This is a genomic window from Phenylobacterium sp., from assembly GCF_036821595.1.
In the GTDB taxonomy this organism is placed as follows: domain Bacteria; phylum Pseudomonadota; class Alphaproteobacteria; order Caulobacterales; family Caulobacteraceae; genus Phenylobacterium.
Map to the genome: position 1 here is coordinate 56,632 of NZ_DAISJG010000002.1, position 109,678 is coordinate 166,309.

The following is a 109,678-nucleotide window of genomic DNA, read 5'->3' on the forward strand; positions in this document are numbered from 1 at the left end:
CGGTTCCGGGCCCACCGTCGGCGTCCTCGTAGGCCGAGAGCAGGGCCTTCACGCGCACCGGCCCCTTCTCCGTCGGCAGCAGGAACCAGGCGCCCGGGAAGGGCGAGAGCCCGCGGATCTTGCGGTCCACCTCGGCGGCCGGCTTCGTCCAGTCGATCCGGGCCTCCTTCGGCCGGATCTTCTTCGCATAGGTGACCCCCTCCTCGGCCTGCGGGACCGCCACCGCCGTCCCGGCCTCGATCGCCGGCAGGGTCGCGGCGATCAGTTCGGCGCCGGCCGCGGCCAGCCGGTCATGCAGGGTGGCGGCGGTGTCCTGGGCGTCGATCCGCACGGTCGCCGTGGCCAGCACCGGCCCCTCGTCCAGGCCCTCGGTCATCCGCATGACCTGCACCCCGGTCACCTTGTCGCCGGCCATGATCGCCCGCTGGATCGGCGCCGCGCCGCGCCACCGGGGCAGCAGCGAGGCGTGCACATTGTAGGACCCGAGCCTCGGCGCCTCCAGCACCGCGCCCGGCAGGATCTGGCCGAAGGCCACCACCACCGCGGCGTCCAGGCCGAGCGCCCGGAAGGCCTCGATCTCCGCGGGATCGCGCATGGACGCGGGCGTGCGCACGGGGATGCCCCGCGTCTCGGCGAAGGCGTGCACCGGCGAGGGCTGCAGCGTCTGCCCGCGTCCGCGCGGGGCCGGCGGCTGGGAGTAGACGCAGGCGATCTCGTGCCCGGCGTCGACCAGGGCGCTCAGGGCGGCTACGGAGAAGTCGGGCGTTCCCAGGAAGGCGAGGCGCATGGGCGGGGGTTTAGCCGCCGCGGCCGTCCATGGGAACTTAGGTCCAAGCGCGGCCGTTGCACGGCCGATCCAAGGGAGCCGTCAAATGCGAACCATCGTCTCCGCCGCCGCCATCGGCTTTGCCCTCGCGCTCGCCGCCTGCAGCCAGGGCGAGCAGGACAAGGCCCAGGCCGAGGCCAACCAGGCCGCCTCCGCCGTCAAGGAGAACGCGGTCGAGGTCGGCAACGAGATGGAGGTCAATCTCGACAAGGCCGGCAAGGAGCTGAAGGAGATCACCTCCGATCCCGAGGTGAAGGCGGCGGCCGGCAAGGCCCGCGAGGCGCTGGGCGAGATGGGGGCGGCCATCAAGGACGCCGCCGACAACGACACCGCCACCACGACCACCACCCGCGCCGACGGCACGACGGTCACCACCACGACCACCCGGGTCGAGCAGAAGTAGGCGGGCGGCGGAACTGGCCTCCGCTCACCCCGGCGAAAGCCGGGGCCCAGGCTGAGTCAAAGGACTTCGGCAGGACCGCTGGGGGCCCGGCGTCCGCCGGGATCAGCGGTGGTCAGGCGGCCTTGGCCTGCTTCTTGACCTTCTTCACCGCCTGCTCGCGCTTCAGGCGCGACAGGTGGTCGATGAACAGCACGCCTTCGAGATGGTCCATCTCGTGCTGGATGCAGACGGCGAAGAGGCCCTCGGCGTCCTCCTCCACCTGCTCGCCCTGGTAGTTCAGGTAGCGCAGCTTCACCCGCGCCGGGCGCTCCACCTCGTCGTAGTACTCCGGCACCGAGAGGCAGCCCTCCTCGTAGGGCTGGGTCTCGTCCGACGCCCAGAGGATTTCAGGATTCACGAAGTAGCGTGGCTGCTTGTCCTCGTCCGGCCGGGCCAGGTCCATGACGATCACCCGCTTGGGCACGCCGATCTGGATGGCCGCGAGCCCGATGCCGGGCGCGTCGTACATGGTCTCCAGCATGTCATCCATGAGCGCGCGCAGCTCGTCGTCCACCCGTTCGACGGGCTGCGACACCTGCTTCAGGATCGGGTGCGGAACGACGAGGATTTCACGGATGGCCATGGCGCGGAGGTAGGTTTCCTTCACCCGAGCGTCAAGGCGGCGACTATAGTCTCAGCCCTCGTCGCCCGCCACCAGCCGCACCGTAGGCGCCTCGGCCTTGCCGAGCTTGGCGAGCGGGCGCACGGCGGCCTCCAGGGGCTCGAGCTGCGGCACCTCGCGGCCCTCGTGGTCCACCTTCAGGTCCTCGAACCGGCGCGCCTGGGTCAGCACCTGGGTCTCCAGCGAGCCCACGAACTGGTTGTAGCGGGAGACCGCCGCCTCCAGCGCCTTGCCCACCGAACCGGCGTGCACGCCCATCACCGCGATCCGCTTGTAGAGCTCGCGGCCGAGGTCGGCGATCTTGCGGGCGTTGGCCGCCTGCTCCTCCACCCGCCAGCCGTAGCTCACCGCCTTGCACAGGGCGAAGAGGGTGGTCGGCGTGACGATCACCACCCGGCGGTCCATGGCCTCGGTCATCAGGTCCGGCGCCCGGTCGAGCGCCGCGGCCATGGCTGAGTCCAGCGGCACGAACATGGCCACGAAGTCCGGCGAGTTCTCGAACTGGTCCCAGTAGGCCTTGGCCGACAGCCCGGCGACGTGGCCGCGCACGCTCTGCACGTGGCGCAGGCCGCAGGCCTCGCGGGCGGCGTCGTCAGCCGCCTCCTGCAGCTCCAGGAAGGCGTTCAGCGAGCACTTGGCGTCGATCACGAACACGCCGCCGCCCGGCAGGCGGATGGTCACGTCCGGACGCCTCCGGCCCTCCTCCGTGTCGGTGGAGGCCTGCTCCTCGAAGTCGTAGCGGTTGGCGAGGCCCGCGGCCTCCAGCACATTGCGCAGGGTCTGCTCGCCCCAGCGGCCCTGCACGCCGGCCCCGCGGCGCAGGGCGGCCGACAGCTTGCGCGCCTCCTCCTGGGTGGCGGTCGAGGCCTGCATCAGGGCGGTGATCTGCGCCTTCAGCCCGCCGGTGTCCTCGGCGCGCTGCTTCTCGACCGCGGCGACCTGCTCCTGGAACTTCTGCAGGGTCTCGGCCACGGGCTTCAGCTGCGCCTCGATGCGCGCCTGGGCGAGCTGCTCGCGGTTGCGGAAGGTCTCTTCCGTCTGCTTCACCAGGGCCTCGGCCACCGCGCTCGCCGACTGCGCGGCCTGGGCCTTCAGGTACTCGGCCTGCTGGTCGGCCTGCGCCTCCAGCATCCGCAGCCGACCCTCGGCCAGCCCCGCCCGCAGCCGTTCCTTCAGCGCCCAGGCGACGGCCGCGGCGGCGAGGGCGGCGAAGACGAGGGCGGCGATCATGGCGGCGTTCATGCTGCGTTCTTACCGCGGACGGTGAGTCGGGGCCAGCCTTCCTCCCCTGACGCGAAGACGACCGGGAGGAACGGCCTACGCCGGCCGCCGGGCCCGCATGGCCTGGGCGATGGTGCCGTCGTCGAGCCAATCGAGGTCGCCGCCAACCGGCACGCCGCGGGCCAGCATGGTCACGCTGACGTCGGCCCCGGCCAGCCGGTCGGCCAGGTAGTGGGCGGTGGTCTGGCCGTCGACCGTGGCCGGCAGGGCCAGGATCACCTCGCGCACCCCGCCCTCGGCCGCCCGGGCGACCAGCGGCCCCACGCGCAGGGCGTCCGGCCCAACCCCGTCCAGCGCCGAAAGCAGGCCGCCCAGCACGTGGTAGCGGCCGCGGAAGGCCGCCGCCCGCTCCATGGCCCACAGCGCGCCCACCTCCTCCACCACGCAGATCAGCGAGGCGTCGCGCTGCGGGTCGGCGCAGATCGCGCAGGGGTCCTGGGTGTCGAGGCTGCCGCAGACCGAGCAGGTCCGCACCCGCTGGGATGCCTCGGCCAAGGCGTCGGCCAGCGGGTTCAGCAGCTGCTCGCGCCGCTTGAGCAGCGCCAGCGCCGCGCGCCGGGCCGATCGGGGCCCGAGCCCCGGCAGCTTGGCGAGCAGGCCGATCAGCCGCTCGATCTCGGGTCCCGCGGACGAGGCCAAGTCAGTTCCCCCTCACGGCGCGAAGTCGACGACCGCGTTGGCGCCCGGCAACTCGCCGGACGCCGGCCGGGGCCGGGCCGCCGCCGCGCCGGTCCAGCCCTCGGGCCGTTCCAGCACCGCCAGCGAGGGTACGTAGCCGCGCACCGACATGCCGTCGAACGCGTAGGCCAGGCCCTCGCCGCCGAGCGCCGTCGTTCCGTCCGAGACATGGATGTGCAGGTGCGGCGCGTCCGACTGCCCGGAGTTGCCGAGGCTTCCCAGGACCTCGCCCCGGCGCACCTTCTGCCCCGGCCGCACCTTCACGCCGCCGGGCCGCAGGTGGCCGTAGAACACCCGCGCCCCGCCGCCCACGTCCAGCACCACATGGTTGCCGCCGATGGTGGCGAGACTGACCGGCACGGCCGGCGCCGCGCCCGGGACGTTGTCCGGCAGGTCGTCGCGCACCGCCGCCACCGTCCCGTCCGCCACCGCCAGCACGTCCGCGCCATAGCCGGTCCAGGACTCGTTTCGCGCCGGATCGCCCCGGAATGGCCGCCCCCGGGCGTCCAGCTGCACGAAGTCGATGGCGTAGCGCTGGGAGATCCGCGCGTGGCCGTCCACCACCGCCAAGGTTCGCCGGTGGTCGGACTCATTGGAGAGGGCGTTGGCCGCCAGCCAGCCGGCGCCCTTCAGCGGCGGGCCCAGGCGCAGCGGCGCGCCCGCCACCGCCACCGCGCCCGCCTCCACCATCGTGCGGCTGGCGGGGGCGTCGGGCGAGGCGCCGCGCACCCGGATGCGGTGGACGAGCTTCGACGGCGCCCGGCCCGCCGAGGTCTGCACGTCCAGGAACACCACCACGAAGCCGCCGGGCGGCACGACAAGCTCGGCGCCTTCGGCGGGCGAGGGGCCGCGGTGGGCGACCATCCCCGTCAGGGCCGCGGCGTCGAAAGCGGCCAGGCTGCGGCCGGCCGGATCCAGGGCCTCCAGCCCCTCCAGCGTCACCGGCCGCGGCGCGAAATTGGTCAGCCGCAGCTCGTAGAGGATGTGCAGCCGCTCGCCCGAGCGGACGGCCGTCGCCCGCGCCGGCGCGCCCACGTCCAGCGGCACGACCGACGGCTCGCCCGCGGCCGAGGCGGCGAACCACGCCGCCGCCAGCGCCCCCAGGAGTCCGGTCATCAGAACTTCGGCATGCCCGGCAGGCCCATGCCGGCCAGCGGGCCCGCGGCCTCGCGCATCATATCGGCCTGCTGGGCGTCCAGCTTGCGCTTGGCGTCGGCGTGGGCGGCGACGATCAGGTCGGAGACCACCTCGCCCTCGCCCGGCTGCATCAGGCTCTCGTCCAGGTCCACGCGGGCCAGCTCGCCCGAGCCCTTCAGCGTCACCTTGACCATGCCGCCGCCGGAGGTGCCTTCCACCGACAGCTCCGCCAGCCTGGCCTGCGCGTCCGCCAGCTTCTGCTGCATCTGCTGCGCCTGCTTCATCAGGGCGTTCAGGTCTTTCATCGGCGGCTACTCCTCGTCACTTTCGTCTTCCGGCGGCGGCGCGGCGGCCGCCTCCGGCTGGGGCTGGTTGCGGATGGAGACGATCTCGGCGCCCGGGAAGGTCTCCAGCACGGACCGCACGAAGGGATCCTGTTCGATCTGGGCGCGGACCTCGCGCTCCTCGCGCTTCTGCTTCTCCCAGAGGCTCTCGGCCCCGCCGCCGCCCTGGGCGACGATCAGCCAGCGCTCGCCGGTCCATTCCTTCAGCCGTCCGACCAGCCGCTGGGCGAGGTTGGCCGGCGCCCCGGGCGCGGGTTCGTACTCGATGGCCCCGGGCCGGAAGCTGATCGGACGGACGTAGCGCTCCACGTCCAGCTTCAGGGCCACGTCGCGGCGCCTGTCGATCAGCGCCAGCACGTCCTCGAAGCTCTGCAGGGTCGCCGCCGGCTCCGCCGCCGCGGCCTGCGGCATGGGCCGGCGCGCCACCGCGCTCGCGCCACCGCCGCCGCCGTGGGACGCGCCGCCGCCGCCCCCGCCGCCGGAGGGGCCCGCGCCGCCGCCCACCGGCTCGCCGGCCTGCAGCTTCTTCAGCGCCTCCTCCGGCCCCGGCAGGTCGGCGGCGTAGGCCATGCGGATGATCGCCATGTCCACCGCCGCCGCCGCGTCCGGGGCGCGCCGCACCTCCTCGTAGGCCTTCAGGATCAGCTGCCACATCCGCGACAGCACCCCGGCCGAGATCGAGGCGCCCACCGCGGCCAGCCGCGCGGCCTGTTCCTTGGGCATCACCAGCGCCTGCGGCCCGATCGCCTTGGCGACGCTCGCCCCGTGGCAGTGGTCCAGCAGGTCCAGCATCACCTGGTCGGGATTGGCCCCGTAGCCGTAGAGCTGGCGGAAGGTCTCGATCGCCGGGCCCGCCTCGCCCCGCATCACCTGCTCGAACAGGGCGATGGTCTGCGCCCGGTCGGCCAGGCCCAGCATGTCGCGGATGCTCTCGGCGGTGACCGTCTGGCCGGGCTCGGCCTGGACGATGGCCTGGTCCAGCATCGACTGCCCGTCGCGCACGCTGCCCTCGGCGGCCCGGGCGATCAGCATCAGCCCCTCGTGCTCGACCCGCGCGCCCTCGTTCTCGCAGATCATCTCGAGGTTCTTCAGCAGCACCTCCGGCTCCACCCGCCTGAGGTCGAACCGCTGTGTCCGCGACAGGATGGTCACCGGCACCTTGCGGATCTCGGTGGTGGCGAAGATGAACTTGGCGTGCGGCGGCGGCTCCTCCAGCGTCTTCAGGAGGGCGTTGAACGCCCCCGTCGACAGCATGTGGACCTCGTCGATGATGTAGACCTTGTAGCGCGCCTCGACCGGGGCGTAGCGCACGCCCTCGAGCAGCTCGCGCATGTCGGCCACGCCGGTGCGGGACGCGGCGTCCAGCTCCAGCACGTCCATGTGCCGGCCCTCGATGATCGAGCGGCAATGGCGGCCCTCGCCCCTGAAGTCGAGGGTCGGCTCGTGGATCTCGTCGGTCTCGTAGTTCAGCGCCCGGGCGAGCAGCCGCGCGGTGGTGGTCTTCCCCACCCCGCGCACCCCGGTCAACATGAAGGCGTGCGCGATCCGGCCCGTGGCGAAGGCGTTGCGCAGCGTGCGGACCATGGCCTCCTGGCCGTACAGGTCCTCGAACGTCCTCGGCCGGTACTTGCGCGCGATGACGGTGTAGGCGGCCGACTCCTCCGCGGGCGGCGCGGGCGGCGGCTTGGGCGCCTCGCCGAACATGTCGCCCGTGTTCGGGTCCCGCTCCGGCGGCAGGTCAGAATCGAGCGTCAGGTCTTCGTCCGCCATGCGGCCATCTAACGGGACCGCCCCGTCCCGGCAAAGTGGAAAGCCCCGGCAAAGTGGAAAGCCCCGGCTGGGGCCCTGTGAAGCGGGGAAAGGTGGAGACCGGACAACGACCCGCAGGTGATCTCGTTGTGGCTGCTGCCTTCCGGCCCTGACCAGGTTGGCGAGGCCTCCGCCCGTCGCCGATCTCCGCTGGGGCATATGGAGGAGAAGGCCCGCGGGGGCAAGGGGATAGGCCGGCGGCTAGAGCGGCGGCAGGCCCAGGGCCGCCCGGCCGAGCCAGGTCTTCAGGATGTGGCTGGTGGGCGACATGACGTGGGAGGCCTGGGCGTCGCGCATCAGCCGTCCGGCCTTGCCGTGAGCCTCATACCCGCGGCCGCCGAGCAGCGTCATGGCGGCGGTCGTGGCCGAGACGCAGGCCTCCGACACCTCGATCTTGGCGGCGAAGAGCGCCGCGTTGGCCTCCGGCGAGCCGGCGTCCCACAGCGCGGCGGCATGCGCCACCACCTGCCGGGCGCGGACGACCGTGCGCCACAGGTCGGCGACCTGTTCGACGAGCAGCGGCTGTTCGCTCAGCGTCTGGCCGGTATGGACGTGGACGCGGGTCTGCAGGTGCTCCACCGCCGTCCGCAGCGCGGCCTCCGCGACGCCCAGGTAGACGCCCGACATCGCCACGAGGAAGTAGGGCGCCACGACCTCGAAGACGTACCAGCTCTGGTCACCCTCGGCGCCGAGCAGGTTGCCGGGCGGGAGGGTGGCGCCGTTCAGGAACATCCGCGTCGAGGAGTTCCCGCGCATGCCGAACCCGGCCCAGGGCGGCCCCCAGTCCAGGCCGGGGGCGGTGCTGTCCACCAGCAGGCAGGTGAAGGTGCCGGGATCGATCTCATCCCCGTGCAGGACCGCCGAGACGACATAGGAGTCGGCCTGGCCGCCGTTGGTGACGAAGCTCTTCTCGCCGTGCAGGGCGAAGCCGCGGCCGGTCACGCGGAACGTGGTGCGCGGCTGGTAGAAGTGGGCCCCGCTGCCCGGCTCGCTCAGCGCCAGGCTGGTCACGTGGCGGCCCTGCGCGATGGGGGCGAGGTAGCGCTGCTCCTGGAAGGGCGTCGCCTTGGCCGCGATCACGGCGGTGGCCACGCAGTGCATGGCGTAGCACATGGCCGACGAGGAGCAGCCGATGGCCAGCTCCTCGGAGATCCGGGCAAGCGCCCGCAGGCCAAGCTCGTGACCGCCCAGCCGCCTGGGGACGTGCAGGCCCATCAGGCCGGCGTCGGCGATCGCCCGGAGCTGGTCGGAAGGCCAGATCGCCTCGGCGTCCGTCTGCTCCGCCCGCGGCGCGAGCACCTCGGCCGCCAGCCGGCGGGCCCGCAGGGCGAGGTCCTCGATGGGATCTTTCGGCACGGGCCGACACTCCTCCTGATCTCGGAGCGGCTCTGTTAGACGGCGCACGCCCATATGTCATCCGCCCCCGGTCCCCGCCGCGCCGCCCACCTCCGGCGGGCGCCCGCGAACGTCCCGGAAGGACCGCGATCGGCCTAGCCGCGCCGGCGCCTGGCCCTTATGGTGCAGGGTTATCCAAGGGATGGTCGTGGAACAGAGAATCGCAGAGCGCCTGGAAGCCCGCCTCGTGCGACAGGCGCCCCTTCCGCCGGCCACGGGCCCGTCCGCCGGCGCGCTGCGCGAGCGTCTGGAACGGCTGCTGCTCGACGTGGAAGACGAGATCGGGGGCGACATCCTGACCTCGATCCTGCTCGTCGACCGGGACGGAAAGCGCCTCTTGCACGGGGCGGGCCCCAGCCTTCCGCCCAGCTACAACCAGGCGATCGACGGCGTCGAGATCGGGCCCAACGTCGGCTCGTGCGGCACGGCGGCCTACCTTGGCCACCCGGTCTATGTGGTCGATATCGCCCTGAGCCCGTTGTGGGCCGATTTCCGGGATCTTGCCGCCGAGCACGGCCTGCGCGCCTGCTGGTCGACGCCCATCGAGAACGACCACGGGCGCATCGTCGGGACGTTCGCGGTCTACCACCGGACACCGCGCGGCCCCACGCCGGATGAGGTGGAGGCGATCGGCCTGGTGTCGCGCGTGGCCGCCAAGGCGATCGAGCGCCATCTTCCCCACGGCGCCTCGCCGCCCTGAGCCCCTCCTGGGGCTGCCGCCTTCGGCGCCCCCCTCACCGCGCCGCCCGCCCCGGCTCCACCAGGGTCGTCACCCAGCGCATCCGGCGGCAGCGCGGGCAGGGCCAGGCGACGTGGCGGGCCACCGCCGCGATCGGGGTCATCGAGCTGCCCAGCTTCTTCACCACCAGCCGCTCGGCGATCCGCGCCGGGTCGTAGGTCTTCGCCCAGGAACAGGCCGCGCAGTGCAGCCGCAGCCGCGAGCCCGGATGCGCCCGCCAGGACGCCAGCGGCGCGTGTGTGTTGACCGCCAGCACCTCCATTTCGTGGGCCGCCATGGTCCGCGCCTCAGTGCGCCCGGGCGGCGTAGAAGTCGGGATCGCCGGTGAAGTGGCGGGCCGCCTCCACCAGGGCCTGCTGGGCGGCGTAGAGCACCAGATAGTCCGGCCCGAACGGGCGGTAGCACATCTGCATCCGGATGAGGGCGTCGTGCAGCGGCCGCAGCTCCTCGAACGCTGCCTTCGGCTGGACCAGCCCCGTGTAACGCACCACCACCATGTGAACCTCCTGCACTCGTATAGAACAAACGCAGAACATCCTCGCTTCAGCGACTCCGCCCAGGCTGTATTTTCGTCCGTCGCTCAACCCTCGCTTGGCGCCTTCGAGCCATCCCGCTTGCAGGGAGGGCTTCTGAGACGCGATCCCCCTGGCCGTGATCGCCGTCACAGGTGGCGCGCGCGCGGATCAGCCACCCTCGAGGTCGACGTCGTCAGGCGTCCACGCAGTTACGGAGACCGCCATGAAGCCCACACTCCCGATCCTGTTGCTTCTCGCTACCGCCCCTTCGCTGGCGGCAGCCCAGCCGCTCGCGTCCGACCGCGGCGGCGTGCCGAAGGGGATGGTCGCCTTCTTCCAGCTGAATCAGTGTCCGAGGGGCTGGGAGGACATCCCGCCCAACTGGCAGGGCCGCTACTTGGTCGCCACAGTGGGCGCTGAGGCGCCTGGACAGGTGGTCGGCGAGGCGCTCGCTCCGCGGGAAAACCGCGCGGCCGGGGCGCACACCCACGCCGCCGGGACGGCCTTCGTGGGTGGGAACTGCACCGATGGCAAGTGCGCCGGCTGGAGCGAGACCGGCATCGAACGCCGCCCCCTGACCACGAACGCCGGCGCGGGGCTCAAAGCCGGCACGAACGCGCCCTACGTGGCCTTGCGGGCCTGCGTGCGGAACTGACGCCCGTCAGATCTCCACCATGTCGAAATCGGCCTTGGCCGTGCCGCACATGGGACAGACCCAGTCGTCCGGGATGTCCGCCCAGCGGGTCCCGGGCGCCAGGCCCTCGGCCGGGTCGCCGGCCGCCTCGTCGAAGATGTAGCCGCAGGTGCGGCACTGCCAGGTCTTGTACGGCGGCTCGGTCATGGGCGGTCTCCCGCCCCGAAGGCGAGGCGCAGGGTGGAAAGGCTGGTCTCGCGGATCGGGTCGAGGTCGGTCGCCGGGTCCACCAGGATCTGCATGGACAGGCCGAACAGCAGGCCGCCGATCATCAGGGCCGCGGCGGCCGGATCGACCTCGCGGCGGATGTCGCCCTCGGCCTGGCCCCGGCGCACCAGGGCCTCGAGCCGGCGCTCCACCCGTCCGTGCTCGGCCGCGAACGCCGCGCGCAGCTCGGTGGCGTCGGCCACCGCCGCCGACAGCAGCATGAAATAGGCTCGCGCCTCGTGCTCGTCGGCCAGGGCCCGCAGGTACAGGTCCACGAAGGCCAGCACCGCCTCGAGCCCCGGCCGGGCGTCGATGTCATGTTCGACGAGCGCGGCCTCCTGCTGCTCGTGCAGCCGCTCGATCACAGCCTCGATCAGCTGCTGCTTGGAGCCGAACCGCTGGGTGGCCAGGCCCCGGCTGTAGCCCGCCTCCCGGCCGATGGCCTCGAAGGTCGCGGCGCTCACGCCGTCGCGCGCCACCACGGCGATCGCCGCCGCCACCAGGCTGCGGCCGGACTCGTCGCGGCGCTCGGCCTGGGTTCGGCGGGCGGGCCTGGAAGACGCGAGCTGGTCCATGACGCTCCAGTTACTTGTTGGTCGCATAGTAACTAAGTGGTATCCGGTTCGGCAAGCGCCCCATCAGCGGGCGCATCATCGAGGAAGCGCCGTCATGATGATCCCGAAGGACCTGGCCGAAACCATCGTCGACCCGCGGGCCTACCAGGACCGCCGCCGCAGCGACGAGGCCTTCACCCGCCTGCGCGCCGAGGCGCCGCTGGCCGTCGCCCAGCCGGACGGCTTCGACCCCTTCTGGGTGGTCACCCGCTTCGACGACATCCAGGCGGTGGAGAAGCAGAACGAGCTGTTCCACAACGGCGACCGCTCCACCGTGGTCACCACCATCGAGGCCGACCGCAAGGTGCGCGCCATGATGGGCGGCTCACCCCACCTGGTCCGCTCCCTGGTCCAGATGGACAACCCCGACCACTTCGCCTACCGGCGCCTGACCCAGGCCTGGTTCCTGCCGCAGAACCTGCGCGGGCTCGAAGCCCGCATCCGGGAGATCGCCCGCGGCTTCGTGGACCGCATGGCGGAGCACGGCGGGCGCTGCGACTTCGCCCGCGACGTGGCCTTCCTCTATCCGCTGCACGTGATCATGGAGGTGATGGGCGTGCCCGAGGCCGACGAGCCCCGGATGCTGAAGCTCACCCAGGAACTGTTCGGCAGCGCCGACCCCGACGTGAACCGCTCGGGCCAGGCGCTCACCGACACCGACCAGGCGCTGGCCTCGCTGCAGGCCACGGTCATGGACTTCATGACCTACTTCAACGCCATGACCGAGGACCGCCGGGCCAACCCGCGCAACGATCTGGCCAGCGTCATCGCCAACGGCGCCATCGAGGGCCAGCCGCTCGGCCATCTGGAGGCGATGAGCTACTACATCATCGCCGCCACCGCCGGGCACGACACCACCTCCAACACCACCGCCGGCGGCCTGTGGGCGCTCTGCGAGCACCCAGACCAGTTGGCCAGGCTGAAGGCGGACCTGTCCCTGATCCCCGGCCACGTGGAAGAGTCCATCCGCTGGGAGACCCCGGTGAAGCACTTCATGCGCACGGCCACCGACGACACTGAGCTCGCCGGCCAGAAGATCGCCAAGGGCGACTGGCTGATGCTTTGCTACCCGTCCGGCAACCGCGACGAGGCGCACTTCACCGACCCGTTCCGCTACGACATCGCCCGCAGCCCCAACAAGCACGTCGCCTTCGGCTACGGCGCCCACGTCTGCCTCGGCCAGCACCTCGCCCGCATGGAGATGCGCATCCTCTGGGAGGAGCTGCTGCCCCGGCTGGAAAGCGTCGAGCTGGACGGCACGCCCACCCGCACCGCCGCCAGCTTCGTCTGCGGCCCGAAGTCGGTCCCCATCCGCTACAGAATGCACTAAGCCGTCCAGCAATCCCCCGGCCTTGGCGTGATCCCGGGCCGGATAGCCCGACGCGCGGGAACCGCTTAGAAGAAGCGCCATGGCTCTCGACGTCTTCCTCAACACCTTCGCCGGCAACCCGCTGGACCGCGCCAGCGACCGGCGCGGCGACGCCGAGTGGCTCGCCGCCCAGCTGGCCAGCCCCGACGCGCTCGGCCTCGCACTCTGGAACGGCAAGCCCCTCGTCGAGAAGGCCGGCGATCCGCGCGAAGACGGCGGCGACCTGCAGATCGCCTACCTTCCCACGCGGGTGGTGACCGAGCTCGCCGGCGGCATGGAGCGGCTGCTGTTCATGGGGCTGTGGAAGGAGACGGCGATCTTCGCCGTCGATCTCGGCGGCTCGACGGATCCCGCCGAGTCCACGCTGCAGGGCCTGGGCCGCTTCGAGGATCTGCGCGCCGTGGCCCTGCGCGTGCCGGCGCCGGAGGCCGCCATCCTGGCCACCGCCAAGGCGATGTTCGAGTGGCGCCGCCGGCACGACCACTGCGCCGCCTGCGGGGAGTCCACCCGGGTCGTGGACGGCGGCTGGAAACGCCAGTGTCCGTCGTGCGAGGCCGAACACTTCCCGCGTACGGACCCCGTGGTGATCATGCTGCCGTTCCACGGCGACCGCTGCATGCTGGGCCGCCAGGAGGCCTGGCCCAAGGGCATGTTCTCCGCGCTCGCCGGCTTCCTCGAGCCGGGCGAGAGCATCGAGGAGGCCTGCGCCCGCGAGCTCGCCGAGGAGGCGGGCCTGCGCGCGGTGCGGGTGCGCTACCACTCCAGCCAGCCCTGGCCCTATCCCTCGTCCCTCATGATCGGCCTGATCGCCGAGGTGGAGGACGACGAGGGCGCCCCCGACCAGACCGAGCTCTCCGAGGTCCGCTGGTTCACGCGCGACCAGGCCCGTGACCTCCTGGCCGGCAGGCTCGACGGCGTCGCCGCCCCCAACCGCCTCGCCATCGCCCACCAGCTCATCCGGGCCTGGGTGGAGGAGTAGTCAGCCCCGGCTGCGGAACGGGTCGGCCGGATAGACGCCGAGGATCTCGAACCGCTCGGAGAAGAACTTCAGCTCGTCGAAGGCGAGCGCCACGCCGCGGTCCTCGGGCCGGCCGTCCACCTCGGCGTAGAAGAAGGTCGCCGTGAACGCGCCGTTCTCCATGTAGCTCTCCAGCTTGGTCATGTTGACGCCGCTGGTCGCGAAGCCGCCCAGCGCCTTGTAGAGCGCGGCGGGGATGTTGCGGACGCGGAACACGAAGCTGGTCACGCAGGGGCTGGTGAAGGGCGGCGCCGGCGGGTTCGGATCGGCGGTCATCACCAGGAAGCGGGTGGTGTTGTTGTGCTCGTCCTCGATGTCCCGGGCGAGGATCTCCAGGCCGTAGATCTCGGCCGCCAGGGCCGGCGAGACCGCGGCCTTGGTCGGGTCGGGCCGCTCGGCGAGCAGCTTGGCGGCGCCGGCCGTGTCGCCGGTGGCCTCGGTCTTCAGCTTCAGCCGCCGGATGGTCTTGCGGCACTGGCCCAGCGCGATGGGCATGCTCATCGCGACCTTCACGTCCTCCAGCTTCACGCCGGGGTTGGCCATCAGCTGGAAGTGGATCGGCTTGAACCGCTCGCCGATGATCTTCAGGCCGGAGTTGGGCAGCAGATGGTGCACGTCGGCCACCCGGCCCGCGATGGAGTTCTCCACCGGGATCATGCCGAGTTGGCAGTCGCCCGACTTCACCGCCTCGAAGGCGTCCTCGAAGCTGGCGTGCGGCACGGCCTCGTAGGCCGGGAAGTGCTGGGCGCAGGCCTCGTGGGAGTTGGCGCCCAGCTCGCCCTGGAAGGCGATGCGTCCCTTGCTCATGAGGCTTCCTTCGCGAAATCGCGGGCCCGCTCCAGGTCGGAGGGGCTGTCGACGGAGATCGGCGCGTCGCGGGCGACGGCCGCCCAGATGGAGAGGCCGAGCTCCATGGCGCGCAGCTGCTCCAGCTTCTCGCGCCGCTCCAGTGGTGAGGGCCGGGCGGCGTTGAACGCCTCCAGCGCGGCGCGCCGGTAGCCGTAGATTCCGATGTGCCGCCAGACCGGACCGTCGCCGTAAAGGGTCGAGCGGGTGAAGTAGAGCGCCCGGCCGGTGCGGCCGTCGGCCTGCATGGCCAGCACCGCCTTGACCACGTCCGGGTTCGTCCGGTCCGCGGGCGAGGCCTCGGGCGCGACCACGGTGGCGATGTCGCAGGCCGGCTGGTCGGCCAGCAGCCGCGCGCAGGCCGCCACCACCGAAGGCTCCACGAACGGCATGTCGCCCTGCAGGTTGATGACCACGTCGTGGGCGCCGGCCGGGTCCAGCTCGGCCAGCGCGGCGAGGATCCGGTCCGAGCCGGACGGCAGCCCGGGGTCGGTCAGCACGGCCCGGCCGCCGGCCTGTTCCACCGCCTCCACGATCTCGGGATCGCCCGCCGCCACGGCCACCGGACCAGCCCCTGCGGCCTGGGCCCGGCGCAGCACGCGGACGACCATCGGCATGCCGCCGATATCCGCCAGGGGCTTCCCCGGCAGGCGGGTCGCGGCCATGCGCGCGGGGATGAGGATGATGGGGTTCATGGCGGAGCAGTGGAGGTTGCGCGAGCGGCGGTAGCGTGTAAGAGAGCCACGCGCAATAAGGGGCGGGATTCCCGCGCGTTTCGCCGGTGCGCGCGCCGGCCGTGGAGAGGGCCAACTTAGGGACTATGAGCGACCTCACCTTCAACAAGGTCGCCGGCGCGCTGCTGGCGACGGGCCTGGCCATCGTCGGCCTCCGCGAACTCTCCAACGGCGTGTTCGCCCCGCACGAAGTCGAAAAGCCGGGCTACCTGGTCGAGGTCGCAGCGGAAGAAGGCGCCGGCGGCGCGGCCGCCGAGGCTCCGATCGACTGGGGCACGGTCCTGCCGACCGCCGACGTCGCCGCGGGCGAAGCGGCCTTCGCCAAGTGCAAGTCCTGCCACACCGTCGACGCCGGCGGCGCCAACGGCACCGGCCCGAACCTGTTCGGCGTCGTCGGCCGCGCTCCGGCCGGCCACGGCGGCTTCGCCTACTCCGATCCCATGAAGGGCCTCGTCGCCACGGTTCCGCGCTGGGACGACGAGCACCTCTCTGAGTTCCTCGCCGCGCCGCAGAAGTACCTCCCCGGCACGAAGATGACCTTCGTCGGCCTCAAGAAGGCCGAGGACCGCATCAACATGATCGCCTACCTGCGGACCAAGGGCGGGACCCTGCCGATTCCGGCGCCCAACCCGGCCGCCGCTGCGGCCCCGGCCGAGGTCGACCCGAACGCCGCGCCGGCCGAAGGGGCCGCGGCCGAGGGCGAACCCACGGCGACCGGCTCGACGGCGACGCCGGCCACCACCTCGGGCGGCCCCGCCGGCCAGGGCGCGGGGGCGATCTCCCCGGGGGCGCCGAGCGAGCAGCGCGGCTCGAGCGCGGCCGCCCCGACCTCTTCGGGCAGCAGCCGCCAGTAGTCAGACGAGACGTCGGAAGGCGGTGGGCTCCCCATAGCCCCCGCCCGAGATTCTCGTGATCGCCGCCTCCAGCGGCTCGATCACCGTCGCCATGTGATGGCCGTTGGCGTGGACGATACGCTCCGCATCCACGCCGATGGCCACGTGGCCCTTCCAGAACACAAGGTCGCCGCGCCCGAACTCGCCGCGGGCGATCCCGCGCCCGAGCTTCTCCTGCTGGTCGGCGTCGCGCGGGCAGGCCAGGCCGCAGGCGAACAGCGCCTGCTGGACCAGGCCCGAGCAGTCGAGCCCCAGGCTCTCGCGCCCGCCCCACAGGTACGGCGCCCCCACGAACCGCTCCGCCACGCCCGCCCAGTCGGCCTCGAAAGCCCCGATCGGCGCCAGGTGCTCGGCCGTCATCCAGCCCGCGCCCGCCACCTTCGCCAGCCGCCCCTCCCGGGCCTCGACCCGCACGAGGGCGTTGAGCGAATAGGGTCCCAACGCCCGCGACTTGATGCTGGGCTCGGCGAAGGCGTAAGTGCGGATGGCTGCGACCCGGTGGGTCAGCGCGGGTCCCCGGGGGGCGAGCTTCGCCGCCTCCACGAAGCCCACGTAGCCGTCGCGGCGCGCTTGCCCGAAGACGAAGGCGCCCTCCTCCTCCAGCACCTCGAAGGTCTCGCCGAACAGCAGCTGGTCCATCTGCTCGGAGGCGGCGTCCGGCGCCCGGTGGATGCCGGCGGCGGGGACCGCGCAGGTCAACGGCCGGGGGTCCAGGTAGACCTCCGCCGCGACCAGGCCCTCCAGGCCCCGCGCCGCGATGCCGTCGCGGAGCAGGGTGACGCGGGGATCGAAACTCACGCGAAGCGCTCGCGGATCATGGCGTAGAGGCCGCGGATAGCCTGGGCCTCGCCGCCGGTCGGCCAGCCCGGCCGGTTGCGCGGGTTCCAGGCGAAGATGTCGAGGTGGACCCACGGTCCCTTCGGCGCGAACTTCTGCAGGAACAGCGCCGCCGTAACCGAGCCCGCCTGGGCCCAGCCGTCGGGATCGTTCTTCAGGTCGGCGACGTCGGAGTCGAGCGCGTCGGCGTAGGGGCTCCAGAGCGGCAGGCGCCACAGCGGATCGCCCACGGCCCTGGCGTGCCGTTCGATCTGGGCGGCGAGCTCCTCGTCGTCGGTGAAGAACGGCGGCAGCTGCGGGCCCAGCGCAATCCGCGCCGCCCCGGTGAGGGTCGCCAGGTCGAGGGTCAGCGCCGGCTCCAGCTCGGCGGCGCGGGTGAGCGCGTCGGCCAGGATCAGCCGGCCCTCCGCGTCGGTGTTGCCGACCTCCACCGTCAGGCCCTTGCGGGTCGCCAGCACGTCGCCCGGCCGCATGGCGTCGCCGGAGATGGCGTTCTCCACCGCCGGCACGAGCACGGCCAGGCGCACCGGCAGGTTGGCGGCCATGATCATGCGTCCGAGCGCCAGCGCGTGCGCCGCCCCGCCCATGTCCTTCTTCATCAGCCGCATGCCGGCCGACGGCTTGATGTCGAGGCCGCCGGTGTCGAAGACCACGCCCTTGCCGACGATGGCCACGAGCGGCCGGCCCGCTTCGCCCCAGCTGATCTCGATCATCCGCGGCGCGCGCTCGGGCACGGCCGCGCGGCCCACCGCATGGACCGCGGGATAGTTGGCCTCCAGCAGGCCGTCGCCTTCGATCACCGTGCAGTTCGCCCCATGCTGCTCGGCGATCTCCCGGGCAATGGTCTCGATCTGCAGGGGGCCCATGTCGTTGGCGGGCGTGTTGACCATGTCCCGCGCCAGGGCGCAGGCATGCGCCACCTGGCGCACCTCGGCCACGTCGACGCCCTCGGCGACCAGCCGGGCCCGCTCGTCCTTCTTCGCCTTGTAGCGGTCGAACCGGTAACTCCCGAGCGCGAAGGCGAGCGCCGCCTGGCCGCGATCGATCCCGTCCGGCGCCTGATCGATGCGGTAGGTCCCGCCCGGCAGCTTCGCCGGCAGACCACGGAAGGCCATGGCGTCGGGCGCGGCGCCCAGGCCGAACAGCACGGTGTGCAGGCCGCCGTCCTCGCCGGGGACCAGCAGGACCTGGCCGGCCTTGGCCTTGAACTCTGAGAAGGCGGCGAAGCCGCGCACGAAGGCCGGCGCCGCGTCGAGGACCGCGCCGAGCTCGGCCTCGGTGAGGGCCTGGATGGGGATGGCGGTCGCGGCCGCCTCGAGGATCACGTCGGACATGGCCGCCTCACCTAGGCGGAAGTCGCCGGCCGCCGCAACCGGTCAGGCGAGCACCTCGAGGCCCTTCATCAGCGGCGACGCCGGAAGGGCGGCGAGCGCGCCCACGCAGATGGCCACGCCGTAGGGCACGTTCTCCCCCGGCTCGGCCAGCCGGTTCAACCATGACGGACCCGACGAGACCAGCGGCCGCAGCCACACGGAGCGGATCGCCAGCAGCGACAGGGCGAGCGCGCCGCCGGCGATGCAGGTGACCAGCAGGAAGCTCGCCGCCGCCGACCAGCCCAGCCACAGGGCCGCGGCCGCGAACAGCTTGGCGTCCCCGCCGCCCAGCCAGCGCAGGGCGAACATGGCCATGCCGGCGACTAGGGCCAGGACGCCGAGGCCGGCGTGCAGCCCGATCGTCGGCAGCGGCAGGCCGATCGCAAGCGCCGCCGGCGGGAAGGCCGCCAGCAGGCCGAGCGAGATCCAGTTCGGGATGGTGTAGCTCACCGCATCGCGCAGGGCCGCCACGATCAGCAGGGCCGGAAAGATCAGCACCAGGGCGGCGGCGAGGAACTGGATCATCGGGACCTCCGTCGTGGCCAGCATCGGGCCTGGGGGTGAACGGAGCGTTGCCCACCCCCAATAGAAAAGGCCCCCGGCGCGGGGCGCCGGGGGCCTCTTTGTCTGATCAGGCGGAGCTTAGGACGCCGGAGCGGCCGGAAGCTTCGCGGCGACCGTGTCGAAGGTGCCCGAGAGCTTGGTGCCCATGGCGGTCAGGGCGGTGACGAGCACCACGGCGACCAGGGCGGCGATCAGGCCGTATTCGATGGCGGTGGCGCCGGATTCGTCCTTGATGAAGCGGGTCATGAACTTGGACATGGTGTGATCTCCCAACAATCTTGCAAGCAGTCTTCGCAGGGCTTCCAGCGATTGCCTGCTCGCCCTAAGTGCACGATCACTTTCCACGGCCGCGCTTAATCCGCCATGAAGACATGACGTTAATTTCTGTTGTTGGTTTACTTTCGTTTACTAAAGACGGATTCCACCTCACGCGCCGGCGCTGCTGCAGCCCCCGACCGGACGGGTGAGCCTCTCGCGGAACATCCCCCGCGATCGGAGGAGCCGAGATCACCTGAGCTTGGCGGATCACCAGCACATGCGCAGTGGAGCGCCGATTTCCGGATATGGCGAATGGATATTCACTATTACTGGCGCTTTACCACGATCCATTCTGATCACGGGTCTCCGACTTAAATCTTGATTAGCCGCACCGGTGTAAATTCGCCTCTTCAACAGAGGTTCGAGGTCGTGCGCTCATTCCACCATACTTGCCTGCGAGCGGCCGCTGCGCGCTTCGCGCGCGCCGAGCGCGGCGCGACGGCGGTGGAGTTCTCGCTGATCAGCATCCCGTTCCTGATGCTGATCTTCGGCGTCATCGAACTGGCCATGGTGTTCATGGTCACGACGACGCTCGAGACCGCCACCGAGCATGCCGCGCGCCAGATCCGCACCGGGTCGTTCCAGACCAGCGCCGCCAACACCAAGGCCGACTTCAAGGCCCTGGTCTGCAGTGGAATGACCTGGCTTGCGGATTCCTGCGCGGCGAACCTGCACATCGACGTGCGCACCTTCGGCAGCTTCGGCAGCCTGGCGACGACCCCGCCGCAGGCGGGCTCGACGTTCGACCCGGCCACCACCTGCTGGTCGCCGGGCCAACCCTCCGACATCGTGCTCGTGCGGACCTACTACCAGTGGCGGCTGTTCACCCCGCTGCTCGACCGGGCCCTGGAGAACATGGGCGGCGGCTCGGGCATGCGCCTGCTGTCCACAGCCACCGCATTCCGCAACGAGCCCTACAGCGACGATCCTCCGGGAGGCGCGGCATGCTGAGGTCCTTCGGCGCCGACCGGCGCGGGGTGGCGGCCATCGAGTTCGCCCTCATCGCCCCGGTCATGATCCTGCTCTACCTCGGCCTGGCCGAACTGACCCTGGCCATGATGGCCGAGCGGCGCGCAAGCCACGCCGCCTCGGTCGTCGCGGACCTCGTGGCCCAGTCCAGCCAGATGAACGCCACACAGATGACGGACGTCTTCCAGGTGGGCGACGCCATCCTCGCCCCCTTCCCCGCCTCGACGCTCAAGATGCGGGTCAGCAGCGTGAAGGCCGACGCGAACGCCGTGCCGAAGGTGGTCTGGAGCCGGGGCGACGGCATGACGGCCCTGGGGGCCGGGGCGACCGCCACCGCCGTGCCCGCCAACCTCCTGGCCTCGGGCGACAGCGTGGTCATGGCCGAGGTGAGCTACACTTGGGACTCGCCGCTCAAGAAGACGCTCCCGAACGCCCTCACCTTCCGGCAGACCTTCTTCCTGAAGCCCCGGAAGTCGCCGGAGGTGGTCTGGCTCGGCTAGCCGACCTGGGCGGTCGCCGCCACCTCGCGTCCGCCGCCGCGCACGAAGAACAGGGCCACAAGCCCCACGGCCAGCAACAGGTTGATGGTCGCGAAGCCGCCCTGCTGGGTGCCGGTCAGCCGGGTGCCGAGGTTCACCAGCGTCGGCGCCAGCCAGGCCGTCGCCACGCCCGACAGCGCATAGACGCCAAAGAAGGCGCCCGTCTGCTCCGCCGGCGTGATCCGCGTCAGCATCGTGCGGCTGGAGGCGTACTGGGCGGTGATGAAGACCGCATTCACGAAGCTGACGCCCACGAACACCAGGTCCGGCAGATGGCGGAACACCGGCCCGTTCCACAGTGGCGCGTGGGCCGCGGCGTCATAGGTCCAGAAGAACAGGATGCGGTCGGGCGCCATGCCGAGCAGGGCCACCAGGCCCAGGATGGTCATGGATATCTCGATCCGCAGCGCCGCCTTCGGCCCGAGCCCCGCGTCCATCCAGCGGGCCAGGAACCCGCCGAAGACCGCGAAGATGGAGAGCAGGATGCCGAAGGCCAGCATCTCCAGCGCGCCCCACTTCATCACCCCCACCGCATAGACCCCGGCGTAGATCAGGACGCCGTTCATCCCGTCGACGAAGAACATCCGCGACACCAGGTAGACGACCGCGTCGCGGTAGCGGCGCACGGTCTTCAGCATCCGCCCGAGCTCGGCCGCCCCGTCGGCCCAGGCCTTCCAGGTAGGGACCCCGGTCTTCGGCGCGTCGGGGGTGAAGAGGAAGAGCGGGATCGAGCCCAGAGCCAGCAGGGCGGCCGCCATCAGCGCCACCACCCTCTCCGGCTCATGCGTCGCCGGATCGAGGCCGAACAGCGGCGAAGCGGGCACAAAGGCCCAGTCGACCTTGCCCGGCAGGGCGAAGGCCCAGGCGGTGAAGGCCAGCGCGACCACGGAGAACAGGTTGCCGAGAGACAGGGCCAGGCCCGAGGCCTTGTGGGCGGCGCCCAGCCCCGCGGCGCGGATCAGCAGCGAATTGTGCAGCACCTCGGCGTAGACGAAGAGCACCCGGGCGCCGATCACCAGGAAAGCCAGGCTCGTCAGGCTCAGGGGCCCGCCCGGCTTCGCCCACCAGAGCGCCGCGATCATCGGGACCATCAGCCCGACCACTAGGCCCAGCCAGCCCTTCCGCGGCCCCAGCTTGTCGATGGAGGCCCCGAGGAAGGGGGCGGTGACCACGACGATCCAGCCGATGATCTGGTCCCAGCGGGAGATCATCTCCTGGCCCCGGACCGGGTCGCCCACCAGCACGGAGGCGACGTAGGGCATGAAGATGTAGATGGTGACGAGGATGATGAACGGATCGCGCCCGCCCTGGTGGATCGACCAGGCCAGCCCCCCGCGGTTCAGCCGGCCGTCGCCGCCCAGGGCGGCGATCACCGGCGGCTCCACGACGGCCGCCGGCCCATCGGCGTCGAGCGATCTGGAGTCGGTCACCTGTTCCCCCTTCGCCGCGTCTGAAGCGCGGCTTTGAAGGGAACGTTAGACGCCGTGGGGTCAGCCCGCCAGCTTCGCGTCCGCGGCGGCGAGAGCGGCGGCGGTGTCGACCTTTCGGCCCTGCGCCGTCAGAGCTTCGCAGAGGGCGGTCAGGCAGATGCGGACGTGCCAGGGCGTGGCCGAGGCGCCCATGAGGCCGATCCGCCAGATCTGACCCTTCAGCGGGCCAAGCCCGGCCCCGAGCTCCAGATCCCACTTCGCTAGCGCATGCGCCCGCACCGCGGCCTCGTCGATCCCGTCGGGAACCCGCACCGCGTTGAGCTGCGGGAGGCGGTGCGGCTCGGCCACGAGCAGCTCCAGTCCCGCGGCCTCGAGGCCCGCCACCAGCGCCTCGTGCATCCGGGCGTGGCGCACGAGGGCCGCCTGCTGACCCTCCTCGAACAGCATCACGAGGCTCTCGTGCAGGCCGTAGAGGGCGTTGATCGGGGCGGTGTGGTGATAGGTCCGGCCGCCCTCCCCGCCCCAGTAGCTCATCAGCAGGTTGAAGTCGCAGAGCCAGTTGCGGACCTTCTCCTTGCGTCCGCTGATCGCCGCCTGCGCGCGTTTCGAGAGCGCGATGGGAGAGAGGCCCGGCGGGGCGGAAAGGCACTTCTGGGTTCCGGAGTAGATCACGTCCGCGTCCCAGGCGGCGGCGTCGACGGTGATCCCGCCCAACGAGGTCACACAGTCCACGATGGAGAGCGCTCCGTGGCGCCGGGCGATCCCGCACAGGGTGGCCGCATCACTTCGCGCGCCGGTCGAGGTCTCCGCATGCACGAAGGCCAGGACCTTGGCCGGCGCCTCCGCAAGGGCCGCCTCCACGCGGGCCGGGTCCACCGGCTCGCCCCAGGCATGGTCGATGGTGACGACCTCGGCGCCGGCGCGTCCGGCCATGTCCGCCATGCGTCCGCCGAAGGCGCCGTTCACGGCGATCACCGCCCGGTCGCCGGGCTCCAGGAGGTTCATGATCGCCGCCTCCATCCCGGCGGTGCCGGGCGCGGGCAGCGGCACGCAGGCGTGGTCGGGGGCGTTGAACAGCCGCTGGAGGGCGGCCTTGATCTCCTCCATCAGCGCCTGGAACTCGGGATCCAGGTGGCCGATGGTCGGTCGGGCCAGCGCCTGCAGGACGCGGGGCGGGACGTCGGACGGGCCCGGCCCCATGAGGATCCGGCGGGGCGGCTGGAAGCTCTGCATCATCACTCCGTGAAACACGCCGAGGTGATTAGGCTCGACAAGGCCGCTGGGCAATTCTTGCGGCAGGCTTCTCCCAAGAGGTCTGTCCCTGAAGCGCCCGTCGCGGTTTGCGGAGGCCGCGGCGGGCGCGATCGCGTCCCGACGCCCGATTAGCCGAGGATCCGGTCGTGGATCCGCTCGCGCAGCGGCGCATCGAGCCCCAGCACCTCGTCCAGATAGCCGTCGAGCGAACCATGCTGCTCGCGCATGACGGCGAAGGCTGTCTGCATGTATTCGGGCGCCACGCTCATGGCGACGCGCACCGCGCCCAGCGTCGGGAGGCGGCCGGTCTCCTCCCGGATCATCTCCTGCAGCACCGGGGCGCGGGCCTCGATGCGTTCCGGATCGTTGGTCAGGAGATAGTCCTCGACGATGTCGTCGTCGTGGACGCCCGCCAGGTGATGCGTGAGGGCGCAGATGATGCCCGTCCGGTCCTTGCCCGCGGCGCAGTGAACCAGGATCGGTCCCTCGGTCTGGGCCACGGCCTCGAAGTACCGCCGGTAGAGGTCGATATGGCGCGCTTCGTGCGGCAGAGCCCGGTAGTAGGCCATCATGTAGTCGTGGAAGGAGCCCTCACTCAGGTCGGATTCCTTGAGGAACTCGTGCCAGGGGTCGGCGCGATCCTGGCCGATGTCGTTCTGCACCACCTGGGCCGAGAAGCCCTCCCACCGCCGGCAGGGATCGCGCTCGCGTTCGTTGGATCGCCTCAGGTCGACGATCACCGCAAGGCCCAGGCTCGCCAGCTTCTCGAGGTCGCCGTCGGTCGCCCGCGCCTGGTGCGCAGAGCGGTAGAGCCGGCCCCGCCTGAGCCGCCGCGTTCCCGCGGCGTAGTCCCCGAAGTCGCGGAAGTTGTCGATGCCCTCGAAGGCGATGCGGCGGCTGGTCATGGGCTCGGTCTAGCGGGCTTGGACGGCGGAATGAAGACGCAGAAGCGCCTCGCCTCGCCGATCATCACCGGAACGGCGGTTCGTCGAAGCTGCGCAGCTTCCGGGAGTGCAGCCGCGCGCCCTCCTGGCGGAGCAGGTCCACCGTGGCGATGCCGATCTGCAGGTGCTGGCCGATGGCCCGTTCATAGAAGGCGTTGGCCTGTCCCGGCAGCTTAATCTCGCCGTGCAGCGGCTTGTCCGAGACGCACAGCAGCGTCCCGTAGGGAACACGGAAGCGGTAACCCTGGGCGGCGATGGTGGCGCTCTCCATGTCGATCGCGACCGCCCGGCTCTGGTTGAACCGCAGCGCGCTGGAGGAGTAGCGGAGTTCCCAGTTGCGGTCGTCGGTGGTGACCACCGTGCCGGTCCGCAGGCGGCGCTTGAGAATCTCGCCGGTCTCTCCGGTGACGGTCTCGGCGGCGCGGTTGAGGGCGACCTGCACCTCGGCGATCGGCGGGATCGGAATCTCCGGCGGCAGCACGCCGTCCAGCACGTGGTCATCACGCAGGTAGGCATGCGCCAGGACGTAGTCGCCGATGGTCTGGGAGCCCCTCAGGCCGCCACAGTGGCCGATCATCAGCCAGGCCTGGGGTCGGAGCACCGCCAGATGGTCGCAGACGGTCTTTGCGTTGGAGGGGCCCACACCGATGTTGATCAGGCTGATCCCCGCCCGTCCCTCGGCCATCAGGTGGTAGCCGGGCATCTGGTGCTTGCGCCAGGCGGCCGCCGAGATGACCCCTTGCGGGTCCTGCGTGTCGCGCGTGACTCGCACGTGGCCCGCCGCCGACAGCGCCGTGTAGGGCGTGTCGCCCTTCAGCTGCTCCAGCGCCCAGCGGACGAACTCGTCCACATAGCGATGGTAGTTGGTGAACAGGATGAACTGCTGCACGTGCTCGGCCGGCGTGCCGAGATAGTGGGCGAGTCTGGCGAGGGAGAAGTCGGTGCGGAGGCCGTCGAACAGCGCCAGCGGTCGCGGCGCGTCCGGATGGACCATCCAGGCGCCGTCGGCGATCTCGTCCCCGATGTGGGCGAGCTCCGTCGTGGGGAAGTAGCGGGCGATCTCGGCCGCGCCGACGTCGGCCAGCTCCAGGTCCTGGGCTCCGTCCAGCACATAGGGGAAGGGGATCTCCTGGTGCGAGCGCCCGACCTCCACCTCGATGTCGAAGTCCTGCATCAGAAGGCCGAGCTGCTCGACGAGATACTCCCGATAGAGCCGCGGCCGGGTGACGGTCACGGCATAGCGTCCCGGGTTGCCGATGCGCGCGAAGGCCCGGCTGATCCGTGGATAGGCCAGGCCGGGAGGCCAGGTCAGGCGCAGCTCCGGATAGGCGTAGGCGCCGGTGGTCCGCGCGTCCGGCGTGGGCGGCGGGCCGCCGCCGAGGAATCGCTTCAGGTCGCTCCGCAGGGCCTCGACGCTCCTGCGGTATTCGTCTTCCAGCCGATCAACGATGCCGGCTGCATCCATTCTCGTCGTCATCCGAGGCCTTATAGACGGCCCCGCTGACGGTTGCGAGACGGTCCGCTCGCCCCGGGATGGACGCCGCCGCGCTTCCCGGCCACAAAGGCGCCGACGCAAAACTTCCCCGGGACCTCAATGAACCGCGTTTTCACCTACTTCATCGTCGGCTCCATGGTGCTCGGCGTTCTGGTCGGCTGGCTGCTCAACCAGACGCTCCCGGCGGAACAGGCGGCCACCGTGGCCGACAACCTGTCGATCCTCACCGACGTCTTCCTGCGGCTGATCAAGATGATCATCGCCCCCCTGGTGTTCTCGACCCTGGTCGCCGGCATCGCGCACATGGGCGACGCCTCGGAGATCGGCCGGGTCGGGGTGAAGGCCATCGGCTGGTTCATCCTGGCCTCGATCGTCTCGCTGACCCTGGGCCTGGTCATGGTCCACCTGCTGCAGCCCGGCACGGGCATGTCGCTGGCCCTGCCGGCGGCGGACGCCGGCTCGACGGTGGACGTGGCCAAGTTCAGCCTCAAGGAGTTCGTCACCCACCTGGTGCCCGCCTCCATCGTCGATGCGATGGCCCGCAACGAGATCCTGCAGATCGTCGTGTTCTCGGTGTTCGTCGGCACGGCCGTGTCGGCGATCGACGACCGGGCGCCGGCGGTGCTGGCGCTCGTCGAGCAGGTCGCCGCGATCATGCTGAAAGTGACGGGGTACGTCATGCGCACGGCCCCTGTGGCGATCTTCGCGGCCTTGGCGGCGACGATTGCGGTGCAGGGGGTGGGGGTGCTGGCGACGTATGCGAAGTTCGTCGGCGGGTTCTACCTGTCGCTGGGGCTCTTGTGGGCGCTGCTGGTGGCGGCGCTGGTGGCGATCGTGGGGACGCGGGGGCTGAAGCTGATGACCGCGATCCGCCAGCCGACGCTGCTGGCGTTCAGCGTGGCCTCGTCGGAGGCCGCCTATCCGCGGACCCTGGAGGAGCTGCAGAAGTGGGGCGTCAGCCGCAAGGTGGCGAGCTTCGTCCTGCCGCTGGGCTATTCGTTCAACCTGGACGGCTCGATGATGTACTGCACCTTCGCGGTGCTGTTCATCGCCCAGATCTACGGCATCGAGCTCTCTATCGCCCAGCAGATCACCATGCTGGCGCTGCTGATGGTGACGTCCAAGGGCATGGCCGGCGTGCCGCGCGCCTCGCTGGTGGTGATCGCCGCCACCCTCACCTACTTCGGCCTGCCCGAAGAGGGCCTGCTGCTGATCCTGGCCGTCGACCACCTGCTCGACATGGGCCGCTCGGCCACCAACGTGGTCGGCAACTCGGTGGCCAGCGCCGTGGTCGCCAAGTGGGAGAAGCAGATCGAGCCGCCGCCCGAGGAGGCGCAGCCCGTGCGGGCCTGACCTAGACCGCCGGCCGGGCCCGGTAGGCCGCCTCGTCCAGCTCGCCCTCCCAGCGGGCGACGGTGACGGCCACGGCCAGGTCGGCGGTGTTGTTGGGCACGGTCCGGGTCATGTCGAGCAGCCGGTCGAACGGCAGCACGAAGCCCACCACCAGGGCCGTCTGCTCCGGCGAGACACCGAGGGTGGAGAGCACCGCGGCGAGCATGAACAGCGAGGCCGACGGCACCGGCGCCGAGCCCACCGCCACCAACACCGTGGTCATGCCGGCCAGCAGCACCTGCGGCAGGGTCAGCTCGATCCCGAAGGCCTGCACCGCGAACATCGACAGGATGCCCAGGTAGAGCGCCGTGCCGTCCATCGAGACGGTCGTGCCGATCGGCAGGGCGGTGGAGGCCACGGTGTGGCTGACGCCCAGGTTCTCCTTCGCCACCCGCATCGCCACCGGCAGGGTGGCGGCCGAGGAGGAGGTGGTGAAGGCCACGATCACGGCGTCGGGGATGTCGCGGAAGAACGGGAAGACCGGCAGCCGGGCCACCAGCCTGAGCAGCAGCCCGTGCACGACCAGGGTCTGGATCAGGCAGCCGGTGAGGACCGCGCCGGCCAGCAGGGCCACGTGCTGGAACACCGAGAGGCCGACCGTCCCGGTCACCCAGGCGATCAGGGCGAAGACGCCGAAGGGCGCCGCCTCCATGACGATCTTCGTGACGAAGAGCATGAGCTGGACGCCGGCGTCGAACACCCGCCGCACGGGCTGCGCCGCCTCGCCCACCGCGATGATGGCGACGCCCAGCAGGATGGAGAAGAAGATCACCGCCAGCATGTCGCCGGCGGCGAGCGCGCCCAGCGGGTTGAGCGGCACGATGTTCATGAGCTGCTGGCCGACCGGGGGGGCCTCCGCCACCGGGCGCGCGGTGACACCGCTGAAGTCGATCCCGGCGCCCGGCCGGAACAGCGCGCCAAGCCCCTGGCCCAGGCCCACGGCCACGGCGGTGGTGCCGAGGTAGAGCAGCAGCGTCCGGCCGCCGATGGAGCCCAGCCGACGGGGGTCGCCCATGGCGGCCACGCCGGAGACGATGGAGACGAAGACCAGGGGCACCACCACCATGCGGATCAGGCGGATGAACAGGTCGCCCACCCACTTGATGGACTCCGCCGCGTCCCCCAGCACGACGCCGGCGACGACGCCGAGGACCAGGGCGCCCAGGATGCGCCTCCAAAGGGCCACGCCGAACCACCAGCGGCTGAGCCGTCCGCGGCGGGCCGCCGCAACCGGCGGGTCATCTTGGGCTGGGGCCATGCAAAGCTCCGTTATCCATGTCGCTTAACGCGGGGTTCGCCCCGTTGGACCACTATGCCGCCTTCGATCCCGAGGCGTCCCGCCCCTTGTCCGAGCATCCTGACATCCTGGCCGAGCTGACGGCCCGTGTGGCCGAGCTGGAAGCCGAGCGCGCCCGGACGCTGCGGCTCGCGCAGACCGATTCCCTGACCGGCCTGGTCAACCGGGGCGCCTTCACCGCCGCTCTGGCCGAGCGGCTGGAGGCGGCCCGGGCCGACGGCGAGGCCCTGGCCCTGTTCGTCATCGACCTCGACCGCTTCAAGCACTTGAACGACACGCTCGGCCACCACGCCGGTGACCTGCTGCTGGCCGAGATGGGGGCGCGGCTGCGCGCCGCCGCCGGACCGGGCGAGTTGGCCGCGCGGCTGGGCGGCGACGAGTTCGCCCTGATCGCTCCAGCCGCCGACGTGCCGAAGCGCGCCCACGAGCTGGTGAGCGCGCTCTCCCAGCCGCATTCGATCTACGGCCGGGCGGTGGCGCCGGGCGCCTCGGTGGGCGTGGCGGTGTTCCCCACCGACGCCGCAGACCTGGCCGACCTGCAGCGCTTCGCCGACCAGGCCCTGTACCGGGTGAAGACCCGCGGCGGACGCCGCTGGAGCGCATTCGACGCCGAACTGCGGGCCGAGAACGAGCGGCGCCGCACCCTGGAGGCGGAGCTGCGCCGGGCCATTCCCGCAGGCGAGATCGAGCCCTGGTTCCAGCCGGTGGTGGACGCCGCCGGCGGCCGCATCGTCGGCGTCGAGGTGCTGGCCCGCTGGCGTCATCCCGAGCAGGGCCTGCTGGCGCCCGGCGCCTTCGTGCCGGTCGCCGAGGAGCTGGGCCTGATCGGCCGCATCGACGAGGCGGTGTTCGAGGCCGCCTGCCGGCACGCCGCCCCCTGGGTGGCCGACGGCCTGATCGAGCACGTCTCGTGCAATGTCTCGCCACGAGACCTGATGGACCCGGCCTTCTCCCGCAAGCTGATCCGACGACTGGGCGAGACCGACCTGCCGGCCACCGCGCTGTCGGTGGAGATCACCGAGACCTTCCTGCTGCAGGACCTGGCGCTGTCGCGGCGCCACATCGAGCGGCTGGCGGCCAAGGGGGTGACCATCGCCCTCGACGACTTCGGCACCGGCTATTCCAACCTGCGCGCGCTCATGCACCTGCCGATCCAGACGGTGAAGCTGGACCGCAGCCTGATCAACGACGTGGCCAGCGACGCCCGCGTCTCGCGGCTGGTGGGCTCGATGCTGCACGCCGCCCGGGCGCTGGGCGTCTCCATCGTCGCCGAAGGGGTCGAGGACCCGGCGCAGGCCATCTTCCTGCGCGCCGCCGGCTGCGACCGGATGCAGGGCTACCTGTTCGCGAGGCCGATGCCGGCGGACGAGATGGACGCCCAGCTGCGGGCGGAGAACGCGGGCGGGGCCGAGATCCGGCCGCCGGCCCTGCCGCGGCGGGCGCGGGGGTGACACCCCGGGGCGGCGCTTAAACGCGGCGCTTCGAATCCCCATATCCAGCCCAGGGGCATGAGGCCCCAAGAGACCAAAGGACCGATGCGCAACCATCTTCGCACCTTCATGCTGCTGGCCGCCCTCACCGCCCTGTTCGTGGGCGCGGGCTACATGGTCGGCGGGACCACCGGGATGGCGATCGCCTTCCTGCTGGCGGCCGGCATGAACCTGGTCAGCTACTGGAACGCCGACAAGATCGTGCTCTCCATGTACCGGGCGAAGGAGGTGGACGAGAGCCACCCCGAGCCGCTGGTGCGCAACTACGTCACCGACACCCTGGAGCTGGCGGCCCGCGCCGGGCTGCCGCGGCCGAAGATCTACGTCATCGACCAGGACCAGCCCAACGCCTTCGCCACCGGCCGCGACCCGGCCCACGCCGCCGTCGCCGCGACGCGGGGGCTGCTGGGCATGCTGGACCGGCGCGAGATCCGCGGCGTGATGGCCCACGAGCTGGCGCACGTGAAGAACCGCGACACGCTGACGATGACGATCACGGCGACCATCGCCGGCGCCATCGGCATGCTGGCCAACTTCGCCTTCCTGTTCGGCGGCCGCGACGAGAACGGCCGGCCCACCGGCATGGTCGGCGCCCTGGCGCTGATGATCCTCGGCCCGATCGCCGCGGCCCTGGTGCAGATGGCGATCAGCCGCCACCGCGAGTACGAGGCCGACGCCGAAGGGGCGGCGATCTCCGGCGACCCGCACGCTCTGGCCTCCGCCCTGCAGAAGATCGAGGCCTACGCCAAGGGCGGCTACTTCAACCCCGACGCCGAGCGCAATCCGGCCACCGCGCACATGTTCATCATCAACCCGCTGGCCGGCGGGCGCGGCGACAACCTGTTCTCCACCCACCCGGCGACCCACAACCGGGTCAGCGCGCTGATGGCGCTGGTGGGCCAGGGCGGGGCTCGTCCGATCGTCTCCGGCGGCCCGCGCCGCCGGGCGGCGACCGCGGTGCCGGTGACCGAGACACGCAAGGGCCCCTGGGGGTCCTAGGGCGCCGCCGCCTCACTCCAGGACGCCGCGATCGCGCCAGGTCTGGCCGGGCAGGCGGCTGAGCCGGCCCAGGCGCCGCTTCACCGCGGCGATGCGGCGGGCGGCCCGACCGGCGGTGTCGGGCGTGCAGTCCATGGCGATCTCGACCATCCGCTCGGCGAGCTCCAGCTCGCGGTCCCGGCAGGCCTGCTCGATGGCGTCGGCGAATTCCGGGCGGGTGCGCATCCAGGCATAGAGGGTGGCGCGGCAGGGCATGTCGCGACGCAGGCCGAGGCCCGCCAGGGAGGCGCCCTGGCGGATCCGGAGGGCCACCGCCTCGATCAGCTCGGGCGTACAGCGGGCGCGGCGGCGACCGACCGCGAGCGCGACCTTCATCTCCCGGTCGAAGTCGGCGTTCTCGGCCCGCCAGCGGGTGATCACCGCGCGGCACGGGAACTGCGGGTCGGCGACGAGCGCGGGCTCCAGCCCGCCGCCGCGGCCGACCCTCACCAGGATGCGGTCGGCGAGGGCGGGATCGAAGCGGCGGAAGCGCGCGTGGTTGCGGCGGCTGCGGTCGGCCCGCCGGTCGCCATGCAGCCGGTGCAGCTCCTCGGCTACGTGGGACTGGGTCGCGCGCCAGTAGGCGAACACCCGGCGGCTGGGCATGTCCGGCGCGGCGAGAACGTGGTGCAGCTTCTCACCCGCCCGGACGCGGACGAGCACCGCCTCGGCTCGCGCCTCGTCGAACATGTAGCGGCGGCGCCAGGCGCCCTGGAGGCGAGCGACCCGGAGCTGCTCGGCGACGGCGGGGTCGGCGCGCGCCCAGAGCCGGACCGTGAAATAGCTGGGCATGTGGGGCGCGGCGCAGACGGACATCATCGTCTCGCCCGCGGCGACCCGCTCGAGCAGCTCGGCCCGCAGGGCCTGGGGGTTCGGGTAGGCGAAGGGCATGGCGCGAGGATAGCGCCGAGGCGGCCTGGACAACGAACATTTCGCAAACAAATCCGCCGCCGGGACGGCGCGCCTACGCGTTTCCCCCAGGTTGCCGAAGCTTGGCCCTAACGCCATCCTCAAGGTGGGGTACGCGGCTGGGGAGCCCGCATCATGAACACGGCTCTGTCCGAGCCGAAGACGCTCGGGTCCGACGATCCCGTGGGGCGGCTGCGCCTGCTCAGCCGGCTGACGGCGGCTTTCCTGCTGGACACCGTGGCGATCGTCCGCGGCGACGACGGCCATCTGATCGACACCCTGCTGCTCAGCGCCGCCACCCAGGCGAACATCGCCGACATCATCCGCCAGCCCGAGCTGCAGGCGGCCTTCGCCGACGCGGTCCCGCCGGACGAGATGCGCCGTCCGGTGAGCATCAATGCGCTCGCCGCCTCCCTGAGCATGCCCTTCGAGACGGTGCGCCGGCGGATCGCGGGCCTGGTCCGCGACGGTCACTGCGTCCTGGTGGAGGGAGGCGTGGTCGTGCCCAGCAAGGTGCTGTCGGACCCGCGCTACTACGCCGACGCCTTCCGCGGCTACGAGCGGCTGCGGGCCTTCTACTACCAGCTCGGCGACCAGCACCTGCTGGGGCCCCTGCCGGCGGCGGAGGCGGACCTGTCGCACGGCGTGTTCCCGATACGGGCGGTGTCGCGCATCGCCGGGGCCTATGTGCTGCGGGTGGTGGAGCTTCTCGCAACCTTCGGCAGCGTCCCCGACAGCATCATCACCATGGAGGTGTTCCGCTCGAACACCGAGCACCTGGCGCATTCGGCGCGCGGCGGACCGGGCTTCGACGACATGGTCGGCGACGAGCACCGCGCGCCGATCTCGGTCGGGGCGCTGGCGCGGCGCGTGGGGATGCCGCCGGAGACCGTCCGGCGTCACGCGGCGCGGCTCGAGGAGGTGGGCGTCCTCGTGCGCGTGGACGGTGGACTGATCGTGCCGTCGCGATTCCTGGCCCGGCCGCTGCTGCGGCGCAAGCTGGTCGCCAACGCCGGCAACCTGCAGCGGATGTTCGCCTCCCTGGCGCGGCTGGGCGTGCTCGAGGTGTGGGACAACCTGCCGGTGATCGAGGCCGAGGCGGCAGGGCGGGCGGCTTAGGCGGCCGCGGCGGCCGGACGGCGGCGCCGGCGCGGCAGGCGGACCTTCACCATCCAGAAGACCAGGGCGCCCAGGGCCGCGAACGGCGGGACGGCGAGGTGCGGACCGCGCAGGGCGGCGGGGATCTCGTCGGCCTGGCCGAAGAAGAATGAGCCGGCGGCGACGAACAGGGCCAGGCACATCCGCCACAGGTGGCGCGAGGTGCGCGCCGGGCCGGCGATCCCGCCGCGGCGGATGACGCGCAGGTCGGCCAGGACGGCGAAGGCGGCGAGGACCCCGAAGGCGTAGTAGATGGCGGGATCGAGGCCGGACGTCGGGTCGCCGTCCGCCAGCCCACCGGGCGTCGAGGCGATCAGGCCGCCGACGCCGAAGCCCGCCGCGGCCACGACCGCGGCCCAGAGCGTGGCCCACGGCTCCAGGCGCGAGGACGTCCCGGCCGGGCGGCGCACGACCGCCCAGGCGGTGACGACCAGGTAGAGGGTGAAGGCCGCGGCGATGACATTGAGCTTTTGGGCCCGCAGCGCCGCCACCACCAGGGCGAAGCCGGCCATGGCCAGCATGGCGGCGAAGAACACCCGGCCGGCCAGCCGGTGTGCGTCCCCGCCCTTCCGCACGGCCAGCGCCCAGAAGCCGGCGACGATGCCGACCGCGCCCCCGGCGATGTGCAGGACGATGGCGGGCAGCACGGGGAGCTCCTTCGGGCGATACGGAGCTCCAGGGTAGCCGTGGGGCGGGCGGCGGCCATGACGCGCGGCGACAAATGCCTGGCCGGAGGTTGCAGGGGACATGCGGGAAAGCTCTCCCCTACTCTCTCCCTCACCGCCTCCCGGGAGGAGGAGGTAGGCGGCGTATCGGGAAGCATCGCGAGATGCTTTCCAGGCATACCTCCCGGTGAGGCGGGAGCCTGCGGGTCATGTCCGCCGCTCCTACCCGCCCGCCACGCGCTGGCCGCCGCCGCCCGGCTGCGGGGCGAAAGGCAGGAATGGCGAGGGGCCGTAGATCCAGGCGTCGCGGATGAAGAAGCCGGTGTCGACGTCCGGGGCGCCCTCGGGGCCGAAGATCCAGCCCTGGCTGATCCAGAAGCCGGTGCTGACCGGCTGGCCGGCCTCGGCCACGTCCCAGATCCAGCCGTCATGGATCCAGAACCGGCCGCTCTGGGCGGGCTCCCGGCTGTAGATCCAGTCGTCGTCGATCCAAGCCGCGGCGAGCGCCACCGCCGGCTATTCCGCCGGGAGGGCGTTCTCGCTGCGCTTGGCCATCAGCGCGTCGAAGCTCGCCCAGACGCCCTCGTTGCCGTGCCACTGCCCCTTGGTGGCGGCCTTGGAGTATTCGGTGGCGCGGGCCTCGAAGAAGTTGGCGTGCTCGACGCCGGAGAGCATCGACTGCAGCCAGGGCAGCGGGTTCTCCTTCACGCCGTAGACTTCCGGCAGGTGGAGCTGGCGCAGACGCCAGTCGGCGATGAAGCGGATGTAGCTCTTGATGTCCTCGGGCGTCATGCCCTGGACCTCCCCGGCCTCGAAGGCCAGGTCGATGAACTTGTCCTCCAGGCCGACCACCGTCTTGCAGCAGTCGACGATATCGTCGGCCACGGCCTTGGTGACCACGCCGGTCTCCTTGTTGAAGGCATGGAACAGCTTGATCATGCCCTCGCAGTGCAGGCTCTCGTCGCGCACCGACCACGAGATGATCTGGCCCATCCCCTTCATCTTGTTGTGGCGCGGGAAGTTCATCAGCATGGCGAAGCTGGCGAACAGCTGCAGGCCCTCGGTGAAACCGCCGAACATGGCCAGCGTGCGGGCGATGTCGGCGTCGGTGTCGACCCCGAACTGCTGCATGTAGTCGTGCTTGTCGCGCATCGCCTGGTAGTCGAGGAAGGCCGTGAACTCGGCGTCGGGCATGCCGATCGTCTCGAGCAGCAGGGCGTAGGCGGCGATGTGGATCGTCTCCATGTTGGAGAACGCCGCCAGCATCATCTTCACCTCGGTGGGTTTGAAGACGCGGCTGTAGCGCTCCATGTAGTTGTCGTTCACCTCGACGTCCGACTGGGTGAAGAAGCGGAAGATCTGGGTGAGCAGGTTGCGTTCGCGGTCGTTGAGCTTGGAGGCCCAGTCCTTGAGGTCCTCGCCGAGCGGGATCTCCTCGGGGATCCAATGGACCTGCTGCTGCTTCTTCCAGAACTCGTAGGCCCACGGGTAGCGGAAGGGCTTGTAGGCGTAGGACGGCGTGAGCAGGCCCGGCAGGGCGCGGTTCTTGGACGTGGTCACTGGCGGCTTCCCCAACGCACGGATCGTGAGCGTGATGGATCTAAGGTGGCGCCGATTTCAGACAACATCTAGCGCCAAGTTGGCGCATCTGCCCAACATGTTGTGAAGAACCTGGGGATGGAACGATGAGCGACGGCTATGTGCTGTACGGGGCGCCGGGCTTCGGCTCGGTGATCGTCGAGGCGGCCCTGGTGCTGATGGGCCAGGCCTACGAGCGGGTGGACCTGGCGCACGGCCGGTGGCCGGCCGACGACGAGCGCTTCGTGGCCGTCAATCCGCTTAAGCAGGTCCCCGCCCTGGTGCTGCCCTCGGGCGAGCTGATGACCGAGAGCGCGGCGATCCTGCTGTGGCTCGCCGAGCAGCATCCGCAGGCGGGGCTCGCGCCGCCGCCGGGCGATCCGGGGCGCGGCCAGTTCCTGCGCTGGATGGTCTATCTGCCGGCCCAGATCTATTCGATGTTCTGGGTGCGCGACGCGCCCTCGCGCCTGGCCGATGGCGAGGCGGCCGAGGCGGTGATCAAGGCCCGCACGGCCGAGCGCATCGCCGAATGCTGGGCGCTGATGGACCGGCAGGTCTCGCCCGGGCGCTACATCGTCGGCGACGAGCTGAGCGTGCTGGACCTCTACGTCACGGTGATGTCCCGCTGGACGCCCCGCCGGCGGCGGTTCTACGAGGTCGCGCCCAAGATGGCGGAGGTGGTCAGGCGGGTGGACGCCGACCCGAGGCTCGCCGCCTTCTGGGCCGAGCGGATGCCGTTCGAGGACGGCTGGGAGGGGTAGCGGGCCCTAACGGCCCGGGCGGATGGCGAAGGTGAAGGCCGCGACGGTGTCGTCGGTGGTCTTCTGGCCGAAGATCATGTTCTCGCCGCGCACCTCGCGGTGGACGACGCCGAATGAGGTCTGCACCGAGCCCTTGCGCCAGCCGACGCCGACCTGCGCGTCGCCCACCAGCGACGAGGTGGGATCGGTGGTCCAGCCGGCCCGGTCCCAGCCCTCCTGGTTCCGCAGCATGTTGAGGCCGACGGCGCGGCCGGAGGCGGCGGCGAACAGGTACCAGCGGCCGCGGTCGCCGAAGGCGGCGCCGTCGCCCACGCCCATGTCCTTGAGCTGCTCGACGGCCCGCTCCTCGCGGGTCTTGGGCGCGGAGAGGCGGACCTCGGCCCCGGCCTCGGCCGAGCCGCCGCGGTTGCCGACGCCGACGCCGGCGTGGGGCGAGACGTCGAGCTCGAACTTGCCGGCCTCGAAGCTCATGGCGCGCGGCCAGCTGCGGACAAGCGAGACGTCGTAGTCGCGGGCGTCGAACTGGGCGCGGTCGAGGTTGAGCGGCAGGCCGCCGGGCGTGTCGAGCACGCCGCCGACGCTGACCCGCAGCGAATCCACGGGGCCGCCCTCGCGGCCGGGCAGCTTGACGGCGCTGGAGTTGAAGCGGCCGGGAACGCCGTCGAGGAAGGCGTCGCGCTCGGCGAAGGCGGCCTGGTTGAGGGCCTCGGCGGCGGATCCGGGAGCGAAGGAGCCAGAGACAAGCCCCTGGGCGCCCGCCTCGCCGGCGGCGCCGCACGCAAGAACGATGGCTGTGAAGGCCAGCCGCCGCATCCTCGTCATCTCCCAGCCCACGTCGTAGAGCGCGTGGTTCGAGCTCTACTGTTCCACGTTCAGGCTAAGCCGCAAACCGAAAAGTAGTTCCCAATGGCTAACGGAGACACGGTGAAATCGGGCTGGCAAGGGAATAGTTGACGTTAAAGAGGCCGCGGTCGCCCGCGGCCTCTTCGGTACACTCAAGGTTAAGGCGAAAGCTCGCGGCTTAACCTTTAGAGCTCAACTATTGGCAGGCGAGGCATTCCTCGTAGTCGGTCTTGCCCGTGTCCATCATCTCGACCACGGCCAGGCCCTCGCCGCCGGCGTGGGCGGCGCGCTGCACGGACTTGGAGCGCAGGTAGTAGAGGCTCTTGCAGCCCCGCTCCCACGCCTGCCAGTGCAGCATGTGCAGGTCCCACTTATCCACGTCGCCGGGCAGGAAGATGTTGACCGACTGGGACTGGCAGATGTCCGGCGTGCGGTCGGCGGCGAGCTCGACGACCCAGCGCTGGTCGATCTCGAAGGCTGTCTTGAACACGTCCTTCTCGTCCTGGCTGAGGAAGTCGAGGTGCTGCACCGAGCCCTCGTTCTCGAGGATCGAGTCCCACACCTGGGCGGTGTTCTGGCCCTTCTCGTCGAGGACGCGCTCCAGGTAGGGGTTCTTCACCGCGAAGGAGCCGGAGAGCGTCTTGTGGGTGTAGATGTTCGCCGGGATCGGCTCGATGCCGGCGGACGTGCCCCCGCAGATGATCGAGATCGAGGCGGTCGGCGCGATGGCCAGCTTGTGGGAGAACCGCTCCATGACGCCGCGCTCGGCGGCGTCCGGGCAGGGCCCGCGCTCGGCGGCGAGCGTGCGCGAGGCCGCGTCGCACTGGCGGCGCAGGGTCTTGAAGAGGCGCATGTTCCAGGACTTGGCCAGCGCGCTCTCGAAGGGGACGTTCTGCGCCTGCAGGAAGGAGTGGAAGCCCATCAGGCCCAGGCCGACCGAGCGCTCGCGCTTCGCCGCATAGACCGCGTTGGCCATCTCCGGCGGGGCGCGCTGGATGAAGTCCTCCAGCACGTTGTCGAGGAAGCGCATGACGTCCTCGACGAAGGTCGGGTGGTCGCGCCACTCCAGGAACTTCTCGGCGTTGACCGAGGACAGGCAGCAGACCGCGGTGCGCTCGGCGCCCAGGTGGTCGCGGCCGGTGTGGAGCATGATCTCCGAGCACAGGTTGGACTGGCGCACGCTGAGGCCCAGCTCGCGCTGGTGCTGCGGCATGGCCCGGTTCACGGTGTCGGAGAAGATCAGGTAGGGCTCGCCGGTCTGCAGGCGGATCTCGAGGATCTTCTGCCAGAGCGACCGGGCGTCGACCTCGCGGATCACCTCGCCGGTCTTGGGCGAGCGCAGGCCGAACATGGCCCCGTCGCGGACGGCCTCCATGAACTCGTCGGTGATCGACAGGCCGTGGTGGAGGTTCAGACTCTTGCGGTTGAAGTCGCCCGAGGGCTTCCGGATCTCCAGGAACTCCTCGATCTCCGGGTGGTGGATGTCGAGGTAGACCGCGGCCGAACCGCGGCGCAGCGAGCCCTGGGAGATGGCCAGGGTGAGCGAGTCCATCACGCGGATGAAGGGGATGATGCCGCTGGTCTGGCCCGCGCCCTTCACCTTCTCGCCGATGGAGCGCACGCCGCCCCAGTAGGTGCCGATGCCGCCGCCGTTGGAAGCCAGCGCCACGTTCTCGTTCCAGACGCCGACAATGCCCTCGAGATTGTCCGGCACGGCGTTCAGGAAGCAGGAGATCGGCAGGCCGCGGTCGGCGCCGCCGTTGGACAGCACGGGCGTGGCCGGCATGAACCAGAGGTTGGAGATGTAGTCGTAGATCCGCTGGGCGTGGTCGGCGTCGTCGGCGAAGGCCGTGGCGACGCGCGCGAACATGTCCTGGTAGCTTTCGCCCGGCAGCAGGTAGCGGTCCTCCAGCGTCGTCTTGCCGAAGTCGGTCAGCAGGACGTCGCGCGAGCGATCGACCTCGACCTTGCGGACGAGCTGCAGTTGCGGACGTTCCGGACGCGCCCCCGCGCGCTCCGCGCCCTCGGCAATCCCAACCTTCGCCGCTTCACTCATTTTTCCCGTACCCGTCCTGTAGGAACCCCGGCTCTCCGTCCGTCGCTCCCGCTGCCCCGCGCTATATGTTGTGTGCCAGGCACCTCAACCAGCCCACATATGGGGACACAGTGGCTAAGGAGTCGTCAATGAGGCGGCCCGTCCGCCCCCAGGCTTTTTTCGTAAACCAGTGGTTAACAGGCTAAGCACGCCCTCGGCAGATCAAGGCCTTGGCCATGACGCCGCAGGTCCTGCTCACGAGAGTGTGACCGGTCCGCTCAACCCTGCAATGGCCACACCAGCGAGATCAGCAGGGTCCCTGCAACCAGCACGAGCAGGCTGAGGGGCGCCCCCAGCCGCGGATAGTCGGCGAACCTGTAGCCGCCCGGCGCCATGACGAGGGTGTTGCACTGGTGGCCGATCGGCGTGAGGAAGTCGCAGGCCGCGCCGAGCGCCACCGCCATCAGGAACGGGTCGGGATTGAGCCCCAGGAGCCGGGCGAGCGCCGCCCCGATCGGAGCCACGATCAGCACCGTCGCGGCGTTGTTGAGGAAGGGCGTGGCGGCCATGGCCACCAGCATCACCGCACCCAGGGCGAACAGCGGCGCCTGGCCCTGGAAGGCGGTGGCGAGCCCGCCGGCGATCAGGTCCGCCCCGCCGGTGGCGCGAATCGCGTCGGAAATGGGGATCAGCGCCGCGATCAGCACCAGGACCGGACCGTCGAGGGCAGAATAGGCCTCGCGCATGCGGATCGCGCCCACCAGCACCATGGCCACCGCCGCGGCGAAGAAGGCCATGGCCACGGGGACCCAGCCCACCGCCACGGCGACCATGGCGGCCAGCAGGATCAGCGCCGGCGCCACGCGGTGGCGGATGCCGCCCAGCCTGACCTCGCGCTCGGCGAGCGGCAGCAGGCCAAGGGTCTTGAGCGCGCCCGGCAGGGTCCGCTCGCCGCCCTGCAGGACGATGATGTCGCCGGAGCGCAGGCGGACCGTGCGCAGTTCGCGGGTGGTGCGGTAGCCGGCGCGGCTGACCGCCAGCAGGTTCACCCCGTGCTGGCCGTAGAGGTCCTCCTGCCTGGCCGAACGGCCGACCAGCAGGGAATCGGGGCTGATCACCGCCTCCACGACCCGCACCTCCTCGGTGGGCTCGGCCATGGCCACGGGGCGGTCGGAGCGGGTGAGCTTCAGCTTCGCCCGCTGGATCAGACCGTCGAGGGCCTGCTGCTCGCCCTCCAGCAGGAGGACGTCGCCGGGCTGGAGGCGGCTGTTGGGGTGGGGGGCCGAGCGCCGCTTGCCGCCGCGCAGCAGGGCCATGACGGTCACGTCCCCCTGGGCCAGGGCCTGCAGGTGGCGCACGGTGCGCTTCTCGAGGCTCCAGTCCTCGGGGACCTCCACCTCGGTGAAGTAGGGGGCGGACTCCAGGGCCGCGTCCAAGGTCTCGGCGGGGGGACGCGAGACCGGCAGCAGGCGGTAGGCGAAGGACAGGAAGACCAGGCCGAGCGCCGTCACGCCCAGGCCGACGGGCGCGTAGTCGTACATCTGGAAGGGCTCGCCCAGGATCTGCTGGCGCACCTCGGAGACCAGGATGTTGGGCGAGGTGCCCACCAGGGTGACGGTTCCGCCGAGCAGGGAGCCGAACGCCATGGGCATGAGCAGGCAGGAGGGGGACGTGCCGGTCCGCCGGGCCACCTGCAGGGCGATGGGCATCATGATCGCCAGCGCGCCGACGTTCTTGGTGACCATGGAGAGCAGGGTCACCGCGCCCACGAACAGCGGCACCTGGGTGCGGGCGCTGGTTAGGAAGGGCAGCACGGGCCGCAGGATCGATTCCACGATGCCGGAGCGGGCGAAGGCGGCGCTGACCACCAGCGCGCAGGCGATGATCACCGTCACGTCGTTGGCGAAGCCGGAGAAGGCGTCCTCGGCCGGCACCACGCCGATGGCGACGCCCAGCAGCAGCGCGGTCAGCGCGACCACGTCGTAGCGCCAGCGGCCCCAGATGAAGCACGCGATCGTCAGCCCGATCAGCCCGAAGGCGAGGCCTTGCTGCAAGGTCATTGGCATCCCTCACGCCGGCGTCGGACGGCGCTCCGGACGCTACAACGCTCAAGAAGCTGTGATGGGTGCGGGACGGTCCGCTCCCGCCAATGCTGCCGCATTGGGGGAGGCGAGGAAACGCGCCGCCTACTGCCCCTTGGCCGTGGCCTCGCGCTCGCGCTCCTGGACGCGGGCGCCGGCGAGGATGTTGGGGAGGGAATAGTTCCCCTCGTGGCAGGCGTATTCGTAGATGGGTCCGGGCGCGGTGCGCCACGGCATCTCGGCGCGCCAGACCTGGGTGAAGGTGTCGGGGTCGTCCACCGCGAACTCGTAGAGCATCCCGTCCGTCGCGGTGCGGGTGAAGCGCTCGGTGAGCTTCGCCCTGGGGCCGTAGGCGAAGCCGCCGCCCAGGCTGCCGATGAAGTGCTGGGGCCGCAGGTTGGCGGTTTCCACGACCAGGGTCTCGCCCTCCCACCAGCCGACGGAATCGCCCAACCAGGAGCTGACCGCGGCGGGCGGATGCCGGCGGTCGGCCAGCCGGACGATGCGCACGTCGTGGTTCATCTCGATGTGGATGGCGACGTGGTCGCGGGTCTGGACGATCCGGTAGTGGCCGTTGAAGCCGGAGTTCATCATCGGCGGCCCCTCGGTGGAGCCGATCGCGGTGATGCAGCGCTCGTCCGTGGGCCGGTATTCGTAGCTGTCGTAGCCGCGGTCGCGGCCGATCTCGCGACTGGCCTTCCGGCCCGCCTCCGTGAACGGCAGGCGACCGTCCGCGGGCTCGACGATCCAGGACGAGCGGGGCTTGCCGTCGATGCGGCCCGCCTTGAGCTGCATCTCGATGAAGTCGGAGTTGTCGACCTCCTTCACCTCCGGCGGCGCGGGCAGGGTCGGGTCGATCGGCTCGCCGCTGACCAGCGGGCCCACGTACTTCAGGAAGCCGGCCTCCAGCATGGCCGCCTCTTCCTCGGTGAGGACCAGGTTCTTGAAGCCCTGCGGCCGCTGCAGGAAGGTCACCGCGGTGTTGGTCCAGATCCCCTGCAGGTCCGGCTGGCCGTGGGGGGTGCGCGGCGCCCTGTAGGGCGCGGCCTGGGCGGCGGCGGCGAGCGAGAGGCCGAGGGCGAGGCCGGCGAGGAGAGCTCGGAACATGGGTCGAGCCTGCCGCCAGACCGGCCGCGCCGGCCATGGCGGCCGGCGCCAATCGCTTGACCCCGGGTTGCAGCGCCGGTCAGGCGTCCAGGTTCAGGAGGGCCGGGTCGCCGCCCTGGGCGGCGATGTTGACGCTGACGGCGCGCTCGACCGCGTAGCGCAGGAGGGCGTGGGGCCCCCCGGCCTTGGGGCCGGTGCCGGACAGGCCCTCGCCGCCGAACGGCTGGACGCCCACCACCGCGCCGATCATCGAGCGGTTGACGTAGACGTTGCCGGCCGGAACCGCTTGCTGCACGGCCTCGGCGAAGGACTCCAGCCGGCTGTGCACGCCGAGGGTGAGGCCGTAGCGGGCGGCGGCCACGGGGGCCGCGGCGCGGGCAAGGTCGGCGGGATCGTAGCGGACCACGTGCAGGATCGGGCCGAACACCTCCTTGCCGAGGAAACCGGGGTCCGGGATCTCCGCCAGGGTGGGCGCGAAGAAGTGGCCGCCCTCCGGCACGGCGATGCGGTGCAGGACCTTCGCCTCCCGCCGCAGGCGCTCCACATGGGCCTCCAGCATGGCGCGGGCCTCGGCGTCGATGACCGGGCCCACGTCGGTGCGCGGGTCGGCCGGATCGCCGACCACCAGGGTGTCCATGGCCCCGATCAGGCCCTCGATGAGCTGGTCGGCGGTGTCGTGCGGCAGGAACAGCAGGCGGAGCGCCGAGCAGCGCTGGCCGGCCGAGCCGTAGCCGGAGAGGAGGACGTCATCGAGCACCTGTTCGCGCAGCGCCGTGGTGTCGACGAACATGGCGTTCAGCCCGCCGGTCTCGGCGATGAACGGGACGATCGGCCCCTGGCGGGCGGCGAGCGTGCGGTTGATCGCCCAGGCGGTGTCGGTGCCGCCGGTGAAGGCGACGCCGTCGCAGCCCTCGTGGGCCACGAGGGCCTGGCCGATGGTCGCGCCGTCGCCCGGCAGGAGGTGCAGCAGGTCGGGGTCGAGGCCCGCGGCGTGGAACAGCTTCACCGCTTCCGAGGCGATGATCGGCGTCTGCTCGGCGGGCTTGGCGAGAACCGCATTGCCGGCGGCGAGCGCCGCGGCGATCTGGCCGGTGAAGATGGCCAGCGGGAAGTTCCAAGGGCTGATGCAGGCGAAGACGCCGCGGCCGCGCAGCTGCAGGCGGTTGGTCTCGCCCACCGGGCCCTTCAGCGTCTCGGCATGGGCGAACTGCTTCTCGGCGAGGCTCGCGTAGTAGCGGCAGAAGTCGGCGGCCTCGCGGACCTCGGCGATACCGTCCGCCAGCGTCTTGCCGGCCTCCCGGGCGCAGATGGCGATCAGGCGGTCGCGGTTGGCCTCCAGCGCGTCGCCCATGGCGCGGAGCACCCTGGCCCGGCGCTCCCCGCCCTGGGCGTCCCAGGCGGGCTGGGCCTTACGGGCGGCGGCGTAGGCGGCGTCCACGTCGGCCGGGATGGCGTCGCCCGCCCGCCCGATGGTCGTGGAGAGCTGGGCCGGCGAAACCCGCGCCGCGGCGCCCACGGTCGTCCGGCCGCCGACGATCGGCCCGCCTTCCAGCGGCGGCAGGGCGGCCACGGCGGCGATGAGCCGCTCGCGGTCGGCGGCGATGGAGAGATCGAGGCCGGTCGAGTTGCGGCGGGACGGACCGTAGAGGTCGACGGGCAGCGGGATGCGCGGGTGCGGCGCGCCGCCGGTCGCCTCCACGGCGGTGACCGGATCGGAGACCACCTTGGCGACGGGGGTCCGCTCGTCCAGCAGGGCGTGGACGAAGGAGGTGTTGGCGCCGTTCTCGAGCAGCCGGCGGACCAGGTAGGGCAGCAGGTCCTCGTGGCTGCCCACCGGAGCATAGACCCTGAGCGGGAAGTCGCCGTAGCGCTCGTGGGCGGCGGCGTAGAGCGCCTCGCCCATGCCGTGCAGGCGCTGGAACTCGCAGGTCAGCCCGGCCTGCCGCGCCATCTGGCGGACGGCCGCCAGCGAATGGGCGTTGTGGGTGGCGAACTGGCCGTAGAGGTGCGGCGCGGCGGCCAGCAGGGCCCGGGCGCACGCCAGGTAGGACAGGTCGGTGGCGGCCTTGGTGGTGTAGACCGGGTAGCCGGGCAGGCCGGCCACCTGGGCGCGCTTGATCTCGCTGTCCCAGTAGGCGCCCTTCACCAGCCGGACCATGAGGCGCCGCCCGCTGGACCGCGCGATGCCGGCCACGGCCTCGATCACCTTGGGACTGCGCTTCTGGTAGGCCTGGACGGCGAGGCCGAGGCCCTTCCATGAGCCGAGGGAGGGCTCGTTGGCGAGCCGCTCCAGGAGCTCCAGCGAGATCACCAGCCGGTCGGCCTCCTCGGCGTCGAGGGTGAAGTTGATGTCGGCCTCCGCCGCCTGGGCGGCCAGCCGGACCACGCGCGGATAGAGGTCGGCGAACACCCGGTCGCGCTGGCGGGCGTCGTAGCGGGGCGACAGCGCCGAGAGCTTCACCGATATGCCGTGGCCGGCCTCGGGTCCCTGCCCCTTGGCGGACTTCGCGACCACGGCGATGGCGGCGGCGTAGGCGGCCTCGTAGCGGTCGGCGTCGGCGTCGGTGCGGGCGCCCTCCCCCAGCATGTCGAAGGAGCAGACGAAGCCTTCCTGGGCGGAGCGCCGGATCGCCTTTTCGATGGTGGCGCCCAGGACGAACTGCTCGCCCATGATGCGCACCGCGGCGCCGACGGCGCGGCGGATCACCGGCTCGCCCAGGCGGCCGGCCAGGCGCTTGATGAAGCCGGGCAGGTCCTTGCGGGCCTCGTCGTCCGGGTCGATCAGCTTGCCGGTGAGCATCAGGCTCCAGGTGGAGGCGTTCACCAGGAGCGAATCCGAGCGGCCGGCGTGGCTGGCCCAGTCGGCGGAGGCGATCTTCTCGGCGATCAGCCGGTCGCGGGTCTCCTCGTCGGGCGTGCGCAGCAGGGCCTCGGCCAGGCACATCAGCGCCAGGCCCTCGCGGGTGGAGAGGCTGAACTCCTGCAGGAAGCTCTCGACCACGCCCTGGCGGTTGGCGGCGCGGCGGGCGGCGCGGACCAGGGCCTCGGCCTCGTCGCGGACGGCGCCGCGCTCCTCGAAGCTCAGCGGCCTGGACTCCAGGGCCGCGGCGACGGCCGCACGCTCGTCGGTGAACTTCAGATCGTCCAGGTGATCGAACGGCACGGGCAGGCTCCTGCGCTGGAACGTCCGGGATAACGCTGTATCAGCCGAATGTGCTACGTCACTTTCTCCGAACCGCCGGAGAAACGCGGGGAAACAGAGCGAATGGCGAACGATCTACGGCTGGACGACACCGACCGCCGGCTCCTGCGGACCCTGCAGTCGGACGGGCGCATCAGCAACGCCGAACTGGCCGAGCGGTGCAACCTGTCGCCGTCGTCGTGCTCGGACCGGGTGCGGCGGCTGCGCGAGGCGGGCTACATCAAGAGCTTCGCCGCCCTGCTGGACCCCGAGAAGGTCGGCCGCGGCGTGCTGATCTTCGTGGAGGTGGTGCTGGACCGCACCACGCCGGAGGTGTTCGACACCTTCGCCGCCGCCGCGCGCCGGTCGCCCGACGTGCTGGAGTGCCACATGGTGGCCGGCGGCTTCGACTATCTGATCAAGGCCCGCGTGGCCGACCTGCCGGCCTGGCGCACCTTCCTGGAGGAGGTGCTGGTGCGGATCCCCGGCGTCCGGGAGACGCGGACCTATGCGGTGCTCGAGGAGGTGAAGTCCACGACCCAGCTGCCGGTGTAGGGCCCAAACGCAAGGAGCCCGGCCTTTCGGCCGGGCTCCCGCTAGCGTTCCGACTTCACCGTCGGCGATCGAGATCAGGGATTGATGTCGATCGTGGAACGACGGTTCAGCGGTTCCTTGACGCCGTCGCCGGTGGCGACCGCAGGCATGGTCTCACCCTTCCAGTCGACGGAGAGCGAGGTCTGCGTCACGCCGGCCGAGACCAGCGCGTCGGCCACCGCCTTGGCGCGGCGTTCCGACAGGCGGACGTTGTAGGCCTGCGAACCGGAGGTGTCGGCGTGGCCGACGACCACGACGCGGGTGGCGTTGCCGCCGCGGGCGTAGTTCGCAGCTTCCGTGACCACCGTCTGGGCTTCCGGCGTCAGGATGTACTGATCGAACGGGAAGTAGACGATGAACTGCCGGGCTTCGAACGCCGGGGCCGGAGGCGGCGGCGGCGGAGCGGCGAAGGAGTACCGCAGGCCGAGCGTCACCGACTGGTCGCGGTATTCGCCGCTGAACACGCCGGGTTGCAGGGTGTTGGTGCCGGTGGAGGCGAAGTCGAGCTCCGAACCGCCGAGGTAGCGGTAGGTCAGGTCGACGTTCAGGCGGTCCGTGGCGCGCCAGGCGAGGCCGGCGAGCACCTGCCAGGCGAAGGCGGTGTCGTCGTCATCGATGGCGAGGTTCTGGAACGCCGGGCCGGTGGCGGCCGTGAACGGCGGCGTGCCGGGGATGTTCGAGAACTGGCCCAGGACTTCCATGGACGTGTGGTTCACGCCCAGGCCCGCGCCGACGAACGGGTTGATCGTCGCGCCCGGGGCGAAGTCGTAGATGATGTTGCCCATCACGGTCCAGGTCGACATGTCGCCGTCCGGGGAGCCGCAGACCGGCGACGCCGCGGTGCGGGTCACGCCGGGGGTGCAGAGGCCGACGACCGCGTTGGTCGTGCCGCCGCGGACCGACTCGATGTCGCCGCCGCGGTAGCCGAGCTCGAGCTCGACACGCCAGTTGTCGTTCAGTTGATAGCCGAGGCGGGCGAAGCCGGCCCAGTCATCTTCCTGATTGAAGTCCCAAACATAGGGAGAGCCGTTCGGGGCGTTGGCGGAGGAGGTGCCTTCGATGCCCTCGGGCCAGTGGTAGCCGAGGTCGACGGCGCCGTACCAGCCGACTTGCGCAGCAGCCCCGGTCGCGGTGAAGACCGCAGCCAGAGCGGCCCCTGCCAGGAGTTTCAACTTCATAATCAGAGCCCTCTCGTTGCCCTCAGTGCTGCGGCGAAACGCCTCAGCATCGTTATATCAAGGCCGGATGGTTGCGTAAGTGTCGCCGGAGCCACACTCAGACCGCAATTTCCCCTGCCAGACGAACCTAAGCCAGGACGTATACGACGTTCCCCTCAGTGATCAACTTCGGGTGGAGACCCGGGGCCTCCATCTGACGGCAGAGCGAGAGGCCTGGCGACCCCCGGACTGCCGAAACCTTCGCCCTAGACCTAGCAGATCCTTGCCGGCGCGGCGATTGCGCCAGGTCAAAGTTCCGCGAAGTCCTTGGAATAACTTGTAAAGTCGATACCTCGCCGCAGGAAGGCGCGATGCGGACGCCAGCGGCGGCGCAGGCCTGTTCCCCGGAGGTCTTCGGCGATCTCGGCGTCATCCCCAGCCCAACTGCGCGCTCGCACCCCTGCGGCGTCGCCCCCTCAACGTCCATGGCTGCGCTTGGTTCCTTCCGAGGCGCCCGCACGCGGACGATTTTATTCCGCCCTTTTTCCGGCGCCGATCAGGCGCCGTCCGCCTTGCGGCGCGCGCGGGTCCGGCCGCCCAGCGCCTCGGGCCGGTTGAGCTCGGCGCGGAAGGCGTCGCGGCGCTCGTGGATCGAGGCGATGACCAAGCCCATGGGGACGCCGATCTCGACCAGCAGGGCCTCGGAGAGCTGCAGGCTGGCCTCGACGGTCTCCGGCACCGCGTCGGTGGCGCCGAGATCGTAGAGCCGCTTGGCGTGGCGGGCGTCGCGGGCGCGGGCGACGATGGTCAGGCCCGGCCGCAGGCCGCGGGCGGTGGCGACGATGGCCTCCGCGCCGTCCGGATTGTCCATGGTGACAACCAGGGCGGGGGCGTCGGAGAGTCCGCAGCGCTGCAGGAACTCCGGCCGCGAGGCGTCGCCGAAGAAGATGGTCTCGCCGGCGCGGCGGGCCTGCTCGACGATTCGCGGATCGCTCTCGGCGGCCACCCAGGGGATGTCGTGGTTGCGCAGCATCTCGCCCACCAGCCGGCCGACCCGGCCGTAGCCGGCGATCAGCACGCGGGGCTCGGCGTCGGCGACCGGGTCCGGCTCGGGCGGGGGCTCGGCGGGGGTGAGCTGCCGGCCGCCGAGCTTCAGCCCCGCGGCGGCGAGCAGCGGTATGGCGAACATGGAGAGCGTCACGGTGACCAGCACGCTCTCGCCCAGGGTGCGGTCCACCAGGCCTTGCCCCATGGCCTCGGAGAGGATGACGAAGGCGAACTCGCCGCCCGCCGCCAGCAGCAGGGCCGCCTCGGCGGCGCGGCGGCTCTCCAGGCCGAACAGGCGGGCGAGGCCGAACACCACCGCGCCGTTGACCAGGATCAGCCCCGCCGCTGCGCCGATGATCGGCAAGGGCTGCTCGAGCAGCAGCGGCACGTTCAGGCGGATCCCGACGGAAACGAAGAACAGGCCGAGCAGCAGGCCCTTGAACGGCTCGATGGTGACCTCGACCTCGTGGCGGTACTCGGTCTCGGCGAGCAGCAGGCCGGCGATGAAGGCGCCCAGCGCCATGGAGAGGCCGGTGAGCTCGCTGACCAGGCCGGCCCCGATCACCACCAGCAGGCAGGCGGCCACGAACAGCTCCTCGCTCTTGGCCTTGGCCACCGAGCGCAGCATGGGCCGCAGCAGCAGGCGACCGAACACCAGCAGGATCAGGACGCCGAGCGCCCCGGTGGCGAAGGAGACGAAGAGGTCGGAAGGCGAGGCCTCGCCCGCGCGGCGGCCGAACAGGGCGAGCGCCACGAGGATGGGCGCCACCGCCAGGTCCTGGAACAGCAGCACGGAGAAGGTCGCCCGGCCGGCCAGCGCGTGCTGGCGCTTCTGCTCGGTGAGGATCGGCATGACGATGGCGGTGGAGGACAGCGCCAGCGCCGCCCCGATGGCGATGGCCGCCTCCGTGGGCGCTCCGGCCAGGCTGGCGACGAAGGCGAGCGCGGCGACGCAGACGGCCACCTGCAGGGCCCCCAGGCCGAAGACGTACTTCCGCATCCGGCGCAGGCGCTCCCAGGAGAGCTCCAGGCCGATCATGAACAGCAGGAAGACCACGCCGAACTCGGCGAGCTGGGCCACCTGGTCGGGGTTGTCGATTGTCAGGGCGGAGAGCCAGCCGAAGTCGTCGGCGAGCGCGCCCAGGCCGTAGGGACCGAGCAGCACGCCCGCGCCGAGGAAGCCCAGGATGGGGCTGATCCGCCAGCGGCGGAACAGCGGCACGACGATCCCGGCCGTGGCCAGGAACAGCACCACATCCTTGTAGGCGCCCGCCTCGACCTGGCCTTCCATCCGCCCTCCGATTCACCCGCGGCGCGACTATGGCGCACGCCCGGCCATTGAGGAATCTCCCAGGCGGCGTATGACGCCTGCCCGGAACGAAAGCCGCGGAAAGGCCATCGATGCGCGCCCTGCTGACCGTCCTGGCCCTCGCGGCCGCCGCCGTCCCCGCGCACGCCGCGGCCCCCACCGTGGAAGCCAGCCAGGCCTGGAGCCGGCCGGCCGTGGCCGGCGGGACCGGCGCGGGCTTCCTGACGCTGACCAACCGCGGCAAGGCGCCGGACGCCCTGACCGGCGCGGAGAGCCCGGTGGCGCGCAAGGTGGAGGTCCACCGCACGACCATGGCGGGCGGCGTGATGAAGATGGCCAGAGTCGAGCGCCTGGCCATCCCGGCGGGCGGCAAGGTGACCCTCGCGCCGGGCGGCCACCACCTGATGCTGTTCGGCCTGACCCGGGCGCTGAACGCCGGCGACCGGGTCCCGGCGACCCTGAGCTTCGCCAGCGGCGCGAAGGTGACGGTCGAGTTCGTCGTGGGTACGGGCGCAACCGCGCCGGCCATGGACCACAGTCACCACTGACTGTGACGCCGCCCGTCTCCAAGGGACGGGAAAACCTGACGAAAATGTAACGAGTGTGACGGGCCGGGACCGGGGCATGGTCCCGGCCACGATCCTCCAGCGAACGAGCTCATCCGCATGAAGACCCTCTGGCTCGGCGCCGCCGCGGCGGCCGCCCTCCTCGCCGCGCAGCCCGCGGCGGCGCAGCAGCCCGCGACCCAGACCGCCCAGGCCAACGCCGCGGCCCGCGACCTCTCCAAGGCCCCGCGCATGGGGACCTGGGGCTTCGACCTCTCCGGCCGCGACATGGCCGTGACGCCGGGCCACTCCTTCTTCCGCTGGGCGAACGGGACCTATCTCGACCGGCTGGAAATCCCGGCCGACCGCTCCACCTACGGCGCCTTCAACGCCCTTGACGAGCTCTCCCGCGACCGCATGCGGGCGGTGGCCGAGAAGGCCGCCGCCGACCGCGCCGCCAACGGCCCCTCGGCCCAGGTGGGCGCGCTCTACCGCAGCTTCATGGACGAGGCGCGGGTGGACGCGCAGGGCGCCAAGCCGCTGGCCGGCGACCTCGCCCAGATCCGCGCGGCGAAGACCCGCGCCGACATCGCCCGGCTGATGGGCGAGTCCATGCACGACTTCGGCGGCTCCTTCTTCTCCGGCGCCATCTACGACGACGCCAAGGACCCGATGAACTACACGGTCTACCTGGGCCAGGCGGGCCTGGGGCTGCCGGACCGCGACTACTACCTGGTCGATCGGTTCGCGCCGCAGAAGCAGGCCTACGAGGCCTATGTGACGAAGATGCTGACGCTTGCCGGCTGGCCGAACGCGGCGGCCAACGCCAAGGCGATCGTCGCGCTGGAGACCGAGATCGCCAAGGTCTCCTGGACCCGCGCCGAGCGGCGCGACGACGACAAGACCTACAACCCCTTCGAGGTCGACAAGCTGGCGGCCTATGCGCCGGGCTTCGACTGGGCGGCCTTCATGCAGGGCATGCACCTGCCGGCCCAGAAGCGGGTGGTGGTGAGCGAGAACACCGCCTTCCCGAAGATCGCGGCCATCTACGCCCAGGCGCCGGTGGACACGCTCAAGGCCTGGATGGCCTTCCACCTGGCCGACAACGCCGCCCCCTACCTCTCAACGGCCTTCGACGAGGCGCACTTCGACTTCCGCTCCAAGACGCTCTCCGGCCAGCCGCAGCAGCAGCCCCGCTGGAAGCGCGGCGTGAACCTGGTGGACAACCAGGTCGGCGAGGCGCTGGGCAAGCTCTACGTCGACGCCTACTTCCCGCCGGAGAGCAAGGCCAAGATGGACGCCCTGGTGGGCGACATCAAAACCGCCATGAAGGGCCGGATCGAGAAGCTGGCCTGGATGGGTCCGGAGACCAAGGCCAAGGCGCTCGACAAGCTCGCCAAGTTCACCGTGAAGATCGGCTATCCGGACCACTGGCGGGACTACTCCGCCCTGCAGATCCGCGACGACGACCTCTACGGCAACGTCAAGCGGGCCGTGGCCTTCGACTGGGACTTCCGCGCCCGTCGCATCGGCCAGCCGGTGGACCGCGCCGAGTGGGGCATGACGCCGCCGACCATCAACGCCTACTACTCCTCGACCAAGAACGAGATCGTCTTCCCGGCCGCAATCCTGCAGCCGCCGTTCTTCGACCCGGAAGGCGATCCGGCGATCAACTACGGCGGCATCGGCGGGGTGATCGGCCACGAGATCACCCACGGCTTCGACGACCAGGGCCGCAAGTCCGACGGCGACGGCCGGCTGACCGACTGGTGGACCGCCGAGGACGCGGCCAAGTTCAACGCCGAGGCGGTGAAGCTGGGCAAGCAGTACGCGGCGGTGGAGATCCTGCCGGGCGCCCACATCAACGGCGACCTGACCATGGGCGAGAACATCGCCGACCTGGGCGGGCTGCTGCTGGGGCTGGACGCCTACCGCATCTCCCTGGACGGCAAGCCGTCGCCGGTGCTGGACGGCCTGACGGGCGAGCAGCGGGTGTTCCTGGGCTGGGCGCAGGTGTGGCGCGGCAAGTACCGTGACGACCGGATGAAGCAGCTCCTGGTCTCCGACCCGCACGCCCCGCCGCAGGCCCGCGTGGACCTGCCGGTGCGCAACATCGACGCCTTCTACGAGGCGTTCGGCGTGAAGCCGGGCGACCCGATGTACGTGGCGCCGGAAGCCCGCGTGCGGATCTGGTGAGATAGGTCCCTTCTCCCCTCGGGGGAGACGGGGCCCCGGAGGGGTCGGATGAGGGGGCCCGGCGTCGCCGCGAGGCCCTTCTTCTTGCTGGTCAGAGGGCTTTGCGCCCCCCCTCTTCCGCGAGGGGAGATATATTTGACGGCGACGTCAAAAACAGGCCTTGGCGAAAAAATTTGGCCCGCTGCGGGGGATAATCGCAGCGGGCCATTTTTTGAGCAGTCGCTCGAAAGAGCGGGCGTTTCCTCCCCGAAACGCCGGAGACCTCAGGACTGAGCGCCTTCATGTCTCTCGCGTAATGAAAGAACGGCAAATTCCTGCCTGAGTCAACGGGCTGCTGACGGTTTGCCTGCAAAGGTTGATCAGAAATTCGCGACCAAACCAAAATTTACACCGTTTTTTGACGCGAACGTCAAAGAACCTGTTTGGCCAGCGCCTGATAGGGCGCGCAGTCCACATCGAACACGAAATCCGGCCGGGCGGCGGTGATCGGCCCGAGGCCCGCTTCGGTGAGCGCGGTGGCCGCGTCGGCGATTCCCGAGACCTCCACCAGCAGGCCGTTCGGCCGGCGGGAGGCGCCGGCGGCGACCAGCCGATCAACCACGGCGGCCTCGGCCCCATCCCCCATGGCCGGCCAGATCAGGGTGGCCGAGCGCAGGGCGGCGGCGCGGGCCTCGACGATCCTGAGCAGGCGTTCGGCGGCGGCGAGCTGGTCGCGGCTCCAGGTCGTCCGCAGGCTGGCGGCGAGCTGGGCCTGGCTCTTCAGGATCACGCCGTCGGCCAGGGTCTTCAGCCCATTGGCCTGCAGGGTCGCCCCGGTGGTCGTGATGTCCACCACCAGCTCGGCGGCGCCGGAGGCCGGCGCGCCCTCGGTCGCCCCGCCCGACTCGACGATCCGGTAGTCGGCCACCCCGTGGCGGGCGAAGAAGGCGCGGGTCTGGGCCAGGTACTTGGTGGCCACCCTCATCCGTCGGCCGGTGCGGGCGAGGTAGTCGTGGGCCACCTCCTCCAGGTCGGCCATGGTCTCCACGTCGAGCCAGCTCTTGGGCGCGGCGACCACGAGATCGGCGCGGCCGAAACCCAGGGCGCGGAGCAGCAGGACGCGCCCGTCCAGCTCCCCCTTCTCGCGCAGCAGGTCCTCGCCGGTGACGCCCAGGTGGACCTCACCGGAATCCAGCGCGTCGGCGATATCGCCGGCCGACAGCAGGCGCACCTGGGCGCCGGCCAGGCCCTTCAGTTCGCCGAGGTAGCCGCGCGCCCCGCCCACCGCCTGAAGCGGTACGCCGGAATCGGCCAGCCAAGCCTCGACCTGTTCCTTAAGCCGTCCCTTGGACGGAACGGCGACGATCAGCGGCCCGCTCATTGCTCGCCCCCGGAGAAGGCCCGCCAGGGCCGGACCATGCAGCCCACCGCGCGGGCCTCGGCCGGCCCGCCGAGGCGCGCCAGCAGCCCGTCGTAGCGGCCGCCCACGGCCACCGGCCGATCGGCGCCGAGCGCCTCGCTGCGCACCTCGAAGGTGAGGCCGTCGTAGTACTCGAAGGCGTGGCCGAGCGCGGGCGCGAAACGCAGGCGCCCTGCCGGGACGGCGGCCTCGAGGACCGCGAGCCGCTCGCGCCAGGTCTCCAGCGCCGCGTCGAGCGCGCCGGGCTTGCGGCCAGCCAGCTCGCGCACGCGCGCGAGGCCCGCCGCGGGCGCGTCGGAGATGGCCATGAAGCCGCGGATGGCGGCGGCCTGGGCTTCGGTGAGCGCCGGCGCCCGCGCGGCCTCGGCCTTGCGGACCAGGCGCGCGGCGATCTCGGCCGGCCCGCGGCCGCCCACCGGCTCGACGCCGGCCAAGGCCCAGACCTCTTCCAGCAGGGTCGCGGCCTGGGCTTCGGTAAGGCCGGCCAGCATGCCGGCAAGCTGCGAGCCCTCCCCGCCCGCGGGCGCGGCGCCGGTGCGGGCCAGCTCCGCCTGCAGCAGTCGCGGACGCCCGGCCACGCGCTTCAGCCGCGCGGCGACGCCGGCCGGCAGGGCCAGGGTTTCGATGAAGGGGCCGAGCAGGCCCACGTCGCCCAGCCAGAGCGAAAGGTCGCCGCGTCCGCCCGCCTCGGCCGCCCGCCAGGCCAGGGTCGCGGCCTCCACGTCGGCCGCGAGCGTCGCAGAGCCGGCCGGAGCGAACAGCTCCAGCCCCACCTGCAGGAACTCCTCCGGCCGGTCGGCGTCGGGCGAGGCGCGGAAGGCGGCGCCCTCGTAGAGGTAGCGGCCCTCGGGGGCGGCGCGCTCCAGGTGGCGGCGCGCGATGGCGACGGTGAAGTCGGGCCGCAGGCAGGACTCCGTCCCTCCCTCCGACTGCACGACGAACAGCCGGGCGCGCATGGCCTCACCGGCCAGGTCGAGGAGCAGGCCCAGGGGCTGCAGCAGGGGCGCGTCGACACGCTCCGCGCCCGCGCCGGCCAGGGGCGCGCGGATGGCGGCGAGCGCGTCCGCCGGAACGGGCGGCTCGGTCCTCACGACGCCTGGTCCAGGATCTTGCGCACCGTGGCGACCAGGTCAGCGCGGGGGACCGTCTGCTGGCCGGGGCGCTGCTCGCGCCACTCCGCGTTGTCGGTCACCTTGGCGGACAGTGCGCGGCCGAGGTCGAGGTCCTTGATGGTCACCGTGCCGGCGGCCAGTTCGTCCTCGCCGACGATGACCGCGGCGGGCGAAAGCCTGCGGTCGGCGTACTTCATCTGGGCCTTCATGCCGGACTGGCCGAGGTAGACCTCGGCGGCGACGCCCGCCGAGCGCAGCTCCTCGGCGACCTTGAAGTAGTCGGCCATGCGGGCCTGGTCGAAGGCGATGACCACCACCGGCCCGCGCACCTGGGCGGCGAGGTCGCGGCCGGCGGCGCGCAGGGCCGCCGTCAGGCGCGAGACGCCGAAGGAGAAGCCGGTGGCGGGCGTGCGCTCGCCGGTGAAGCGGGCCACCAGGTCGTCGTAGCGGCCGCCGCCGCCGACCGAGCCGAAGCGCACGGGCTGCCCCTTCTCGTCGGTGGTGGAGAGCAGGAGCTCGGCCTCGAAGACGGCGCCGGTGTAGTACTCCAGGCCGCGCACGACGGTGGGGTCGATGCGGGCGGCGTCCTGGGCGACGCCCATGGAGGTGAGCGCCGCGTCGATCTGCTCGAGCTCGCGCAGGGCCTCCTCCCCCTTCTCGCCCAGGCCGAGGTTGGCCAGGGCGGCGACCACGTCGGCGCGGGAGAGGTCCGACGAGCCGGCGGCGGCCAGGAAGCTCTCCACCGCGACGATGGCCGTGGACGCCAGCTCGGCGCCCTTGGTGTAGTCGCCGGACTCGTCGAGGCGGCCCTTGCCCAGCAGCTCGCGGACGCCCTCCAGCCCCAGGCGGTCGTACTTGTCCATGGCCCGCAGCGCCGTGAGCCGCTGCTTCGGGTCGGCCACCCCATGGGCGTCGAACAGGCCGTCGAGGAGCTTGCGGTTGTTGATCTTCAGCACCGCCGAGCCGGCCGGCAGGCCCGCGGCCTGCAGCCCCTCCACCGCCATGGCGATGATCTCGGCGTCGGCCTCCGGCCGGGCGGAGCCCACCGTGTCGGCGTCGCACTGGGTGAACTCGCGGAAGCGTCCCGGGCCCGGCTTCTCGTTGCGCCAGACGGGCCCGTAGGCATAGCGGCGGAACGGCTTTGGCAGGGTCTCCCAGCTCTGGGCGGCGAAGCGGGCGAGCGGGGCGGTGAGGTCGTAGCGCAGCGCCATCCACTGCTCGTCGTCGTCCTGCAGGGCGAAGACGCCTTCGTTGGGACGGTCGGCGTCGGGCAGGAACTTGCCCAGCGCGTCGGCGTACTCGAACGCCCCGGTCTCCAGCCGCTCGAAGCCGTAGCGCTCGTAGATCTCCGAGACGGCGTCGAGGATGGCGCGCTCGGCGGCGAGGTCGCGGGCGCGGCGGTCGACGAAGCCGCGCGGGACGCGGGCCTCGGGGCGGGTGCTCTCGGTCATGCCTGCGCGCTTAGCGGCTGCGGCGTCCGGGCTCAAGGAAGGGTTGGAAGGCAGGTCGTCCATCGGTCGGGTCCTCGTGAGGGGCGACGGACGGGCTGGTCTTTCGAAGAGCCAAGCCCCGTCCGCGTGTGGCGGGGCTCGGATCGGGCGCGTCTTAGGCCAAGCGCTCCCAAGCCGATCCCGCGGGGGTCGGATGGTGGTGGTGGCCGTGATGGTGCGCGACTTGGCTCATCGGGCGGGGGCTATAGCCGAGATGTGTGAACAAGGCGAGTCAGCCGCGCAGCCGCGCGATCAGGGCGGCGGTGGAGGGGTCGTGGGCCCCGGCCGCGCCGCCCTCCAGCTCGGCCAGGACGCGGCTGGCCAGGGTCTTTCCGAGCTCCACGCCCCACTGGTCGAAGCTGTTGATGCCCCACAGCACGCCCTCGACGAAGGTCTTGTGCTCGTAGAGGGCGATGACGGCGCCGAGCGCCTGGGGGGTCAGCCGGTCCAGCAGGATGAAGCTGGACGGCCGGTCGCCGGGGAAGGTGCGCTGGGGCGCCAGGACGGCGATCTCGTCCTCGGGGAGGCCGGCGGCGGCGAGCTCGGCGCGGACCTCGGCTTCCGTGCGGCCGACCATCAGGGCCTCGGCCTGGGCGACGGCGTTGGCGAGCAGCTTCCTCTGGGCGGCGGGGTCGCCTTCCGAGGCCTCGCGGACGGCGACGATGTCCACCGGGATGACGTCGGTCCCCTGGTGCAGGAGCTGGAAGAAGGCGTGCTGCACATTGGAGCCGGCGTCGCCGAAGACGGCGGCGGCCGTGCCGTGACCGACGCGGCGGCCGTCGGCCGTGACCCGCTTGCCGTTGGACTCCATCTCGAGCTGCTGGAGGAAGTTGGGCAGCAGCCGAAGCCGCTGGGCGTAGGGGACGACCGCGCGGACCGGGCGGCCGAGGCCGTTGCGGTTGAAGACGTGGGCGAGCGCCAGCAGCACCGGGGCGTTGGCCGCGAGCGGAGCGGACCGGAAGTGGTCGTCCATGGCCGCGCCGCCGGCCAGGAAGGCGTCGAAGACCTCGGGCCCGAGCGCGATCGCACAGGAGAGGCCCACCGCCGACCACACCGAATAGCGGCCGCCGACCCAGTCCCAGAAGCCGAACACCTGGTCGTCGGCGACGCCGAAGGCGCGGGTCTTCTCCAGCGCCGTGGAGACGGCCACGAGGTGGGCGTCGCCGGCCTCGCCCAGCGCGGCGCGCAGCCAGGCGCGGGCGGTCTGCGCGTTCGTCATGGTCTCCTGGGTGGTGAAGGTCTTGGAGACCACCACCACCAGGGTCTCGGCGGGATCGAGGCCGGCCAGGGCCTGGGCGATCTCGGCCGGGTCGACGTTGGCGGCGAAGCGCAGCTCGATGGCCGGCTCCACGGGCCGCAGCGCCTCCCAGACGAGCCGCGGGCCGAAGTCGGAGCCGCCGATGCCGATGTGCAGCAGGGCGCGGAACGGGCGGCCCGTGGCGCCCTTCAGCGCGCCGGACCGGACCCGCTCGGCGAAGGCGCGCATGCGGCCGCGGACCGCCTCCACCTCCGCGGAAACCGGCTCGCCCTGGGCCTTGAAGCCCGCGCCGCCGGGGGCGCGGAGCGCCATGTGCAGGGCCGCGCGGCCTTCGGAGCGGTTCACCGTCTCGCCCGCGAACAGGCGGTCGCGGGCGGGCTCGACGCCGCACACGCGGGCGAGGTCGAGGGCCCCTTCGAGATCGGCCAGCGACCAGGGCTGCTTGGAGAGATCGAGGGTCAGGCCGGCGGCGGCCAGCGTCAGGCGCCCGAGCCGCTGGGGCTCCTCCTGGAACAGGCCTGCGATGCGGCGCACGCGGGCGCGCTCGGCGGCGGCATGGAGGGCCGCCCACGCGGCGTCGGTCTCGGACAAGCTCACAGCCCCTGGATCATCCCCGGCCGGTCAGTCGGCCGACGCGTACTTAACGCCGCAGCCGTACGGACGGGTCACGGCCTGGGCCACGGGACGGCCGGCCCTGAGGTCGGCGAGGGCTGCGGCGACATGGTTCTTCGCGCCCTTCAGGCTCTCCGGCTCGGAGGAGGGCCGGTCGTCGATGCCGCCCATGTAGGCGAGGCGGCCCGTGCGATCGACGACGAACATGTGCGGCGTGGTCTTCGCATCGTAGGCCCGTCCCATGCGTCCCTCGGGGTCGAGCAGGACGGCGGCGGGCGAGGCTTTCACCTTCGCCTTCCAGAGTTTCGCCTGGGCGGCGGTGAGGTGGCCCTGCATCTCCGGCGCCGAGGAGACCACCGTCAGCCAGACGACGCCGTCCCTGGCGGCCTGGCGCTGCAGGCGTTGCATGGCGCCGGAGTTGTAGTGCTTGCCGACGTAGGGACAGCCGTTGTTGGTCCACTCCAGGACCACGGTCCGCCCCTTGAACTCCGCGAGCGTGCGGGTGCGGCCGTCGGCGTCCACGGCGGAGAAGGCGGGCGCGGGCTGGCCGAGCTGGGGCTGGGCGGCGGCGGGCGCGGCCAGGATCGCGGCGAGCGCGAAGCCTAGGACGGCGCGGCGGCGAAGCGGCATCGGCGGGGCTCCCTCGTGGCGGCGGTCAGCGACCGCGGGCGGCGGCCTCCAGCGCGCGGACCACCACCCCTTCGGTCAGGATGTTGGGCAGGATAACGCGGTCGCCGCCGCCCGCGCCATACACGAGGTAGAGCGGCACGCCGGCCCGGCCGTGGCGGGCGAGCTCGGCGGCGATGGCGGCGTCCTTCCGGGTCCAGTCGGCCTTGAGGTAGGCGACGCCGGTGTCGGCCATGGCCCTGGCGACCTTGGGGCTGGAGAGGGCGACGCGCTCGTTCACCTGGCAGCTCACGCACCAGGCGGCGGTGAAGTTGACGAATACCGGCCGGCCTTCGGCGCGCAGGGCGGCGAGCCGCTCCGAGCTGTAGGCCTCGTAGGGCACGGCGGCGGAGGCGCTCGCGGCGCCCGGCGCGGCGGCCGGCGCATAGTCGTCCCAGAGCGCGACCGCCACGGCGAGGATCAGAAGGGCCGCGGCGAGCCCGCCCTCGATCGCCACGCCGCGCCCGCCGAGACGGCCGCGCTGCGCCCGGCCCGCCAGCCAGAGCGCGGCGGCGAAGACCACGGCGGCGGCCAGGATGCGGGCGAGGCCGGCGGCGTCCACCTGCTGGGCCAGCACCCAGACGAGCCAGGCCGCCGCACCGTACATCGGGAACGCCAGGGCCTTCTTGAACACGTCCATCCAGGTCCCGGGCCTGGGCAGGCGGGCCAGCAGGGCGGGGGCGAAGGACACCGCCACGAACGGCAGGGCGAAGCCGATCCCCAGCGCCAGGAAGACCGCCAGCGCCGCGGCCGGCGGCTGGGTGAGGCCCCAGCCGAGCGCCGGGGCCATGAAGGGCGCCGTGCAGGGGGCGGCGACCACGACGGCGAGCACGCCGGTGAAGAAGGCGCCGGTGAGCCCGCGGCGCGACGCGAGGCCCGCGCCCGCACCCTGCAGGGAGCCGCCCACCTCGAACACGCCGGACAGGTTCAGGGCCACGGCGAGCATCAGCAGGGCCAGGCCCGCCACCACCGGCGGCGACTGCAGCTGGAACCCCCAGCCGACGGCGGAGCCCGCGGCCTGCAGGGCGATCAGCGCGCTGGCCAGCGCCAGGAAGGTCACCAGCACGCCGGCGCCGAAGGCCAGGCCCTGGCGGCGGGCGGCGGCCTGCTCGTGGGCGTGCCCGGCCAGGGAGGCGGCCTTCATGGCCAGCACCGGGAAGACGCAGGGCATCAGGTTGAGCACGAGGCCGCCCAGCAGGGCGAACAGCGCCGCCATGGGCAGGCCGAGCCCGCCGCCCGCCCCGCCGGCTGCCTTGACGGGCGGCGGACCGAGGCCCGAGGCGCCCGCCGGCAACGGGCCGGCCGTGGCGGAGACCTCGTAGGCGCGGTCGCCGAGCGACAGCACACCGGCCAGCGCCCCGGGCCCAGCGCCGGACTGGAAGTCGTAGCCGGGTGTGAGGGTCAGGGTCAGGCCATAGGGGCCCCGCTCGATCGGCTGGGGTTTGGCGTGGTCGATGACCGTGGAGGCGAAGGGGAAGAAATAGGCGTCGGCGACGTCGGCGCCCTTCAGGGCCGCGCCGGTCACCGCCAGCGCCACCAGGGCGCCGCGCTTCTCGAAGGCGGCGGCGAGGCCGGCGGGCTTCGGCGCGGACGCCAGCGCCTGGCCGATGGCCGGGCCCCACTTCGGATCGGCGGCGGCGGGGGCGGCGACCACCGGCACGGCGAGCTGGAGCTCCGCCTCCTCGGGGATGCAGATCTCCTCGCAGACCAGGAAATAGGCCTTGCCCCGGAGCGTGGCCGTCGACCCCGGCTGCGCGTTGGCCGGCGCGGTGAGCGCCATGGGCAGCAGGACCTCGCCCTCGTAGCCGTAGTTGACCAGCGGACCGACCGGCAGGCGGTGCGGGGTCGGCCAGACGAACTCGCCGGCGGTCCAGCCAGGCGGCAGGGTCCAGTCGATGCGGGTGGCCTCGCCGGAATCGCCGGCGTTGCGCCAATAGGTGTGCCAGCCGTCGTCGATCTTCTGGCGAAGCGCCACGTGGATGGTCTGGCCGGGCGCAACACCCTGAGCCTGGGCGACCAGCTCGGCCTCGACATGGCCGGTGTCGACGGGCTGGGCGGCGGCCGGCGCGACGAAGGCCAGCGCCATCAGGAGGCCCGCGAGGAAACGCATCATCCGTCTGTCCGCCCCATACGACTCGCCCGCTATATGGCGCGGCGGCGCGGCCAGCGCAAAGCGGGCTCGACTTCGCCGGCGCCGCAGCCCCATCATCATCGAATCCCGTTCCCCGTTCCGGAGCCCCGCCCAGTGCCCGCAGCCTTCGACGACATCCAGATCGGCCAGGTGGTCCCGCTCGGCGCAGCGGCCGTGGACCCCGAGGCGCTGGAGGCGTTCGTGGGCGCGTTCACGCCCGGCTGGACGCTGGACCGCGGCGCGCCGGACTCCATGGTCTACGCGATCTGGGCCCGCCTGGATGCGGTGGCCAGCACCGACTGGCCGCAGATCAAGCGGCTGGGGGTCGACGCGCTGCGCTGGATGCGCAACCCGCCGGCCGGCGAGCTGCTGCGCGGCCGCATGACCGTGATGGCCAAGGACCCGGTGGGCGAGGGCAAGGGCATCGTCATCTGCCAGCACGACCTGCTCGACGAGGCCGGGCGGCTGGTCTTCTCGTGCCTGACGCGGAGCGTCTTCGTACGGTAGGCGGAGACGAAGAAGGGGCCTCCGGCGGCGCCGGGAGCCCCCTCATCCGGTCTCAGGCGTTGGCGGCGACCGGCTCCTGCGGCGCGCGGGCCATGGCGAGCGCGATCAGGCGGTCCCAGCCGACCAGCGACAGCATGTGGGCGTAGATCTGCGACAGGGCGCCGTTGTCGCGGAGCTCGACCAGCTTCTCGGTGGGCAGCTTGTTGAGCTTGTCCTCGGAGACGCCGAAGTAGTCGGCGATCTTCTGAGGCTCGCCGGGCGTGCCGTCCGGGTTCATCGGCGTGAAGTTGGCGGTCTTCTGCTCGAACAGGTCGAGGTCCTTCAGGATCTGCACGAAGGACAGGGTGCGCTGCCGCTCGATCTCGAAGTTGTTGCAGAACTCGATGCAGTTCTTCGTGTACTCGCTCGGCTGGCCGTTCTCGAAGAACGGCATGTCGCCGCCTTCGACGATGAACTCGGCCTTGCGGTCGACGCAGAGCACCATCTGGTTGTTCGCCGAGTCGTTGGCGAAGACGAACGGATAGCGGCGCACATAGGCCGGGATGTAGACGCCCGGCTCGAACATGCCGTTGTCGCGGACGAACATGTTCTCGCCGGCGTTCAGGCCCATGACCGCGATCGGCAGCTTCTCGTCGCCGACGAAGATGATCGGGCCGGTGACGGCGGCCAGCGGGAACTCGCCCACGGTCAGCGGGATGGCGTGGCCGACCTTGGCGAAGGTGAACGGGCCGTCCATGCGCTTCACGCCCAGCTTGCCGTGCAGCTCGGGGGTGAGCGGCTCGGGCTGGGAGTAGAAGAGGACGTTGCCGGTGATCTGGCCGAGGCCGGGCTGGGTCGTGGTGGTCATGGAAGCCTTCGAAATCTTGGGACGCAGCGGAGCCCCGCGCGCACGAGGTCGCCGCTTCTAGCCCATCGACAACCGAGCGGCAAATGCCCCGGCCGCGCGGCGCTTGCGGAGCCGCGCCCGTGGGTCTTCAATCCGCCCATTGATAAAGGGAGGGATATTTCATGCCGATCTATTACCCGGACATCCTGGAGCAGAAGACCGAGCCCAGGACCTTCAGCTACGGCGACAAGGACGTGATGCTGTATGCGCTCGGCATCGGCATGGGCCGCGATCCCCTGGACGCCCACGAGCTCGATTTCACCTACGAGAAGAACCTGAAGGTGGTCCCCACCGCCGCCACCGTGCTGGCCGCGGCCGGCGGCCGCCAGGGCCGCTCGCCGCCGCAGGTGCCGGAGGGCCGCCGGGTCAGCGAGATCAACTTCCTGATGGTGGTTCACGGCGAGCAGAAGGTGGAGTTGCACCAGCCCCTGCCGGTCTCCGGGACCTTCACCGCCGAAAGCCGCACGGTCGGCGCCTACGACAAGGGCAAGGACAAGGGCGCGGTGATCGTCAACGAGACCGTCTGGAAGGACGAGAACGGCGAGAAGGTCGCCACCCTCACCGGCTCCACCTTCGCCCGCGGCGACGGCGGATTCGGCGGCCCGACGGAGGGCGCGCCCGAGCCGCACCAGGTCCCCTCGCGCAAGCCCGACCTGTCGGTGGACATCGACACGCGGCCCGACCAGGCCCTGCTCTACCGGCTGAACGGCGACCGCAACCCGCTTCACTCCGATCCGGACGTGGCCAGGCGCGCGGGCTTCCCCGTGCCGATCCTGCACGGGCTGTGCACCTACGGCATCACCTGCCGCGCGGTCCTGCAGGCCATCACCGGCTACGACCCGAACCAGATCCTCAGTCACCAGGCGAGGTTCTCCGCGCCCGTCTTCCCCGGCGACACCATCACCGTGGACCTGTGGCGCGACGGGACGGTGATTTCCTTCGAGGCGCGGGTTAAGGACCGGAACGCCACCGTCATCAAGAACGGCAAGACCGTCCTTCGCGCCTAGGAAGCTTCGTTGATCCGCAACCTGACCCTCTGCGCGGCGCTCGTCGCGCTCGCCGCCTGCGCCACCGACGCGCCCTCCCCGCCCGCCGCCGTGGATGCGGCGCGGGCGGGACCTGTGCCCACCAGGCTCACCGGCTACCTGCCGGCAGGCGCCCTGGACGGCAAGGCGATCCTGCCTGCGCCGGCCGCGCCGGATTCCGCCCAGGGCCGGGCCGAGCGGGCGATGTACGACGAGACCCGCGCGCTGGAGGGCACGCCGCGCTGGAAGGCGGCGATCGAGGACAACGAGATCTGGCAGGGCGGGGCGCTGAAGCGGTTCTCCTGCGCGCTCGGCAAGGAGCTCAGCGAGGCCCGCACGCCGACCGCCTGGCGCATCCTGCACCGCATCGAGCTGGACGTCCGCGACGTCGGCACGCCGGCCAAGGACCACTACGGGCGGCTGCGGCCGGCGGTCGGCAACGACAAGCCCATCTGCATCGCCCGCGCCGAGTGGATGAAGACCAACGCCTCCTACCCGTCCGGCCACGCCATGGTCGGCTGGACCTGGGGGCTGCTGCTCACCGAACTGGCGCCCGAGCGGGCCGACCGGCTGCTGGTGGCCGGCCGCGAGATGGGCGAGAGCCGGGCGATCTGCGGCGTCCACTACATGAGCGACATCGAGGCGGGCCGCACCCTGGCGTCCGGCATGGTCGCGCGCCTGCACGCCGAGCCTGCGTTCAACGCCGACATGGCCATGGCGCGGACGGAGATCGCCCGCGCCCCGGCGGCGTCGGGCTGCGACGGCTAGCCAGGCCGCGCGATGGCGTAGACCACGTGGCGGCGCAGGGGGTGGTCCGCGGCGAGCCTGGGGTGGTCGAAGTCGCGGGACGGATCGGGGGTCATGCCGATGCGGCGCATCACGGCCTGCGAGCGCAGGTTCGTGACGCCGGTGAAGGCCACCACCTCCGGTATGGGCAGCCGGGCGAAGGCCCAGGCGAGCGCGGCCGACGCGCCCTCGGTGACCAGCCCCTGCCCCCAGAAGTCGTAGGCCAGCCGCCAGCCCGTCTCGATGGCGGGGCCGAGCGGCAGGGCGTCCGCCCGCACCACCTGCAGGCCGATGGCGCCCACCAGCCGACGCTCGGCCTTCAGCTCGGCGGCCCAGAAGCCGAAGCCGTGCTCGACGATGTGGCCATTGATGCGGTCGATCAGGCCGTCGCTCTGCTGGCGGGTCAGCGGTCCACCCAGCCAGTCGGCGACACGGCGGTCGGCGTTGAGCGCCCCGAACGGCTCGCGGTCCTCCTCGATGCGGAAGGGCCGCAGGATGAGCCGCTCGGTCTCGATCACCCCATCGTCCCTCAGGCCGGCCGCGCGTTGGCCAGCGCGCCGTAGAGGTCGGTGCGCCGGTCGCGGAAGAAGCCCCAGGCGGCGCGGTGCGTGGCCAGGAAGTCGAGGTCGAACTCGGCGACCAGCGCCCCCTCGTCCTCGCGGCCGAAGGCGGCCACCAGGTCGCCCCGGTGATCGGCGATGAAGGACGAGCCGTAGAACTGCTGGCCGCCGTTCGGATAGTTCTCCCAGGGCTCGAAACCGGTGCGGTTGGCGCCGACCACGGGGATGACGTTCGAGACGGCGTGGCCCTGCATGGCGCGCCGCCAGGGGGCGGCGGTGTCCAGCGTCGGGTCGTGAGGCTCCGAGCCGATGGCGGTGGGATAGAGCAGGACCTCGGCGCCCATCAGGGTCATGGCCCGGGCGCATTCGGGGTACCACTGGTCCCAGCAGATGCCGACGCCGACGCGGCCGAACTTCGTGTCCCAGACCTTGAAGCCGGTGTCGCCGGGCCGGAAGTAGTACTTCTCCATGTAGCCCGGCCCGTCGGGGATGTGGCTCTTGCGGTAGACGCCCATGGGCGAGCCGTCCGCGTCCACCATGACGAGGCTGTTGAAGTAGTGCGGCCCCTCGCGCTCGTAGATCGAGATCGGCAGGACGACGCCCAGTTCCTTGGCGAGCGGCGCGAGCTCGGTGACGCAGGGGTGTTCGCGCCAGGGCTTCGCGGTGGCGAACCAGCGCTCCTCCTGGGCGACGCAGAAGTAGGGACCCTGGAACAGCTCGGACGGCAGGATCACCTGCGCGCCCCTGTCCGCCGCCTCACGAATGAAGTCGGCGGTCTTGGCGATATTGGCCCGCAGGTCGTCGCCGTAGGAGGTCTGGATGGCGGCGACCGTCATCTTGCGCGTCATCAGGCGGGCTCCTGCTGGGTGATGCAGTGGAACGAGCCGCCGCCGGTGAGGATGGCCATGGACGGCAGGCCGATCACCTGGCGGTCGGGGAACAGGGTCTCCAGCGCCTGGACGGCGAGCTCGCCGGGGCGCGGCTCGTAGATGGGCACGAGCACCGCCTTGTTGGCGATCAGGAAGTTCATGTGGCTGGCCGGGATCGCGCGGCCCTCGTCGCCCTCGACCCAGCCGGGCGAGGGGATGCGCATCACCTTGATGGCGCGGCCGGCGGCGTCGGTCGCCTGCGACAGGCGCCGGGCGGCGTCGTCATAGGCCTCGGCGTTCGGGTCCCCCCGACCCCAGGCGACCGGCACGGCGACGACGCCCGGCGCCACGAAGCGGGCGAGGTTGTCCACGTGGCCGTCGGTGTGGTCGTTCTGCAGGCCCTCGCCCAGCCAGATGACCTTCTTCGCGCCCAGCGCCTCGGCGAAGGCGGCCTCGGCGACCTCTTCCGTCCAGCCTGAGTTGCGGTTGGGGTTGAGCACGCACTGGCCGGTGGTCAGCACCGTGCCCTCGCCGTCGTGGTCGACGGCGCCCCCCTCCAGGATGAAGGGGAAGGCCCGGAGCGGGGTCTTCGAGGCCGTGGCGATCTGCCGGGCCACGGTGTCGTCGTGCTCCAGCTCGTACTTGCCGCCCCAGCCGTTGAAGCGGAAGCCGCGCGCCTCGAGACCCTCTGCGCCGAAGCCGAAGATCGGGCCGGTGTCGCGCAGCCAGATGTCGCCGAAGGCCCCCGGCACAATCTCGACATTCGCCACGTCCCCCAGCATCCGGCGCGCGGCGGCCTCGCCGTCGGGATGGCCGGTCATCAGGCGCACGGTCTCGCTCCCGGGACCCGCGAGCGCGCGGGCAAGGTCGGCCACCTCAGCCTGCGCGGCGTCGAGGTCGGTCTCCCAGAGGTCCGCGTGGCTCGGGAAGCCCAGCCACATGGCCCGGTGGGGCGCCCACTCGGCAGGTACGGTGAAGCTCATCCAGCCCTCTCGAAACGAAGCCGGGCGCAGATGGCCCCGGTCGCCCCCCGCGTCAAGCATCCGCGACATTCCGCGTGCGGCGGGGCGCAAAGAAGAAGGGCGGCTGCATCGCTGCAGCCGCCCCCAACTCAGTCCAGTCCGGGCCGTAAGGCTCAGAACTTGTACTTGGCGCCGAACTTGACCTGCCACAGCGACTGGTCGCGGCGGAAGGCGCGCTGCGGCTCCTGGAAGGCGCCGCCGGCGCCGGTGCCGGTGTAGAGGTAGCGGGCGCCCGGCGCGCCGCAGCCGACCGCGGCGGTGGACGTGGCCGCGATGCAGCTCACGTTCGCCACCGGGACCATGCGCGAGAAGTCGTACTGCTCGAGCACGCCCCAGTCGTCGTTCAGCAGGTTGCCGAGGTTCTCGACGTCCATGAACACCTCCAGCTTCGCCCCGTTCGGGAAGAAGGCCGGCAGCTCCTGGCTGATCCGGAAGTCGATGGTGGTCACGTCCGCCTGACGGAAGGCGTTCCGCGGCGCGATCTCGCCGGCATACTTCGAGAGGCCCGAGTTCTCCAGGAAGGTCTGGAAGCGCGCCACGTCGAAGCCGGCGCCGTAGACGACCCGCGGGTCGTTGGCGGTCGGCACGTAGAGCAGGGCGTTCGAGGTCGCCTGGCGGCCCGAGTAGCTCGAGGTGTAGTAGCCGAAGTCGTTGTCGAAGTTGCCGGTCCGGCTGTTGGCGAAGGTGTAGCTGAACGGCAGGCCCGAGCGGTGCTGGGCGAACATCGTGAACGAGGTCTCGTTGTCGCCGAAGAACTTCTTCGCATAGGCCAGGTTCAGCGCGTGACGGTGACGGACCTCGTAGTCGGAGGTCGCCGCCGGCGGACGCTGCGGGTCGGAGCTGGCGAACCGGGTGAAGCTCGACGAAGCGATCGAGCTGGTCATCGGGTTGGCGTCTTCGGCTTCCGTATAGGTGTAGGTGTAACGGAAGCTCAGGCCGTCGAACCAGCCGTCACGCCAGTCCTTGGCCGCGGTGAAGGCCACCGAGTCCGACCCGCCCTTGTCGATGTTGCGCAGGATGAAGTCGCCCTGGTTGCCCGTCAGGTCGCCGACCGTGGTGCGGCCGTAGACCGGACGGCCGTCCGGCGCCACGCCCGTCTGGATGGCGCGGGCGTCGTACCAGTAGAGGGCGTTCTCGTTGAACGACTTCAGGAAATCGACCTGCGCCAGCCAGCCGTCGCCCAGGCCGAAGCCGGTGAAGTCGAACTCGTAGCCGACCTGCAGGTTGGCCTTCCAGGTGGTGGGGATCTGGAACGCCGGAGACAGCGCGTTCACGTCGCCGCCGCGCGGGGTGAAGGTGCAGCCCGCCGGCGCCGAGGTCAGGCTGACGTTGGTGAACGGCGCCGCCGGGCAGACCGCGTTGGTCTGGCTGACGCCCGTGTTCGAGAAGGAGTTCGAGATCCAGACGTTCAGGCCGGTGGCCGAGAACCGGCCGAAGCCGCCGGAGATGTTCAGGCGGTCCATCGGCTCGTAGTTGAACGAGACGCGGGGCAGGAACACCGACTCGCCGTCGAGGCTCTTGGTGTTGGCGAACGCCTGACGCGACAGGAAGGCGGTGTTCAGGATCGGCGCGTCGTCGGTCGAGTACCAGTCGTAGCGGAAGCCCACCGACACATCGAGGTTGTCCAGGATCTGCAGGCGGTCCTCGGCGTACAGCGAGGACAGGCGGAAGCCGAAGTCGGCGGCGCCGGCGCGGGCCGTGCCGAGGGTGGCCGGAACCGTGCCCGACGACGGATCGATGCCGCCGGTGAGCGAGAAGGCCGAGGCGCGGCGGGCCAGGTAGTCGGCGTAGCTGTTGAAGGTGTAGCTGCCGAGCGAGCGGGCGACGAACACGTTGAAGATGTCGTTCTTCTCGGTGCGGGCGCCGAACAGGAAGTCGTGCGCCCCCAGGCGGTAGCGGGCGATCGCCTCGAGGGTGTCGACCTTCACGTTCAGATAGTTGTCGTGACGGTTGATGTCGGCGCCGAAGCGGATCTCCGGCGTGCCGCCGCCCGGCTGGACGCCCGGCAGGTCCGCGGCGCGCACGATGACCTCACCGACGGAGAGGCCGCCCAGCGGGATCTGGGTGGTGTCGGTCTCCTTGGACGACCAGCGCAGCTCGGTGGAGAAGTCGTCGGTCCAGTCCGAGTTCACCTGCACCTGATAGGCGATCAGCTCCTCGGTCTTGTTGTACTGGCGCGACTCCAGGCCGATGGCCGGCTGGGTCGTGCTGTTGCCCTGGGCGAAGGTGTCGGACACCGAGCCGTTGAACGAGTTGCCCTTGGTGTTCTGGTAGGTGAACGAGGCGCGGTGGTTGTCGGTGATGTTCCAGTCGATCTTGCCGAGCCACTTCTCGTCCTCGACCGGGAAGGCGCCGGTCACGGCGCTGCCGGGGTCGTAGCCGTAGATCCGCTGGGTGTCGGCCCGGAAGGTGTCGATCGCCTGCTGGGTGATGCGCGGGATCTCGATGGCGGCGCCGGAGCCGGCCGGACCCTCGTCGAAGCCGAGGACGCCCTCGAACTTCTCGTAGGAGCCGAAGAAGAACAGGCGGTCGCGGAGGATCGGGCCGCCGAGAGTGAAGCCGTAGACCTTCTCCTCGAAGGGCGCGCCGAAGTTCACGCCCTCGATGGAGTCACCGCGCAGGTCCTGGTCGGTGTACTCGTAAAAGGCCGTGCCGGAGAAGGTGTTGCCGCCCGACTTGGTGACGGCGTTGATCTGGCCGCCCGTGAAGCCGTTGTTGATCACGCTGTAGGGTGCGACCGAGACGTTCACCGCCGCGATGGCGTCCAGCGAGATCGGCGAGCGCTGGGTCGGGTAGCCGTTGTTGTTCAGGCCGAAGTCGTCGTTCTGGCGCACGCCGTCGACGGTCAGCTGGTTGAAGCGGGTGTTCGTGCCCGCGAAGGACAGGGCGTCCTGGTTCGTCGGGTCGATCGAGGCGAACGGGTCGATCCGCGCCACGTCCTTCAGGTCGCGGCTGATCGACGGCAGGTTCTCGATGTCGCTCGAGGTGAAGTTGGAGCTGGGGCCGCCCTGGTTGGACGCCGCGGCGGCGGCGGTGACCACCACCTCGGCCACTTCGGCGCCGGTGGAATAGAGCAGGACGTCGACGTTGGCGGGCTCGCCCACGCCGATGGCGGCGACGTTGGTCGTGCCGGCGTCATAGTTGGCCGCCGTGGCGCGCACGCGGTAGGGACCGCCCGGACGCAGGCCGCGGACCGAATAGAAGCCGCTGGCGTCGGTCACCGACGTCGAGCTGGAGCCGGTCGGCACGTGGGTGACGGTGACGGTCGCGTTGGCGACGGCGACGCCGTTCTCGTCGGTGATCTGACCGCGGACGGCGCCGGTGGTGGCCTGGGCGTAGACGGCGGTGGAGGCGGCCGAGGCAAGCGCCACTACAGCCGCGCCGCACGCGAGGCGTTGAGTGATGTTCATGAGGTATCCCCTTTTCCCAACCATCGGGCCCGTCGCCCCACGACGACCCCTTTGAGTCTTAATTCGGCCCTATAGCGCGGAATCGGCCGCTGTGGGTGACGCTTTTGTTACGGTGACAACGCGTCGCGCAAGTCGCTCGAAACCGTGGCGCCGAAGCTATACACACGCCGCCTGCGCGGGGCGCATGCGAGCGAGGAGCCGATGGCCGAAGGAGCACGGACGGGCGGGGACTGGCGGGCGGCGGTCATGCTGGTGGCCGGGCTCACCGCCGCGCGCCTGGTCGCCCTCTTCGCCACGCCGCTGGAGCTCTATCCCGACGAGGCCCAGTACTGGCTTTGGTCGCGCACGCTGGACTTCGGCTACTACTCCAAGCCGCCGATGATCGCCTGGACGATCTGGGCCACCACCGCCCTGGGCGGGGACACGGAGGCCTGGGTGCGGCTGGGCGCGCCGCTGTTCCAGGCGGGCGCGGCGCTGCTGGTCTTCGCCATCGCCCGGCGGCTTTATGACAGCCGGATCGCGCTGGCGGCGACGGCGCTTTATGCGCTGGCGCCGGCCATCCAGCTCTCGGCCGGGGTGATCGCCACCGATGCCCCCCTGCTGTTCTTCCTTGGACTGACGATCCTCGCCTATGTGGCGCTGCAGGGCGCGCAGGGCCGGCCGCGCCTGATGCTGGCGGCCGGCGTCGGCGCGGCGCTCGGGCTGGCCTTCCTGTCCAAGTATGCGGCCGTGTACGGAGCGATCGGGATCGCCCTGCACCTGGCGCTCTCGCGGGAGGCGCGCCGCGCCTGGTCGCCGGCGACGGCCGGGCTGGCGGTGCTGGCCTTCCTGGCGGTGATGGCTCCGAACCTGGTCTGGAACGCCCAGCACGGCTTCGCCACCGTCCAGCACACCGCCGCCAACGCCGCCTGGGGCGGGCGCAAGCTGTTCAACTTCGCTGAGCTCGGGGAATTCATCCTCACTCAGTTCGGGGTGTTCGGGCCGATCCCGTTCGTCGCCCTGATCGTGGGCGTGGTCCTGGCCGTGCGGCGCCGGCGGCTGCAGCCGGCCGACCTGCTGCTGCTGTGCTTCACCCTGCCGCCGCTCCTGATCGTCACCGGCCAGGCCTTCGTGAGCCGGGCCAACGCCAACTGGTCGGGGGCGGCCTACCTGCCCGGCGCGATCCTGGTGGCCGCCTGGCTGATGCGTTGGCGGGCGAAGGGCTGGCTGACGGCGGCGGTTGTGCTGCAGGCGGGCCTGGCGGCCCTGTTCCTGGCCTTCACCGTCTCGCCGGCGCTGGCCGAGCGGATGGGCGCGGCCAACAGCTTCAAGCGGGCCAAGGGCTGGGACGAGACCACCCGGCTGGTGCTGGAGCGGGCGGCGGTGGAGGAGCCGGCGGGCCTCACCGCCATCGCCGTCAACAGCCGCTTCCTCTACTACGCCATGCGTTACTACGGCCGCGAGTGGTTCGCCGACCCGGCCGCGCCGCCGCTGCGCGCCTGGCTGCTGGCCGACACGCCGCAGAACCAGGCCGAGACCAGCGCGCCGCTGACCCCCGCCGAGGGCCGCCGCGTGCTGGCCGTGGCGCTGGAGGGGAACTGGCGGGCCGAGATGGAAGGCGACTTCGCCAGTGTCTCCGGCGGCGAGATCGCAAACGTCCGGCTGGACGCCAGGCGCAAGCGGCGCGTCGAGATGTTCGTCGGCGAGGGCTTCGCCCCGAAGCCGCGGGATCAGGCTACCGGCCGCCCCAGATCACCTTGAGGTGGCGGTCGCGGCCGCAGCCGATGCGGTAGGCCTCGTACCGGCGCGGGTTCTTCTTCGCGAAGTCCTGGTGATAGGCCTCCGCCGGCCAGAAGGTCGCCGCCGGCCGCACCTGGGTGGCGATGGCGGCGCCGAGCTGCTTCTGCACCTGGACCTTGATGGCCTCGGCGGTCTGCCGCTCCTGCGGGCTCGAGACGAAGACGGCCGTGCGGTAGGAGGGGCCCTTGTCGCAGATCTGGCCGTTGGGATCGGTCGGGTCGATGTTGTGGAAGAAGTGGTCGACCAGCTTCGCATAGCTGGTCTTCGAAGGGTCGTAGGTGACCCTCACCGCCTCCATGTGGCCCTGGTGGGCCTCGTAGGTCGGATTCTTCGAGGCGCCGCCGGAATAGCCGGAGACGGCGGCGACCACGCCGGGCGCGGCCTCGAAGAACTTCTCCACCGACCAGAAGCAGCCGCCGGCGAACACCGCGGTCCTCAGGTTGGACTGGGCCGGGGCGGCGGACGCCAGGGCCAGGGTCGAGGCGGCGATGGCCGCGAATAGGGGCGCCTTCATGGACGGAAAGTCTGTCACTCGCGAGGGGTCAGGTCACGAGGATACGTAGGCGTCCGGCCGGCGGATGCGAGCTAGGCCGCCGCCTTCGCCGCCACCTCGAACGGGGCTTCGGTCTTGGCCTTCACCTCCTCCACCGTCACGCCGGGGGCGAGCTCGAGGAGGGTCAGCGGGGCCTTGCCGCGGGCGACGTCGAAGACGCCGAGGTCGGTGACCACCAGGTCCACCACCCCCTTGCCGGTGAGCGGCAGGGAGCAGGCGTTGACCAGCTTGGGCGCGCCGGACTTCTCCACGTGCTCCATGACCACGACCACGCGCTTGACGCCGGCCACCAGGTCCATGGCCCCGCCCATGCCCTTCACCATCTTGCCCGGCACCATCCAGTTGGCGAGGTCGCCGTTGGCGGCCACCTGCATGGCGCCCAGGATCGAGAGGTCGATGTGGCCGCCGCGGATCATGGCGAAGCTGTCGGCCGAGCTGAAGTAGGACGAGGACGGCAGGGCGGTGATCGTCTGCTTGCCGGCGTTGATCAGGTCCGGGTCGGCCTCGCCCTCGTAGGGGAACGGCCCCATGCCCAGCATGCCGTTCTCCGACTGCAGGGTCACGCTCATGCCGGCCGGGATGTAGTTGGCCACCAGGGTCGGGATGCCGATGCCGAGGTTCACGTAGAAGCCGTCGCGCAGCTCGCTCGCCGCGCGAGCCGCCATCTGGTCGCGGTTCCAGGCCATTCTAGACTTCCTCTCCGGCGGCGGCGCCCTCGGTCTCGCGGGTGCGCACGGTGAGCTGCTCGATCCGCTTCTCGAAACGGGGACCCTTCAGGATCCGGTCGACGTAGATCCCCGGGGTGTGGATGTGGTCGGGATCGATGGACCCCACCTCGACCAGCTCCTCGACCTCGGCGACGGTCACCTTGCCGGCGGTGGCCATCATCGGATTGAAGTTCCGCGCGGTCTTCCGGTAGACGAGGTTGCCCTCGGCGTCGCCCTTCCAGGCCTTGACGATGGAGAGGTCGGCGACGAGGCCGCGCTCCATCACATACTCCTCGCCGTCGAAAACCCGGACCTCCTTGCCGTCGGCCACCAGGGTGCCGACGCCGGTCCTGGTGAAGAAGGCCGGGATGCCCGCGCCGCCGGCCCGGATGCGCTCGGCGAGCGTGCCCTGCGGGTTGAACTCCAGCTCCAGCTTTCCGGAGAGGTAGAGCTCGGCGAACAGCTTGTTCTCGCCCACGTAGGACGAGATCATCTTGCGGATCTGCCCGCCGGCCAGCAGCACGCCGAGCCCGAAGTCGTCGACGCCGCAGTTGTTGGAGACGACGGTCAGGTCCTTCACGCCCGTGTCGCGGATCGCCGCGATCAGGTTCTCCGGGATCCCGCAGAGGCCGAAGCCGCCCGCCATGATGGTCATGCCGTCGAAGAGAAGGCCCGACAGGGCGTCCTTCGCGGTTGTCTGCACCTTGTTCGCCATGCCTGCCCTTTACGCTGCGGACGGCGGATTGAGAACCGCTCGCGCACAGAAATTCACCGACTGATGAAACGTGGCCACACGCACCCGCGCGCCGGCCGAAAAAACCGCGTGCACGCGGCGGCGTTGCGGGGTCCATTGCCGGCCATGCGCGCGCCTGCCCCGGACGACCTGCGATGAACGGCCAGCCCCTGCTGATCCAGGCGCTCGTCTACCTGACGGCTGGCGTGATCTCGGTGCCGATCGCCAAGCGGCTGGGGCTGGGCTCGGTGCTGGGGTACCTGCTGGCGGGCGTCGTGGTGGGGCCGTTCGCCCTCGACCTCGTCGGCGAGTCCGAGGACGTGATGCGCTTCGCCGAGTTCGGCGTGGTCATCCTCCTGTTCCTGATCGGGCTGGAGGTCCGCCCGGCGCTGCTGTGGCGTATGCGGACCAACATCTTCGGCCTGGGCCTTGGCCAGATGGTGGCGACCGCCCTGCTCCTCAGCGCCGGGGCCTGGGCCCTGGGCCTCGACTGGCGGGTGGCGCTCGCCGCCGGCGCGATCCTGGCCATGTCCTCCACCGCCATCGTCCTGCAGAGCCTGGAGGAACGCGGCCTGAGGCAGGGCCCGGTGGGCGAGGCGAGCTTCGGCGTCCTGCTGTTCCAGGATCTCGCGGTGATCCCGATGTTCGCCCTGCTGCCGCTGCTGGCCACGGGCGCCGCCCACGGCGGCGGCGAGGCGGGCGGCCACGGCGGCATGCTGCTGGAGGGCCTGCCGGCCTGGGTGCGACCGCTGGCGGTGATCGCCGCCGTCGCCGTGGTGGTGATCGTCGGCCGCTACCTGACCCTGCCGCTGTTCAGGTTCATCGCCGCGGCGAGGCTGCGGGAGATCTTCACCGCGTCGGCCCTGCTGCTGGTGGTGGCGGTGGCGGCGCTGATGGAGCTGGTGGGCCTGTCGCCGGCGCTGGGCGCCTTCCTGGCCGGCGTCGTGCTGGCCGAGAGCGAGTTCCGGCGCGAGCTGGAGACCGACATCGAGCCGTTCCGCGGTCTGCTGCTCGGCCTGTTCTTCATCACCGTCGGCGCGGGCCTGGACCTGGCGCTGGTGGCGTCCCAGCCGCTGCTGATCCTGGCGCTGGTGATCGGGCTGATGACGATCAACACGCTGGCCATGTACGGCGTCGCCCGGGTGTTCCGCGTGCCGCACCGCACGGCGCTCACCACCGGGGTGATCCTGGCGCAGAGCGGGGAGTTCGCCTTCGTCCTGCTGGGCTTCGCGGTGGGGGCCGGCGTCCTGGGCCTGGAGCTGTCGCGCCTGCTGACGGCGGTGGTGGCGGTCTCCATGGCGGCCACGCCACTGGTCTTCGCCGCCTACGAACGGCTGCTGCTGAACCGCCAGGCTCCCCGTCCCGAGCCCGAGCGCCTGCCCTTCGACGAGGGGGACCCGGACGTGATCGTCGCGGGCTTCGGGCGGTTCGGCCAGATCGCCACGCGCCTGCTGATGGCCAACGGCTTCAACGTGGTGCTGCTGGACAACTCCATCGAGTCCATCGACCTGGTTCGCCGCTTCGGCTGGCGGGTGCACTATGGCGACGCGAGCCGCCTGGACCTGCTGCGCACCGCCGGCGCCGACAAGGCCCGGCTGCTGATCATCGCCATCGACGACCGCGACAAGGCCAAGGAGCTGGTGGAGCTGGCCAAGGAGAGCTTCCCGCACCTGTCGGTGCTGGCCCGCGCCTACGACCGGCCGCACGCCTACGAGCTGCTGGCCGCCGGCGCCGACGGCGTGGAGCGGGAGATGTACGAAAGCGCCCTCAACTTCGGCCGCCGCGCGCTCGTGCACCTGGGCATGGGCGAGCGCCGCGCGCTGAAGGCGGCGGTGGTGTTCCGCGAACACGACGCCGCCCTCTTCAAGAAGCTGCAGCCGGCCTATGGCGAGGAGGAGCGCTACATCATGGCCACGCGCGCCTCGCGGGAGACCTTCGAGAAGCTGATCCGCGCCGAGATGGCGCGCATCACCGACGAGGACGAGGACGAGACGGAGGGCGCCGGCGAATCGCCGCGCCGGGTGGAGGCCGGCGGCGGGCGGGTGTAGAAGGCGGCGCATGAGCCAAGCCCCTGCCCTCCAGGATCGCATCGAGCCCGTTTCCTACGCGCTCTTCTCCCAGGACTTCGAAGCCTTCACCCAGACGCTGGGCGACAGCTACGCCCGCTGGGGCTTCGCGGTGATCTCCGACCACGGCCTGGAGCAGGCCCGGATCGACGCGGCGCTCGAGCAGATGAAGGCCTTCTTCGCCCTGCCGGAAGAGGTGAAGCTGAAGTACAAGCTGCCGGTCGCCGGCCAGCGCGGCTACACGCCCTTCGGCATCGAGACCGCCAAGGGCCACACCCACTACGACCTCAAGGAATTCTGGCACGTGGGCCGCGACCTGCCGCCGGGCCACCCGTTCCGCGACCACATGCCGGACAACGTCTGGCCCGACGCCGAGCTGCCGCAGTTCCGCGAGAAGGTGAGCTGGCTCTATCAGGCGCTGGACGCCATGGGCCTGAAGGTGCTGGAGGCGATCAGCGTCTACCTCGGCCTCGACCGCCAGTTCTTCGACGACAAGGTCGACCTCGGCAATTCGATCCTGCGCCTGCTGCACTATCCGCCGGTGCCGCAGGACGGGCCGCACATCCGCGCGGGGGCGCACGAGGACATCAACGTCATCACCCTGCTGCTCGGCGCCGAGGAGGCGGGGCTGGAGGTGAAGGACCACGATGGCCGCTGGATCGCGATCAACCCGCCGCCGGGGGCGCTGGTCTGCAACATCGGCGATATGCTGCAGCGGCTGACCAACCACCGCCTGCCGTCGACCACTCACCGGGTGGTGAACCCGGCGCCGGAGCGCCGCGGCTTCCCGCGCTACTCCACGCCGTTCTTCCTGCACTTCAATTCGGACTACCTGATCCGCACCCTGCCCAACTGCGTGGACGCCGCCCATCCGGACCGCTACCCGGCGCCGATCACCGCCGACGACTACCTCCAGGAGCGGCTGCGCGAGATCAAGCTGGCCTAGACCCGGGGCGAGTGGGGGTCGCGACGTCTGGGGAAGACGCCGCAACCCCCGGCCCGCGCAGGCCACCTCCCCGCGAACGGGGAGATCCTCCTATTTCGTGATCCGCAGGTTGGTGATGGCCGCGGCGATGGCGTCGAAGGCTGCGCCGAGCTGGTTGACGTTGGCCACGTCGAAGAACTTGTCCGGCGCCGAGGCGCAGTTCTGCAGCAGGCTCGACGAGCCGCTCGAGACCTCGACCCGCACCGTGTAGACCTCGATCTTGCGGGCCTTCATGGCCGTGCACAGCGCCGAGAGCCGGTTGTTCATGGCGGTCGTGCGCGTGGACGTGCCGGACGAGCCGGTGACGCCGTTCAGCATGCCCTGCCAGATGAAGCCCAGACCGCCGTAGTAGGAGTCGTTGTTCGTCCCGGAGTCGTAGAGGGTGTTCTCGCCGTCGGTCATCAGGATGACGATCTTGCGCAGGTGCGGCGTACCGTAGGGGGCTCCGTCCGCCAGCGGGGCGTTCGGCGTCAGCGCGTGCCAGCCCCACACCATGCCCAGCGGGATATTGGTCTCGCCGATGGCCGTCATGTTGTCGATGGCGGTCTTGATCGTGGATGTGTTGGTGGTCAGCCGGATCATCGGCTGCAGGGTGCAGCCGGCATTCGGGCCATGGGTGTAGGTCATCCCGAGGTCGGTGGTGAAATTGCCGCTCCGCCGCCAGTTGGCGCCGACGGCGTACTTGGCCGAGCGCCGCTCCTTCACCAGCCAGTTGGTGCTCGAGCCGCCGTCGGTCAGGTAATCGTTGATCCTGGCCGTGCCCGAAACGTCCGGCTCGTCCGGCCAGAAGTAGGGCACGAACAGGGAGGCGGGCGTGGAGGTGTCCGGCGCGGCCTCGCTGATGTCGAACGGCTGGCGGCGCGACTCCACGCACCCGGCCCAGGGCTGGCCGATGTTCTGCATCATGGTCAGCCGGTCGGTCTGGACGTCGAAGATGTCCATGTTGCTGCCGTTCGGCCAGTGCTGGCGGCCGCGCGGGTCGATCCAGTCGGGCACGCCCGGACCCGTGTGGCTGGCCGGGTTCCAGTTGGTCAGGCTCGTGGTCCCCTGCACGCGGACGGTGTTGGAGAACGGCACGAGCGCGAGCTTGATCGGCTCCGGCTCGGCGCTCATGGCCGCGGCCTGGGCAAGCTTGTCGACCAGCTTCTTGGCCTCGGTCTTCAGGGTCGCGAGCTTGGGGCTGTTGTTGAGGACCATGGAGCCGGTGTTGTCGAGCACCAGGGCGATCTCCAGGCGGTCGATGGCGCGCTGCACCTCGGTGTCGACGCTGACCGGATCGTGCTCCCAGAGCGCCGGGGCGAGCGCCTGCAGGCGCACGGACGCCTGGGCCACCACCTTGGTCCCGGACAGGGTGAAGCTGGAGGACTCCAGAACCGCGCCGTCCATGAGCTGCAGGTTGGCGGCGAGCGCCTTGTCGCCGATGGCGTCGATGTCGGCGCTGGTCTGGGCGTTGGAGCGGGCCGCGTAGAGGGCCGCGGCGTCCAGCGCATCCTGCAGCTTTCCGCGCTGCTCGGTGGCCATGTAGACGTCGAACACGCCCAGCCCCATGGGGATGAGCACCGCAATCGCGAGCGCGAAGATCACCGCCGCCACGCCGCGTTCGTCATGCGCCCCGGCCTTCAGCCGGGCGAGCACGCCGGTCAGGCGGTCACGAGCCTTGATGTCCATCGGGAGCCCCGATCCTTTGGCCACAAACGCCGGGAGGATCGCCGAAACAGCGTAAAGGAATGGGGCTAGAGGGACGGTAAATCCCTGTTCAGCATGAAGAAACGGGAAGGACGACGCACCCGCCGCCCTTCCCGGATGTCAGCTTACCAGCCGCACTTCTCGCCGCGGTTCTGCTTCGTCAGCCACGCGTTGAGCGGCTGGAAGTAGTCCGCCACGGCGCTGGCGTCAGTGCGGGTCTCGCCGGTGAAGGTCTTGAGCGTCTCGGGCCAGGGCTGCGACTGGCCGAGCTCCATCATGGCGTTGAACCGCTGGCCCATCTCCTTCTGGCCATAGACCGAGCAGCGGTGCAGCGGACCCTTCCAGCCGGACTGCTTGCAGGCGGCGCGGTGGAACTGGAACTGGTAGATGTGGGCCAGGAAGTAGCGCGTGTACGGCGTGTTGCCCGGCACATGGTACTTGGCGCCCGGATCGAAGGCGTCGGCCGGGCGCTGGCCCGGCGGGACGAGGCCCTGGTACTGCAGGCGCAGCTTCCACCACGCGTCGTTGTACTCGTCCGGGCTCACCTCGCCGGAGAACACCTGCCAGCGCCAGCGGTCGACCAGCAGGCCGAACGGCAGGAAGGCGATCTTGTCGAGCGCCATCTTCAGGAGGAACGGGATGTCCTCCTCCGTGCCCGGCACCTTCTCCAGGAGGCCGATCTGGTTGAGGTAGGTGGGCGTCGAGGCCGACAGCGACGCGAAGTCGCCGATCGCCTCGTGGAAGCCGTCGTTGGCCGAGCCACGGAACAGCACCGGCTGATCCTTGTAGGCGCGCTGGTAGTAGTTGTGCCCGAGCTCGTGGTGGATGGTGGAGAAGTCCTCCGCATTCACCTTGGTGCACATCTTGATGCGGATGTCGTCCTTGTCGTCGAGATCCCAGGCCGAGGCGTGGCAGACGACCTCCCGGTCCTGCGGCCGGACGATCAGCGAACGTTCCCAGAAGGTCTCCGGCAGGGGCTCGAAGCCGAGGGACGAGTAGAAGGCCTCGCCGGTCTTGACCATCTTCACCGGGGTGTAGCCCTTCTCCACCAGCAGCTTGTCGAGGCTGTAGCTGGAGGTGATGCCCTTCGGCTGGACCACGTCGTAGATCTTGCCCCACTGCTGGGCCCACATATTGCCCAGGAGGTCGGCGCGGATCGGGCCCGAGCGCGCCTGCACGGCGTCGCCGTACTGCTCGTTGAGCCGGGCGCGGACGTAGCAGTGCAGGTTCTTGTAGAAGGGCTCGACCTGCTTCCACAGCCGGTCGGTCTCGGCGGCGAATTCGTCGGGCTCCATGTCGTAGTTGGAGCGCCAGAGCGCGCCGGTGTCCTTGTAGCCCAGGCCCACCGCGCCCTCGTTCGAGAGGGCCACGAAGCGGGCGTAGTCCGGCTTCATCGCCGGCGAGACGGAGCGCCAGCCTTCCCAGACCTGGCGCAGCTCGGCCGGGTTGCGGGACGTGGCGAGCACATCCTCGGCGTCGTTCAGGGTGATCTGCTTGCCCTGGAACTCGAACTTGCCGGTGGAATAGGTGGAATCCAGCTTGGTCAGCAGGTTCGACAGCTCCTCGGCCGCGCCGGGGCGGTTGGGGGCCGGCGAGACGAGGTAGAGCTTGAGCAGCTTCAGCTTGCGGGCGGTGACGGGGTCGGCCTGCACGCCGTTGAAGCGGGCGGCCTCCATGGCCAGCCGGGTGGCGAGCTCGTTCTGCTCGGCGCCGGCCTTGGCCTCCAGCCACTGGGTGTCGGCGGTGATGAAGTTGGCCCGCACCCAGGCGGCGCGCGCGGCGAAGGCGTTGGCCTTCTCGAGCTGGGCCTCGGCGTCCTCGACGAAGGCCTTGGCCTCGGCGGCGGTGGGGGCGGCCGCCGGCCGCTGGGCCACGGCGGGCCCGGAGCCGAGAAGGAGGGCGACCGCGGAGGCCGCCAACAGCTTGGATCTCATCGCTTATCCTTGAGCGTTTCACCGGCGCCGTCTGGCGGGCGCCGCAGGTGGCGCGGATGGGAAGCCTCCCCCCGCGCCCGCGTCAAGGGTCAGCCGAGCCGTTGCAGGTCGTCGACGCTGGCGGTGGTGACGTTCAGGTCGGTCACAAGTCCGTTGGCGATCGAATAGACCCATCCATGCACCGACAGCGCCTGGCCGCGGCCCCAGGCGTCCTGGATGAAGACGTCGGAGGCGACGTTCCTCACCTGGCGGATGACGTTGAGCTCCACCAGCCGGTCCCAGCGGGCGCGGTCGTCGGTGATCGCCTCCAGCTCGTGGCGGTGGTCGTGATGCACGTCGCGGATCGGGTGCAGCCAGTGGTCGACGAGGCCCCGGCGCTGGCCGTCGACCGCGGCGGCGACGCCCCCGCAGCCGTAGTGGCCGACCACCAGGATGTGCTTCACCTTCAGCACCTCGACGGCGAATTGCAGCACCGAGAGATAGTTGGCGTCCTGCGGCGGAGCGAGGTTGGCGACGTTGCGGTGGACGAACAGCTCGCCCGGGTCGAGGTCGACGATCTCGTTGGCCGGCACCCGGCTGTCGGAGCAGCCGATCCAGAGGTACTCCGGCGCCTGCTGGCCCTCGAGACGTTTGAAGAAGCCGGGGTCGGCGGAGATCTTGCGTTCCGCCCAGCGGCGGTTGTTGGCCTTGAGGTCCTCGAGCATGGCCGCGCCCTTAAGCCGAGCGGCGTTCGGCGGCAAGCCCGTCGGCGATCACGCCGGCGTGGCGTCGGGCTGGCGGTCGGGATGGGCGGCGGCGAAGGCCGGGTGCTCCGCGGCGCGGGCGGCGACGGCGGCGATGGCCGGATAGGGGTCCATGGCCACGCCGTAGCGATGGGCCGAATAGACCTGGGGGATCAGGCAGCAGTCGGCGAGCGTGGGCGTCGCGCCGAAGGCGAAGCCGGCCCCGTGCCGGGCCACCATCGGCTCCAGGGCGCGGAAGCCGTCGTTGATCCAGCGCTGTGACCAGGCCTCGCGGCCGGCGTCGTCGACGCCCAGCGAGGTGAGCTGCTGCTGGATGCGCAGGTTGTTGAGCGGGTGGATGTCGCAGGCGACGATCCCGGCCATGGCCCGGACCACGGCCCGGTCGTAGGCGTCGGCGGGCAGGAGCGGCGGGACCGGATGGACCTCCTCCAGCCATTCCAGAATGGCGAGGCTCTGGGTGAGCGTGTGGCCGTCCTCGGTGACGAGGCTGGGGACCAGCTCCTGGGCGTTGAGCGCCCGGTACTCGTCGGAGTGCTGCCCCCCCTTCACGAGATGCACGGGGGCGTAGTCGTAGGCCAGGCCCTTGAGGTTCAGGCCGATGCGGACCCGGTAGGGCGCGGTCGCGCGCCAGTAGCTGTGCAGGACAAGCGGCATCAGACCACCTGGAAGGCGAGCTTGCCGACGCCCTCCACCTCGCCCTCGACCCGGTCGCCGCGGACCAGCGGGCCGACGCCTTCCGGCGTGCCGGTGTAGATCAGGTCGCCCGGCGCGAGCTTCCACAGCTTCGAGGCTTCCGAGACGATCTCGGGCACGTTCCAGATCATGTCGGCGACGGTGGCGTCCTGGCGCACCTGGCCGTTGACGGAGAGCGCGATGCGGCCCTGCGGCGGCGGGCCCTGCCACCGGCGGATCGCCGAGATCGGAGCCGAGGCGTCGAAGCCCTTGGCGCTGTCCCAGGGCTGGCCCTTGTCCCGGGCCGCGGCCTGCAGGTCGCGGCGGGTGAGGTCGACGCCGACGGCATAGCCATAGATCAGGTCCAGCGCCTGGTCGGGGGCGACGTCGGCCCCGCCCCTGCCGATCGCCACCACCAGCTCGATCTCGTGATGCAGGTTGCCGGTGCGCTGCGGATAGGCCGGATCGGTCCCGGGCGGGACGACGGCGTCGGCGGGCTTGGCGAAGAAGAACGGCGGGTCGCGATCGTCGCCGCCCATCTCGCGCCGGTGGGCGGCGTAGTTGCGCCCGACGCAGAGGATGCGGCGGACCGGAAAGGCCGCGGTCTCGCCCTCCACGGGCACGGTCGGTACGGCGGGCGGATCGAGGACGTAGGCGCTCATGACCCTAGCGCTTAGCTCCCGGGGCCGCGGTTGGGAAGCCGCGCGCCGACGCCGCGCCTTTCCGCAGAATACTTAGGTATCGTAGGGTCAAGATTGACAAGGCCGGGCCCGCACGGCTCCACCTTGGCCGATCCCCCCTGTCGCAGCCGTTCCGAGAGCCCATGTCCGCATCCTCCGCCGCCCCAGGCCCGCTGGCCGACCTCGTCGTCATCGAGATGGGCACCCTGATCGCCGGCCCCTTCTGCGGCCAGATCCTCGGCGACTTCGGCGCGGACGTGATCAAGATCGAGGACCCCAGGACGGGCGACCCGATGCGCCAGTGGGGCCGCAGCCTGCCGAAGGGCCTGTCGCCCTGGTGGCCGGTGATCGGGCGCAACAAGAAGTCGGTGGGCCTAGACCTGCGCACGCCGGACGGGCAGGCGCTGGCGCGCGAGCTGATCCGCGGCGCCGACGTCGTTATCGAGAACTTCCGCCCGGGCGCCATGGAGAAGTGGGGCCTGTCCTACGAGAGCCTGGCGGCCGAGAACCCGAAGCTGGTGATGGCCCGGGTCTCGGGCTTCGGCCAGACGGGGCCCTATTCGCAGCGGGCCGGCTACGGCCTGATCGGCGAGGCCATGGGCGGCCTGCGCTACGTCACCGGAGAGCCGGACCGGCCGCCGGCGCGGGCGGGCATCTCCATCGGCGACAGCTTGGCGGCCATGCACGCGGTGATGGGGATCATGATGGCCCTGCACCACCGCGAGCGCACGGGCCGGGGCCAGGTGATCGACGCGGCGCTCTACGAGAGCGTGCTGGCGGTGATGGAGAACCTGGTCACCGAGTACGACCTCACCGGCTACGTCCGCGAGCGCTCCGGTTCGGTGCTGCCCGGCATCGCGCCCTCCAACGCCTATCCTTGCGCGGGCGGCGACATGATCCTGATCGGCGGCAACGGCGACAACGTCTACGCCCGGCTGACGGAGGCCATGGGCCGGCCGGACCTGAAGACCGACCCCAAGTTCGTGGACCACGCCAGCCGGGGGAAGAACCAAGCGGAGCTGGACGCGATCATCGCCCAATGGACCAGCGGCTGGGCGCTTCCCGACCTCCTGAAGCTCATGGAGGAGAAGGGCATCCCGGCGAGCCGCGTGTTCCGCGCCCCCGACATGCTGGAGGACCCGCAGTTCGCCGCCCGCGAGGCGATCATCGAGACCGAGCATCCGGTGTTCGGCAGGATCAAGATGCAGAACGCCTTCCCGAAACTGTCGGCCACCCCGGGGCGGGTGCGCTGGCCGGGCCCTGCGCTGGGCGAGCATACCGACGCGGTGCTGCGCGAGCGGGCCGGCTGTTCGGACGAACGCTTGGCGTCGCTCCGGGCGAAGGGCGTCATCTGACGCGCTCCGCTCGGGCGTTGGAGGTTGGGTCGCTTGTTTCCGGGCGATGTCCCTAGGCCGCCGGTCCGGCCCCTGCGGGTTCCGCAGGTCCCCCAAGCCGTTGATTTAAAGCCCAGCTTGCCGCTTGACGAGGCGGCGCCTTGTCTCAGGGGTGCGTCAGCTTGACCGCAGGAGCTCGGCGACGGCCGCGGCCACCTGGGTGACGTCGTACGGCTTGCGGATCACCGGCGCGTCGAAGCCCCCCGGGGCCCCGCCGTTCTCGCCATAGCCGGTGGCGAAGACGAAGGGCACCTTGCGCCGGGCGAGGGCCTCGGCCACCGGCATCACCGAGCGGCCGTTCAGGTTGGCGTCGAGCACGGCCGCGTCGATCGGCCGGTCGAGGAGCGCCATGGCCTCCTCCAGCTCGTAGGCCGGGCCGATCACCTCGGCTCCGGCTTCCGAGAGGCCGGTCTCCAGCTCCAGCGCCAGCAGCACCGCGTCCTCGACGATCAGCACCCGCGAGCCCCTCAGGTCCGCAGGCCCGCTGGAGGCCATGACGGTCTCCACCGTGCGGGCGACCGGCGCCTCCGGCACGGTTTCCGGCCGCGGGGCCACGGCCTGCAGACCGGCCCGCAGCCGCGCGTGGAGGCCGGCCGGGCGGTACTCCACGGCGGTTTCGCCGTTCAGTTCGCGGCCGGTGACCTGTTCCAGCAGCGTCGTGCCGAAGCCCTGGCGGGCGGGGGCGAACACCCGCGGGCCCCCGCTCTCGGTCCAGTGCAGCTCGAAGCCGCCGTCGGCCAGGCGCGACCAGCGGACGTCCACATGGCCGGTGTCCGCCGACAGCGCGCCGAACTTCACCGCATTGGTGGCCAGTTCGTGCAGGGCCAGGGACAGGGCGTTGGCGGCGCGGGGTGTCAGGAACAGTTCCGGCCCGTCCCAGCTCGTCTGGCCGGGCGCCAGCGCGCCCAGTTCGGCGGCCACCAGGTGGTCGACGGCGGCGCCGCGCCAGCGGGCGGCCGTGAGCAGTTCGTTGGCCGAACCCATCGCCTTGAGCCGGCCGCCGAAGTTGGAGAGGAAGCTCTCCAGGGAGGTGGTGCGCTTGGCGGTCTGCTGGGCCAGGGCCTGGACGGCAGCCAGGACGTTCTTCACCCGGTGGTCGAGCTCGGCCATCAGCGTCTGGCGCTGCTCCTCCTCCAGCTTGCGCTCTGAGACGTCCTGCACGATGCCGGTGACCCGCGCCGGCTCGCCCTCTGCGGTCTTCGTGACCACGCCGGCCAGGCGGATCCAGACGACCCTGCCGTCGTCGGCGCGGATCTGCCGGAACTCCGCTTCGTACGGGCCGCCGGTGTCGACGTTCCGGGCCCGCTGGGCGCGGAAGGCCTCCAGGTCGTCGGGATGGACGTAGCGGTCCAGCGCCTCGCCCCGCTCGGCGGCCATCTCGCCGGCCGGAAGGCCCACGATGGCGGCCATCCGCTCGGAGACCACGAAGACGTCGCGGTCCAGGTCCCACTCGAATTCGCCCAGGCCGGCCGCTTCCAGTGCGAGTTCCAGACGGTCGCGGTTCACTCTGGCGTCGTTCCCTTGGCCCATGCCCGTCTGACGAGCATAGGACCGCCCGCGGCGGCGCGCGACAGGAACCGTGCGTTTCCCACAGCGTTTGCTGACCGGGGGAAGCGAAGAAGCTCCGCCTTTGCCCCGCAAGGCGGAACCGTTTAGCATGTCCGGCGTTCACGTCAGCGCTTCCCCGCGCTTGCCCGGGGCCCTTCTTCGGAGACATCGACATGCCCGCGAACGCCGTTGACTATGCCGACGAGACCACCACGAACGGGGCTGGCGGCGACAGCAGCAAGCGCCTGGCCGCCGAAGCGCAACGCACCTTCGCCGAGGCCCGCGCCAAGATCGAACAGGTCGTGCAGGAAGGCCTGGAGCAGCTGCGCGCCCAGAGCCGCACCTACGCCGACACCGCCGGGCAGCAGATCGACGTCGCCCAGCAGTACGTGACCGAGCGCGTGAAGGAACGCCCGCTGGCCGCCACGGGCGCCGCCCTCGGCGTCGGCGTCCTGATCGGCCTGCTGCTCTCCTCGGGCCGCCGTTGAACTTCAAGCGCGCGCTGACACTGCTGGCCGCCGTCGCCGCCATCGCGGCGGCGGCGGTCGTGTGCGTGGTCGCGGCCTCGTTCGCGCTCTACGCCTTCGCCAAGCTCTACGTGGGCGCGGCCGGCGCGGCGGCCATCGTGGCCGGCGTGTTCGCGCTCTTCGCCCTGATCGTCGCCTCCATCATCACCCGCAAGGCCAAGCCGAAGCCGCAGGCGCCCGAGCAGGCGGGCATGGCCGGCCGGCTGATCGAGCTCGCCCGCGAGCGGCCGATCGTGGCCGCGGGCGCCACCGTCGGCGCGGCCATCCTGCTGGCCCGCAACCCAAAGATCGTCACCACCATCCTGAGCGCCGCCATCGCCGGACGCGCCGCCTCCTCCAAGCCGACCGACCGCCGTCGCTAGCCGACGCGGGAACAGCAGCGCTTCGCGGCCGTTGAACTGAGCGAGCTGTTTCGCTCAGGCCCCTAGGTCGCGCGGCAAGGCGCGGAAGGAGAACGGCAATGCTCGGATGGGCTCTGACTTTCCTGGCGGTCGCACTGATCGCTGCGGTGCTTGGCTTCACCTCGATCGCGGGCGCCGCGATGGGGATCGCAAAGATCCTGTTCTACGTGTTCCTGGTGCTCTTCCTGGTGTCGGTCGTCATGCACTTCGTACGCGGACGAGGCGTACCCTAGACACCTTCAGACCGGTCGCCGATCCAGCGACCAGGTCCGATAGGGCTCGTAGTGCGAGCCCCCCCAAGCCAGGGCGGCGACACGGATCGCCGCCCCTTCTATTTCCACCACATTGAAGCCCGGCGGCACGCCGCGCTCGCGCACCGACAGGGTGCCGGCGCCCACCGCATAGGTCTTCCCGTCGCCGAACGGATACGGCCAGGTGAAGGGCGCGTGGATGTGGCCCGAGAGCACCAGGTCGACGCGGGCCTCGGCGAAGGCGCGCGCCGCCGCCGCCCCGCCCCAGACCCTGGCGGTCATCGGCCCGCCGATCATCTCCATCAGCGGGTGGTGGCAGACGAGGATGCGGAAGCACTCCGGCGGCGCCTCGCTGAACCAGTCGGCGGCCTCGCGCACCTGGCGGGGGCCGATCTGTCCCTTGGACCAGTTGAGGCGGGGCTGGGCGCCGCGGGCGGTGTTGACGCCGCGCACCGCGAAGCCGCCGCCCAGATGGCTCTGCGCCCGGGCCGGGCCGATCGCCCGCTCGAAACGGTTGAACGGCGTGAAGATCCGCTCGGCCACGGCGATGTACGGCGCGTCGTGATTGCCGGGAGTAACCAGCTTGGGGCCCTTCACCGAGGCCAGCCACTCCGCGGCGGCCTCGAACTCGACCTTCTCACCGTAGCGGGTGAGGTCCCCGGAGACGATCACCAGGTCGAACTGGCCGCTGTTCACATGGTCGGCCGCGGCCGCCACGGCGGCCTGGTTCTCGCCGCCGAAGTGGATGTCAGAAAGGTGGGCGAAGCGGATCGTCACGGCTCAGACGTCCTTGGGGATCGCCAGCACGCGGACGAGCTCCGGCTGGTAGCGGACCTCGGCCAGGGACTTCAGCCGCACGGACTCGCCATCGAGGATCGCGGGGATGCCATGGGCGGCCCAGACGCGGGCGACGCTGCAGCGCTCCGAGACCACATTGGGGTCGTCGCGCCAGTCGCCGGTCAGGGCGTGGAAGCCCAGGCGGAAGGCGTCCAGGGCGCCGTTAAGGTCCAGGGCCGCGGCTTCGAGGACCTGTTCGTCAGAGCCCAGCGCGCGGGAGGCGAGCGGACACATGAAGGTCAGGGCCTCGGCCTTCTCCCGCGAGCCGCCGTCGATGATGTAGCGGAGCCGGCCAGAGAAGGCGCGGCGCATGGCGCGGCGGGCGCGCAACAGGGCGAGCCTCTTCTGGCCGAAGCGGGCCGCCTCGCGGGCCGGGGCCCACAGGGCCGGCGAGCCGAGGATGGCGGCCACCAGGAAGAAGCGGCCCTCGACCTCGCCGCCGCCGAGCATCCGCTCCTCGCCCTGGGCCAGGGCGATGGAGAGCGCGTCCTGCCAGGGCCGGACGCCGTAGATGGCATGGGGCAGCATGTTCATGGTGCCGCCCGGCAGCGGGGCGATCATCGGTCCCTTGGGGCCGCACATCTCCGCCGCTGCGCGCGCGGTGCCGTCGCCGGCCAGGACCACCAGCAGGTCGGGGGCGGCGTCCACCGCTGCGCGCAGGCAGTCCGTGAGTTCGTCGGGCGGCGGGGCGCACACGTGGGCGTCCACGCCGAAGTCGGCGAAGATCTTCTCGATCTCCTGCGGAGCATCCTCGCTGACGCTGCCGGAGGCGACGTTGGCGATGGCCTCGACGCGGCGGATGCGCGTCACGCCCCCCTCCTCCTCAAGTTCTTGTCCGTCAGCTGGCCGTGTCGACCGCTTCGGCGGTCTCGGTCCGGGTCTCGGTCTTGGCCGACTGTCCGGCGTCGCGCAAGGCCTGGCCGGCGTCCGCGGCGGCGTCGCGCACGGCGGGCTCGGCCCGGTTGGCGGCCACCGACAGGTTCTGGTCGACCACGCCGCCAGCCCGGGTGAACGAGCCGTTGAAGGCCGCGAGCGCCATGAGCGCCAGGCCAACCGCCGCGGCGATGAAGGTGAAGGTCATCAGCACGGGGTGGCGCTTGCGCGCCGACCGCTCATCACGGCGGCCCCGTTCGTAGGCTTCTCGCAGGTCGGCCTTGAGATCGTCCGCCTGCGCGTCTCGGCGTTCGCCAACCATGGGAAGGCTCCTGATGGGGTTTCCTGCCGCGCCTAACGACCTCCGCAGGGGACGGGTTCCGGCGGAACTGCTACGCTTGAAGGTGCGTTAGGGGCGGTAGGGGACAAGCAAGGAGAGCCCAAGACATGCTCAAGCCATTGATCGCCCTCGCCGGGGCCGGCGTGCTGGCAGCCGCCTGCACCAGCACCGGCAATGTGGAAGGTAATGCGGCCGGCGGCGCCGCCCTGGGCGCGCTCGCGGGCGCGGCCATCGGTGCGGTCTCCGGCGACGTGGGCGTCGGCACGGGCGCCGCCGTGGGCGCCGGCGTCGGCGCGGTCGCGGGCGCGGTGAAGGGTTGCCGCGAGGACGGCGGCTGCGGCGCGGCTCCGGCCAACCGCCAGCAATATTACGACGAGCGCGCCGGGCGCTATTACTACTACGACCCCGCGACCGGCCGTTACTACTGGTCCGACGGCACGCCCCGCTACTAGGGCGCCGCGGACATTCGGAACGGCAAGGGCGGTCGGTGATCCGGCCGCCCTTTGTCGTGCGGGAACGGAACGGGCAGACGGGAGGGCCGAGGACATGACGATGGCGAGGGTGGCCGCGGTGGCGGCGATGGCGGCAGGGCTTGCGGGCTGCGCCACGATCGACCGGGCGCGCGAGCGCTTCGTGCGGATCCCCGACCGCTGCGCGGACCAGACGGTGCAGATCTATTTCGAGCCCGGCGCCGTCGAGGTCACCGACGAGGGCCGTGCGGTGATCCGCCAGGCCGCCGACGAGGCCCGGGGCTGCACGGTGGGCCGGGTCGAGGTCACCGGCCTGTCCGACGCGGCCGGCGCGAGCGACGCCAACCTCGAGCTCTCCAAGCGCCGGGCCCAATCGGTGACGGCGGCTCTGGCCTCCGCCGGGCTGCCCGCGGCGGAGTTCCGCGTGGCCGCGGCCGGCGAGACCGGGGCGGCCACCGCCGACGGCAGCACCACGCCGCTCCGCCGCCGCGCCGACGTCGTCCTGCGCATGAGCCGAGACTAGGCCGGGACCGCCCGCGGCTCCCGGAGCGCGGGCGCGTGGCGCACAAAGAAGAGGCGGGTCCCTTGGGACCCGCCTGGAGTGTGCATCATCGAGAAAAGGGGTGCGGAGACGGCAGACTGGCATGATCGCCAGTCTCAAGTCGGGGGGGGCGTCGCCGCCTCCGCACACCTAGAAACACACTTCCCGGAAAGCCGTTCCGGCAGTTGCGAAAAAAATTTGGAAAAATCTGCGCGCGCGGCCAGGCCGCGTCGGACGCGGCGGCTCTCCCTCGCAAACCTTATCCACAGGCGTTGAAATCGCAAGGATTTTTTCGAAGCTTGGCCGTTGCTGGGCGCGGGCGGGAACGGCGGCTTGGCCGGTGCGTTAGGCCCTTGGTGGGCGGAAACGGGCCCGCCGGGGTCCGCGAGGGAACGCCCGACCATGCGCAATTCGTTCGCGACGCGGGGCGGCTTCACCCTGATGAAGACGCCCAGCCACCGCCAGCAGGTGACCCGTCGCCGGCTGATGGTCGTCTGCGCGGTGCTGGGGTTGGCCCTGGCCAGCGGGATGATCGGATCCCTGACCGCCCGGACCGAGTTGGAGCCCGCCAGGGCGTACATCGGTCCGTCCAGCTATTTCCCGTCTGAGTAAGGAGCTCCGCCATGGCGCTTTCCACGCGCTATTCAAACCGAACCACGCTCGGCGCGACCCGGGCCCGCCAAGGGCGTTTCGGCCGCCACGTGGTCTGGGTGCTGCTGTTCGGCACCATTCTCGCGGCGCTCGGCCTCTTCGCCGCCTGGACCTGGAAGTCCGGTGACCTGGCGTCCACGGAACCGAACAACGCCCGCGAGGCGGCCGACGCGCGCGCCTTCAACGCACCCGAGCCCGCCGCCATCAACACCCCGCCGCCGCAGGCCACCCAGCCGGGCAGCGCCCAGGGCGAGCCGCCGCCGGCCCCCGTCGGCCAGTAGGCGCCCAGACCCTGGTATCCAGCGGCCGCCCTTCCCGGGCGGCCGTATTTTTTTTGGCCGGAGGGCGACGGCGCGCAAAAGGAAAGGGGCGCCGCAAGCGACGCCCCTGAACCCCACCGTCTATTATGCTTTGTCCGCTCAGGCGGCCTGCTTGGAGGCCTTGCGCGGATGGAAGAACAGGGCCTGCCCGATCGCCGCCTTCACCGTCTCCGGCTGGAAGGGCTTGGTGATCAGGAAGGTGGGCTCCGGGCGCTCGCCGGTCAGCAGGCGTTCCGGGAAGGCGGTGATGAAGATCACCGGCACGTCGTAGCGGGCCAGGATGTCCTTCACCGCGTCGATGCCCGACGAGCCGTCGGCCAGCTGGATGTCGGCGAGCACCAGGCCCGGGGTCTTGCGGGTGACGGCGTCGACGGCCTCGGTACGGGTGGCGGCGATGTCCACCACCGTGTGGCCGAGCTCCTTCACAAGCGCCTCGATATCGGCGGCGATGACCGGCTCGTCCTCGATGATCAGCACGTCGGTGGCGAGCTCGGCGTCGATCTCGGCCTGGGCCTCGGCGATCAGCTTCTCCACCTCGGCGAAGTCGGTGCCCAGAATCTGGGCGGCTTCCGAAGGCGTGAAGCCTTCCAGGGCGGTGAGCAGGAAGGCCTGGCGCGAGCGCGGCGCGATGCGCATCAGGCGGCGCGTCGTGTCGTCGGCGCCGACGTCATCCTCGGCCGGCCCCTCGAGCTGGGCGCCGGAGGTGCACCAGATGGCGTGGAACACATGATAGAGCGCGACGCGCGGCGTCAGATTGGCCTCGAGCACGCGCTCGCCGGCGGCCAGAGCCTCCAGCGCCACGCGCACGTAGTGGTCGCCCGTCGTCTGATCTCCGGTCAGGGCGCGGGCGTATCGGCGCACGTACGGCAGGTGCGGCGCCAGGCGGGCAAGAAGACTCAAGGGTGACCCCTCCCGTGGTAGACATCGGAGCGTGGCAGCCGAGATCGGGAGGCATTCCCCCAACCGCAGCCCCATCATGGTGCAAAAACGCCACCGATGGGAACCGGTTCCCAAGCGGCGCGGTTTTCCGCATCTTGTTCCGACGGATCGTGGAACCTGCGGCGGAGTCGGACGTTGAGCGGCGACGAGGATGCAAAGAGGGGGCGGCCGTCGCGCGAGCGGGGCGCCGATGCCATGATCGAACAACGGCCTTCAGAAGAACGACGCAAGTCGTCCGCAGCCCTGGACGAAGCCCGCCTGCGCCAGCAGGCGATCGGCGTCCGCCTGCGTCAGATGTTTGACGAGATCGTCAACGAGGACGTCCCCGACGAATTCCTCGAGATCCTCCGGCGCGCGGACAGTCGTTCGGAGAACGGCTGATGGACGGCGACATCCAGAAGCCGGCGCCGAAGCCGGCGCGCACCGGCGCCGAGGACGAGGCGTTCAAGCGCGAGCTCGTGCAGCTCATCCCGCACCTGCGCGCCTTCGCCCGCACCCTGTGCGGTGATCCCGCCGCGGCCGACGACCTGGCGCAGGACGCCATGATGAAGGCGTGGGACGCCCGGGCGAGTTTCCAGATGGGCACGAACATGAAGGCCTGGACCTTCATGATCCTGCGCAACCAGTTCTATTCCGAGAAGCGCCGGTCCTGGCGCCAGAGCCAGCTCGACCAGGAGGCCGCCGAGCGGACCCTGGTGGCGGTGGACGACCCGGAAGCCCCGGTGGCGCTCGACGAGCTGCGGCAGGGCCTGGCCATGCTCCCCCCCGAGCAGCGCGAGGCGCTGATCCTGGTGGGGGCCGGCGGCTTTGCGTACGAGGAGGCCGCCGACATCTGCAACTGCGCGGTCGGCACGGTGAAGAGCCGCGTGAGCCGCGCCCGGCGCGCGCTCCACGCCATCCTCGACGCAGGCGCCTACGACCGTGACGGGGCCTCCGCTGGCGACGCCATGCGGTCTATCCTGGCCGATGCGGAGCGGCTAAGCACCGTCCGGTGAGGACGGTTATTCGGGCCATGACGGGCCTGCCCTGGGGATCGCTGAGCACCATCCGGGTCCGCCTGACCGCGGCCCTGGCGGCTGCGCTGCTGCCGGTCCTGCTGCTGGGCGTCGTCCAGGCGGCCATCGCCTACAACCGCGAGGGCGTGGAGCTGAGGGAGAACCTCGGCTTCGCCGCCCAGCGCAGCGCCGCCTCGGCCCGCGCGCGGATGGAGGCGGGCGAGATCCTGCTGCAGACCCTCGCGCCGGGCTCCGTCGGCTTCCAGTGCGCCCAGCGCCTAGAGCAGGCCACGCGGCGCATTCCCGGCTATCTGAACCTCGTCCGCTTCGCGCCCAACGGACAGGTGGCCTGCGCCGCCCGCGGCGTGGCCAGCGACCCGCAGCGCGCCGGCCGGGACTGGTTCCAGCGGCTGGCGGCCGGGGACGCCCTGGTGATCACGCCCGCGCCCGGCGCGGCCGCCGAGCCCGCGGTCATCGCGGCGATCCGCGCCAGCCGGCCGGACGGCGGCTTCGACGGCGCCTTCGCCGCCTTCATCGCGCTGTCCAGCCTGCGGCCCTCCGTGGAGGATCCCGCCCTGCCGCGGGAGGCGGAGGTGGCGCTGATCGACCAGACCGGGCGCACCATCAGCGCCACCAATCCCCAGGCCCTGTCGGGCCTGCCGCGCGACTGGCGCGGCCGGGCCAAGGCCCAGGGCTCGGTGGTCTGGTACGGCGACGACACCGAGGGCAGGCGGCGGATCTATTCGGCCGCGCCGGTGGTGGGCGAGCAGGTGTTCGTCGTCCTCTCGGCCCGCTCCCCCGGCCTGCTGTCCTGGGCCCGGCTCAACCCCCTCACGGGGATCCTCTTCCCGCTCCTGACCTTCGTCCTGGCGCTGACCGCGGTGACGGCGGTGACAGAGCGGGTGGTGGTGCGCTGGATCGCCTATCTGCAGCGCATCGCGGCCCTCTATGCGCGCGGCAGGCTGAGCGTGCGGCCCGTGCAGGCCGAGCAGATGCCGCCGGAGATCCGCGACCTGGCCGAGACGCTGGAGGACATGGCCGACGCCATTGTCGGCCGCGACGCCTCGCTCCGCGACTCGCTCGCCCAGAAGGACGCGCTGATGCGCGAGATCCACCACCGGGTGAAGAACAACCTGCAGGTCATCTCGTCCCTGCTGAACATGCAGCAGCGGGCGCTGACCGACCCGGCCGCGCGGGCGGCGATGAGCGATACCCGGCAGCGGATCACCGCGCTCGCCCTGATCTACCGCGCGCTCTACCAAGGGCCGGACCTGAAGCGGGTGGACCTGCGGCCGTTCCTCGAGGAGCTGACCGCGCAGCTGGTGGCCGGCGAGATGCTGCACGGCCCGCCGGTGCGCACCGAGCTGAAGGTGGACGCCCTGGTCATCGACCCGGACCGGCTGGCGCCGCTGGCGCTGTTCGCGGTTGAGGCGATCACCAACGCCCAGAAACACGCCTTCGCCGCGCGCGGCGGCACGCTGAGCCTGCACTTCACGGTGCGCGGGGCGGAGGCTGAGCTGGAGATCTCCGACGACGGCGAAGCGCCGGACGACGCCCTCACCGCCTCGGGCGTCGGGCGCACCCTGATGACCGCCTTCGCCCGCCAGCTGCGCGGCCGCGCCGAACTGGTGCGCAATCCGCAAGGGGGCATCACCGCTCGCCTGATCTTCCCGACCCTGGGCGCAGAGACGCCTTCTCCCGTCACCGCGGGGAACCAGGCTGCGGCCTAGGTCGTTTGGCCGGAGCAGAGTTAGAGACTCCCCGGGAGATAATCCAAAATGCGCAAGATCGTTGTGATGGCGGCCGTGGCCGCCAGCATGTTCGTCGCGGCCTGCAACACCGTCTCCGGCGCCGGCCGGGACGTGGAGGCGGCCGGTGAGGCCGTCAGCAGCGCGGCGGAAGACGCCAAGAACTAGAGGTCGATCCGACCTGAAGACGGAGAGCCCCGTCGCCCTCGGGCGGCGGGGCTTTCTGTTGTCTAGGCCGCGGCGCGGGCGTCGGGGGATGCGGCGTAGACGCCCGGCAGGCCGGCCATGGGGCTGAAGCCGCCCAGGTCCGCGGCCTCGCCCGCCCCAAGGACCAGGCAGCCGCCTTCGCGCACGGCCGCGGCGAGGCCCGCGAGCACGCGGGCCTGGGCGGCGCCGGTGAGCGAGCCCAGGAGGTGGCGGCAGAGGACCACGTCGAACTGGCCCAGGCGGGTGAGATCCTCCAGCAGGTTCACACGCCGCCAGCGCACCATCTGGCGGATCCGCGGAGAGAGCACGAAGGCTTCCTCGTGCTTCTCGAAGTGCCGCACCAGGAGGCGGGCGGGCAGGCCGCGCTGGACCTCGAACTGGGTGTAGAGGCCGCTCTGGGCCTTCTCCAGCATCCGCTCGGAGACGTCGGAGGCGAAGAGATCCACCCGGGCGCCGGCGATCGGCGCGTCGGCCAGCATCATGGCCAGGGAATAGATCTCCTGGCCGGAGCCGCAGGCGGCGCTCCAGACCCGGATCGGCTCGCCGTCGTGGCGGCGCGCGAGCTTCGGCAGCACCTGGTCGCGCAGCAGGGCGAAGACGGCGGGATCCCGGAAGAAGGCGGTCTCCGGCAGGGCCATGGCTTCGACCACGGCCCAGACCAGGCGCTCCTCCTCGCGGTCACGCACGGCCTGCAGCAGGTCGGCCACCGAGCCGAAGCCCTCGCGCCGGGCCACGGGGCCGAGACGGCTTTCGATCAGGTAGTCCTTGCCGGGATCCACGGCGAGGCCGGCGCGGTCGGCGCACAGCCGGGCCACCAGGGCGCGCTCGCCGGGGGTCACGCGACCACTCCCGCGGCGGCCAGCTTGTAGGCCATGATCTCCCCGTCGAAGGGCTTCATGATGTATTCGTCGGCGCCGCTGTCGATCGCTTCGCGGATGCGGTCGATCTCGTTCTCGACCGAGCAGAAGACGACGCGCGGGGCCTGGCCGCCGGGCTCCAGGCGCAGCCGGCGAAGGAAGTCCATGCCGCCCATCACCGGCATCTGCCAGTCCACGAGGACGGCGTCGGGCATGACCACGCGGCACCACGCGAGCGCCTCGGCGCCGTCGGCCGCCTCGGCGACCTCGAACCCGAGCTCCTCAAGGATGCGGCGCGCGACCTTGCGGATCACGCGGCTGTCGTCGACGACGAGGCAGGTCTTCAAGGTTCGTCGGCCCTTCCCTTCGGCTCTACTTGTCGCGCGACAGGGTTAAGGGAGCGTGAGGCTCAGCTCGGAACGGTGGCGGCGAAGGTCACCTGCTCCTCATTGACGTCGACGAACACGCGGCCGCCGGCGTCGGCCAGGAAGAGGTGGACGTAGTAGGCCTGCGCCCAGTGGCCGTGCAGGCCCTCCCCCAGCGGCGCGCCCTGCAGGCCCGCCAGCACCTCCGGCCGCAGCCGGGCGCGCGGGCCGACCGCCTCGATGGCGATGGCGATGGATGCGCCTTCCTGGACCGCGCGGACCCGGGCCACGCCGCCGGTGGGCAGGGCGGCGCCGGCCATCTGGGCGAGGTTGAGCAGGGCGCGCGCTGCGGGCTTGTTCACCGCCGGGGCCTCCACCGCCCAGTCCAGCTCGGCGCGCATGTGACCGAAGACGCCCCGGGCCAGCTTCTCCAGCTCGCGCACGTCGAAGGTCTCGGCCGAGGCCGAGGCGCCGAAGGCGACCCGGGTGAAGGAGAGCAGGTCGGCGAGCTTGCGGGCCGAGCTGGCGATCAGGTTCATCGCCTCCTCGCGCATGTCCTGGGCGGAGGGGTCCTCCAGGAGGTCCAGCCCCGAGACGATGGCCGACGCCGGGCTGATAAAGTCGTGGCACATGCGCGCGGCGATGTAGGCGGTCAGCTCCGCCGTGCGCACAGGCGCCGGGGCGGCGGCGGGGAAATCCGGAGTCTCGCTCATGGCGGGCGACCTTGAGGTGATTTGAGCCTTTGGAAAACGGCCCGGCCCCCATAAGAGAGCCCGCCATGGAGCCGTTTTCCGATCCTTTTCTGGAGCCGGGGGTCCTGGTGCGGCATCCGGTCCACGACGACTGGGGCCTGGGCCAGGTGCAGTCGGTGGCGGGACGCAAGGTGACGGTGAACTTCGAGCACGCCGGCAAGCAGGTGATCGACGCCGCGGTGGTGAGGCTGGAATTCGTGGGCGACGATCCGAGGGGTTAGCGGGTGAGCGAGACGTCAAACGAGGTGGGCGAGGCGCTCGCCGAGATCTGCGAGGCCGCCGCCGCCCTGATCCTGCCCCTGTGGCGGTCGGGCCTGACGGTGGTGCACAAGGCCGACGAGAGCCCGGTGACCGAGGCCGACCGGCGCGGCGAGGCGCTGATCCTGGAGCAGCTGGCCCGGCGCTTCCCCGGCGTGCCGGTGGTCTCCGAGGAGGACGCCAGCGAGTTCGGCGCGCCCGAGGCCATCGGCCCGCGCTTCTTCCTGGTGGATCCCCTGGACGGCACCAAGGCGTTCGTGCGCGGCGACCCCCACTTCACCGTCAACATCGGCCTGATCGAGGACGGCCGGCCGGTGGCGGGCGCGGTGGTCGCGCCGCCCACGGGCGAGGCCTGGTACACGGCCGGCGGGCGGGCGATGAAGCGGATCCAGGGCGGCGCGGCCCAGCCGGTGCGGGTGCGCCCCTGGCCGCAGGGCGAGGCGGTCTGCCTGATCAGCCACACCATGAAGGAAGAGACCATCCAGGCGCTGGCCGACCGCTACGGCTTCGACCGGCGCGAGGCGATGGACTCCTCGATCAAGCTATGCCGCATCGCCGAGGGCGCGGCGGACATCTACCCCCGGCACGGACCGACCATGGAATGGGACATCGCCGCGGGCCATGCCGTGCTGGCGGCGGCCGGCGGGCGGCTGACCACGCCCGAGGGCGAGCCGTTCCTCTATGGCAAGGCGAGCGAAGGCTTCCGCAACGGCTGGTTCGTCGCCCGCGGAGCCTAGGGCCGGCTCAGATGTGCTTGATGATGTTCCACTCGTCCGAGGACGGGCCGGAGACCGTGGCCGACCAGGCCTCCGGTTGCTGCGCCACCGCCTGCGACGGCGGGCCCACCACGAAATAGCTGGCGAAGCCCACGAGGAAGGCGATCGCCGCCAGCCAGGCGAAGGGCTTCAGGACGTCGAAGGCGCCGCGCGTCGGCATCGTGGATTCCCCAGGCTCGAACCGGCCTCGTTCTGGGGAACACCGAAGGCACGCCTTGGTTGCCGCTTGTTTTTGAGAATAGCTCGCATTAGCACTCCAGGAACGGCTTGGGCCGAGCTTGGGGACCTCCGATGACGCGCACGCTGAACGCACGCCTCCGCCGCCTGTGGCTGGACGTGCACCTGTGGATCGGCGTGGGCCTGCTGGTGGCGCTGATCCCGCTCAGCGTGACCGGCTCGGCGCTGGTCTGGCACGACGCGCTCGACCGGATGCTCTACGCCGACCGCTATGCGGTGAGCGGCCCGGAGGCGCGGCTGGCGCCCGCCGACTACGCCCGCGCCGCGGAGGCCGCCTTCGCGGGCAAGGCCCGGCTGACCCAGGTGCGTCTGCCACAGGAGCCGGGCGACCCGGTGGTGGCGGTGGGCCGGCTCGAGGGCCCGGCGGGTCCCGGCGGCCGGCCGCGCACCCTGAACGCCTGGATCGACCCGCCGACCGGCAAGGTGCTGGCCACGGGCGAGACGGCCAAGAGCGTCACCCAGGTGCTGCACCGCCTTCACGGCAGCCTGATGATCCCGCAGGTCGGCCGCAAGGTGGTGGGCTGGCTGGGTTGGGCGATGTTCGTGAGCTGCGCCACCGGTCTGTGGCTGTGGTGGCCGCGGCACGGCGGCTTCACCAAGGGCCTGCGGTGGCGTCGCGGGCCGTCCACCCTCTTCAACCTGCACCACATGGTGGGGTTCTGGGTCTGCATCCCGCTGGCGGTGCTGTCGCTGACCGGCGTCTACATCTCCTTCCCGCAGACCAGCCGCGCGCTGTTCGGCGTGGCCCAGCCACAGCGTCCCGGCGGCCCCGGCGGCGGCGCGCCCGGCCGTTTCGCCCCGCCCGTTCCGCAGACGCAGACCAGCCTCGAGCAGGCGGTGGCGGTCGCGGCGGCCAGCAGCCCGGGGGCGCAGGTGGTCAGCGTCAGCGTCCCCACCCGCGGCCAGGAGCCGGTCTGGCGCGTGCAGATGAAGGCGCCGGGCGCGGACCGGCCGGCGACCGTGCAGGTGGTGGACGCCACCGGCCAGGTAAAGGCCGCGCGGGGTCCCGGCGGCGGCGAGGGGGGGCCTGACCCGCTGTCGCGTTGGATGCGCAGGATTCACGACGGCGCCGACACCGGCATCGTCTGGCAGACCATCATCTTCCTGGGCGGCATCGCGCCGGCGGTGCTGGGCGTCACGGGCGTGGTCATGTGGCTGCGCCGCCGCGGCCGCGGCCTCGCCCAGACCCGCCGCCTGGCCGAGGCCTGACCGCCAACTTGCGAATGATTCTCATTGCCATTGTGGCGGCAGCTAAATAGGAGTGCGTCGCAATAGCAAATAAACGGGGGCTAGCAGGTGGAACAGTCGAAAAAGCCGGGTGTCAGATCCTATGCGCGGCGCGCCTGGGCGCCCGCCGCGGTGGCGGGCCTTGCGGGCCTCGGCCTCGTCCAGCCGGCGCTGGCGGCTGATGCGGCCGCGACCGAAGCCCCGGAGATCGCCGGCGTCGAGGTGCGCGGCACGAAGGCCGGGGCGGAGCCGGAGTCGCCGAAGTACACCGCGCCGCTGATCGACACCCCGCGCAGCGTCACGGTCATCCCGCGCACCATCATCGAGCAGACCGCCGCCACCTCGCTGCAGGACATCCTTCGCACCTCGCCGGGGATCACCTTCGGCGCCGGCGAGGGCGGCCAGCCGCTGGCGGACCGGCCGTTCATCCGCGGCCAGGCCTCGGGCAACAACATCTTCGTCGACGGCGTGCGCGACACCGGCGGCCAGATGCGCGAGGTGTTCAACATCGAGCAGGTCGAGGTCATCAAGGGCGCCGACTCCGCCTACAGCGGCCGCGGCTCCGGTGGCGGCAGCATCAACCTGACCAGCAAGCGCCCGCACCTCGACACCTTCGTCAACGGCTCGGCCGGGATGGGCACGGACGGCTACCTGCGCGGAACCGTGGACGGCAACTACAGGCTGGGCGAGACCTCGGCGCTGCGGGTCAACCTGATGGCCACGGAGGGCGAGGCCCCCGGCCGCGACTCCGTCGACTTCAACCGCTGGGGCGTGGCGCTCGCGGCCGCCCACGGCCTTGGCGCCCAGACCCGGGCGACGGCGCTCTACTACCACGTCGAGACGGACGACATGCCCGACTACGGCGTACCGCTGTTCACCAAGCTGCCGGGCGTGCCGCGCACGGAAAGCGGCGTGCTCGACGTGCCGCGCAGCTCGTTCTACGGCCTGGCGGCGCGCGACTACCAGAAGACCAAGGCCGACATCGGCACCCTGATCGCCGAGCACGACGTCAATGACGCGCTGACGGTGCGCAACGTCTTCCGCTACGCCAGGACGCTCAACGACTACATCGTCACCAACCCTGGCGACGGCGGCGTCGCCCAGTTCGTGGCCGGCGAGTGGTGGATGAAGCGCGGGACCAAGTCGCGCTGGAATCCGACGACCACGGTCGCCAATGTCACCGACGTCTACGGGACCTTCACCACCGGCCCGATCCGCCACAGCTACGACGTCGGCCTCGAGCTCAGCCGCGAGACCAACAAGAACGCCGCCTATGTGATCTACACCCAGGCGGGAAGCCCCTGCCCCGCCGGTTTCACCGCCAACGCCACAGCGGCGGGGATCGGCGACTGCGCCAGGGTGTTCGCGCCGAACCCGGCCGATCCCTGGCAGGGGAGCGCCGTGCGCCCGACGCCGTCCCGGAACGTCACCGAGACGCTGGGGATCTATGTCTTCGACACCCTGGCGTTCGGCGACAGCTGGCTGCTGAACCTGGGCCTTCGGTACGACGACTATTCGGTCCACGGCACGGACGCGTCCATCACCAGCGCCGGCGGCGTCGTCACCAACACCGTGCTCACCCCCCGCTCCGGCGACTGGGAGTTCACCAACTACCAGGTGGGCCTGATCTACAAGCCGGCGGAGAACGGCAGCCTCTACGTCTCCTACGGCACCTCCTCGACGCCCCCGACCATCAGCGGCGGAGACCAGAACACCACGGGCGCGGGCTCCGGCAACCTGGCCAACGTCCTGCTGGACCCCGAGGAGGTCACGAGCATCGAGGCCGGTGTGAAGTGGGCCTTCCTCAACGACCGGCTCTCCGCCTCGGCCGCCTATTTCGACCTGAAGCGCGAGAACGCCCAGATCCAGATCGCCAGCGGTATCTATGCCCAGGCCGGCGAGGCCCGCGCCAAGGGCGTGGAGCTGGCGGTGACCGGCGCGGTGAACCGCGACTGGCAGGTGTTCGGCGGCTACACCTACATGGACACCGAACTGGTCCGGGGCGCCTTCAACGTCGTCAATGTGGGCGATCCGCTGGCCAACAGCCCGAAGCACAGCTTCAGCCTGTTCAGCACCTACGACCTGACGGACGCGTTCACCTTCGGCGGCGGCGCCTATTACGTGTCCAAGAGCTTCGGCGGCAACCAGGGCGGCGCGGGCGGCGGGACGAACCGGATCTACGCCCCGGCCTACTGGCGGTTCGACCTGTTCGCCGCCTACCGGCTGCGGGACAACGTCGACCTGCAGCTCAACGTCCAGAACGTCGCGGACGAGGAATACATCGCCCGCACCAACGGCGTGCACCACGCCGACTACGGGCCCGCCCGGCAGGCGATCCTGACGCTGAACGTCCGCTATTGATCCTCCCCGGCGGACCGACGGCGGCCCCGCCCCCACGGGCGGGGCCTTTCCGCCGCGGGCGCACGCCACGTAAGCTCGGCCGGCCCGAGCAGGACCCCAGGCCATGATGCTGCATATCCCCGAGGTGCTGACCAAGGCGCAGGTCGCCGAGCTTCGCCGCGGCCTGGACGCGGCCCAGTGGGTGGACGGCAATGTCACCTCCGGCTCCCAGTCCGCTCTGGCCAAGCGCAACGAGCAGCTTCCCGAGAGCTCGCCGGCGGCGCGCGAGGCCGGGGAACGGATCCTCGACGCGCTGGAGCGGAGCCCGCTGTTCGTTTCGGCGGCCCTGCCGCAGATCGTCTTCCCGCCGCTGTTCAACCGCTACGCCGGCGGCCAGGCTTTCGGCCTGCACATCGACAACGCCATCCGCCAGACCCGCGGCGGCGAGACCCGTATCCGCAGCGACCTGTCGGCGACCCTGTTCCTGACCGAACCCGAGGACTACGACGGCGGCGAGCTGCTGGTGGAGGACACCTACGGCGCCCACGAGGTGAAGCTGCCGGCCGGCGACCTGATCCTCTACCCCGCATCAAGCGTGCACCAGGTGACGCCCGTCACCCGCGGCGCTCGCGTGTCGAGCTTCTTCTGGATCCAGAGCATGGTGCGCGACGAGGGTCAGCGGACACTGCTGTTCCAGATGGACGTGGCGATCCAGCAGCTGGCTGGCCGGGTCGGGCTGGACGCGCCCGAGCTGATCTCCCTCACCGGGGCCTACCACAACCTGCTTCGGATGTGGGCCGAACTCTAGGTATGGCGGCCCCTACCCCCGCGATCGAAATGGGGTCATAAGGCCCGCCGACAGCCAGGAGGAGCCCCCCATGCCGCTCGACGCCGCGCCGCAGAAGACCTACCGCTGGGACGATCCCCTGGACATGGCCTCCCGCCTCTCCGAGGAGGAGCGGATGATCTGGGAGGCGGCCCGCGACTACGCCCGCGAGAAGCTGCTGCCCCGCGTCGTCTCGGCCTTCGCCGACGAGCGGTTCGACCGCGAGATCATGACCGAGATGGGCGAGCTGGGCTTCCTCGGCCCGACGCTGCCGGAGGAGTACGGCTGCGCCGGCGTGAACCATGTGGCCTACGGCCTGATCGCCCGCGAGATCGAGGCCATCGATAGCGGCTACCGCTCGGCGATGAGCGTGCAGTCTTCGCTGGTCATGTACCCGATCTACGCCTTCGGCTCGGAAGAGCAGAAGCGGAAGCTCCTGCCGGGCATGGCGAAGGGCGAGATCATCGGCTGCTTCGGCCTCACCGAGCCGGACGGGGGCTCCGATCCCGCCTCCATGCGCACGGTCGCGAAGAAGGTGGATGGCGGCTACGTCCTCAACGGCGCGAAGATGTGGATCACCAACTCGCCGATCAGCGACGTGGCCCTGGTGTGGGCCAAGCTCGACGGCGTGATCCGCGGCTTCCTGGTGGAGCGCGGGGCGGACGGTTTCGAGACGCCGAAGATCCTCAACAAGCTGTCGCTGCGGGCCTCGGTCACCGGCGAGATCGCGCTGAACGACGTCTTCGTGCCGGAAGACATGATGCTGCCGGGCGTGTCGGGCCTGCGCGGGCCGTTCTCCTGCCTGAACAAGGCCCGCTACGGCATCGCCTGGGGCGCCATGGGGGCGGCGGAGTTCTGCTTCCACGCCGCGCGCGACTACGTTTCCAGCCGCAGCCTGTTCGGCCGCACGCTGGCCTCGCGCCAGCTGGTGCAGAAGAAGCTGGCCGACATGTCCACCGAGATCGCGCTCGGTTTCGAAGGCGCGCTGGCGCTCGGCCGGCTGATCGACGAGGGGGCCTGGGTCCCGGAGGCGATCTCCATGCTGAAGCGCAACAACTGCGGCAAGGCGCTGGATATCGCGCGCGTCGCCCGCGACATGCACGGCGGCAACGGCATCTCCGGCGAGTACCACGTGATGCGGCACGCGGCGAACCTGGAGACGGTGAACACCTACGAGGGCGCCCACGACGTGCACGCCCTGATCCTGGGCCGGGCGATCACCGGCGAGAACGCGTTCTAAAACGCCGCACCGGGGCCAAACGATACGTTTACCAGGCTAAGCGTAGACTTCCCCGATTGAGGGGAACGCATGGCCGGAGAGAGCGCGACAGGCGCCGCCGACAAGGATGAGATGGTCCGCTGGCTGTTCGAGAACAGCGGCGATCTCATGCACGCGGCCGCGCCGGGCGGCATCCTGAAGCTGGTGAACCCGGCGTGGGAGCGCGTGCTCGGCTGGCGTGAGGACGAGGTCCTCGGCCGCTTCGTCGGCGAGTTCATTCATCCCGACGACCTGCCCGACGTACGCGCCCGCGTGCGCGCCATGGCCCCGGGGGATGTGCGCGAGAGCCAGGTCCGGCTGCGCCGTAAGGACGGCGGCTGGATCTGGATGAGCTCGCGCAGTCAGAAGATGCCGGACGGCTCACTGATCGTGACCATGCGCGACGCCACGGCCGACCGGGCGCGGCAGGCCGAACTCGAAGAGGCCCGCCGGACTCGCAAGCTGCTGGGCGCCTCGGCGGGCATCGGCGTGTGGACCTACGAGCCGCACGAGGGTCGCAGCCACTGGTCGGACGAACTCGTCGCCCTGACCGGCTTCACACCCGAGGAATACGAGACCCCCGAGGCCTTCGCCGCCCGACTGCATCCGGATGAGCGCGAGGAGATCCAGGCGATCATGGACCGCGGCGTCCGCGAGGGGACCCCGGCCCAGTTCGAACACCGCCTGAAGCTCAAGGACCGCTGGGTCACCGTCCGCGTGACCTTCCACACCGACCCCCGGCCCGGCGGCGTGCACGCGCTGAAGGGCCTGTCGCAGGACATCACCGAACTGGCCGAGGCCCGCGACGCCGCCCGCCTGGGCGAGCAGCGCATGCGCCACGCCCGCCGCGACGCCCTGGAGAATGCCAAGCGGCTGAAGCTCGCCCTCGAAGCGGCCGAGGCCGGCGTCTACGAGATCGACCACGTCAACAAGACCTTCTGGTGCTCGCCGGAGTTCAAGAAGCTCACCGGCAAGGGCCGCCGCTCGACCTATGAGGAGGCGACCCAGCTCCGCTATCCGGGCTTCCATCCCGACGACCTCGACCATGTGAGGGAATCCTTCCGCGCCCTGCATTCCGGCAAGAAGGGCTCCGGCGAGGCCTTCGAGGCCCGCATCGTCCGCGAGGACGGCGAGGAGCGCTGGGTGCGGGTTGTGCACCACCTGAAGGTCGGCCGCGGCGGCCGCTGGCTGAAGGCGGTGGGCCTGGTCCACGACTTCGACGCCCGCAAGCGCCAGGAGCTGGCCCTGATCGAGGCGCAGCGCGCGGCGGAAGCCGCGGGCGAGGCCAAGGCCGCCTTCCTGGCCAACATGAGCCACGAGATCCGCACCCCGATGAACGGGGTGATGGGCGTCCTGCAACTGCTGCGGCACGAGAACCTCAGTGAGGACGGGCGCACCATGCTCGAGGAGGCGCTGAACTGCGGCCACATGCTGGCCGAGCTCCTCAACGACGTGCTGGACTTCTCCAAGATCGAGGCCGGCCGGCTGGAGCTGGCCTGCGAGCCCATCGACCCGGCGGCCCTGGTGGATGGCGTGGCCCGGCTCTTGAAGCCGCAGGCCCAGGCCAAGGGCCTGACCCTCACCGTCGAGACCGACCCGTCCATGGGTTGGGTCTGCTCCGACCCGGTGCGCCTGCGCCAGGCGCTGTTCAACCTGGTGGGCAACGCCGTGAAGTTCACCGAGCGCGGCGGGGTGACCGTGCGCTGCGCCGCGCCCGCGCCCGGCCGGCTGCGGCTGGAGGTGCGCGACACCGGCGTGGGCATCCCCGCCGACGCCCAGCCGCGCATCTTCCAGCGCTTCGACCAGGGCGACGCCTCGACCACGCGGAAGTTCGGCGGCACGGGGCTGGGCCTGGCGATCACCAAGCGGCTGGCCGAGATGATGGGCGGCGACGTGGGCTTCACCTCGGTCGAGGGCGAGGGCTCCACCTTCTGGCTGGAGGTGGCCGCCGAGGCCGCCGAGGTCCGGGCGCCCGAGGCCGAGGCCGTGCAGCCGGTCCTCGAGGGCCTGCGCATCCTGGTGGTCGAGGACAACGCCACCAACCGGATGATCGCAACCAAGATGTTGGAGCACCTGGGCGCCTCGGTGGAGACCGCGCCGGACGGATACCTGGGCGTCGAGGCGGCCGAGCGCGGCGGCTTCGACCTGATCCTCATGGACGTGCAGATGCCGGGCATCGACGGCCTGGAGGCGGTGCGCCGCATCCGCGCCCTCGGCGGGCCCGCGGCCCGGACGCCGGTGGTGGCCCTGACCGCCAACGTGCTGTCGCACCAGCGGCAGACCTACCTCGACGCGGGCATGGACGGGGTGGTGGGCAAGCCCATCTCGCCGGCCGCCCTGATCGCCGAGATCGCCCGCCTCAGCGCCGCGCCCGAAGCCTGCGCGGATCCCGCCTCCGCGGTGGCCTGAGCGGCCGGCGCCCTCTAGGGCGTCTCGGGCGGAAGCTCCTCCTCGGGCTCCGGGGCGTCGGGGGGCGGGACGTCCAGCTCTTCGGGCGGCGCGAGGACCGGCGGCGCGAGATCCGCGGGTCCGGACGGGAGTCCGCCTTCGGGTCCCGGCGGCTCGCCCTCGAGGGGCGGCAGCTCCAGGGGCTCCGGATCGATCGCCTCCAGATCCACCGTTTGCTGGCTGGGCTCCGCGTGCAGGGGCTCCCGGAAGTCCTGCCGCGAGGCAGCGAAGCCCGTGAACTCGCGGAAGATCCGCGCCGGGATCGTGCCGCCGGTGACGCGGCGCATCGGCGTGTTGTCGTCATTGCCGACCCACACCCCCACCACGAGGTCGCCGGTGAAGCCCACGAACCAGGCGTCGCGGTAGTCCTGGCTGGTCCCGGTCTTGCCGTAGACCGGCACGGGCAGGCTGGCTGCCGCGCCGGTGCCGCGGGTGACCACCTCGCGCAGCATCAGGAGCAGGGCGTCGCGCTGCCGGGCGTCCAGCGCGCGGGGCCGCGGCGGACGGCCGAACGGACCGTAGACCGGCTCGGCCGCCAGCCCGCGCGGGATCACCGGGGTGCGTCCGGCCGCCACCGCAGCGTACGCTGAGGTCAGCTCCAGGAGCGACATCAGCGGGGTGCCGAGCGCGATGGTCGGGTCGTTGGGGATGTCGGCGCGGACGCCCAGATCCCGGGCCGCGCGGATGACGTTCTGGCGGCCCACCTGCTCCGACAGCCGCACCGCGGCGACGTTGGAGGATCGGGCGAAGGCGTCGCGCAGGGGCACCGGCCGGCCGGCGTACTCGCCCTCGTGGTTCTGCGGCGTCCAGTCCCCGAGCTTCAGCGGCGCGTCGAGGATGGCGCTGTCGGGGGTCATGCCGCGGCGCAGGGCGGCCAGGTAGACGAACAGCTTGAAGGCCGAGCCCGGCTGGCGCATCGCCTGGGTGGCGCGGTTGAACTGGCTCTCCTGGTAGTCGCGGCCGCCGACCATGGCGACGACGCGGCCGTCGGTGCGCATGGCCACCAGCGCCGCCTGGGTGGCGCGCTGTCCGCGGGCGCCGGCGAGCGCCCGGCGCACCGCGCGCTGGGCCTGGGCCTGCAGCACCGAATCCAGCGTGGTCTGGACCTGCACCTCGCCGTAGGCGCGGTCGAAGGCGCGCTTGGTCTCCGCCGAGATCCAGTCGGCGAAGTAGGAGCCCACCGGCAGGCTGCTGCGCCCTTCGCGCAGGCGCACGCGGCGCGCCTGACGCGCCTGGGCGGCGGTGATCATGCCCTGATCGACCATGGCGGCGAGCACCACGCGCTGACGCTGCTGCGAGGCCTCGAAGTCCTCGGTCGGCGCGAGCCGCGACGGCGCCTTCACCACGCCGGCCAGCATGGCCGCCTCGCCGACGGTGAGCTGCTCGGGGGTCTTGTCGAAGAAGTGCCGGGCCGCGGCGCGCAGGCCGAAGACGCCGTCCCCGAAATAGACGGAGGACAGGTAGCGGGAGAGGATCTCCGCCTTCGACAGCCGCGCCTCCAGGTAGAGGGCGATCAGCGCCTCCTGCGCCTTTCGGCGGAAGGTCTGGCGGTTGTTGAGGAAGGCGTTCTTGGCGAGCTGCTGGGTGATGGTCGAGCCGCCTTGGCGGATTTCCCCCTCCTCGGCGTTGGTCACCGCGGCGCGGGCGATCGAGCGCAGATCGAGGCCGAGGTGCGAGTAGAAGCGCCGGTCCTCGATGGCGACGAAGGCTTCGGACACGTGGTCGGGAAGCTTCTCCACCTCGACCGGAGCCTCCTTGTAGGACCCCCGGCGGGCGAACGGCTTGCCGTCGGCGGTGACCAGCACCAGCGTCGGGTTCTCGAGCGGCTCCAGGGCGCGGCCGACCGGCAGCGCCCAGCTCAGCCACAGGAAGACCAGCAGCAGGAGGCCGACGGCGCCCAGCGCCGCCTGGACCGGCCGGCGACGCCAGAGCGAGGCCGGCTCCTCCGGAGGCGGCGGCGGTGGCGCGGGGGGAGCCGGGACGTACTTCAGCTCGCCCCCGGCCACGTCGGTCATGTCCTGCAATGCGCTCTCCGGGATGCCCCTCCTGAAACGGCGGCAGCCTGCGCTGGTTCGCCGCCCGGCGCCATTCTCTCGCGCCGCCTTCCAAGCGTTCGGCGAGCGGTGCTACAGCTTGCCCCAAACCGGGGGAGAACAGCATGGCGGAGCTCGCCGCAGGAGAGACCGAGGGCCAGAAGAAGCAGACGTCGTTGAAGACGGTAGTGGCCGCCTCGGCCGCCGGGACCGCCTTCGAATGGTATGACTTCTTCGTCTTCGGAAGCCTGATCCAGGTGATCTCCCGGACCTTCTTCTCCGGCCTCAACGAGACCGCCGGCTATGTGGCGGCGCTGGCGCTGTTCGGCGCGGGCTTCCTGTTCCGGCCGCTCGGCGCGCTGGTGTTCGGCCGGATCGGCGACCGGGCGGGGCGCAAGGGCGCCTTCCTGGTGACCGTGGCGCTGATGGGCGGAGCCACCTTCGCCATCGGGCTCCTGCCGACCTACGCCCAGGTCGGCCTGCTGGCTCCGGCCTTGCTGGTGCTGATGCGGATCATCCAGGGCTTCGCGCTGGGCGGCGAATACGGCGGGGCGGCGATCTACGTCGCAGAGCATGCGCCGACGAACGCCCGGGGCCGCTCCACGAGCTGGGTGCAGACCTCGGCGGCGCTGGGGCTGTTCGGCGCCCTGGTGGTGATCCTCGTCACGCGCCTCGCGGTCGGCCAGCTGTTCGGGCCCGAGGCCTTCGACGCCTGGGGCTGGCGGATCCCCTTCCTGTTCTCGGCGGGGCTGCTGGCGATCTCCATCTGGATGCGGCTGAAGCTCTCGGAGAGCCCGGCCTTCGCCAAGATGAAGGAGGAGGGCGAGCACTCGAAGGCCCCCTTCAAGGAATCCTTCGGCGAGTGGCGGAACCTGAAGATCGTGCTGCTGGCCCTGGTGGCGATCATGTTCGCGCAGGGGGCCGTCTGGTACACCGCCTTCTTCTACGCCCAGACCTTCATGGAGCGGTTCCTGAAGGTGGCGCCCGAGACCATCAACGCGCTGATGCTCAGCGCCACGGCGGCGAGCGCCCTGCTCTACGTCTTCTTCGGCTGGCTGTCGGACAAGCTCGGCCGAAAGATGGTGATGCTGTTCGGCATGACCCTCATGCTCGTGGCCTATTTCCCGGGCTTCCACATGCTGTCCCAGACCCTGAACCCGGCGCTGGCCGAGGCCGAGGCGAGGACGCCGGTTGTCGTGGTGGCCGATCCCGCCGACTGCACCCTGCAGTTCGACCCCGTCGGCAAGGCGCAGTTCGTCACCTCCTGCGACATCGCCAAGAGCACGCTCGCCAACGCCGGTGTCTCCTACAGCAACCAGCCGGGCGTGCCCGGCGCGCCGGCGCAGGTGCGGATCGGGAACAATGTCATCCCCTCGGCCGACGCCACCGGCCAGCCGCCGGAGGTCACCAAGGCGCTGAAGGCCTCGGTGGAGCGGCGGATCAAGCAGGGCCTGGCGCAGGCCGGCTATCCCGAGACCGCCGACCCGGCGCGGATGAACCTCGCTGGCGCGTTCGGGGTGCTGATGATCTTCGTGGTCGCGGCGACGGCGCTCTACGGCCCGATCGCGGCCTGCCTGGTGGAACTGTTCCCGACCCGCATCCGCTACACGGCGCTGTCATTGCCCTACCACATCGGCACCGGCTGGGTGGGCGGCTTCGTGCCCTTCACCGCCTTCGCCATCGTGGCGGCGGTGGGGGATATCTATTCCGGGCTATGGT

105 protein-coding genes and 1 other RNA gene (2 of these 106 running past the window's edge) are annotated in these 109,678 nt (G+C 71.2%); 42 read left to right on the forward strand and 64 right to left on the reverse strand.

Features of this window, described 5'->3' with window-relative positions:
* Nucleotides 1-787, reverse strand: the 5' portion of a protein-coding gene (gene fmt / locus V7Z97_RS01740; protein ID WP_334161011.1) for a methionyl-tRNA formyltransferase. It extends 140 nt beyond the left edge of the window; the window shows 787 of its 927 coding nt (coding positions 1-787); its start codon is at nt 785-787; its stop codon lies beyond the left edge, outside the window.
* Between the two features lie 85 nt (nt 788-872).
* Between fmt and V7Z97_RS01745 the strand changes: the two genes are divergently transcribed.
* Nucleotides 873-1,229 (forward strand): hypothetical protein, encoded by a 357-nt coding sequence (locus V7Z97_RS01745; protein WP_334161012.1) that lies wholly within the window; start codon nt 873-875, stop codon nt 1,227-1,229.
* 112 nt (nt 1,230-1,341) lie between these two features.
* Here V7Z97_RS01745 and def read toward each other — a convergent pair whose 3' ends face one another.
* The 8 genes from def to V7Z97_RS01785 all read right to left on the reverse strand — a co-directional run bounded on the left by def (nt 1,342) and on the right by V7Z97_RS01785 (nt 8,495).
* Nucleotides 1,342-1,851 carry a peptide deformylase gene (gene def / locus V7Z97_RS01750; RefSeq protein ID WP_334161014.1) on the reverse strand — a complete coding sequence of 170 codons (510 nt, stop codon included), beginning with the start codon at nt 1,849-1,851 and terminating at the stop codon, nt 1,342-1,344.
* Between the two features lie 51 nt (nt 1,852-1,902).
* Nucleotides 1,903-3,132 carry a DNA recombination protein RmuC gene (locus tag V7Z97_RS01755; protein WP_334161015.1) on the reverse strand — a complete coding sequence of 410 codons (1,230 nt, stop codon included), beginning with the start codon at nt 3,130-3,132 and terminating at the stop codon, nt 1,903-1,905.
* A 75-nt stretch (nt 3,133-3,207) separates the two neighbouring features.
* Nucleotides 3,208-3,810 carry a recombination mediator RecR gene (gene recR, locus V7Z97_RS01760; RefSeq protein WP_334161016.1) on the reverse strand — a complete coding sequence of 201 codons (603 nt, stop codon included), beginning with the start codon at nt 3,808-3,810 and terminating at the stop codon, nt 3,208-3,210.
* 12 nt (nt 3,811-3,822) lie between these two features.
* Complete coding sequence (locus tag V7Z97_RS01765; protein WP_334161017.1) at nt 3,823-4,965, reverse strand: M23 family metallopeptidase; 1,143 nt, start codon at nt 4,963-4,965, stop codon at nt 3,823-3,825.
* Nucleotides 4,965-5,291, reverse strand: a complete 327-nt coding sequence (locus V7Z97_RS01770; protein ID WP_334161019.1) for a YbaB/EbfC family nucleoid-associated protein — start codon at nt 5,289-5,291, stop codon at nt 4,965-4,967. Before V7Z97_RS01770 ends, V7Z97_RS01765 begins: the two co-directional genes overlap by 1 nt.
* A 6-nt stretch (nt 5,292-5,297) precedes the next feature.
* The gene (locus V7Z97_RS01775) at nt 5,298-7,100 is read right to left on the reverse strand and encodes a DNA polymerase III subunit gamma/tau (RefSeq protein ID WP_334161021.1); all 1,803 of its coding nucleotides are present in this window, start codon (nt 7,098-7,100) and stop codon (nt 5,298-5,300) included.
* A gap of 90 nt (nt 7,101-7,190) precedes the next feature.
* An RNA gene (gene ffs / locus V7Z97_RS01780) (signal recognition particle sRNA small type) lies at nt 7,191-7,289 on the reverse strand.
* Between the two features lie 51 nt (nt 7,290-7,340).
* Nucleotides 7,341-8,495 carry an acyl-CoA dehydrogenase family protein gene (locus V7Z97_RS01785; protein WP_334161023.1) on the reverse strand — a complete coding sequence of 385 codons (1,155 nt, stop codon included), beginning with the start codon at nt 8,493-8,495 and terminating at the stop codon, nt 7,341-7,343.
* Between the two features lie 226 nt (nt 8,496-8,721).
* Here V7Z97_RS01785 and V7Z97_RS01790 point away from each other — a divergent pair, with 226 nt between their 5' ends.
* Entirely contained in the window at nt 8,722-9,234 is a 513-nt protein-coding gene (locus V7Z97_RS01790) for a GAF domain-containing protein (protein ID WP_334161024.1), read from the forward strand.
* A 34-nt stretch (nt 9,235-9,268) separates the two neighbouring features.
* Here V7Z97_RS01790 and V7Z97_RS01795 read toward each other — a convergent pair whose 3' ends face one another.
* Nucleotides 9,269-9,550 carry a hypothetical protein gene (locus tag V7Z97_RS01795; RefSeq protein WP_334161025.1) on the reverse strand — a complete coding sequence of 94 codons (282 nt, stop codon included), beginning with the start codon at nt 9,548-9,550 and terminating at the stop codon, nt 9,269-9,271.
* A 10-nt stretch (nt 9,551-9,560) separates the two neighbouring features.
* The gene (locus V7Z97_RS01800) at nt 9,561-9,770 is read right to left on the reverse strand and encodes a hypothetical protein (protein ID WP_334161026.1); all 210 of its coding nucleotides are present in this window, start codon (nt 9,768-9,770) and stop codon (nt 9,561-9,563) included.
* A gap of 241 nt (nt 9,771-10,011) precedes the next feature.
* Between V7Z97_RS01800 and V7Z97_RS01805 the strand changes: the two genes are divergently transcribed.
* The gene (locus V7Z97_RS01805) at nt 10,012-10,443 is read left to right on the forward strand and encodes a hypothetical protein (protein ID WP_334161027.1); all 432 of its coding nucleotides are present in this window, start codon (nt 10,012-10,014) and stop codon (nt 10,441-10,443) included.
* A gap of 6 nt (nt 10,444-10,449) precedes the next feature.
* Here the strand turns inward: V7Z97_RS01805 and V7Z97_RS01810 are convergent, their stop codons facing one another.
* On the reverse strand, nt 10,450-10,629 hold the full coding sequence (locus tag V7Z97_RS01810; protein WP_334161028.1) for a rubredoxin: 180 nt from the start codon (nt 10,627-10,629) through the stop codon (nt 10,450-10,452).
* Nucleotides 10,626-11,264 (reverse strand): TetR/AcrR family transcriptional regulator, encoded by a 639-nt coding sequence (locus V7Z97_RS01815; protein WP_334161029.1) that lies wholly within the window; start codon nt 11,262-11,264, stop codon nt 10,626-10,628. Before V7Z97_RS01815 ends, V7Z97_RS01810 begins: the two co-directional genes overlap by 4 nt.
* 94 nt (nt 11,265-11,358) lie before the next feature.
* Here V7Z97_RS01815 and V7Z97_RS01820 point away from each other — a divergent pair, with 94 nt between their 5' ends.
* Nucleotides 11,359-12,633, forward strand: coding sequence for a cytochrome P450 (locus tag V7Z97_RS01820; RefSeq protein WP_334161030.1), 1,275 nt, complete (start codon nt 11,359-11,361; stop codon nt 12,631-12,633).
* Nucleotides 12,634-12,712: 79 nt separating this feature from the next.
* Nucleotides 12,713-13,651: an NAD(+) diphosphatase gene (gene nudC / locus V7Z97_RS01825; RefSeq protein WP_334161031.1), complete on the forward strand. Its 939-nt coding sequence runs from the start codon at nt 12,713-12,715 to the stop codon at nt 13,649-13,651.
* Here the strand turns inward: nudC and V7Z97_RS01830 are convergent, their stop codons facing one another.
* Nucleotides 13,652-14,497: a prephenate dehydratase gene (locus V7Z97_RS01830; protein WP_334161032.1), complete on the reverse strand. Its 846-nt coding sequence runs from the start codon at nt 14,495-14,497 to the stop codon at nt 13,652-13,654. It lies immediately after the preceding gene.
* The gene (locus V7Z97_RS01835; protein WP_334161034.1) at nt 14,494-15,231 is read right to left on the reverse strand and encodes a 3-deoxy-manno-octulosonate cytidylyltransferase; all 738 of its coding nucleotides are present in this window, start codon (nt 15,229-15,231) and stop codon (nt 14,494-14,496) included. The genes V7Z97_RS01830 and V7Z97_RS01835 overlap by 4 nt, the downstream gene beginning before the upstream one ends.
* A gap of 125 nt (nt 15,232-15,356) precedes the next feature.
* Between V7Z97_RS01835 and V7Z97_RS01840 the strand changes: the two genes are divergently transcribed.
* A complete protein-coding gene (locus tag V7Z97_RS01840; RefSeq protein ID WP_334161035.1) occupies nt 15,357-16,124 on the forward strand; it encodes a c-type cytochrome in 768 nt (255 codons plus the stop codon).
* Here the strand turns inward: V7Z97_RS01840 and V7Z97_RS01845 are convergent, their stop codons facing one another.
* The 4 genes from V7Z97_RS01845 to V7Z97_RS01860 all read right to left on the reverse strand — a co-directional run bounded on the left by V7Z97_RS01845 (nt 16,125) and on the right by V7Z97_RS01860 (nt 19,195).
* Nucleotides 16,125-16,961 (reverse strand): C40 family peptidase, encoded by an 837-nt coding sequence (locus V7Z97_RS01845; protein ID WP_334161036.1) that lies wholly within the window; start codon nt 16,959-16,961, stop codon nt 16,125-16,127.
* Complete coding sequence (locus V7Z97_RS01850; protein WP_334161037.1) at nt 16,958-18,334, reverse strand: leucyl aminopeptidase family protein; 1,377 nt, start codon at nt 18,332-18,334, stop codon at nt 16,958-16,960. The genes V7Z97_RS01845 and V7Z97_RS01850 overlap by 4 nt, the downstream gene beginning before the upstream one ends.
* 42 nt (nt 18,335-18,376) lie before the next feature.
* A complete protein-coding gene (locus V7Z97_RS01855; protein ID WP_442958001.1) occupies nt 18,377-18,895 on the reverse strand; it encodes an A24 family peptidase in 519 nt (172 codons plus the stop codon).
* Between the two features lie 120 nt (nt 18,896-19,015).
* Nucleotides 19,016-19,195, reverse strand: a complete 180-nt coding sequence (locus V7Z97_RS01860; RefSeq protein WP_334161039.1) for a Flp family type IVb pilin — start codon at nt 19,193-19,195, stop codon at nt 19,016-19,018.
* Between the two features lie 429 nt (nt 19,196-19,624).
* Between V7Z97_RS01860 and V7Z97_RS01865 the strand changes: the two genes are divergently transcribed.
* Both V7Z97_RS01865 and V7Z97_RS01870 read left to right on the forward strand, forming a co-directional pair.
* A complete protein-coding gene (locus tag V7Z97_RS01865; protein WP_334161041.1) occupies nt 19,625-20,206 on the forward strand; it encodes a TadE/TadG family type IV pilus assembly protein in 582 nt (193 codons plus the stop codon).
* The gene (locus V7Z97_RS01870; protein WP_334161042.1) at nt 20,200-20,724 is read left to right on the forward strand and encodes a TadE/TadG family type IV pilus assembly protein; all 525 of its coding nucleotides are present in this window, start codon (nt 20,200-20,202) and stop codon (nt 20,722-20,724) included. Before V7Z97_RS01865 ends, V7Z97_RS01870 begins: the two co-directional genes overlap by 7 nt.
* On the opposite strand, the gene V7Z97_RS01875 is transcribed toward V7Z97_RS01870, so the two are convergent.
* The 4 genes from V7Z97_RS01875 to V7Z97_RS01890 all read right to left on the reverse strand — a co-directional run bounded on the left by V7Z97_RS01875 (nt 20,721) and on the right by V7Z97_RS01890 (nt 25,868).
* Nucleotides 20,721-22,193 (reverse strand): MFS transporter, encoded by a 1,473-nt coding sequence (locus V7Z97_RS01875; RefSeq protein WP_334161043.1) that lies wholly within the window; start codon nt 22,191-22,193, stop codon nt 20,721-20,723. The two genes, V7Z97_RS01870 and V7Z97_RS01875, sit on opposite strands and share 4 nt — an antisense overlap.
* Before the next feature lie 60 nt (nt 22,194-22,253).
* Nucleotides 22,254-23,426, reverse strand: coding sequence for a pyridoxal-phosphate-dependent aminotransferase family protein (locus V7Z97_RS01880; RefSeq protein WP_334161044.1), 1,173 nt, complete (start codon nt 23,424-23,426; stop codon nt 22,254-22,256).
* Nucleotides 23,427-23,575: 149 nt separating this feature from the next.
* The gene (locus tag V7Z97_RS01885) at nt 23,576-24,352 is read right to left on the reverse strand and encodes a tyrosine-protein phosphatase (RefSeq protein WP_334161045.1); all 777 of its coding nucleotides are present in this window, start codon (nt 24,350-24,352) and stop codon (nt 23,576-23,578) included.
* 64 nt (nt 24,353-24,416) lie between these two features.
* Nucleotides 24,417-25,868 (reverse strand): AMP nucleosidase, encoded by a 1,452-nt coding sequence (locus V7Z97_RS01890; protein WP_334161047.1) that lies wholly within the window; start codon nt 25,866-25,868, stop codon nt 24,417-24,419.
* Between the two features lie 117 nt (nt 25,869-25,985).
* Between V7Z97_RS01890 and V7Z97_RS01895 the strand changes: the two genes are divergently transcribed.
* A complete protein-coding gene (locus V7Z97_RS01895; RefSeq protein WP_334161048.1) occupies nt 25,986-27,239 on the forward strand; it encodes a dicarboxylate/amino acid:cation symporter in 1,254 nt (417 codons plus the stop codon).
* Between the two features lies 1 nt (nt 27,240).
* Here V7Z97_RS01895 and V7Z97_RS01900 read toward each other — a convergent pair whose 3' ends face one another.
* Complete coding sequence (locus V7Z97_RS01900) at nt 27,241-28,536, reverse strand: dicarboxylate/amino acid:cation symporter (RefSeq protein ID WP_334161050.1); 1,296 nt, start codon at nt 28,534-28,536, stop codon at nt 27,241-27,243.
* Between the two features lie 86 nt (nt 28,537-28,622).
* Here V7Z97_RS01900 and V7Z97_RS01905 point away from each other — a divergent pair, with 86 nt between their 5' ends.
* Entirely contained in the window at nt 28,623-30,026 is a 1,404-nt protein-coding gene (locus tag V7Z97_RS01905) for a putative bifunctional diguanylate cyclase/phosphodiesterase (protein ID WP_334161051.1), read from the forward strand.
* Nucleotides 30,027-30,110: 84 nt separating this feature from the next.
* Nucleotides 30,111-31,064, forward strand: coding sequence for a zinc metalloprotease HtpX (gene htpX, locus V7Z97_RS01910; protein WP_334161053.1), 954 nt, complete (start codon nt 30,111-30,113; stop codon nt 31,062-31,064).
* Nucleotides 31,065-31,076: 12 nt separating this feature from the next.
* Here htpX and V7Z97_RS01915 read toward each other — a convergent pair whose 3' ends face one another.
* Nucleotides 31,077-31,994 carry a hypothetical protein gene (locus V7Z97_RS01915; protein WP_334161054.1) on the reverse strand — a complete coding sequence of 306 codons (918 nt, stop codon included), beginning with the start codon at nt 31,992-31,994 and terminating at the stop codon, nt 31,077-31,079.
* Nucleotides 31,995-32,147: 153 nt separating this feature from the next.
* Between V7Z97_RS01915 and V7Z97_RS01920 the strand changes: the two genes are divergently transcribed.
* The gene (locus tag V7Z97_RS01920) at nt 32,148-33,131 is read left to right on the forward strand and encodes a winged helix-turn-helix domain-containing protein (RefSeq protein ID WP_334161055.1); all 984 of its coding nucleotides are present in this window, start codon (nt 32,148-32,150) and stop codon (nt 33,129-33,131) included.
* On the opposite strand, the gene V7Z97_RS01925 is transcribed toward V7Z97_RS01920, so the two are convergent.
* The 3 genes from V7Z97_RS01925 to V7Z97_RS01935 form a co-directional block, all read right to left on the reverse strand.
* Nucleotides 33,128-33,817 (reverse strand): hypothetical protein, encoded by a 690-nt coding sequence (locus V7Z97_RS01925; protein ID WP_334161056.1) that lies wholly within the window; start codon nt 33,815-33,817, stop codon nt 33,128-33,130. The genes V7Z97_RS01920 and V7Z97_RS01925 overlap by 4 nt on opposite strands.
* A 240-nt stretch (nt 33,818-34,057) precedes the next feature.
* Entirely contained in the window at nt 34,058-34,345 is a 288-nt protein-coding gene (locus V7Z97_RS01930) for a hypothetical protein (RefSeq protein ID WP_334161058.1), read from the reverse strand.
* Nucleotides 34,346-34,351: 6 nt separating this feature from the next.
* Entirely contained in the window at nt 34,352-35,395 is a 1,044-nt protein-coding gene (locus V7Z97_RS01935; RefSeq protein ID WP_334161059.1) for a ribonucleotide-diphosphate reductase subunit beta, read from the reverse strand.
* A gap of 125 nt (nt 35,396-35,520) precedes the next feature.
* Here V7Z97_RS01935 and V7Z97_RS01940 point away from each other — a divergent pair, with 125 nt between their 5' ends.
* The gene (locus tag V7Z97_RS01940; protein ID WP_334161060.1) at nt 35,521-36,174 is read left to right on the forward strand and encodes a glutathione S-transferase family protein; all 654 of its coding nucleotides are present in this window, start codon (nt 35,521-35,523) and stop codon (nt 36,172-36,174) included.
* Nucleotides 36,175-36,180: 6 nt separating this feature from the next.
* Here the strand turns inward: V7Z97_RS01940 and V7Z97_RS01945 are convergent, their stop codons facing one another.
* The 5 genes from V7Z97_RS01945 to putA form a co-directional block, all read right to left on the reverse strand.
* A complete protein-coding gene (locus tag V7Z97_RS01945; RefSeq protein WP_334161061.1) occupies nt 36,181-36,987 on the reverse strand; it encodes a lipid A-modifier LpxR family protein in 807 nt (268 codons plus the stop codon).
* Nucleotides 36,988-37,213: 226 nt separating this feature from the next.
* A complete protein-coding gene (locus tag V7Z97_RS01950) occupies nt 37,214-39,073 on the reverse strand; it encodes a ribonucleoside-diphosphate reductase subunit alpha (RefSeq protein WP_334161062.1) in 1,860 nt (619 codons plus the stop codon).
* Nucleotides 39,074-39,330: 257 nt separating this feature from the next.
* Nucleotides 39,331-41,112: an SLC13 family permease gene (locus tag V7Z97_RS01955; protein WP_334161063.1), complete on the reverse strand. Its 1,782-nt coding sequence runs from the start codon at nt 41,110-41,112 to the stop codon at nt 39,331-39,333.
* Between the two features lie 126 nt (nt 41,113-41,238).
* The gene (locus V7Z97_RS01960; protein ID WP_334161064.1) at nt 41,239-42,240 is read right to left on the reverse strand and encodes a hypothetical protein; all 1,002 of its coding nucleotides are present in this window, start codon (nt 42,238-42,240) and stop codon (nt 41,239-41,241) included.
* Nucleotides 42,241-42,319: 79 nt separating this feature from the next.
* On the reverse strand, nt 42,320-45,403 hold the full coding sequence (gene putA / locus V7Z97_RS01965) for a bifunctional proline dehydrogenase/L-glutamate gamma-semialdehyde dehydrogenase PutA (protein WP_334161065.1): 3,084 nt from the start codon (nt 45,401-45,403) through the stop codon (nt 42,320-42,322).
* Between the two features lie 102 nt (nt 45,404-45,505).
* Here putA and V7Z97_RS01970 point away from each other — a divergent pair, with 102 nt between their 5' ends.
* On the forward strand, nt 45,506-45,976 hold the full coding sequence (locus V7Z97_RS01970) for a winged helix-turn-helix transcriptional regulator (RefSeq protein ID WP_334161066.1): 471 nt from the start codon (nt 45,506-45,508) through the stop codon (nt 45,974-45,976).
* A 74-nt stretch (nt 45,977-46,050) separates the two neighbouring features.
* Here V7Z97_RS01970 and V7Z97_RS01975 read toward each other — a convergent pair whose 3' ends face one another.
* Together V7Z97_RS01975 and V7Z97_RS01980 are read right to left on the reverse strand one after the other, a co-directional pair.
* Nucleotides 46,051-47,193, reverse strand: a complete 1,143-nt coding sequence (locus V7Z97_RS01975) for an OmpA family protein (RefSeq protein WP_334161067.1) — start codon at nt 47,191-47,193, stop codon at nt 46,051-46,053.
* A gap of 535 nt (nt 47,194-47,728) precedes the next feature.
* Nucleotides 47,729-49,510: a monovalent cation:proton antiporter-2 (CPA2) family protein gene (locus tag V7Z97_RS01980; RefSeq protein ID WP_334161068.1), complete on the reverse strand. Its 1,782-nt coding sequence runs from the start codon at nt 49,508-49,510 to the stop codon at nt 47,729-47,731.
* A gap of 110 nt (nt 49,511-49,620) precedes the next feature.
* Here V7Z97_RS01980 and V7Z97_RS01985 point away from each other — a divergent pair, with 110 nt between their 5' ends.
* Together V7Z97_RS01985 and V7Z97_RS01990 are read left to right on the forward strand one after the other, a co-directional pair.
* Nucleotides 49,621-50,076: a copper chaperone PCu(A)C gene (locus V7Z97_RS01985; RefSeq protein WP_334161070.1), complete on the forward strand. Its 456-nt coding sequence runs from the start codon at nt 49,621-49,623 to the stop codon at nt 50,074-50,076.
* Nucleotides 50,077-50,193: 117 nt separating this feature from the next.
* Entirely contained in the window at nt 50,194-52,269 is a 2,076-nt protein-coding gene (locus V7Z97_RS01990) for a M13 family metallopeptidase (RefSeq protein ID WP_334161072.1), read from the forward strand.
* A 409-nt stretch (nt 52,270-52,678) separates the two neighbouring features.
* On the opposite strand, the gene hisG is transcribed toward V7Z97_RS01990, so the two are convergent.
* From hisG to V7Z97_RS02020, 6 genes are all read right to left on the reverse strand, one after another.
* On the reverse strand, nt 52,679-53,629 hold the full coding sequence (gene hisG / locus V7Z97_RS01995) for an ATP phosphoribosyltransferase (RefSeq protein WP_334161073.1): 951 nt from the start codon (nt 53,627-53,629) through the stop codon (nt 52,679-52,681).
* Nucleotides 53,626-54,759: an ATP phosphoribosyltransferase regulatory subunit gene (locus tag V7Z97_RS02000; RefSeq protein WP_334161075.1), complete on the reverse strand. Its 1,134-nt coding sequence runs from the start codon at nt 54,757-54,759 to the stop codon at nt 53,626-53,628. The genes hisG and V7Z97_RS02000 overlap by 4 nt, the downstream gene beginning before the upstream one ends.
* Nucleotides 54,756-56,231, reverse strand: a complete 1,476-nt coding sequence (hisS, locus tag V7Z97_RS02005; RefSeq protein ID WP_334161076.1) for a histidine--tRNA ligase — start codon at nt 56,229-56,231, stop codon at nt 54,756-54,758. Before hisS ends, V7Z97_RS02000 begins: the two co-directional genes overlap by 4 nt.
* A 271-nt stretch (nt 56,232-56,502) precedes the next feature.
* Nucleotides 56,503-58,119, reverse strand: a complete 1,617-nt coding sequence (pgi, locus tag V7Z97_RS02010) for a glucose-6-phosphate isomerase (protein ID WP_334161077.1) — start codon at nt 58,117-58,119, stop codon at nt 56,503-56,505.
* Between the two features lie 30 nt (nt 58,120-58,149).
* The gene (locus tag V7Z97_RS02015) at nt 58,150-58,770 is read right to left on the reverse strand and encodes a thioredoxin family protein (protein ID WP_334161078.1); all 621 of its coding nucleotides are present in this window, start codon (nt 58,768-58,770) and stop codon (nt 58,150-58,152) included.
* A gap of 25 nt (nt 58,771-58,795) precedes the next feature.
* Nucleotides 58,796-60,919, reverse strand: a complete 2,124-nt coding sequence (locus tag V7Z97_RS02020) for a protein-disulfide reductase DsbD family protein (RefSeq protein ID WP_334161079.1) — start codon at nt 60,917-60,919, stop codon at nt 58,796-58,798.
* A gap of 132 nt (nt 60,920-61,051) precedes the next feature.
* Between V7Z97_RS02020 and V7Z97_RS02025 the strand changes: the two genes are divergently transcribed.
* Nucleotides 61,052-61,444 (forward strand): acyl dehydratase, encoded by a 393-nt coding sequence (locus tag V7Z97_RS02025; RefSeq protein ID WP_334161080.1) that lies wholly within the window; start codon nt 61,052-61,054, stop codon nt 61,442-61,444.
* A gap of 52 nt (nt 61,445-61,496) precedes the next feature.
* On the opposite strand, the gene V7Z97_RS02030 is transcribed toward V7Z97_RS02025, so the two are convergent.
* Complete coding sequence (locus V7Z97_RS02030; RefSeq protein ID WP_334161082.1) at nt 61,497-62,291, reverse strand: SapC family protein; 795 nt, start codon at nt 62,289-62,291, stop codon at nt 61,497-61,499.
* Nucleotides 62,292-62,452: 161 nt separating this feature from the next.
* Between V7Z97_RS02030 and V7Z97_RS02035 the strand changes: the two genes are divergently transcribed.
* Together V7Z97_RS02035 and V7Z97_RS02040 are read left to right on the forward strand one after the other, a co-directional pair.
* Complete coding sequence (locus tag V7Z97_RS02035) at nt 62,453-63,337, forward strand: MaoC/PaaZ C-terminal domain-containing protein (protein ID WP_334161084.1); 885 nt, start codon at nt 62,453-62,455, stop codon at nt 63,335-63,337.
* 9 nt (nt 63,338-63,346) lie between these two features.
* Nucleotides 63,347-64,123 (forward strand): acid phosphatase, encoded by a 777-nt coding sequence (locus V7Z97_RS02040; protein ID WP_334161086.1) that lies wholly within the window; start codon nt 63,347-63,349, stop codon nt 64,121-64,123.
* Here the strand turns inward: V7Z97_RS02040 and V7Z97_RS02045 are convergent.
* The 4 genes from V7Z97_RS02045 to V7Z97_RS02060 all read right to left on the reverse strand — a co-directional run bounded on the left by V7Z97_RS02045 (nt 64,120) and on the right by V7Z97_RS02060 (nt 70,002).
* Nucleotides 64,120-64,659: a GNAT family N-acetyltransferase gene (locus V7Z97_RS02045; protein WP_334161087.1), complete on the reverse strand. Its 540-nt coding sequence runs from the start codon at nt 64,657-64,659 to the stop codon at nt 64,120-64,122. The two genes, V7Z97_RS02040 and V7Z97_RS02045, sit on opposite strands and share 4 nt — an antisense overlap.
* A gap of 11 nt (nt 64,660-64,670) precedes the next feature.
* Nucleotides 64,671-65,549, reverse strand: coding sequence for an N-carbamoylputrescine amidase (aguB, locus tag V7Z97_RS02050; RefSeq protein ID WP_334161088.1), 879 nt, complete (start codon nt 65,547-65,549; stop codon nt 64,671-64,673).
* On the reverse strand, nt 65,549-66,553 hold the full coding sequence (locus V7Z97_RS02055; protein ID WP_334161090.1) for an agmatine deiminase family protein: 1,005 nt from the start codon (nt 66,551-66,553) through the stop codon (nt 65,549-65,551). Before V7Z97_RS02055 ends, aguB begins: the two co-directional genes overlap by 1 nt.
* Before the next feature lie 152 nt (nt 66,554-66,705).
* Nucleotides 66,706-70,002 carry a TonB-dependent receptor gene (locus V7Z97_RS02060; RefSeq protein WP_334161092.1) on the reverse strand — a complete coding sequence of 1,099 codons (3,297 nt, stop codon included), beginning with the start codon at nt 70,000-70,002 and terminating at the stop codon, nt 66,706-66,708.
* A 201-nt stretch (nt 70,003-70,203) separates the two neighbouring features.
* Between V7Z97_RS02060 and V7Z97_RS02065 the strand changes: the two genes are divergently transcribed.
* Nucleotides 70,204-71,742 (forward strand): ArnT family glycosyltransferase, encoded by a 1,539-nt coding sequence (locus V7Z97_RS02065; protein ID WP_334161093.1) that lies wholly within the window; start codon nt 70,204-70,206, stop codon nt 71,740-71,742.
* Here the strand turns inward: V7Z97_RS02065 and msrA are convergent.
* From msrA to V7Z97_RS02080, 3 genes are all read right to left on the reverse strand, one after another.
* Entirely contained in the window at nt 71,717-72,295 is a 579-nt protein-coding gene (gene msrA / locus V7Z97_RS02070) for a peptide-methionine (S)-S-oxide reductase MsrA (RefSeq protein ID WP_334161095.1), read from the reverse strand. The genes V7Z97_RS02065 and msrA overlap by 26 nt on opposite strands.
* A gap of 71 nt (nt 72,296-72,366) precedes the next feature.
* Nucleotides 72,367-73,020 carry a 3-oxoacid CoA-transferase subunit B gene (locus V7Z97_RS02075; protein WP_334161096.1) on the reverse strand — a complete coding sequence of 218 codons (654 nt, stop codon included), beginning with the start codon at nt 73,018-73,020 and terminating at the stop codon, nt 72,367-72,369.
* A 1-nt stretch (nt 73,021) separates the two neighbouring features.
* The gene (locus V7Z97_RS02080) at nt 73,022-73,756 is read right to left on the reverse strand and encodes a CoA transferase subunit A (protein ID WP_334161097.1); all 735 of its coding nucleotides are present in this window, start codon (nt 73,754-73,756) and stop codon (nt 73,022-73,024) included.
* Nucleotides 73,757-73,929: 173 nt separating this feature from the next.
* On the opposite strand from V7Z97_RS02080, the gene V7Z97_RS02085 reads away from it, so the two are divergent.
* Nucleotides 73,930-75,822, forward strand: coding sequence for a monovalent cation:proton antiporter-2 (CPA2) family protein (locus V7Z97_RS02085; protein WP_334161098.1), 1,893 nt, complete (start codon nt 73,930-73,932; stop codon nt 75,820-75,822).
* Between the two features lie 10 nt (nt 75,823-75,832).
* Nucleotides 75,833-76,786, forward strand: a complete 954-nt coding sequence (locus V7Z97_RS02090; protein ID WP_334161099.1) for an isopenicillin N synthase family dioxygenase — start codon at nt 75,833-75,835, stop codon at nt 76,784-76,786.
* 90 nt (nt 76,787-76,876) lie between these two features.
* On the opposite strand, the gene V7Z97_RS02095 is transcribed toward V7Z97_RS02090, so the two are convergent.
* The 5 genes from V7Z97_RS02095 to V7Z97_RS02115 form a co-directional block, all read right to left on the reverse strand.
* Nucleotides 76,877-78,493: a TadE/TadG family type IV pilus assembly protein gene (locus V7Z97_RS02095; protein WP_334161101.1), complete on the reverse strand. Its 1,617-nt coding sequence runs from the start codon at nt 78,491-78,493 to the stop codon at nt 76,877-76,879.
* A gap of 143 nt (nt 78,494-78,636) precedes the next feature.
* The gene (locus V7Z97_RS02100) at nt 78,637-80,445 is read right to left on the reverse strand and encodes a M2 family metallopeptidase (RefSeq protein WP_334161102.1); all 1,809 of its coding nucleotides are present in this window, start codon (nt 80,443-80,445) and stop codon (nt 78,637-78,639) included.
* Nucleotides 80,446-80,534: 89 nt separating this feature from the next.
* Complete coding sequence (locus tag V7Z97_RS02105) at nt 80,535-81,149, reverse strand: carbonic anhydrase (protein WP_334161103.1); 615 nt, start codon at nt 81,147-81,149, stop codon at nt 80,535-80,537.
* Between the two features lie 48 nt (nt 81,150-81,197).
* A complete protein-coding gene (gene maiA, locus V7Z97_RS02110) occupies nt 81,198-81,842 on the reverse strand; it encodes a maleylacetoacetate isomerase (protein ID WP_334161104.1) in 645 nt (214 codons plus the stop codon).
* A complete protein-coding gene (locus V7Z97_RS02115; RefSeq protein WP_334161106.1) occupies nt 81,842-82,522 on the reverse strand; it encodes a fumarylacetoacetate hydrolase family protein in 681 nt (226 codons plus the stop codon). The genes maiA and V7Z97_RS02115 overlap by 1 nt, the downstream gene beginning before the upstream one ends.
* 161 nt (nt 82,523-82,683) lie before the next feature.
* Here V7Z97_RS02115 and V7Z97_RS02120 point away from each other — a divergent pair, with 161 nt between their 5' ends.
* A complete protein-coding gene (locus tag V7Z97_RS02120; RefSeq protein WP_334161107.1) occupies nt 82,684-83,895 on the forward strand; it encodes a CaiB/BaiF CoA transferase family protein in 1,212 nt (403 codons plus the stop codon).
* A 156-nt stretch (nt 83,896-84,051) separates the two neighbouring features.
* On the opposite strand, the gene V7Z97_RS02125 is transcribed toward V7Z97_RS02120, so the two are convergent.
* Nucleotides 84,052-85,440 carry an HWE histidine kinase domain-containing protein gene (locus V7Z97_RS02125; protein WP_334161109.1) on the reverse strand — a complete coding sequence of 463 codons (1,389 nt, stop codon included), beginning with the start codon at nt 85,438-85,440 and terminating at the stop codon, nt 84,052-84,054.
* Between the two features lie 215 nt (nt 85,441-85,655).
* Here V7Z97_RS02125 and V7Z97_RS02130 point away from each other — a divergent pair, with 215 nt between their 5' ends.
* The 3 genes from V7Z97_RS02130 (at nt 85,656) to V7Z97_RS02140 (ending at nt 86,643) form a co-directional block, all read left to right on the forward strand.
* A complete protein-coding gene (locus V7Z97_RS02130) occupies nt 85,656-85,970 on the forward strand; it encodes a glycine zipper domain-containing protein (RefSeq protein ID WP_334161111.1) in 315 nt (104 codons plus the stop codon).
* Nucleotides 85,967-86,371, forward strand: a complete 405-nt coding sequence (locus V7Z97_RS02135) for a hypothetical protein (protein WP_334161113.1) — start codon at nt 85,967-85,969, stop codon at nt 86,369-86,371. The genes V7Z97_RS02130 and V7Z97_RS02135 overlap by 4 nt, the downstream gene beginning before the upstream one ends.
* Before the next feature lie 98 nt (nt 86,372-86,469).
* The gene (locus V7Z97_RS02140) at nt 86,470-86,643 is read left to right on the forward strand and encodes a DUF1328 domain-containing protein (protein WP_334161114.1); all 174 of its coding nucleotides are present in this window, start codon (nt 86,470-86,472) and stop codon (nt 86,641-86,643) included.
* Between the two features lie 6 nt (nt 86,644-86,649).
* Here the strand turns inward: V7Z97_RS02140 and V7Z97_RS02145 are convergent, their stop codons facing one another.
* The 3 genes from V7Z97_RS02145 to V7Z97_RS02155 are packed head-to-tail and all read right to left on the reverse strand — an operon-like array spanning nt 86,650 to nt 88,693.
* Nucleotides 86,650-87,438 carry a metallophosphoesterase family protein gene (locus V7Z97_RS02145; RefSeq protein ID WP_334161115.1) on the reverse strand — a complete coding sequence of 263 codons (789 nt, stop codon included), beginning with the start codon at nt 87,436-87,438 and terminating at the stop codon, nt 86,650-86,652.
* Nucleotides 87,439-87,441: 3 nt separating this feature from the next.
* Entirely contained in the window at nt 87,442-88,308 is an 867-nt protein-coding gene (locus tag V7Z97_RS02150; RefSeq protein WP_334161116.1) for a diacylglycerol/lipid kinase family protein, read from the reverse strand.
* 28 nt (nt 88,309-88,336) lie between these two features.
* A complete protein-coding gene (locus V7Z97_RS02155) occupies nt 88,337-88,693 on the reverse strand; it encodes a hypothetical protein (RefSeq protein WP_334161118.1) in 357 nt (118 codons plus the stop codon).
* A gap of 125 nt (nt 88,694-88,818) precedes the next feature.
* On the opposite strand from V7Z97_RS02155, the gene V7Z97_RS02160 reads away from it, so the two are divergent.
* The 4 genes from V7Z97_RS02160 (at nt 88,819) to V7Z97_RS02175 (ending at nt 90,654) form a co-directional block, all read left to right on the forward strand.
* Complete coding sequence (locus tag V7Z97_RS02160) at nt 88,819-89,163, forward strand: YMGG-like glycine zipper-containing protein (RefSeq protein ID WP_334161119.1); 345 nt, start codon at nt 88,819-88,821, stop codon at nt 89,161-89,163.
* A gap of 94 nt (nt 89,164-89,257) precedes the next feature.
* A complete protein-coding gene (locus V7Z97_RS02165; RefSeq protein WP_334161121.1) occupies nt 89,258-89,704 on the forward strand; it encodes an OmpA family protein in 447 nt (148 codons plus the stop codon).
* 420 nt (nt 89,705-90,124) lie between these two features.
* Nucleotides 90,125-90,334, forward strand: a complete 210-nt coding sequence (locus V7Z97_RS02170; protein ID WP_334161122.1) for a hypothetical protein — start codon at nt 90,125-90,127, stop codon at nt 90,332-90,334.
* 11 nt (nt 90,335-90,345) lie between these two features.
* Complete coding sequence (locus V7Z97_RS02175; RefSeq protein WP_325458767.1) at nt 90,346-90,654, forward strand: hypothetical protein; 309 nt, start codon at nt 90,346-90,348, stop codon at nt 90,652-90,654.
* Nucleotides 90,655-90,792: 138 nt separating this feature from the next.
* Here V7Z97_RS02175 and phyR read toward each other — a convergent pair whose 3' ends face one another.
* On the reverse strand, nt 90,793-91,593 hold the full coding sequence (phyR, locus tag V7Z97_RS02180; protein WP_334161125.1) for an anti-anti sigma factor/receiver protein PhyR: 801 nt from the start codon (nt 91,591-91,593) through the stop codon (nt 90,793-90,795).
* A 234-nt stretch (nt 91,594-91,827) separates the two neighbouring features.
* On the opposite strand from phyR, the gene nepR reads away from it, so the two are divergent.
* The 4 genes from nepR to V7Z97_RS02200 are packed head-to-tail and all read left to right on the forward strand — an operon-like array spanning nt 91,828 to nt 94,543.
* Nucleotides 91,828-92,013: an anti-sigma T factor NepR gene (gene nepR, locus V7Z97_RS02185; protein WP_325458860.1), complete on the forward strand. Its 186-nt coding sequence runs from the start codon at nt 91,828-91,830 to the stop codon at nt 92,011-92,013.
* A complete protein-coding gene (locus V7Z97_RS02190; protein ID WP_334161127.1) occupies nt 92,013-92,627 on the forward strand; it encodes a sigma-70 family RNA polymerase sigma factor in 615 nt (204 codons plus the stop codon). Before nepR ends, V7Z97_RS02190 begins: the two co-directional genes overlap by 1 nt.
* A gap of 17 nt (nt 92,628-92,644) precedes the next feature.
* Nucleotides 92,645-94,357 (forward strand): sensor histidine kinase PhyK, encoded by a 1,713-nt coding sequence (phyK, locus tag V7Z97_RS02195; RefSeq protein ID WP_334161128.1) that lies wholly within the window; start codon nt 92,645-92,647, stop codon nt 94,355-94,357.
* A 48-nt stretch (nt 94,358-94,405) separates the two neighbouring features.
* Nucleotides 94,406-94,543, forward strand: coding sequence for an entericidin A/B family lipoprotein (locus tag V7Z97_RS02200; RefSeq protein ID WP_334161129.1), 138 nt, complete (start codon nt 94,406-94,408; stop codon nt 94,541-94,543).
* Nucleotides 94,544-94,605: 62 nt separating this feature from the next.
* Here the strand turns inward: V7Z97_RS02200 and V7Z97_RS02205 are convergent, their stop codons facing one another.
* From V7Z97_RS02205 to chpT, 3 genes are all read right to left on the reverse strand, one after another.
* Entirely contained in the window at nt 94,606-95,421 is an 816-nt protein-coding gene (locus V7Z97_RS02205; protein WP_334161130.1) for a CheR family methyltransferase, read from the reverse strand.
* Nucleotides 95,418-95,786 (reverse strand): response regulator, encoded by a 369-nt coding sequence (locus tag V7Z97_RS02210; RefSeq protein WP_334161131.1) that lies wholly within the window; start codon nt 95,784-95,786, stop codon nt 95,418-95,420. Before V7Z97_RS02210 ends, V7Z97_RS02205 begins: the two co-directional genes overlap by 4 nt.
* A 62-nt stretch (nt 95,787-95,848) precedes the next feature.
* Nucleotides 95,849-96,517, reverse strand: coding sequence for a histidine phosphotransferase ChpT (gene chpT, locus V7Z97_RS02215; protein WP_334161132.1), 669 nt, complete (start codon nt 96,515-96,517; stop codon nt 95,849-95,851).
* A gap of 65 nt (nt 96,518-96,582) precedes the next feature.
* Here chpT and V7Z97_RS02220 point away from each other — a divergent pair, with 65 nt between their 5' ends.
* Together V7Z97_RS02220 and cysQ are read left to right on the forward strand one after the other, a co-directional pair.
* Nucleotides 96,583-96,777, forward strand: coding sequence for a DUF3553 domain-containing protein (locus V7Z97_RS02220; protein ID WP_334161134.1), 195 nt, complete (start codon nt 96,583-96,585; stop codon nt 96,775-96,777).
* A 3-nt stretch (nt 96,778-96,780) separates the two neighbouring features.
* Nucleotides 96,781-97,551, forward strand: a complete 771-nt coding sequence (gene cysQ / locus V7Z97_RS02225; RefSeq protein ID WP_334161136.1) for a 3'(2'),5'-bisphosphate nucleotidase CysQ — start codon at nt 96,781-96,783, stop codon at nt 97,549-97,551.
* Between the two features lie 7 nt (nt 97,552-97,558).
* Here cysQ and V7Z97_RS02230 read toward each other — a convergent pair whose 3' ends face one another.
* Entirely contained in the window at nt 97,559-97,750 is a 192-nt protein-coding gene (locus V7Z97_RS02230; protein ID WP_334161139.1) for a hypothetical protein, read from the reverse strand.
* Between the two features lie 131 nt (nt 97,751-97,881).
* On the opposite strand from V7Z97_RS02230, the gene V7Z97_RS02235 reads away from it, so the two are divergent.
* The 5 genes from V7Z97_RS02235 (at nt 97,882) to V7Z97_RS02255 (ending at nt 105,887) form a co-directional block, all read left to right on the forward strand.
* Complete coding sequence (locus tag V7Z97_RS02235) at nt 97,882-99,036, forward strand: PepSY-associated TM helix domain-containing protein (protein ID WP_334161140.1); 1,155 nt, start codon at nt 97,882-97,884, stop codon at nt 99,034-99,036.
* Between the two features lie 87 nt (nt 99,037-99,123).
* Nucleotides 99,124-101,415, forward strand: a complete 2,292-nt coding sequence (locus V7Z97_RS02240; protein WP_334161142.1) for a TonB-dependent receptor — start codon at nt 99,124-99,126, stop codon at nt 101,413-101,415.
* Between the two features lie 103 nt (nt 101,416-101,518).
* On the forward strand, nt 101,519-102,202 hold the full coding sequence (locus V7Z97_RS02245) for a Fe2+-dependent dioxygenase (protein ID WP_334161143.1): 684 nt from the start codon (nt 101,519-101,521) through the stop codon (nt 102,200-102,202).
* Between the two features lie 70 nt (nt 102,203-102,272).
* On the forward strand, nt 102,273-103,460 hold the full coding sequence (locus V7Z97_RS02250) for an acyl-CoA dehydrogenase (protein ID WP_442958000.1): 1,188 nt from the start codon (nt 102,273-102,275) through the stop codon (nt 103,458-103,460).
* Between the two features lie 69 nt (nt 103,461-103,529).
* The gene (locus V7Z97_RS02255) at nt 103,530-105,887 is read left to right on the forward strand and encodes a PAS domain-containing protein (protein WP_334161145.1); all 2,358 of its coding nucleotides are present in this window, start codon (nt 103,530-103,532) and stop codon (nt 105,885-105,887) included.
* A gap of 14 nt (nt 105,888-105,901) precedes the next feature.
* Here the strand turns inward: V7Z97_RS02255 and V7Z97_RS02260 are convergent, their stop codons facing one another.
* Nucleotides 105,902-107,941 carry a transglycosylase domain-containing protein gene (locus V7Z97_RS02260; protein WP_334161201.1) on the reverse strand — a complete coding sequence of 680 codons (2,040 nt, stop codon included), beginning with the start codon at nt 107,939-107,941 and terminating at the stop codon, nt 105,902-105,904.
* 143 nt (nt 107,942-108,084) lie between these two features.
* Here V7Z97_RS02260 and V7Z97_RS02265 point away from each other — a divergent pair, with 143 nt between their 5' ends.
* A protein-coding gene (locus V7Z97_RS02265; RefSeq protein ID WP_334161146.1) for an MFS transporter crosses the window boundary here: on the forward strand, nt 108,085-109,678 show its 5' portion. Its footprint extends 83 nt past the window's final position; the window shows 1,594 of its 1,677 coding nt (coding positions 1-1,594); the start codon lies at nt 108,085-108,087; the stop codon falls past the right edge of the window.

Excerpts from the sequence above, each read along its gene's own strand:
- V7Z97_RS01745 (WP_334161012.1), top strand. The coding sequence starts at position 873 with ATGCGAACCATCGTCTCCGCCGCCGCCATCGGCTTTGCCCTCGCGCTC.
- def (WP_334161014.1), bottom strand. The coding sequence starts at position 1,851 with ATGGCCATCCGTGAAATCCTCGTCGTTCCGCACCCGATCCTGAAGCAG.
- V7Z97_RS01755 (WP_334161015.1), bottom strand. The coding sequence starts at position 3,132 with ATGAACGCCGCCATGATCGCCGCCCTCGTCTTCGCCGCCCTCGCCGCC.
- V7Z97_RS01765 (WP_334161017.1), bottom strand. The coding sequence starts at position 4,965 with ATGACCGGACTCCTGGGGGCGCTGGCGGCGGCGTGGTTCGCCGCCTCG.
- V7Z97_RS01770 (WP_334161019.1), bottom strand. The coding sequence starts at position 5,291 with ATGAAAGACCTGAACGCCCTGATGAAGCAGGCGCAGCAGATGCAGCAG.
- V7Z97_RS01775 (WP_334161021.1), bottom strand. The coding sequence starts at position 7,100 with ATGGCGGACGAAGACCTGACGCTCGATTCTGACCTGCCGCCGGAGCGG.
- V7Z97_RS01795 (WP_334161025.1), bottom strand. The coding sequence starts at position 9,550 with ATGGCGGCCCACGAAATGGAGGTGCTGGCGGTCAACACACACGCGCCG.
- V7Z97_RS01800 (WP_334161026.1), bottom strand. The coding sequence starts at position 9,770 with ATGGTGGTGGTGCGTTACACGGGGCTGGTCCAGCCGAAGGCAGCGTTC.
- V7Z97_RS01805 (WP_334161027.1), top strand. The coding sequence starts at position 10,012 with ATGAAGCCCACACTCCCGATCCTGTTGCTTCTCGCTACCGCCCCTTCG.
- V7Z97_RS01810 (WP_334161028.1), bottom strand. The coding sequence starts at position 10,629 with ATGACCGAGCCGCCGTACAAGACCTGGCAGTGCCGCACCTGCGGCTAC.
- V7Z97_RS01815 (WP_334161029.1), bottom strand. The coding sequence starts at position 11,264 with ATGGACCAGCTCGCGTCTTCCAGGCCCGCCCGCCGAACCCAGGCCGAG.
- V7Z97_RS01820 (WP_334161030.1), top strand. The coding sequence starts at position 11,359 with ATGATGATCCCGAAGGACCTGGCCGAAACCATCGTCGACCCGCGGGCC.
- nudC (WP_334161031.1), top strand. The coding sequence starts at position 12,713 with ATGGCTCTCGACGTCTTCCTCAACACCTTCGCCGGCAACCCGCTGGAC.
- V7Z97_RS01830 (WP_334161032.1), bottom strand. The coding sequence starts at position 14,497 with ATGAGCAAGGGACGCATCGCCTTCCAGGGCGAGCTGGGCGCCAACTCC.
- V7Z97_RS01835 (WP_334161034.1), bottom strand. The coding sequence starts at position 15,231 with ATGAACCCCATCATCCTCATCCCCGCGCGCATGGCCGCGACCCGCCTG.
- V7Z97_RS01840 (WP_334161035.1), top strand. The coding sequence starts at position 15,357 with ATGAGCGACCTCACCTTCAACAAGGTCGCCGGCGCGCTGCTGGCGACG.
- V7Z97_RS01850 (WP_334161037.1), bottom strand. The coding sequence starts at position 18,334 with ATGTCCGACGTGATCCTCGAGGCGGCCGCGACCGCCATCCCCATCCAG.
- V7Z97_RS01860 (WP_334161039.1), bottom strand. The coding sequence starts at position 19,195 with ATGTCCAAGTTCATGACCCGCTTCATCAAGGACGAATCCGGCGCCACC.
- V7Z97_RS01870 (WP_334161042.1), top strand. The coding sequence starts at position 20,200 with ATGCTGAGGTCCTTCGGCGCCGACCGGCGCGGGGTGGCGGCCATCGAG.
- V7Z97_RS01880 (WP_334161044.1), bottom strand. The coding sequence starts at position 23,426 with ATGCAGAGCTTCCAGCCGCCCCGCCGGATCCTCATGGGGCCGGGCCCG.
- V7Z97_RS01885 (WP_334161045.1), bottom strand. The coding sequence starts at position 24,352 with ATGACCAGCCGCCGCATCGCCTTCGAGGGCATCGACAACTTCCGCGAC.
- V7Z97_RS01890 (WP_334161047.1), bottom strand. The coding sequence starts at position 25,868 with ATGACGACGAGAATGGATGCAGCCGGCATCGTTGATCGGCTGGAAGAC.
- V7Z97_RS01895 (WP_334161048.1), top strand. The coding sequence starts at position 25,986 with ATGAACCGCGTTTTCACCTACTTCATCGTCGGCTCCATGGTGCTCGGC.
- V7Z97_RS01900 (WP_334161050.1), bottom strand. The coding sequence starts at position 28,536 with ATGGCCCCAGCCCAAGATGACCCGCCGGTTGCGGCGGCCCGCCGCGGA.
- htpX (WP_334161053.1), top strand. The coding sequence starts at position 30,111 with ATGCGCAACCATCTTCGCACCTTCATGCTGCTGGCCGCCCTCACCGCC.
- V7Z97_RS01915 (WP_334161054.1), bottom strand. The coding sequence starts at position 31,994 with ATGCCCTTCGCCTACCCGAACCCCCAGGCCCTGCGGGCCGAGCTGCTC.
- V7Z97_RS01920 (WP_334161055.1), top strand. The coding sequence starts at position 32,148 with ATGAACACGGCTCTGTCCGAGCCGAAGACGCTCGGGTCCGACGATCCC.
- V7Z97_RS01940 (WP_334161060.1), top strand. The coding sequence starts at position 35,521 with ATGAGCGACGGCTATGTGCTGTACGGGGCGCCGGGCTTCGGCTCGGTG.
- V7Z97_RS01945 (WP_334161061.1), bottom strand. The coding sequence starts at position 36,987 with ATGCGGCGGCTGGCCTTCACAGCCATCGTTCTTGCGTGCGGCGCCGCC.
- V7Z97_RS01950 (WP_334161062.1), bottom strand. The coding sequence starts at position 39,073 with ATGAGTGAAGCGGCGAAGGTTGGGATTGCCGAGGGCGCGGAGCGCGCG.
- V7Z97_RS01955 (WP_334161063.1), bottom strand. The coding sequence starts at position 41,112 with ATGACCTTGCAGCAAGGCCTCGCCTTCGGGCTGATCGGGCTGACGATC.
- V7Z97_RS01960 (WP_334161064.1), bottom strand. The coding sequence starts at position 42,240 with ATGTTCCGAGCTCTCCTCGCCGGCCTCGCCCTCGGCCTCTCGCTCGCC.
- V7Z97_RS01970 (WP_334161066.1), top strand. The coding sequence starts at position 45,506 with ATGGCGAACGATCTACGGCTGGACGACACCGACCGCCGGCTCCTGCGG.
- V7Z97_RS01975 (WP_334161067.1), bottom strand. The coding sequence starts at position 47,193 with ATGAAGTTGAAACTCCTGGCAGGGGCCGCTCTGGCTGCGGTCTTCACC.
- V7Z97_RS01980 (WP_334161068.1), bottom strand. The coding sequence starts at position 49,510 with ATGGAAGGCCAGGTCGAGGCGGGCGCCTACAAGGATGTGGTGCTGTTC.
- V7Z97_RS01985 (WP_334161070.1), top strand. The coding sequence starts at position 49,621 with ATGCGCGCCCTGCTGACCGTCCTGGCCCTCGCGGCCGCCGCCGTCCCC.
- V7Z97_RS01990 (WP_334161072.1), top strand. The coding sequence starts at position 50,194 with ATGAAGACCCTCTGGCTCGGCGCCGCCGCGGCGGCCGCCCTCCTCGCC.
- hisG (WP_334161073.1), bottom strand. The coding sequence starts at position 53,629 with ATGAGCGGGCCGCTGATCGTCGCCGTTCCGTCCAAGGGACGGCTTAAG.
- hisS (WP_334161076.1), bottom strand. The coding sequence starts at position 56,231 with ATGACCGAGAGCACCCGCCCCGAGGCCCGCGTCCCGCGCGGCTTCGTC.
- V7Z97_RS02015 (WP_334161078.1), bottom strand. The coding sequence starts at position 58,770 with ATGCCGCTTCGCCGCCGCGCCGTCCTAGGCTTCGCGCTCGCCGCGATC.
- V7Z97_RS02020 (WP_334161079.1), bottom strand. The coding sequence starts at position 60,919 with ATGATGCGTTTCCTCGCGGGCCTCCTGATGGCGCTGGCCTTCGTCGCG.
- V7Z97_RS02030 (WP_334161082.1), bottom strand. The coding sequence starts at position 62,291 with ATGACCACCACGACCCAGCCCGGCCTCGGCCAGATCACCGGCAACGTC.
- V7Z97_RS02035 (WP_334161084.1), top strand. The coding sequence starts at position 62,453 with ATGCCGATCTATTACCCGGACATCCTGGAGCAGAAGACCGAGCCCAGG.
- aguB (WP_334161088.1), bottom strand. The coding sequence starts at position 65,549 with ATGACGCGCAAGATGACGGTCGCCGCCATCCAGACCTCCTACGGCGAC.
- V7Z97_RS02055 (WP_334161090.1), bottom strand. The coding sequence starts at position 66,553 with ATGAGCTTCACCGTACCTGCCGAGTGGGCGCCCCACCGGGCCATGTGG.
- V7Z97_RS02060 (WP_334161092.1), bottom strand. The coding sequence starts at position 70,002 with ATGAACATCACTCAACGCCTCGCGTGCGGCGCGGCTGTAGTGGCGCTT.
- V7Z97_RS02065 (WP_334161093.1), top strand. The coding sequence starts at position 70,204 with ATGGCCGAAGGAGCACGGACGGGCGGGGACTGGCGGGCGGCGGTCATG.
- msrA (WP_334161095.1), bottom strand. The coding sequence starts at position 72,295 with ATGAAGGCGCCCCTATTCGCGGCCATCGCCGCCTCGACCCTGGCCCTG.
- V7Z97_RS02075 (WP_334161096.1), bottom strand. The coding sequence starts at position 73,020 with ATGGCCTGGAACCGCGACCAGATGGCGGCTCGCGCGGCGAGCGAGCTG.
- V7Z97_RS02080 (WP_334161097.1), bottom strand. The coding sequence starts at position 73,756 with ATGGCGAACAAGGTGCAGACAACCGCGAAGGACGCCCTGTCGGGCCTT.
- V7Z97_RS02085 (WP_334161098.1), top strand. The coding sequence starts at position 73,930 with ATGAACGGCCAGCCCCTGCTGATCCAGGCGCTCGTCTACCTGACGGCT.
- V7Z97_RS02090 (WP_334161099.1), top strand. The coding sequence starts at position 75,833 with ATGAGCCAAGCCCCTGCCCTCCAGGATCGCATCGAGCCCGTTTCCTAC.
- V7Z97_RS02095 (WP_334161101.1), bottom strand. The coding sequence starts at position 78,493 with ATGGACATCAAGGCTCGTGACCGCCTGACCGGCGTGCTCGCCCGGCTG.
- V7Z97_RS02100 (WP_334161102.1), bottom strand. The coding sequence starts at position 80,445 with ATGAGATCCAAGCTGTTGGCGGCCTCCGCGGTCGCCCTCCTTCTCGGC.
- V7Z97_RS02105 (WP_334161103.1), bottom strand. The coding sequence starts at position 81,149 with ATGCTCGAGGACCTCAAGGCCAACAACCGCCGCTGGGCGGAACGCAAG.
- maiA (WP_334161104.1), bottom strand. The coding sequence starts at position 81,842 with ATGCCGCTTGTCCTGCACAGCTACTGGCGCGCGACCGCGCCCTACCGG.
- V7Z97_RS02115 (WP_334161106.1), bottom strand. The coding sequence starts at position 82,522 with ATGAGCGCCTACGTCCTCGATCCGCCCGCCGTACCGACCGTGCCCGTG.
- V7Z97_RS02120 (WP_334161107.1), top strand. The coding sequence starts at position 82,684 with ATGTCCGCATCCTCCGCCGCCCCAGGCCCGCTGGCCGACCTCGTCGTC.
- V7Z97_RS02130 (WP_334161111.1), top strand. The coding sequence starts at position 85,656 with ATGCCCGCGAACGCCGTTGACTATGCCGACGAGACCACCACGAACGGG.
- V7Z97_RS02140 (WP_334161114.1), top strand. The coding sequence starts at position 86,470 with ATGCTCGGATGGGCTCTGACTTTCCTGGCGGTCGCACTGATCGCTGCG.
- V7Z97_RS02155 (WP_334161118.1), bottom strand. The coding sequence starts at position 88,693 with ATGGTTGGCGAACGCCGAGACGCGCAGGCGGACGATCTCAAGGCCGAC.
- V7Z97_RS02160 (WP_334161119.1), top strand. The coding sequence starts at position 88,819 with ATGCTCAAGCCATTGATCGCCCTCGCCGGGGCCGGCGTGCTGGCAGCC.
- V7Z97_RS02165 (WP_334161121.1), top strand. The coding sequence starts at position 89,258 with ATGACGATGGCGAGGGTGGCCGCGGTGGCGGCGATGGCGGCAGGGCTT.
- V7Z97_RS02170 (WP_334161122.1), top strand. The coding sequence starts at position 90,125 with ATGCGCAATTCGTTCGCGACGCGGGGCGGCTTCACCCTGATGAAGACG.
- V7Z97_RS02175 (WP_325458767.1), top strand. The coding sequence starts at position 90,346 with ATGGCGCTTTCCACGCGCTATTCAAACCGAACCACGCTCGGCGCGACC.
- nepR (WP_325458860.1), top strand. The coding sequence starts at position 91,828 with ATGATCGAACAACGGCCTTCAGAAGAACGACGCAAGTCGTCCGCAGCC.
- V7Z97_RS02190 (WP_334161127.1), top strand. The coding sequence starts at position 92,013 with ATGGACGGCGACATCCAGAAGCCGGCGCCGAAGCCGGCGCGCACCGGC.
- phyK (WP_334161128.1), top strand. The coding sequence starts at position 92,645 with ATGACGGGCCTGCCCTGGGGATCGCTGAGCACCATCCGGGTCCGCCTG.
- V7Z97_RS02200 (WP_334161129.1), top strand. The coding sequence starts at position 94,406 with ATGCGCAAGATCGTTGTGATGGCGGCCGTGGCCGCCAGCATGTTCGTC.
- chpT (WP_334161132.1), bottom strand. The coding sequence starts at position 96,517 with ATGAGCGAGACTCCGGATTTCCCCGCCGCCGCCCCGGCGCCTGTGCGC.
- V7Z97_RS02220 (WP_334161134.1), top strand. The coding sequence starts at position 96,583 with ATGGAGCCGTTTTCCGATCCTTTTCTGGAGCCGGGGGTCCTGGTGCGG.
- V7Z97_RS02230 (WP_334161139.1), bottom strand. The coding sequence starts at position 97,750 with ATGCCGACGCGCGGCGCCTTCGACGTCCTGAAGCCCTTCGCCTGGCTG.
- V7Z97_RS02235 (WP_334161140.1), top strand. The coding sequence starts at position 97,882 with ATGACGCGCACGCTGAACGCACGCCTCCGCCGCCTGTGGCTGGACGTG.
- V7Z97_RS02245 (WP_334161143.1), top strand. The coding sequence starts at position 101,519 with ATGATGCTGCATATCCCCGAGGTGCTGACCAAGGCGCAGGTCGCCGAG.
- V7Z97_RS02250 (WP_442958000.1), top strand. The coding sequence starts at position 102,273 with ATGCCGCTCGACGCCGCGCCGCAGAAGACCTACCGCTGGGACGATCCC.
- V7Z97_RS02255 (WP_334161145.1), top strand. The coding sequence starts at position 103,530 with ATGGCCGGAGAGAGCGCGACAGGCGCCGCCGACAAGGATGAGATGGTC.
- V7Z97_RS02260 (WP_334161201.1), bottom strand. The coding sequence starts at position 107,941 with ATGACCGACGTGGCCGGGGGCGAGCTGAAGTACGTCCCGGCTCCCCCC.